Annotated in this window: 86 protein-coding genes and 1 pseudogene (1 of these 87 only partly in view); 40 read left to right on the top strand and 47 right to left on the bottom strand. The window is 54.3% G+C overall.

Annotation, left to right across the window (positions count from 1 at the left end):
- Positions 1–62: 62 nt before the first annotated feature.
- Genes paoA through ACOXYR_RS10250 form a run of 5 tightly spaced genes read left to right on the top strand, consistent with a single transcriptional unit; the run spans position 63 to position 5,377 of the window.
- The gene (gene paoA, locus ACOXYR_RS10270; RefSeq protein WP_189623143.1) at positions 63–731 is read left to right on the top strand and encodes an aldehyde dehydrogenase iron-sulfur subunit PaoA; all 669 of its coding nucleotides are present in this window, start codon (positions 63–65) and stop codon (positions 729–731) included.
- Entirely contained in the window at positions 728–1,678 is a 951-nt protein-coding gene (locus ACOXYR_RS10265) for an FAD binding domain-containing protein (RefSeq protein ID WP_108474265.1), read from the top strand. The genes paoA and ACOXYR_RS10265 overlap by 4 nt, the downstream gene beginning before the upstream one ends.
- Before the next feature lies 1 nt (position 1,679).
- On the top strand, positions 1,680–3,878 hold the full coding sequence (gene paoC / locus ACOXYR_RS10260) for an aldehyde oxidoreductase molybdenum-binding subunit PaoC (RefSeq protein WP_421356146.1): 2,199 nt from the start codon (positions 1,680–1,682) through the stop codon (positions 3,876–3,878).
- A 9-nt stretch (positions 3,879–3,887) separates the two neighbouring features.
- Positions 3,888–4,781 carry an XdhC family protein gene (locus ACOXYR_RS10255; RefSeq protein ID WP_421356145.1) on the top strand — a complete coding sequence of 298 codons (894 nt, stop codon included), beginning with the start codon at positions 3,888–3,890 and terminating at the stop codon, positions 4,779–4,781.
- The gene (locus ACOXYR_RS10250; protein WP_375875329.1) at positions 4,778–5,377 is read left to right on the top strand and encodes a nucleotidyltransferase family protein; all 600 of its coding nucleotides are present in this window, start codon (positions 4,778–4,780) and stop codon (positions 5,375–5,377) included. The genes ACOXYR_RS10255 and ACOXYR_RS10250 overlap by 4 nt, the downstream gene beginning before the upstream one ends.
- Here ACOXYR_RS10250 and ACOXYR_RS10245 read toward each other — a convergent pair.
- Together ACOXYR_RS10245 and ACOXYR_RS10240 are read right to left on the bottom strand one after the other, a co-directional pair.
- Positions 5,358–6,089 (bottom strand): MerR family transcriptional regulator, encoded by a 732-nt coding sequence (locus ACOXYR_RS10245; RefSeq protein ID WP_108474408.1) that lies wholly within the window; start codon positions 6,087–6,089, stop codon positions 5,358–5,360. The genes ACOXYR_RS10250 and ACOXYR_RS10245 overlap by 20 nt on opposite strands.
- 235 nt (positions 6,090–6,324) lie before the next feature.
- A complete protein-coding gene (locus tag ACOXYR_RS10240; protein ID WP_189623140.1) occupies positions 6,325–7,545 on the bottom strand; it encodes a diguanylate phosphodiesterase in 1,221 nt (406 codons plus the stop codon).
- Positions 7,546–7,861: 316 nt separating this feature from the next.
- Between ACOXYR_RS10240 and ycgZ the strand changes: the two genes are divergently transcribed.
- The 5 genes from ycgZ to cho all read left to right on the top strand — a co-directional run bounded on the left by ycgZ (position 7,862) and on the right by cho (position 10,389).
- Positions 7,862–8,113, top strand: coding sequence for a regulatory protein YcgZ (ycgZ, locus tag ACOXYR_RS10235; protein ID WP_108474269.1), 252 nt, complete (start codon positions 7,862–7,864; stop codon positions 8,111–8,113).
- A 99-nt stretch (positions 8,114–8,212) separates the two neighbouring features.
- Positions 8,213–8,503, top strand: coding sequence for a hypothetical protein (locus ACOXYR_RS10230; RefSeq protein WP_108474270.1), 291 nt, complete (start codon positions 8,213–8,215; stop codon positions 8,501–8,503).
- Positions 8,504–8,551: 48 nt separating this feature from the next.
- Positions 8,552–8,818: a biofilm development regulator YmgB/AriR family protein gene (locus ACOXYR_RS10225; protein WP_108474271.1), complete on the top strand. Its 267-nt coding sequence runs from the start codon at positions 8,552–8,554 to the stop codon at positions 8,816–8,818.
- Positions 8,819–8,873: 55 nt separating this feature from the next.
- Positions 8,874–9,431, top strand: a complete 558-nt coding sequence (locus ACOXYR_RS10220) for a helix-turn-helix transcriptional regulator (protein ID WP_108474272.1) — start codon at positions 8,874–8,876, stop codon at positions 9,429–9,431.
- Between the two features lie 94 nt (positions 9,432–9,525).
- Positions 9,526–10,389, top strand: coding sequence for an excinuclease Cho (gene cho, locus ACOXYR_RS10215; protein WP_108474273.1), 864 nt, complete (start codon positions 9,526–9,528; stop codon positions 10,387–10,389).
- Here cho and ACOXYR_RS10210 read toward each other — a convergent pair.
- The 6 genes and pseudogenes from ACOXYR_RS10210 to ACOXYR_RS10185 all read right to left on the bottom strand — a co-directional run bounded on the left by ACOXYR_RS10210 (position 10,386) and on the right by ACOXYR_RS10185 (position 40,882).
- Complete coding sequence (locus ACOXYR_RS10210) at positions 10,386–11,561, bottom strand: HlyD family type I secretion periplasmic adaptor subunit (protein ID WP_407731075.1); 1,176 nt, start codon at positions 11,559–11,561, stop codon at positions 10,386–10,388. The two genes, cho and ACOXYR_RS10210, sit on opposite strands and share 4 nt — an antisense overlap.
- The gene (locus ACOXYR_RS10205) at positions 11,558–13,717 is read right to left on the bottom strand and encodes a type I secretion system permease/ATPase (protein ID WP_421356144.1); all 2,160 of its coding nucleotides are present in this window, start codon (positions 13,715–13,717) and stop codon (positions 11,558–11,560) included. Before ACOXYR_RS10205 ends, ACOXYR_RS10210 begins: the two co-directional genes overlap by 4 nt.
- 3 nt (positions 13,718–13,720) lie before the next feature.
- Positions 13,721–35,394 (bottom strand): annotated as a pseudogene (locus ACOXYR_RS10200) (Ig-like domain-containing protein).
- Between the two features lie 104 nt (positions 35,395–35,498).
- The gene (locus tag ACOXYR_RS10195; protein ID WP_189623341.1) at positions 35,499–36,716 is read right to left on the bottom strand and encodes a TolC family outer membrane protein; all 1,218 of its coding nucleotides are present in this window, start codon (positions 36,714–36,716) and stop codon (positions 35,499–35,501) included.
- Positions 36,717–37,064: 348 nt separating this feature from the next.
- Complete coding sequence (dosP, locus tag ACOXYR_RS10190) at positions 37,065–39,506, bottom strand: oxygen-sensing cyclic-di-GMP phosphodiesterase DosP (protein WP_421356512.1); 2,442 nt, start codon at positions 39,504–39,506, stop codon at positions 37,065–37,067.
- Entirely contained in the window at positions 39,500–40,882 is a 1,383-nt protein-coding gene (locus ACOXYR_RS10185) for a diguanylate cyclase (RefSeq protein ID WP_113856901.1), read from the bottom strand. Before ACOXYR_RS10185 ends, dosP begins: the two co-directional genes overlap by 7 nt.
- 269 nt (positions 40,883–41,151) lie before the next feature.
- On the opposite strand from ACOXYR_RS10185, the gene ACOXYR_RS10180 reads away from it, so the two are divergent.
- Entirely contained in the window at positions 41,152–42,285 is a 1,134-nt protein-coding gene (locus ACOXYR_RS10180; protein WP_421356511.1) for an alpha/beta hydrolase, read from the top strand.
- A gap of 33 nt (positions 42,286–42,318) precedes the next feature.
- On the opposite strand, the gene ACOXYR_RS10175 is transcribed toward ACOXYR_RS10180, so the two are convergent.
- The 3 genes from ACOXYR_RS10175 to ACOXYR_RS10165 all read right to left on the bottom strand — a co-directional run bounded on the left by ACOXYR_RS10175 (position 42,319) and on the right by ACOXYR_RS10165 (position 44,984).
- Positions 42,319–43,284: a TauD/TfdA dioxygenase family protein gene (locus ACOXYR_RS10175; protein WP_421356510.1), complete on the bottom strand. Its 966-nt coding sequence runs from the start codon at positions 43,282–43,284 to the stop codon at positions 42,319–42,321.
- Between the two features lie 174 nt (positions 43,285–43,458).
- Entirely contained in the window at positions 43,459–43,890 is a 432-nt protein-coding gene (locus ACOXYR_RS10170; protein WP_015964375.1) for an OsmC family protein, read from the bottom strand.
- A gap of 47 nt (positions 43,891–43,937) precedes the next feature.
- A complete protein-coding gene (locus tag ACOXYR_RS10165; RefSeq protein ID WP_421356509.1) occupies positions 43,938–44,984 on the bottom strand; it encodes an NAD(P)-dependent alcohol dehydrogenase in 1,047 nt (348 codons plus the stop codon).
- A 212-nt stretch (positions 44,985–45,196) separates the two neighbouring features.
- On the opposite strand from ACOXYR_RS10165, the gene ACOXYR_RS10160 reads away from it, so the two are divergent.
- The 3 genes from ACOXYR_RS10160 (at position 45,197) to adhP (ending at position 50,215) form a co-directional block, all read left to right on the top strand.
- A complete protein-coding gene (locus ACOXYR_RS10160; RefSeq protein ID WP_108474280.1) occupies positions 45,197–46,891 on the top strand; it encodes an NAD-dependent malic enzyme in 1,695 nt (564 codons plus the stop codon).
- 388 nt (positions 46,892–47,279) lie between these two features.
- The gene (locus ACOXYR_RS10155; protein ID WP_421356508.1) at positions 47,280–48,992 is read left to right on the top strand and encodes an ABC-F family ATP-binding cassette domain-containing protein; all 1,713 of its coding nucleotides are present in this window, start codon (positions 47,280–47,282) and stop codon (positions 48,990–48,992) included.
- Positions 48,993–49,204: 212 nt separating this feature from the next.
- The gene (gene adhP, locus ACOXYR_RS10150) at positions 49,205–50,215 is read left to right on the top strand and encodes an alcohol dehydrogenase AdhP (protein ID WP_108474282.1); all 1,011 of its coding nucleotides are present in this window, start codon (positions 49,205–49,207) and stop codon (positions 50,213–50,215) included.
- A gap of 14 nt (positions 50,216–50,229) precedes the next feature.
- Here adhP and araJ read toward each other — a convergent pair whose 3' ends face one another.
- On the bottom strand, positions 50,230–51,405 hold the full coding sequence (gene araJ, locus ACOXYR_RS10145; protein WP_113856906.1) for an MFS transporter AraJ: 1,176 nt from the start codon (positions 51,403–51,405) through the stop codon (positions 50,230–50,232).
- A gap of 245 nt (positions 51,406–51,650) precedes the next feature.
- Here araJ and ACOXYR_RS10140 point away from each other — a divergent pair, with 245 nt between their 5' ends.
- Together ACOXYR_RS10140 and ACOXYR_RS10135 are read left to right on the top strand one after the other, a co-directional pair.
- On the top strand, positions 51,651–51,818 hold the full coding sequence (locus ACOXYR_RS10140) for a type II toxin-antitoxin system CcdA family antitoxin (protein ID WP_421356507.1): 168 nt from the start codon (positions 51,651–51,653) through the stop codon (positions 51,816–51,818).
- The gene (locus ACOXYR_RS10135; protein WP_421356506.1) at positions 51,815–52,138 is read left to right on the top strand and encodes a CcdB family protein; all 324 of its coding nucleotides are present in this window, start codon (positions 51,815–51,817) and stop codon (positions 52,136–52,138) included. Before ACOXYR_RS10140 ends, ACOXYR_RS10135 begins: the two co-directional genes overlap by 4 nt.
- Positions 52,139–52,192: 54 nt before the next feature.
- Here the strand turns inward: ACOXYR_RS10135 and fdnI are convergent, their stop codons facing one another.
- Genes fdnI through fdnG form a run of 3 tightly spaced genes read right to left on the bottom strand, consistent with a single transcriptional unit; the run spans position 52,193 to position 56,784 of the window.
- Entirely contained in the window at positions 52,193–52,846 is a 654-nt protein-coding gene (gene fdnI, locus ACOXYR_RS10130; RefSeq protein ID WP_108474286.1) for a formate dehydrogenase-N subunit gamma, read from the bottom strand.
- The gene (gene fdxH, locus ACOXYR_RS10125; RefSeq protein WP_108474287.1) at positions 52,839–53,726 is read right to left on the bottom strand and encodes a formate dehydrogenase subunit beta; all 888 of its coding nucleotides are present in this window, start codon (positions 53,724–53,726) and stop codon (positions 52,839–52,841) included. The genes fdnI and fdxH overlap by 8 nt, the downstream gene beginning before the upstream one ends.
- Before the next feature lie 10 nt (positions 53,727–53,736).
- Positions 53,737–56,784, bottom strand: a complete 3,048-nt coding sequence (fdnG, locus tag ACOXYR_RS10120; protein ID WP_189623130.1) for a formate dehydrogenase-N subunit alpha — start codon at positions 56,782–56,784, stop codon at positions 53,737–53,739.
- A 221-nt stretch (positions 56,785–57,005) separates the two neighbouring features.
- Here fdnG and yddG point away from each other — a divergent pair, with 221 nt between their 5' ends.
- Positions 57,006–57,884: an aromatic amino acid DMT transporter YddG gene (gene yddG, locus ACOXYR_RS10115; protein WP_421356505.1), complete on the top strand. Its 879-nt coding sequence runs from the start codon at positions 57,006–57,008 to the stop codon at positions 57,882–57,884.
- On the opposite strand, the gene benD is transcribed toward yddG, so the two are convergent.
- The 7 genes from benD to ACOXYR_RS10080 form a co-directional block, all read right to left on the bottom strand.
- Entirely contained in the window at positions 57,881–58,654 is a 774-nt protein-coding gene (benD, locus tag ACOXYR_RS10110; protein ID WP_421356504.1) for a benzoate diol dehydrogenase BenD, read from the bottom strand. The two genes, yddG and benD, sit on opposite strands and share 4 nt — an antisense overlap.
- Before the next feature lie 9 nt (positions 58,655–58,663).
- Positions 58,664–59,680: a benzoate 1,2-dioxygenase electron transfer component BenC gene (gene benC, locus ACOXYR_RS10105; RefSeq protein WP_421356503.1), complete on the bottom strand. Its 1,017-nt coding sequence runs from the start codon at positions 59,678–59,680 to the stop codon at positions 58,664–58,666.
- A 9-nt stretch (positions 59,681–59,689) separates the two neighbouring features.
- Positions 59,690–60,175: a benzoate 1,2-dioxygenase small subunit gene (benB, locus tag ACOXYR_RS10100; RefSeq protein ID WP_108474292.1), complete on the bottom strand. Its 486-nt coding sequence runs from the start codon at positions 60,173–60,175 to the stop codon at positions 59,690–59,692.
- Positions 60,162–61,556 carry a Rieske 2Fe-2S domain-containing protein gene (locus ACOXYR_RS10095; protein WP_113856912.1) on the bottom strand — a complete coding sequence of 465 codons (1,395 nt, stop codon included), beginning with the start codon at positions 61,554–61,556 and terminating at the stop codon, positions 60,162–60,164. Before ACOXYR_RS10095 ends, benB begins: the two co-directional genes overlap by 14 nt.
- 60 nt (positions 61,557–61,616) lie before the next feature.
- Positions 61,617–62,546: a catechol 1,2-dioxygenase gene (gene catA, locus ACOXYR_RS10090; protein WP_189623126.1), complete on the bottom strand. Its 930-nt coding sequence runs from the start codon at positions 62,544–62,546 to the stop codon at positions 61,617–61,619.
- A 72-nt stretch (positions 62,547–62,618) separates the two neighbouring features.
- Complete coding sequence (gene catC, locus ACOXYR_RS10085; protein ID WP_108474295.1) at positions 62,619–62,909, bottom strand: muconolactone Delta-isomerase; 291 nt, start codon at positions 62,907–62,909, stop codon at positions 62,619–62,621.
- A gap of 8 nt (positions 62,910–62,917) precedes the next feature.
- Positions 62,918–64,036 carry a muconate cycloisomerase family protein gene (locus ACOXYR_RS10080; protein ID WP_421356502.1) on the bottom strand — a complete coding sequence of 373 codons (1,119 nt, stop codon included), beginning with the start codon at positions 64,034–64,036 and terminating at the stop codon, positions 62,918–62,920.
- A 255-nt stretch (positions 64,037–64,291) separates the two neighbouring features.
- Between ACOXYR_RS10080 and ACOXYR_RS10075 the strand changes: the two genes are divergently transcribed.
- The 6 genes from ACOXYR_RS10075 to narI all read left to right on the top strand — a co-directional run bounded on the left by ACOXYR_RS10075 (position 64,292) and on the right by narI (position 73,572).
- Positions 64,292–65,089 (top strand): IclR family transcriptional regulator domain-containing protein, encoded by a 798-nt coding sequence (locus ACOXYR_RS10075; RefSeq protein WP_108474297.1) that lies wholly within the window; start codon positions 64,292–64,294, stop codon positions 65,087–65,089.
- A 380-nt stretch (positions 65,090–65,469) separates the two neighbouring features.
- A complete protein-coding gene (locus ACOXYR_RS10070; RefSeq protein ID WP_421356012.1) occupies positions 65,470–66,855 on the top strand; it encodes a NarK family nitrate/nitrite MFS transporter in 1,386 nt (461 codons plus the stop codon).
- A 63-nt stretch (positions 66,856–66,918) separates the two neighbouring features.
- The gene (locus ACOXYR_RS10065) at positions 66,919–70,659 is read left to right on the top strand and encodes a nitrate reductase subunit alpha (protein WP_421356011.1); all 3,741 of its coding nucleotides are present in this window, start codon (positions 66,919–66,921) and stop codon (positions 70,657–70,659) included.
- Positions 70,656–72,200, top strand: coding sequence for a nitrate reductase subunit beta (narH, locus tag ACOXYR_RS10060; RefSeq protein WP_108474299.1), 1,545 nt, complete (start codon positions 70,656–70,658; stop codon positions 72,198–72,200). The genes ACOXYR_RS10065 and narH overlap by 4 nt, the downstream gene beginning before the upstream one ends.
- Positions 72,200–72,895 (top strand): nitrate reductase molybdenum cofactor assembly chaperone, encoded by a 696-nt coding sequence (gene narW, locus ACOXYR_RS10055; protein WP_108474300.1) that lies wholly within the window; start codon positions 72,200–72,202, stop codon positions 72,893–72,895. Before narH ends, narW begins: the two co-directional genes overlap by 1 nt.
- On the top strand, positions 72,892–73,572 hold the full coding sequence (gene narI, locus ACOXYR_RS10050; protein WP_108474301.1) for a respiratory nitrate reductase subunit gamma: 681 nt from the start codon (positions 72,892–72,894) through the stop codon (positions 73,570–73,572). Before narW ends, narI begins: the two co-directional genes overlap by 4 nt.
- 57 nt (positions 73,573–73,629) lie before the next feature.
- Here the strand turns inward: narI and ACOXYR_RS10045 are convergent, their stop codons facing one another.
- Positions 73,630–74,823, bottom strand: a complete 1,194-nt coding sequence (locus tag ACOXYR_RS10045) for an MFS transporter (protein ID WP_350435339.1) — start codon at positions 74,821–74,823, stop codon at positions 73,630–73,632.
- Positions 74,824–74,934: 111 nt separating this feature from the next.
- Here ACOXYR_RS10045 and ACOXYR_RS10040 point away from each other — a divergent pair, with 111 nt between their 5' ends.
- Complete coding sequence (locus tag ACOXYR_RS10040; protein WP_421356010.1) at positions 74,935–75,891, top strand: AraC family transcriptional regulator; 957 nt, start codon at positions 74,935–74,937, stop codon at positions 75,889–75,891.
- Positions 75,892–75,894: 3 nt separating this feature from the next.
- Here the strand turns inward: ACOXYR_RS10040 and nhoA are convergent, their stop codons facing one another.
- Positions 75,895–76,740: an N-hydroxyarylamine O-acetyltransferase gene (gene nhoA, locus ACOXYR_RS10035; protein WP_113856919.1), complete on the bottom strand. Its 846-nt coding sequence runs from the start codon at positions 76,738–76,740 to the stop codon at positions 75,895–75,897.
- 246 nt (positions 76,741–76,986) lie between these two features.
- Between nhoA and ACOXYR_RS10030 the strand changes: the two genes are divergently transcribed.
- A complete protein-coding gene (locus ACOXYR_RS10030; protein ID WP_421356009.1) occupies positions 76,987–77,559 on the top strand; it encodes a flavin reductase family protein in 573 nt (190 codons plus the stop codon).
- A 44-nt stretch (positions 77,560–77,603) separates the two neighbouring features.
- Here the strand turns inward: ACOXYR_RS10030 and pptA are convergent, their stop codons facing one another.
- The 3 genes from pptA to ACOXYR_RS10015 form a co-directional block, all read right to left on the bottom strand.
- Positions 77,604–77,831 (bottom strand): tautomerase PptA, encoded by a 228-nt coding sequence (gene pptA, locus ACOXYR_RS10025; protein WP_108474306.1) that lies wholly within the window; start codon positions 77,829–77,831, stop codon positions 77,604–77,606.
- Positions 77,832–77,977: 146 nt separating this feature from the next.
- Complete coding sequence (locus ACOXYR_RS10020) at positions 77,978–78,595, bottom strand: glutathione S-transferase family protein (RefSeq protein ID WP_421356008.1); 618 nt, start codon at positions 78,593–78,595, stop codon at positions 77,978–77,980.
- Between the two features lie 66 nt (positions 78,596–78,661).
- Positions 78,662–79,666 carry a LacI family DNA-binding transcriptional regulator gene (locus ACOXYR_RS10015; RefSeq protein WP_421356007.1) on the bottom strand — a complete coding sequence of 335 codons (1,005 nt, stop codon included), beginning with the start codon at positions 79,664–79,666 and terminating at the stop codon, positions 78,662–78,664.
- Between the two features lie 315 nt (positions 79,667–79,981).
- Here ACOXYR_RS10015 and ACOXYR_RS10010 point away from each other — a divergent pair, with 315 nt between their 5' ends.
- The 3 genes from ACOXYR_RS10010 (at position 79,982) to ACOXYR_RS10000 (ending at position 82,828) form a co-directional block, all read left to right on the top strand.
- Positions 79,982–81,178, top strand: a complete 1,197-nt coding sequence (locus tag ACOXYR_RS10010; RefSeq protein ID WP_421356006.1) for an L-talarate/galactarate dehydratase — start codon at positions 79,982–79,984, stop codon at positions 81,176–81,178.
- A gap of 69 nt (positions 81,179–81,247) precedes the next feature.
- On the top strand, positions 81,248–82,558 hold the full coding sequence (locus ACOXYR_RS10005) for an MFS transporter (RefSeq protein WP_421356005.1): 1,311 nt from the start codon (positions 81,248–81,250) through the stop codon (positions 82,556–82,558).
- Positions 82,559–82,696: 138 nt separating this feature from the next.
- Positions 82,697–82,828 (top strand): hypothetical protein, encoded by a 132-nt coding sequence (locus ACOXYR_RS10000; protein WP_421356004.1) that lies wholly within the window; start codon positions 82,697–82,699, stop codon positions 82,826–82,828.
- A gap of 2 nt (positions 82,829–82,830) precedes the next feature.
- On the opposite strand, the gene ACOXYR_RS09995 is transcribed toward ACOXYR_RS10000, so the two are convergent.
- The gene (locus ACOXYR_RS09995; RefSeq protein ID WP_421356003.1) at positions 82,831–83,229 is read right to left on the bottom strand and encodes a (R)-mandelonitrile lyase; all 399 of its coding nucleotides are present in this window, start codon (positions 83,227–83,229) and stop codon (positions 82,831–82,833) included.
- 329 nt (positions 83,230–83,558) lie between these two features.
- Between ACOXYR_RS09995 and ansP the strand changes: the two genes are divergently transcribed.
- A complete protein-coding gene (ansP, locus tag ACOXYR_RS09990) occupies positions 83,559–85,001 on the top strand; it encodes an L-asparagine permease (RefSeq protein WP_108474312.1) in 1,443 nt (480 codons plus the stop codon).
- A 47-nt stretch (positions 85,002–85,048) separates the two neighbouring features.
- Here the strand turns inward: ansP and yncE are convergent, their stop codons facing one another.
- Positions 85,049–86,110 (bottom strand): 7-bladed beta-propeller protein YncE, encoded by a 1,062-nt coding sequence (gene yncE, locus ACOXYR_RS09985; protein ID WP_421356002.1) that lies wholly within the window; start codon positions 86,108–86,110, stop codon positions 85,049–85,051.
- A 259-nt stretch (positions 86,111–86,369) separates the two neighbouring features.
- On the opposite strand from yncE, the gene pqqU reads away from it, so the two are divergent.
- Positions 86,370–88,481 (top strand): TonB-dependent receptor PqqU, encoded by a 2,112-nt coding sequence (gene pqqU, locus ACOXYR_RS09980; RefSeq protein WP_108474314.1) that lies wholly within the window; start codon positions 86,370–86,372, stop codon positions 88,479–88,481.
- Between the two features lie 106 nt (positions 88,482–88,587).
- On the opposite strand, the gene ACOXYR_RS09975 is transcribed toward pqqU, so the two are convergent.
- From ACOXYR_RS09975 to ACOXYR_RS09965, 3 genes are all read right to left on the bottom strand, one after another.
- Entirely contained in the window at positions 88,588–89,247 is a 660-nt protein-coding gene (locus tag ACOXYR_RS09975) for a GntR family transcriptional regulator (protein WP_421356015.1), read from the bottom strand.
- Between the two features lie 229 nt (positions 89,248–89,476).
- Positions 89,477–90,514 (bottom strand): NADP-dependent oxidoreductase, encoded by a 1,038-nt coding sequence (locus ACOXYR_RS09970; protein WP_108474315.1) that lies wholly within the window; start codon positions 90,512–90,514, stop codon positions 89,477–89,479.
- Positions 90,515–90,590: 76 nt separating this feature from the next.
- Complete coding sequence (locus ACOXYR_RS09965) at positions 90,591–91,166, bottom strand: helix-turn-helix domain-containing protein (protein ID WP_421356001.1); 576 nt, start codon at positions 91,164–91,166, stop codon at positions 90,591–90,593.
- A 39-nt stretch (positions 91,167–91,205) separates the two neighbouring features.
- Between ACOXYR_RS09965 and ACOXYR_RS09960 the strand changes: the two genes are divergently transcribed.
- Together ACOXYR_RS09960 and ACOXYR_RS09955 are read left to right on the top strand one after the other, a co-directional pair.
- Positions 91,206–91,724, top strand: coding sequence for a GNAT family N-acetyltransferase (locus ACOXYR_RS09960; RefSeq protein WP_108474317.1), 519 nt, complete (start codon positions 91,206–91,208; stop codon positions 91,722–91,724).
- The gene (locus ACOXYR_RS09955; RefSeq protein ID WP_108474318.1) at positions 91,721–92,170 is read left to right on the top strand and encodes a DMT family transporter; all 450 of its coding nucleotides are present in this window, start codon (positions 91,721–91,723) and stop codon (positions 92,168–92,170) included. The genes ACOXYR_RS09960 and ACOXYR_RS09955 overlap by 4 nt, the downstream gene beginning before the upstream one ends.
- 3 nt (positions 92,171–92,173) lie before the next feature.
- On the opposite strand, the gene ACOXYR_RS09950 is transcribed toward ACOXYR_RS09955, so the two are convergent.
- Together ACOXYR_RS09950 and ACOXYR_RS09945 are read right to left on the bottom strand one after the other, a co-directional pair.
- The gene (locus ACOXYR_RS09950; RefSeq protein WP_421356000.1) at positions 92,174–92,407 is read right to left on the bottom strand and encodes a YdcY family protein; all 234 of its coding nucleotides are present in this window, start codon (positions 92,405–92,407) and stop codon (positions 92,174–92,176) included.
- 9 nt (positions 92,408–92,416) lie between these two features.
- A complete protein-coding gene (locus tag ACOXYR_RS09945; RefSeq protein ID WP_421355999.1) occupies positions 92,417–94,015 on the bottom strand; it encodes an ABC transporter substrate-binding protein in 1,599 nt (532 codons plus the stop codon).
- Between the two features lie 241 nt (positions 94,016–94,256).
- On the opposite strand from ACOXYR_RS09945, the gene ACOXYR_RS09940 reads away from it, so the two are divergent.
- The 3 genes from ACOXYR_RS09940 to ACOXYR_RS09930 are packed head-to-tail and all read left to right on the top strand — an operon-like array spanning position 94,257 to position 100,551.
- Positions 94,257–95,471: an SrfA family protein gene (locus ACOXYR_RS09940; RefSeq protein ID WP_421355998.1), complete on the top strand. Its 1,215-nt coding sequence runs from the start codon at positions 94,257–94,259 to the stop codon at positions 95,469–95,471.
- Positions 95,472–95,473: 2 nt separating this feature from the next.
- Positions 95,474–98,443, top strand: a complete 2,970-nt coding sequence (locus ACOXYR_RS09935; protein ID WP_421355997.1) for a virulence factor SrfB — start codon at positions 95,474–95,476, stop codon at positions 98,441–98,443.
- Positions 98,440–100,551 carry a virulence factor SrfC family protein gene (locus tag ACOXYR_RS09930; protein WP_421355996.1) on the top strand — a complete coding sequence of 704 codons (2,112 nt, stop codon included), beginning with the start codon at positions 98,440–98,442 and terminating at the stop codon, positions 100,549–100,551. The genes ACOXYR_RS09935 and ACOXYR_RS09930 overlap by 4 nt, the downstream gene beginning before the upstream one ends.
- Before the next feature lie 37 nt (positions 100,552–100,588).
- On the opposite strand, the gene ACOXYR_RS09925 is transcribed toward ACOXYR_RS09930, so the two are convergent.
- Positions 100,589–101,377: an alpha/beta fold hydrolase gene (locus tag ACOXYR_RS09925; RefSeq protein ID WP_421355995.1), complete on the bottom strand. Its 789-nt coding sequence runs from the start codon at positions 101,375–101,377 to the stop codon at positions 100,589–100,591.
- 72 nt (positions 101,378–101,449) lie between these two features.
- Positions 101,450–101,623 carry a GhoT/OrtT family toxin gene (locus ACOXYR_RS09920; protein WP_071843511.1) on the bottom strand — a complete coding sequence of 58 codons (174 nt, stop codon included), beginning with the start codon at positions 101,621–101,623 and terminating at the stop codon, positions 101,450–101,452.
- Positions 101,624–101,824: 201 nt separating this feature from the next.
- On the opposite strand from ACOXYR_RS09920, the gene yncL reads away from it, so the two are divergent.
- Positions 101,825–101,920 (top strand): stress response membrane protein YncL, encoded by a 96-nt coding sequence (yncL, locus tag ACOXYR_RS09915; protein WP_015964321.1) that lies wholly within the window; start codon positions 101,825–101,827, stop codon positions 101,918–101,920.
- Positions 101,921–101,975: 55 nt separating this feature from the next.
- Here yncL and ACOXYR_RS09910 read toward each other — a convergent pair whose 3' ends face one another.
- From ACOXYR_RS09910 to ACOXYR_RS09875, 8 genes are all read right to left on the bottom strand, one after another.
- Positions 101,976–102,209, bottom strand: coding sequence for a hypothetical protein (locus ACOXYR_RS09910; RefSeq protein ID WP_108474325.1), 234 nt, complete (start codon positions 102,207–102,209; stop codon positions 101,976–101,978).
- Positions 102,210–102,288: 79 nt separating this feature from the next.
- The gene (locus ACOXYR_RS09905) at positions 102,289–102,462 is read right to left on the bottom strand and encodes a GhoT/OrtT family toxin (RefSeq protein ID WP_108474326.1); all 174 of its coding nucleotides are present in this window, start codon (positions 102,460–102,462) and stop codon (positions 102,289–102,291) included.
- 560 nt (positions 102,463–103,022) lie between these two features.
- Positions 103,023–103,412: a 4-carboxymuconolactone decarboxylase gene (gene pcaC / locus ACOXYR_RS09900; protein WP_421355994.1), complete on the bottom strand. Its 390-nt coding sequence runs from the start codon at positions 103,410–103,412 to the stop codon at positions 103,023–103,025.
- Positions 103,402–104,166, bottom strand: coding sequence for a 3-oxoadipate enol-lactonase (gene pcaD, locus ACOXYR_RS09895; protein WP_108474328.1), 765 nt, complete (start codon positions 104,164–104,166; stop codon positions 103,402–103,404). Before pcaD ends, pcaC begins: the two co-directional genes overlap by 11 nt.
- Positions 104,144–105,508 carry a 3-carboxy-cis,cis-muconate cycloisomerase gene (locus ACOXYR_RS09890; RefSeq protein WP_421355993.1) on the bottom strand — a complete coding sequence of 455 codons (1,365 nt, stop codon included), beginning with the start codon at positions 105,506–105,508 and terminating at the stop codon, positions 104,144–104,146. Before ACOXYR_RS09890 ends, pcaD begins: the two co-directional genes overlap by 23 nt.
- A 9-nt stretch (positions 105,509–105,517) precedes the next feature.
- Positions 105,518–106,720: a 3-oxoadipyl-CoA thiolase gene (gene pcaF, locus ACOXYR_RS09885; RefSeq protein WP_421356014.1), complete on the bottom strand. Its 1,203-nt coding sequence runs from the start codon at positions 106,718–106,720 to the stop codon at positions 105,518–105,520.
- A gap of 9 nt (positions 106,721–106,729) precedes the next feature.
- Positions 106,730–107,386: a 3-oxoacid CoA-transferase subunit B gene (locus tag ACOXYR_RS09880; RefSeq protein WP_108474331.1), complete on the bottom strand. Its 657-nt coding sequence runs from the start codon at positions 107,384–107,386 to the stop codon at positions 106,730–106,732.
- A gap of 10 nt (positions 107,387–107,396) precedes the next feature.
- On the bottom strand, positions 107,397–108,086 hold the full coding sequence (locus tag ACOXYR_RS09875) for a 3-oxoacid CoA-transferase subunit A (RefSeq protein ID WP_421355992.1): 690 nt from the start codon (positions 108,084–108,086) through the stop codon (positions 107,397–107,399).
- Between the two features lie 167 nt (positions 108,087–108,253).
- Between ACOXYR_RS09875 and ACOXYR_RS09870 the strand changes: the two genes are divergently transcribed.
- A complete protein-coding gene (locus tag ACOXYR_RS09870; protein ID WP_108474333.1) occupies positions 108,254–109,060 on the top strand; it encodes an IclR family transcriptional regulator domain-containing protein in 807 nt (268 codons plus the stop codon).
- Here the strand turns inward: ACOXYR_RS09870 and smrA are convergent.
- Positions 109,057–109,620 carry a DNA endonuclease SmrA gene (gene smrA / locus ACOXYR_RS09865; RefSeq protein ID WP_407732801.1) on the bottom strand — a complete coding sequence of 188 codons (564 nt, stop codon included), beginning with the start codon at positions 109,618–109,620 and terminating at the stop codon, positions 109,057–109,059. The genes ACOXYR_RS09870 and smrA overlap by 4 nt on opposite strands.
- Positions 109,621–110,072: 452 nt before the next feature.
- Between smrA and ogt the strand changes: the two genes are divergently transcribed.
- The gene (gene ogt / locus ACOXYR_RS09860) at positions 110,073–110,588 is read left to right on the top strand and encodes a methylated-DNA--[protein]-cysteine S-methyltransferase (protein WP_421355991.1); all 516 of its coding nucleotides are present in this window, start codon (positions 110,073–110,075) and stop codon (positions 110,586–110,588) included.
- A 194-nt stretch (positions 110,589–110,782) separates the two neighbouring features.
- Positions 110,783–111,535, top strand: coding sequence for a fumarate/nitrate reduction transcriptional regulator Fnr (gene fnr / locus ACOXYR_RS09855; RefSeq protein WP_015964308.1), 753 nt, complete (start codon positions 110,783–110,785; stop codon positions 111,533–111,535).
- Positions 111,536–111,604: 69 nt separating this feature from the next.
- Here the strand turns inward: fnr and ACOXYR_RS09850 are convergent, their stop codons facing one another.
- Entirely contained in the window at positions 111,605–112,441 is an 837-nt protein-coding gene (locus ACOXYR_RS09850) for an alpha/beta fold hydrolase (protein WP_189623107.1), read from the bottom strand.
- A 387-nt stretch (positions 112,442–112,828) separates the two neighbouring features.
- Positions 112,829–113,932: a cobalamin-independent methionine synthase II family protein gene (locus tag ACOXYR_RS09845; protein WP_421355990.1), complete on the bottom strand. Its 1,104-nt coding sequence runs from the start codon at positions 113,930–113,932 to the stop codon at positions 112,829–112,831.
- Between the two features lie 585 nt (positions 113,933–114,517).
- Between ACOXYR_RS09845 and uspE the strand changes: the two genes are divergently transcribed.
- On the top strand, positions 114,518–115,343 hold the 5' portion of the coding sequence (uspE, locus tag ACOXYR_RS09840) for a universal stress protein UspE (RefSeq protein ID WP_108474338.1). The gene runs 125 nt beyond the window's last position; the window shows 826 of its 951 coding nt (coding positions 1–826); its start codon is at positions 114,518–114,520; its stop codon lies off the right edge, out of view.

Here is a 115,343-nt window from a genome sequence, read left to right as displayed (position 1 = left end):
GGCTATCCTTAATGTTTTAAGAAAAATAGCGAAACTATTTTTATCCCTACCGGAGGCCTGGCATGAGCAAGCAAGGCGATGCATCTGAAAACCATCCCGATCTTAACCTGACACGGCGTACGCTATTAAAAATCAGCGCGGCAACTGCGGCAACAGCTGCCGTTTATCCTCAACATGCGATTGGTGAATCCGTACCTCGCGTTACGCCTGCACCTGAGATAATGCCCGTTACGCTTCAGGTAAATGGAAAGGCATACACGTTAGAAGTTGATACTCGTACAACGCTGCTGGATGCCCTGCGTGAGCATCTTCATCTTACGGGAACCAAGAAAGGATGTGACCATGGTCAATGCGGTGCCTGCACAGTCCTGCTCGACGGGCGGCGGGTTAACGCCTGCCTGACGCTGGCGGTCATGCACCAAAATGCAGAAATCACCACCATCGAAGGGCTTGGCTCACCAGAATCCCTCCATCCGATGCAGGCTGCCTTTATTAAACATGATGGCTACCAGTGTGGTTATTGTACCCCAGGGCAAATTTGCTCTTCTGTCGCCATGCTGGATGAGATCAATGCGGGGATCCCAAGCCACGTCACGCACGATCTGGTTTCGCCAGCGCCAATGAATGACGATGAACTCCGTGAACGGATGAGCGGCAATATTTGTCGTTGCGGCGCGTACGCCAATATTCTGGCGGCAATTAATGACGTCAGCGGGGAGAAAAAATCATGAAAGCGTTTACCTATGAACGTGCGAAAACGCCCGCCGAAGCAGCAAGGAGCGCGCAGCAGAACCGGGGGGCAAAATTCATCGCCGGTGGAACAAACCTGCTTGATCTCATGAAATTAGAAATCGAGGCTCCCCTGCACCTGATAGATATCAATGGATTGGGGTTAGACAGCATCGACACCACGCCGGAAGGCGGCCTGCGCATTGGCGCCCTGGTGCGGAACACCGATCTGGCCGCCCATATGCTTATTCGGCGTGACTATGCGGTGCTGGCCAGAGCGTTGCTCGCGGGGGCGTCCGGCCAGTTACGAAATCAGGCGACCACCGGCGGAAATTTGCTGCAGCGCACGCGATGCCCCTATTTCTATGATACCAACCAACCGTGTAATAAAAGAGTACCCGGTAGCGGATGCGCGGCGCTGGACGGCTTTAGCCGTCAGCATGCCGTAACCGGAGCCAGTAAAGCCTGTATTGCCACGCATCCCAGCGACATGGCGGTAGCGATGCGCCTGCTCGATGCGGTCGTTGAAACGGTTAATCCCGATGGCCGCCAACGACGTATTCCTATCGATGCCTTTTATCTGCCGCCAGGCTCAACGCCTGATAAAGAAACGACGCTCGCGCCAGGGGAACTGATCGTCGCCGTCACGTTACCCCCACCATTGGGTGGCACACATATCTATCAAAAAATTCGCGACCGCGCGTCGTACGCTTTTGCCCTGGTCTCGGTGGCCGCCGTCATCCATCAGGATGGAACGGGCCGGGTGGCTTTCGGCGGAGTGGCGCATCAACCGTGGCGAAAGCAGGAAGCTGACCGGGCGTTACCTGACGGGGCACAAGCCGTATTCGAAAAACTCTTTGCTGATGCCACGCCTACCCCGGCGAATCAATTCAAACTCACGCTGGCGAAGCGCACGCTGGCCTCCGTACTGGCTCAGGCGAGGACATAATATGAAATTCACTCAACCTGCCGGCAACAACCTGATAGACAAACTGCGTGTCGTCGGTCAGCCGCACGATCGTATTGATGGCCCGTTAAAAACCACCGGACGCGCGCATTACGCCTATGAGCGCTCTGAAGAGGCACCTGACGCCGCTTATGGCTATGTACTGGGCGCCTCGATAGCCAAAGGCCGTATTACGCACATGGATACACAGGCAGCCAAAGCGGCGCCCGGCGTGCTTGCCGTAATAACCGCGAAGCAGGCCGGCACGTTAGGGAAAGGCGAAAGAAATGCCGCCACCCTGCTCGGCGGCCCGGAAATCGAACACTACCATCAGGCGATTGCGTTAGTTGTGGCAGACACCTTCGAACAGGCGCGTGCCGCGTCGGCGCTGATTCAGGTCAGTTATCAGCGCCAGCAGGGCGAATGGGATCTGGATGAAGCCAAATCAAAAGTGACTACGCCGCCCGAGGATACTCCGGATAAAAACGTCGGCGATTTTACAACGGCGTTTACCGGGTGTGCGCATCAACTGGATGCCACCTACTCGACGCCGGATCAAAGCCACATGGCCATGGAGCCGCATGCATCAACCGCCCAGTGGGATGGCGAAAAGCTGACTCTCTGGACATCTAATCAGATGGTGAACTGGTGCAAAAAAGATGTAGCCGTCACCCTGAAGATACCCGAAGAGAATATTCGTATTGTCTCGCCCTATATTGGCGGTGGATTTGGGGGCAAGCTCTTTTTACGTAGCGATGCGCTATTGGCCGCGCTTGGGGCGAAAGCGATTAAACGTCCGGTAAAAGTGATGCTGCCCCGCCCCACAATCCCAAACAACACCACCCATCGCCCCGCAACTCGTCAGCATATTCGCATTGGGACGGATAGCGACGGTAAAATTATTGCGATTGCACACGATAGCTGGTCTGGCAATCTGCCTGGTGGCACGCCAGAGACCGCTGTACAGCAGACAGAATTCCTGTATGCCGGAGCAAATCGTCATACGGGATTAAGGCTGGCACAAATTGATCTGCCCGAAGGTAATGCCATGCGCGCGCCGGGTGAAGCGCCCGGCCTGATGGCGCTGGAAATCGCTATCGACGAAATGGCTGAAAAGACAGGCATCGATCCGGTCGAATTTCGTATTCGTAATGATACTCAGGTCGACCCGTCCGATCCCGAGCGCCCTTTTTCCCGTCGTCAGTTGATAGCGTGCCTGCGCACAGGCGCGGAACATTTCGCATGGAACAAGCGCACTGCCACGCCAGGCGCTGTGCGTGAAGGCCGCTGGCTGATTGGTATGGGTATGGCCGCTGGTTTTCGCAACAACCTGCTCGAGACGTCCGCCGCGCGAGTGATGATGAGTGCCGGAGGCGACGTTACGGTTGAAACAGACATGACCGATATTGGTACCGGGAGCTACACCATTATTGCGCAAACTGCCGCCGAAATGTTGGGCGTACCGCTGGAAAACGTGGGCGTGCGTCTGGGCGACAGTCTCTATCCTGTCTCTGCCGGTTCTGGTGGGCAATGGGGGGCGAATACGTCAACTTCAGGTGTCTATGCAGCCTGCGTCAAACTGCGTAAACAAATTGCCGACAAAGCCGGTATCGATCCGGCACTCGCCGTGTTTGAAAATGAAAAAGTTAGCGATCGCTCACGTGAAATACGCCTGATTGATGTGCTTGCCGGACAACCAATGCAAGCAGAAGACCGCATTGAATTTGATGAACTGGCGACAAAATATCAGCAATCGACTTTTGCCGGACACTTTGTTGAAGTGGCGGTAGACGCCGTAACGGGCGAAATCCGCGTACGGCGCATGCTGGCCGTGTGCGCCGCAGGAAGAATACTCAATCCTAAGACCGCCCGAAGTCAGGTGATTGGCGCGATGACCATGGGCCTTGGCGCAGCCCTGATGGAAGAACTGGCGGTTGATACACGTTTGGGCTATTTCGTGAATCATGATATGGCCGGCTACGAAGTACCGGTGCATGCCGATGTCCCTCATCAGGAGGTGATTTTCCTGGATGATACGGATCCCATCTCTTCGCCAATGAAAGCGAAAGGTGTCGGCGAGCTCGGGTTGTGTGGTGTCAGCGCGGCCATTGCCAACGCCGTTTACAACGCGACGGGGGTTCGGGTTCGGGATTATCCCCTGACGCTGGATAAACTGCTTCATGGCCTGCCGGAAAACGCGTAAGGAGCTGCGATGTTACAGCGTTTGCAATGCACGCCTGAGCAGGCGCTACGCACTGACGATCCCGCGACGATATTGCGTTTTGCCGTCGATTCGCTGGAAAGTGGTATGGGCGTAGCGTTAGTCACCCTTACCGATATACACGGCGGCGCAGCCCGCGCGACAGGCAGCCAAATGGCCGTGCGCGAAGATGGACATTATTGCGGTTACGTTTCGGGTGGCTGCGTAGAGGGCGCCGTTGCCTGGGAGGCGCTGGAGGTTATCGCCACAGGAAAGGATAAATCGGTGCGTTATGGTCAGGGATCGCCGTGGTTTGATATCGTTTTGCCCTGTGGGGGTGGCATTACCCTAACGATCCACGCGCTGCGTTCCTCCGCACCGCTGCGCGATGTTCTGGGCAGCCTGGAGCTGCGTCAGTCTGTCGCATTGATCTACAACAGCCGTGTCGGTCAGCTGGAAGGTATCGTCCCCCCTCAGCATACCGGATGGGTTGCAGAGAAATTTGTTATCGCCTATCACCCGACTGTACGGCTGATTCTTTCCGGGCATCATATAGAAGCCGAAATGACGCGCCAACTGGCGCGCGCGGCGGGTTATGAGGTGACGGACGATCCGGCGCTCATGGATACGCACAGCGCGTTGATTTTACTCTGGCACGATCTCGATCGGGAACAATCTTTACTGGCGCAATCACGCCTATGCCGCCCCTTTTACATTGGCGCGCTGGGCAGTGAGCGAACCCATCAGCGGCGAAAAGCGCTGTTGCGAAAATGGGGCTGGACGGAAACCGAAATCGCCAGAATTACTGCGCCCATCGGTCTTATACCCAAGGCGCGTGATTCGCGCACGCTGGCGCTGTCGGTACTCGCCGACGTCGCCAATGCCCGCCAAGGCTCCGGCCAATGACAATGTACGGGCCCGTGGTGATTATCCTTGCCGCCGGAAAAAGTGAACGCTTTTATGCATCCGGCGCGGAGCATCATAAACTCGACGCAGAGCTGTGCGGGAGACGTGTGCTCGATCGCACGCTGGAAAGCGTACAGCAATCGGCATTGCCCTGGTATCTTGTGCAACCCGAAGCAGCGGCCTCCGGCATGGGGGACTCCATCCGGCGCGGTGTTCTGGCGACACGGCAGGCACAAGGATGGCTTATTTTGCCCGCTGATTTGCCCCTGATTGAGACGAAGACGCTGATACAGATCGCGAAAGCACTACGCGACGATGCGGTGATCGTGCCCCGTTATCGCATGAAAAATGGGCATCCTGTCGCGTTTGGAAAACACTATTTGCCGCATTTAACGGCATTATCAGGAGAAACGGGCGGGCGTGGCGTGGTGAAGCAGGCACAACAGTCTGGCCGGGTAGTTAATATTGACGTCGACGATATCGGTATCGTGCTGGATATTGATACGCTTGCTGATTTGCAGACTGCAACAGACGAGTGTCTCAGACGAGAAGGCCGAAAAGACCGCGATGCGGTCATCAAGGCTGATGGAACGTAATTGCGTAACCCTGCTCGTTCCAGTGCTGCAGTAATTCTTGTTGCCGTCTTGTGGGAGTAAGCCCTGTCCAGACAAATAACGTTTGGCCTGGGAAGAGTTCAGGGCGAGGAGATTCGAGCGGTTCTGCCAGTACGGAAACGTGCCATCCGGACTGAGACAAACGCCAGGCCTCAAGCCAAAGACGAACGCGATCGTCGATTTCCCAGCCAATAAGCAACGCTTCTTTTCCAGACTTCCGTCGGCGTTCAGTTAAGGTTGCCGCGACATATTCAATCAGAACACCGTCAAACATACTGCACATAATACGCGCGGTATTATGATCAAGGCTGAGTCGCTGACGTACGGGCCCATAAACATGATCGATCAAGGCATCAACCGGATGCTCACGCCCGGCGGCGACAATTTTTGCGCGAAGTTTTGACGGACTGGCATAGCGCAATACGGACATCATCTCTTCCTGAAGATAGGTCCAGTCATCGTGCGTCATGGTACGGCTCTCTTCGAGAAGCGCTTTCACCTTCCCAACCGGAACGCCGCTTTTAATCCAGCGTTTGATTTCCTCAACTCGCTGAATATCTTCTTCGTCGAACTGGCGATGCCCCCCCTCACTGCGCTGGGGTTTGAGCAACCCATAGCGCCGCTGCCATGCACGCAGCGTTACCGGGTTTATTCCGCATCTTTCGGCCACGTCGCCGATACTGTAAAAAGCCATAATGCCTCGCAACTCAACCATTACATCCCTGGGTAATGTCTGTACCGTCTGTATAACTTAGTTTTTATTGTACAGCCTTTTGGAGCAGGATGAGTATTAAAGTCGTTAACTTTTATTAAACAAGCTGTAAAAAATGAGGAATATCAACGGACATCATGGGGGTTTTAGGATAAATCACCCTCTTACGGCGCGCTGCCGCAAGAGGAATGAAAGCTAACGGGGGAGTTGTACAGCTTTACAGTAACCCTTTCTTTTCCGGCCACGCAATGGAGGGCGCGCCTTCAAGATAAGGCTGGGCAAACAGATCGCCCTGGAAATGGGAAATGCCTGCAGATTCAAGCCACATCCACTCTTCCGCTTTTTCAATACCCAGAGCAGACACCACAATTTCCAGCGAGCGGCAGCAGCGAATAATAGCCTGTACAATCGCCTGACGTGGGCCGCTTTTGTGGACATCGCGAATCAGTTCGGCATTAATCTTGATTCGGTCAGGCTGAAACTGCGCCAGCAGTTGCAGGCCGGCAAACCCGGCACCAAAGTTATCAATAGCCACGCTGATACCTGCCGACTTCAGTACACGTACCGCCGCGGTAAACTCTTCAATACCGGAAATGACCTCGTGCTCAGTAAATTCAACCACAATTTGCTCGGGCACCAGACCGTTAATTTTTATCTCATGAAGAAGAAAATCCACGGCGTTAGGGATTTTAACCAACGTCATTGGCAACAGGTTAACGGACAAGATTTGCCCACGCAGATCGCGCTCCCTCACCATCTCAAACGCCACTTTCTTACTGGCGAGGTCAACTTCATAAATATCGTCGCCGCGTAAGCTATCACAATAGACATTCGACATTTCACCCTCCCGGGTGAACATCAGGGCCTCAAGGGCGATGATCTCCTGCGCCAGTGGGTCAATGATGGGTTGCAGCGCTAAGGTGTAGTCAGTAGCCGAAGAGGCCTTAAAAGGGCCCAGCTCGTCGCTGATTTTGGTCGGCACGAATTCCCAGCTCTCGGCTGGCGGAATTTCATAATAATTGTCCTTCTCTGTCGACTCGACAAAGGTGCGGAAAAACTGCAAGGCACGATCGTTATAGGTGAGTTGATAGAGCGAAGTGCCTTTATCCAGCACGGTTTGCAGCACCTCTTCCCTGGCGTGCTCGCGCAGGTCAAAAAGCTCCATGCCAACGTTGCCAAATCGGCGAGTGGGGCCATGGTCGCATAACAGTTCTACAAGATTGTAGTGTCGAGGATCTTGTACAATGTCGTGATAAATACGTCGAACCTGTTCCTCTGGGCCCTCAAGCAACTGAAAAAAATGCGTGCCGTTAAAGAGCAGTATCCCGGTGACGTTTGCCTCAGCATTCCTAAGGCTGGCGGCCGCTACCATTCCCTCAAGGGCTTTGACGGGAACGTCGTGACATAAATGGCTGCGATAAATAATCGTGGTAAGCATAGCGGTTCCGACTACAGATTTTTCTAAACATTAGCAGATAACCTGTCAAATAGCTTTCAATTAATACATTGATTTAACATTACACTTGATGAATTCCAACATTGCTCTTCTTCACTCAGTTCTTACGGACAACACCCCTTTTATGTACAGATAATTCTTATCTTTGTACGCCTGTATAACTTATATCTCTATGATTTATAAACAATAGCACTTTTTGCTAAAAATTAATGCATCGCTTGTACAGGATTTATGTACAATTTTTATGAGTTTGTTAACGCAAAGTGATACACGATAACGTCTTTAACAGGAGCGACACATGCAGCAGAACCGTCAATACACCATGGATTCAGCCAGTGCCATTTCCAGCTATTTCAATAAGGCAGCCCTTCCGACTCAACAGGAAACTCTGGGGCAAATCGTGGTCGAGATTCTCAGCGCCGGTAAAAACCTTAACCGCAAGTCACTGTGTACAAAATTACTGGGCCGCCTTGAACAGGCTTCTGGCAAGGAAGAAGAGAAGCACTACAACGCGCTGATTGGTTTACTTTTTGAAAACCGAACTTCATAAGGGAGATTTTTGCTCAGTGTGGCGATGACGAATATCCCACCACCTGAGACAACTTCATGCTGTGTGCCCTGTGGTTTAACAGCATAAGAGATAGCAGTTATGAAAAGTAGTAATAAAAAGCTGAAAGACACTTTAATTGGTGAGGCCACTCTGCAGCTCATTAAAAACAAAATGCCGGTTAATGTCCAGGCCTTGTTAAATGAGCTGAATAATATGCAGAGTCACGAAATTGATTCAGAGCGTCTCTCTGCATTATATGTGGTAATAAAAGAAATCCAGGAATTTACAGCATCGAAAGAAGCGGACTCCGCTGGCCACAAAGGCGTTAAACACCGCAAAGACGGTAGAAAGGATCTTTCGATAAACGAAACAAACAAAAACATTCATTGAAATATTTTCGATGATAAACACTCACACAACTAACAGATGAGAACCGCTATGTTACAGCAATATGATTTCTACCAGTCTATTCAGAATAAAGCATTGTCCGAACACTTTTTGAAAGCCGGTGATATGTTAGCTGATGAAGCAGAAATCCTCGGTGGCGCGGTTCGCCATCTGATGGCTGCAGGCGAAACCATCAATAACAAGAACATCATTGCTTCATTGATTCACTCTCTCGAATGCACCGACAGCGTGCTTTCCGCTGATGTCATCCGTAAAACGCTCGAAATAGTGGTAGATCATACGCTCGATGATATCTAAATCATGAGCTGATGATGGGCTTTTATTAACAATTCTTTTTTAATCTGGAGTCATTATGAACGGTGAAGCATGCCCTGTTAAACTGGAATTGGTCGATCTCTGGCTGGATGACAATTTCCTTGAATATGGTTTACGTGAAGTTCTTAAAGATGTCAGATTAGATCGCCAAAACATTCGTTATGTGATTTTTTCCGCCAGTCAATATGTTAACGTAAAGCGACATGATTACGACTTGCGTACGCATCGTTTTATTTTATTGAGTGATGGTCAGCGATATAATTTCCTTGATTCCTTTACCGTCAACCATATTTCATCGAAGGCATCGGTTGAAGAAATTGTGAAATTCCTGACAAGCTTGCGGAAAAAGAATGAAGATAACTGCCAGATTGAGCAAAAAGTAAAACTTTCTGCACGAGAAACCACCTTGCTTGATCAGATGTCTGACGGTAAAAAAATCATTGAAATGGCAGAAAATCTTAACGTCCATATTAAGACGGTTTATCAGATGCGAACGAATTTGATTAAGAAGTTGGGGTGTTCCGGAAACATCGACTTTATGCAAACACTCCGTACCGATGTGTTTAAAAGCTGGCTGACGGATCAGCGCGCGTAAGGATACGGCTATGCAACGTCACAGCACCGGGTAGAGGATTGACATTGTCGTCCCGCCCGGTAAGCTGTATGCATAAACAGTATCTGGAGTTATTATGGTCAACCGCAGGGTTCCCGTCCGGCCCGAGCCCTTCCTGGGGCCTCTCTACACTTATCCCGAGCATCTGCGCTATTGCCTGGAAACGTTGCCGAAATTGCCCGGTGTGTACATCTTTCACGGCGACAGCGACACGCTTCCTCTCTATATCGGTAAAAGCGTCAATATTCGCAGCCGCGTGATGTCGCACTTTCGCACCCAGCAGGAAGCGGCACTACTGCAACAGACCCGACGCATTAGCTGGCAACCGACCGCCGGCGAACTCGGCGCGTTGTTACTTGAGGCTCGTCTGATTAAAGAACAGCAACCGCTGTTCAATAAACGGCTCCGCCGCAATAAACAACTGTGTTCCCTGCGTCTCCAGGGAAATGTGCCTCAGGTGGTATACGCCCGCGAAGTCGATTTTTCCCACACGCCAGGCCTCTTTGGCCTGTTTGCCAATCGTCGCGCTGCCCTTGAAGCATTGAAGTCTGTGGCCGATGCACAACGTCTTTGCTACGGCATCATGGGGCTGGAACCGTTAAGTCGGGGGCGCGCCTGTTTTCGTTCAATGCTGGGGCGCTGCGCGGGTGCCTGCTGTGGCCGTGAAAGCATAGATGATCACAATGACAGATTACGCAGCGCGCTGGCCCATTTACAACTGGTCTGTTGGCCGTGGACAGGCCCGGTGGCGCTGGAGGAGAAAAGTGACACCCTCACCCACTACCATATTGTTCATAACTGGCTATGGCTTGGGGCGGTGGAATCGCTCACTGAAGCGGAAACCCTGACGCGGATCGCGACAGGGTTTGATCAGGATGGCTATAAAATACTCTGCCGCCCAATGCTGAGCGGCGAGTATGTGATCCACGAGCTAAATTAACGCTCACGTAACGCTTCTCGCGCTTTATTAAACGGCTTCAGCAAGTAATCAAGCACCGTTTTGCGTCCGGTTTTGATATCCACCGTCGCTACCATCCCTGGAAATATCGGGAACGACTGCCCGGCTCTGTTCTGCAAATGATTACTGTCGGTGCGAATGTATACCCGGTAATAGTAAACATCACGACGAACCTCGTCCTGAAGGGTATCGGGTGAAATCACCGCGACCTCACCCGCTAAGGCGCCGAAAATCGAGTAATCGTAAGCGGTAATTTTCACCAGCGAGGCTTGCCCTGGATGAATAAACGCCACATCGCGCGGTGAGATTTTAGCTTCAATCAGCAGTTGCTCATCCAGTGGTACGATGGTCATTAATTTGCCGCCGGGGGCGATAACCCCGCCTACCGTCGTGACATCGATGTCTTTTACAATGCCGCGCACCGGGGCGGTGAAATTCAACCGGGTTAACGAATCTTCACGCCCGCGAATAACGGAACGCTGCGCTTGCGCATCGGCATTCGCTTTTGCCAGATCTTCACGCGCGCGAACGTAGTACTGGGTTCTGATTTCGGTAATCTTATTTTGCATCTCGTTTAACTGGCGCTGCAAACGCAAGACTTCCACACTACTCGCCGCGCCTTGCTTAACAAGGGGCTGTGTCATTCCCAGCTCGCGATTAACCAGACGAATGCCCTCTTCAAGGCCTGAAATTGAGCGCGTCAGCGCTTCGCGACGCGTAGTGTAAAGCGCGGTTTCGGAGGCAATGAGCTCGGGCTGCGACTTGAGTTCATCGGGAAATACCAGTGACGTGTTATTGACCTCTGCATTGAGGCGCGCGGAGGTCGCCAGCGCCGCATATAAGCGCGATTGAGCTTCCTGCACATCAGATTCTGTTTTGGTTCGGTTAAGCTGCGCCAGTGGCTGGCCTTGCTCAACAATATCCCCCACCTTCACATTCAAATGATAAAGAATGCCCCCCTCAAGCGATTGCACGACCTGATCGCGCCCGGAAGGCTCGACGGTGCCCGTCCCGGTCGTCACTTCATCAAGCTTGAAAAAGTATGCCCACCCCAGAAAGCAGAGAAACATAACGGCGACAAGACGTACAGCCAGTGCTGAACGCGGTAATCGCGGCTCGTTCAGGCCACGGTTAAACTGAATCTGACCATTCATGCCGCGCTCCCCTTATCATTTTGTACGGTGACCCGACGCACCGGCGCGCCGTTGAGTTCATGCAGAATCGTCTCTTTCGCGCCGTCTCTGACAATGCGGCCCTGATCCATCACGATGATGCGGTCTACCAGTTGCAGCATCATTGTGCGATGAGTCGCGATCACCAGCGTGCGTTGCCCCACCCACTGCTTCAGATTTTCGATTACGTGCGCCTCGGCAATTTCGTCCAGCGAGGCGCTGGGTTCATCGAGCAGGACGATATTGGGTTGTGAGATGAGCAGCCGCGCCAGCAGCAGGGTTTGCCGCTGACCGCCGGAAAGACCAAAGCCCCCTTCCTGAATCATATAGTTGAGGCCGTTCTTCTGCTTCTGGACAAAGGGCAGCGCCCCGCTGAGGGTTAACGCACGTTCGATATCTTCATCGCTGGCTTCCGGCATCCCCATGGTGAGGTTCTCCCGCAGCGAGCCAAAGAACAGTCGTCCGGTCTGACTGAGCAGCCCCATATCGCGGCGCAGATCGGCCGGATCAAGCTGCCGGATGCTGATATTATCCAGCAACACCTGCCCCTGCTGAGCAATACGCATTCCGGCAAGCATTTGTAGCAGCGTCGATTTTCCCGCGCCGTTGCGCCCGAGAATGGCGATTTTCTCACCCGCCTGAATGGTGAGTTTGCCGATCGCCACATCGGCAATTTTCTCTTCTTCATCGTAATAAAATACCGCGTTGCTGAACTGATAATGACCGTTCAGCACCGCTTTATGCACCAGTTTGCCATGCTCCGGCTGATCCACCGGACGCTTCATGAGTTCGTCGAGGCCATTACGCGCCACTTTTGCCTGCTGCCAGCGCGAGAGTACGCCGGAAATCTGTGACAGTGGCGCAATAGTGCGCGAAGCCAGAATGGTCGTACCGACCAGTGCACCGGTGGTCATGTCGCCGCTCATCACCATAAAACAGCCTACCAGCAGCACCACCACGTAGACGATGGATTGTACTTCCTGCGTCCAGGTCAGCAGCAGACCGGTAAGAAAACGTTGCCTCATGCTGATAGACGACGCCACATCGTTGGTGTGATTCCACTGATTCTGGAAACGCTGCTCGGCGCGCAGCAGTTTAATATCTTCAATAGACTGTACGGCTTCTACAAGCGTTGCGTTGCGCACCGCAGACTCACGCATCCCTTCATTCGCCAGCCGCGCCAGCGGGCGCTGTAACAGCAGACCAGGGATCACCAGCAAAGGCAGCGCCAGCAAAACAACCAGCACCAGCCAGCCGCCAATCAACCATAAAATAAAGACAAACAGCAGGAAGAACGGCAGATCCGCTACCGCGCCAATGGTGGTCGAGGTGATGAGTTCTCGCACCGATTCCAGTTCGCGGATCTGCGAGATAAACGATCCGGTGGATTTCGAACGCACATTATTCTTAAGCCGTAAGGCGTGGCCAAAAACGCGATCTGAAATTCGTAAGTCCGCCCGTTTGCCAATCATATCCGAAAGGTGCGTGCGCACCATGCGCATACAGAACTCAAACAAAATCGCCATCATCACCCCGGCAAACAGCACCCACAGCGTCGGGTATGACTGCGCAGGCACCACGCGATCGTAAACCTGCATTGAGAAAATCATCGCCGCCAGCGCCAGCACGTTCGCTACCAGCGAGGCCAGCATAATATCGCCGTAGCGCCGCCAGTCTTTCAGCGAAAGGCTCCAGAACCAGTTCGCCTGATAGGGGCGAATGTAATCATCTACCCGCGCGTCAGGAATAGCGCTAAGCGGACGCAGCAGTGCCAGTTCAACGATTTTCTCTTCAACATCCGCAACGTTCAGCGTGGTTTCCAGCCCGCCATCACCGCTGAACTGAATGCTGATATTGTCGTGGTTATCCCGGCGGGTAATCACGCCAATCTGCTGATTATCAAATACCGCAATCAACGGCAGCCGCCAGGGGTTGAGCGAGTCAGCGGAGAACGCCACCAACCGCAGCCCCATACCCAGCTGGCGCGCCATATCCGTCAATAACTCTTCCCGCTTGCTGTCGCGCTCCCAGTTGACGGTTGCGCGCACATTTTCCTGGGAGAAATCGAGACGGTAATAACGCGCGACGGCGATCATCGCCTCCAGCCAGGCTTCCACGGACTGGGCATTTTTTTTCATTGTCTACACCACCATCAGCTGATGATTCGCCAGCAACGTGGCAAGATCGGTATGCACGCCCGTCAGCGTGACCACGGTAGTTGTCGCAAAGCCGCCGCCCGTACCATCGCGATCAATCTGCACGATAGTGTCGCTGCCGCTCTGGGTCACTTTGACAAAATCAGTAATGTTTCCGGCTTGCGCATCCAGCGTCGCCACACCGTTAACGTAGCTGGCTTTGCCATTGCCGGTGTAGCCACTGCCCTGCAGCAGCTCGCGAATATCAATGCGATCGGTGTCTGGGGTGCCTTCCCACGTCCCCACCGTAAAGCCATTGACCACGTCCGAACCGTTGCCGCCGGTGGCGTCACTGGCGTTGAGCAGTTTATAGAGCAACGTGTCGTGCCCCCGTTGCCGATGTTGAGCGTGTCGTTGCCGCCACGGCCCTCTAGCTGGTTATCGCCCGCGCTGTCGGTCAGGGTGTCGTTAAAGTTCGAACCGGAAATACCTTCGATATTGGTAAAGGTCGAGGTATTAAAACCGGTCGCCTGCGCGGCGGTGCTGTTTAAATTTGCGGTAACGCCTACCGTGGAGAGTCGGAAATCGACCACGTCCATGCCACCGTTTGCAAGCCAGGTACCGGTGCCTGAGTTGTACACCCAGCCGCCTGAACCGTCGTAAGTATCGGAGCCTGCGGTGGCGAAGAAGGTATCGTTATAACCGGTACCGACAAACTTGCCATTGTTGCTCGCCGTACCCGCTTCGGCGCTAAGGTCGTAAGCGTGAGTGGCAGCGGAGGCCTGTAAGCCGCCCCAGGTGGTGTTGACCGTCTGGTCAATATTACTGGCGGTGGCACCGGTGGATTTAATCAACACCGCGTTGTAGGTTTCTCCGGCGTTCAGTCCGTAGAAATTGACTAACGCCGAGGTGTCGTTAACCCCCACACCCGACTGCGGGTTAATGATTTGCGTGGCAACCAGCACGCCCGCCGCGTTGTACAGTTTTACGGTGTTACCGTAATAGACGTTAATGCCGTTGGGATCGGTAATACGCAGGTGCAGTGACGTGCCGGCGCTCACCGTGTTGGTGTTACGAATCAGGAACACGCTGCCCGACTGTTTGGTCACCAGCACATCCACCGCGCCGTCCCAGTCGTAGTCCATCGCCGCCACGCCGCTGGTGGTGCCACTCTGGCTGGCGCCGATGGCTGACTGTGTCCAATTGCTGGCGTTACTGACGTTGGTATAAAGATATGACTGTCCGGTTTGGGCGATACGGGCGATATCCATCAATCCGTCGTGATTCCAGTCCAGCGCCACGCTGAACTGGCTGATATAGGTTGTCGCTGTTGCGCCAACGGCCACCGGGCTGCCTAAAACACCGCTGCCGTTATTTATCAGCAACGATCCGTAAGTACTCCGCCCCTGACTGGCCGGTAAATAGAGATCCATAAATCCATCGCTGTTGAAATCAGCCCAGGTCATGGAAACCGTATTACTGGTGGCAGCACTGCCCGCGCCGCTGAGGAAAGTATTAATGGTATTTTGACCCCAGACGAAACTGCCATTCCCCTGGTTAATCAGCGTCGAAAGGGTGTAGTAGTTATTCAGGTTGTATGTATGCTGCGCAAGATCGATGCTACCGTCGTTATTGAGATCGACACCAGAACCCTCAATGAGCGAAAAATAGGCGGTTACCGCTCCGCCGACCGTCGCATTGCCACCACTATTCGTGGTAGTAGAGTTCGCGGTTAGTACGCCAGCATTGTTATAAATAAAGGTCTTAGAATCTGGCCCACCGGCATCACCGACCCAGAAATCAAGATAGCCATCGCCTTCTTTATCAAAGGCCACAATAGAGCCATACCAGACCAGCGCCGCCGTATCCACCTGAACAGCGCTGGCAAACGTGCCATCGCCGTTATTCGTAAAACCGTTGATATAGCTGCTCCCGTAGTCATTACGGCTTATATACAGATCCCCGGTGCCGTTGCGGTTGTAATCGGCGATAGCGCTGTTGGCATAATCATTGCTGCTCAGATAAAGCGTCAGCGGGGTTTTCGACCAGGTGAGAGGATCGGTTGATTGCATCACCTGCTGGTTTGCCAGCACCGTCCACATCCCGTGCGTATCCAGGCCGTAGGTCAACCCCAGGGCGGTTGTTTTATTTGTCGTAGTCCAGGTTGGCGTGTAATCAATCGCGGCGTTAACCGTAACGGTGCCGCTGCTGATATTGGCATTATTGCCATTCCCTGCCGAACTTTTAACCTGCGCGGTAACGTTATATGCGGTAGAAGAAACGGCCAACGTATCGCTGTCCGGTAACTGCACATACCAGGTGTTGTGGGCCGGATCAACCACCACCGCGCCACCCGGCTGCGAGGTGTAGGTTTTGCCGTTAATGATGACTTCGACATACTGGCCGCTGGTTAGCTCTGCAGTGACAACACCACTGACGATAGGCGTTGTATCGCGCGTGGTCTGGCTGGTCACTTGCGCCAACGTGGTCGGAATAGACGTATCGACCGTCAGAACAAAATCACTGGAGGCGGTGATATTCCCTGCCAGATCCACCACCCGTGCGCTATAGGTGTAGGCACCGCTCAGCAGGCCACTGTCGCTGTATGTCCAGTTCAGCGCACCGACCATGGTGACCGCGCCTAACAGCAGGCCGTTACGGTAGAGATAGACCACTTCACCGCTGGCAAGCGGTGCGGAGAGGACACCGTTCAGCAGCGGTGTGGTGTCGTCGGTGGTCAGTGAACTGCTTAACGTCCCCTGACGCTGCCCGACATCATCGGTATACGACACAATGGTTGGCGTGGCGGTCGGGTTAAGGGTATCGACCACTACCGTTTTCGACACTACCGGGCCCGTGTTCCCTGCCAGATCCAACACCCGCACCTGATAAACGTAGCTGCCATCGGATAACGTGCGGCTGTCAGTGTAACTCCACTGCGTACCGTTGGTGGTGACAGTGGCCCATGTCGCGCCGCCGTCGAGGCTAATCTGCGCCACTTCGCCGCTGGCAAGGCCCGCACCCAGTGAGCCGGTTAGCGTGAGCGTGGTATCGCTGGTAATAAAGTCGGTGGCTGAACTGCCCGTGTCGGTACTGATGCTGGCAATGGTTAACACCTGCGCCGGGTTAACGGTGTCGATTTGCGCCGTCTGACTGCCCGTTGCGCCAACATTACCCGCCTGGTCAATGACCCGCACCTGCCAGGTGGTGGTGCCGTTGGTGAGTGTGCGCCCGTCAACGTAAGTCCAGTTCAGTCCGTCTGCCGCCAGCGTCACGTTCACCCAGGTCACGCCGTTGTCGGTACTGATTTGCGCGAACTCATTAGCGCCAAGCGCCGCCCCCAGTACACCGCGCACCGTAAGCGTGGTATCGCTGGTAATAAAGTCGCTGTTGATCGCGCCGGTGTCATCGGTAATGCCGGTAATCGTGATGCTTTTCGCCGCTTCCGGGCTGGTGGTGTCGACCACCACATTTTGCGTCGCGGTCTGTCCGACGTTCCCCGCCAGATCCACCACCCGCACCGTGTAGTGCCAGATACCATCGGTCAGTGTACGACCATCGGTATAGCTCCAGGTGGTGCCGATAACGGTTAAGGTGCTCCAGGTGACGCCGCCGTCGAGGCTGATTTGCGCCCGTTCATCTGCCGCCAGTGTTGCGCCGAGCGTACCGCGCACCGTAAGCGTCGTGTCACGAGTAACAAAATCGCTGCTGCTTAAGCCGGTGTCATCGCTGATCCCCGCAATGGCGATGGTTTTGCTCGCCAGCGGTGCGGTAGTGTCGACGGTGACAATCTGGCTGGCTGTCGCACCGATATTTCCGGCGGTGTCGATAACGCGTACCTGATAGTTGTAGTTACCATCGGTCAGCGTGCGCCCATCAAGATAGGTCCAGGTTGAGCCGTTTACTGACAGATTCTGCCAGGTGGTACCGCCATCAATGCTGATTTGCGCAAACTCACCGGCAGAGAGCGTCGCGCCCAGCGTACCGCTTACCGCAAGCGTGGTATCACTGGTGACAAAATCGTTAGTGATAAGCCCCGTGTCGGTCGTGATAGCAGTGACAGCGATAGTTTTCACCGCCGGATCGGGCGCTGTGGTGTCGATCACCACGTTCTGGCTGTCGGTCGCGCCGACGTTGCCCGCCGCATCAATGACTCGCACCTGATAGACATAGTTGCCATCGGTGAGCGTGCGGCTGTCGTTATAGCGCCAGGTGGTGCCGGTGACGGTGAGCGTACTCCAGGTTGTGCCGCCGTCGATGCTGATTTGTGCCGTCTCGTTACTGGCAAGCGCGGCGGTCAGCGAGCCGTTGACCACCACCGGGCTGACGCTGGTGATAAAGTCGCTGGCGCTAAGCCCGGTGTCGGCTTGCAGGGAATCAATATTAATCCCCATCACCGGGGCGCTGAGATCGACGGTGATAGTGTGATCGCGGCTGCCGGCGTTGCCAATGGCGTTAGTGACCGAAGCGTTAATCACATAGGCGTTGCCGTCCGCCAGCGCAGTGACATCGGCGCTGCTAAGGGTATAACTCCAGCTCCCCCCGGTCTGCACCGTGGTGGTGTAGGTTTTGCCGTTTAAGGTCAGAGTCAGCGTCTGCCCAACCGGCGCGGTTGTGGTGCCGCTGATGATAAGCGCCGAGCCGTGTTCCGCCGCGCTCACCACATCATCGCCCGCAAAGGTGTTGATGGTGACGGTGGGTACGTCGCCGTTGAGGGTAACGCCACGGCTGGCGCTGCCCGGATTTCCGGCCTGATCGGTCACTGTCGCGCTGATGGTGTAGCTACCGTCGCTTAATCCGGCAAACTGCTGCGCCGGAATAAATACCGACCAGTTTCCGCCGCTGCCAACCGTTGCGCTCCAGCTTTGCCCATTAAAGGAGACGTTCACCGTCTGGCCCACTTCGGCGGTGGTGGTGCCGCTGATGGTCTGCCCGGCAAGCTGTTCAGCGTTGTTAATAATATCGTCGCCCGCCACCGTGGCGATGGTCACCGTCGGCGCCGCGGTATCGACGGTCAGGACATGCGTGGCCTGAGCGGGATTGCCCGCACGGTCATTGACGCTGGCGGTAAGGGTCTGCGCGCCCTGCCCAAGCGTTGCCAGATCCGCTGCGGGAACATTCAGCGCCCAGGTGCCATTAACCGCCACCGTGGCGGTGTACGTTTTGCCGCCAAAGGTGACGGTGACCGTTTGTCCGACTTCCGCACTGGTCGCGCCGTTAAGCGTGAGCGGCTGCTGCTGTTCTGCGGCATTGAGTCGGTCATCCGTCGAAACGGTGTTGATACTGATAACCGGCGCGGTGAGGTCTACCGCCACGCTGCGCGAGGCCGTAGCGCTGTTTCCGGCGCTGTCCTGCGCGGAGGCGCTGACCGTGTAACTGATGCCATCACTGAGCGCGGCGACATCTGTCGCAGGCACGTTCACGCTCCAGCTCCCGTTACTTTGGATCGTAGCGCTGTAGCCTTTGCCATTAAGTGACACTGTCACTATAGTCCCTGCAGCAAATTGGGTGCCCGTGCCGCTAAGAGTCAGCGCGCTGCCTGCTTCAGCGGCGTTAATGAAGTTATCGCCGCTGATGGTACTGACCGAAAGCGACACCGCTGCCGTATTGACCTGCACGTTGTGCGTCTGGGTACTGCTGTTGCCCGCGCTGTCGGTGATGGTGGCGCTGATGGTCACCGTACCGTCTGCAAGGCCGGAAATCACGCTGGCCGGGACACCAACGCTCCAGTTGCCGCTGCCATCGGTGCTGGTGACATATTGCTGTCCGTCGAGGGTCACCACCAGGCGGTCACCCGCTACCGCGCCCGTGGCGGTGCCGCTGATGATCTGCGCCTGAGTGTGTTCGACGTTGTTAATCACATCATCGCCCGCCACGGTGTTAAAGCTAATCACCGGCGCGGTGGTATCGACGGTCACGCCTTTGCTGGCGCTGCCGGGGTTACCTGCCAGATCGCTGACTATGGCGGCCAGGGTGTAACTGTTGTTAGCAAGCGCGGTTAAGTCGCTGGCAGGCAGCGTTAAACTCCAGCTCCCGTCAGCCTGTACCGTGGTCTGGTAATTACTGCCGTTAAGAACGACGGTCAGCGTCTGCCCTGCCTGCGCCGTGCTGGTACCGGACACCGTCACGCCTGCCGCTGCTTCGCTGGCGTTGATGATGTTATCGCTGGCAATCGTGTTAATGGTAACGGTCGGCGCGGTGGCATCGACGCTATATTCGTGCGTTGCCGTGGCGCTGTTGCCATTGACGTTAGTCACCTGCACCTGGGCGCTGGCCTCGCCGTCGCCCAGAGCCGCCAAATCTGCTGCCGGAACGGCGGTACTCCAGTTGCCGTTATCCGCCACCGTGGCGGTGTAGGTTTTGCCGCCAAAGGTGACGGTGACCGTTTGCCCGGCTTCCACGCCGGAAGTATTACCGGAGAGCGTTAACGCCGCGCCTTTTTCGGCGGCGTTAATCACATCATCGGCGGTGATGGCGTTAATACTGATGGCGACAGCAGTGAGATCAACGGTCACCGGATGCGTAATACGGGTCTGGGTTCCGGCAGTGTTAGCGCCGCTTACCGTAATATCCACCGTACCCGCTGGCCAGTTACTGACATCTGCTGCCGGAATGCCGACGCTCCAGGTGCCGTTCGCCAGCACCGTTGCGGCATACGTTTGGTTGTTTATCACCAACGTCAACGCCGTGCCAGCCGCAAAGCCAGCGCTGCTGCCGGTGATCACCTGTGCCTGTCCGTGTTCGATAATATTGACCACATTATCGCCTGCGACAGTATCCACGCGCAGGCCCGGCAGGCTGGCGTCTATGGTGATATCGCGAGTCCCGCTGCCGGTGTTGCCCACGGCGTTCGTCACCGAGGCGTTAACGGTGAGCTCACCGTTACCCAGCGCCTGCCAGTCGGTGGCCGGAACGCTGACGCTCCAGCTTAAATCTGGCTGTACGGTGGCAGTGTAAGTTTTACCGCCCAGTTCAAGGGTAACGGTACTGCCAGCCGCCGCACCGGTTACCTGGCCGCTGACGGTTTGCGCGCTGCCCGCTTCAGCAGCGTTGATAATATCGTCCGTCGCCACCGTATTAATGGTCACGCCCGGCAGCGCGGTATTCACCTGCACGTTATGGCTGGCGGTGCTGCTGTTGCCCTGAGCATTGGTAACGCTCGCCGTCACGCTGTAAGTGGCTTCGCCCAGCGCGCTAACCGCAGAGGCGGGAACGGTGACGCTCCAGTTGCCGGAGCCATCCGTCGTGGCGCTGTAGTGTTGTCCGTTCAACGTGACGGTTACTGCCGTTCCCGCGGGTTGATCGCTGGTGCCGGAAAGCACCAGATCTGATCCTTTTTCCACCGCGTTGATCACGTCATCGCCCGCGAGGGTGTTGATGCCAATCACCGGCGCGGTGAGGCTAACGGTCACCGTGCGACTGGCGTCGTCGCTGTTGCCTGCCCGATCGCTGACGCTGGCGGTGATGATCTGCGCACCGCTACCGAGCGCAGCCACATCTGCTGGCGGTACACCCACGCTCCAGTTGCCGGCGGCATCAAGCGTTGTGGTGTACGTTTTGCCGTTGAGCACAACGCTCACCACGTTGCCCGCTTCCCCGCCGGTACTGGTGCCGGAAATCACCAGCGCCTGCACGTGTTCGGCGTCGTTGATGATGTCATCGGCCGCCACGGTGTTGATGGTGAGAACCGGCGCGGTGGTATCTACCGACAGATTATGGCTGGCGCTGCCGCCGTTGCCCGCTTTGTCATTGACCGTGGCGCTGACGGTGTACTGGCTTGCCGTTAGTGCACCGAGTGCTGACGTGGGTACGCTAACGTTCCAGCTACCATCCGCCTGCACATTGCCGGTATAGGTTGCGCCGTTCAGGGTAACAGTGACCGTCTGCCCGGCTTCGGCGGTGCTGGTGCCGCTGATGGTGAGTGGGCTTCCCGCCTCCGTCGCGTTAAGAATATCGTCGCTGGCAAGGGTATTAATGATGAGCGTTGGCGCGCTGGCATCGACCCTGTACGCATGGGTTGCCGAGGCGTTATTGCCGCTTGCGCTGCTGACGCTGGCCTGGACGCTCGCGGCACCGTCCGGCAGGCTTGCGAGATCCGCTGCCGGAACGTTCACGCTCCAGCTACCGTTGGCGGCGACGCTTGCAGTATAGGTTTTGCCACCAAAGGTAACGGTAACGTTTTGCCCGGCTTCAATCCCGCGGGTGCTGCCGGAAAGGGTCAGATCGACACCTTTTTCAGCGGCATTAATCACATCATCGCTGGCAACGGTGTTGATGCCGATCGCCACCGCCGTTAAATCGACGGTGAATGGATGGCTGATGCTCACCGGATTTCCGGCGCTGCTTTGCCCTGCCACTTCAACGCTTAACGCTCCCGCAGGCCAGGCGCTGACGTTCGCCGCCGGGATGCCGACACTCCAGCTTCCGTCCGCCTGTACTGTGGCGGAATAATCCACATTGTTGATGGTGACCGTCAGCACGGCACTTGCATTCAGGCCACTGCTTCCTCCGGTAATGACCAGCGCCTGCCCGTGCTCGATGCTATTGACGATATCATCGCCTGCCACCGTATCCACCCGCAGACCTGGCAGGTTGGCATCAATGATGATCTCTCGCGTACCGCTGCCGGTGTTGCCATTAGCGTTCGTCACTGAGGCGTTAATGGTCAAATCGCCATTACCTAACGCCTGCAAATCGGCTGACGGAACGGTAACGCTCCAGCTTAAATCGGGTTGAACTTGCGCTGTGTAGCTGTTAGCGCCCAGCGTCACGGTAACCGTATCGCCTGCGGCGGCGCGCGTAACCGCCCCGCTGAGTGTTTGATCGGCTCCCGCTTCGGCGGCGTTGATAATATCGTCGCCTGCCACGGTGTTGATGGTGACGCCCGGCAGGCCGCTATCGACCAGGAGGCGTGCCTGACTGCTCGCGCTATTGCCCACCGTACTGGTGGCGCTGGCGCTGACAGTATAGTTAGCCTGGCCTAATGCGTTCAGATCGTTAACCGGGACGGTTAACGTCCAGTTGCCAGAGGCGTCGGTAGTGGCGCTGTAGTTAAGACCGTTCAGCGTGACGGTGACCTGCGTGCCGGTCACCAGCCCCGTACTGCCGCCGCTGATGGTCAACGGCTGGCCTTTTTCATCGGCGTTCAGCACATTATCGCCGCTGATGGCGTTAAAGGTAATTGAAGGCAGCCCGGTATTGACCGTTACCTGATGCGTGGTACTGCCGCTGTTACCACCGGCATCGGTTACGCTGGCGGTGAGAGTGACCGTACCGTTCGTCAGTGCCGAGACGACGTTCGCCGGTACGCCGACGCTCCAGTTACCGCTGGCATCCAGCACGGTAGTGTAGGTATTGCTGCCAAGGGTGACCGTGACGGTGCTTCCGGTCGTCGCACCGGTGGCGGAACCGCTGATGATCTGCGCCTGGGTATGTTCCACCGCGTTGATCACATCATCGCCCGCCACCGTGTTGATAGTGACGACCGGAACGGAAATATCCACCGTTAGATTGTGGTCAACCGTGGCCGGGTTTCCGGCTTTATCGCTCACCGCTGCGCTGACGGTGTAGTTGCTGGCGGTCAGCGCGCTTACGTCGGCTGACGGTACGCTGACGCTCCAGCTCCCGTCCGTTTGTACCGTGCCAGTATAGTTTGTGCCATTGAGGGTAACGGTAACGGTTTGCCCCGATTCCGCCGTGCTGCTGCCGGTGATGGTCAGCGCAGATCCGGCTTCCGTGGCGTTAAGAATATCGTCACTGGCAAGGGTATTAATGGTGACCGTTGGTGCGGTGGCATCGACGCTGTAAGCATGGGTGGTAGTAGCGTTGTTACCGTTAATGTTGCTGACGCTGGCCTGTGCGCTGGCATCACCATCACGCAGTGCTGCCATATCCGCCGCCGGCACCGTGGTGCTCCACGAACCATTCGCCGCCACCGTGGCGCTGTAGTGTTTACCGCCAAAGGTGACGGTGACCGTTTGCCCAGCCTCCACGCCGGAAGTGCTACCGGAGAGCGTTAACGCCGCGCCTTTTTCGGCAGCGTTAATCACATCATCGGCGGTAATGGCGTTGATGCTGACGGCAATCGCCGTGAGATCAACAGTCACCGGATGCGTGACGCTGACCGGATTTCCGGCGGTGGTGTTGCCGCTGGCTGTAAGGGTGACCGTCCCTGCAGGCCAGGCGATGACATCGGCCGCAGGAACGCCGGCGCTCCAGGTGCCATCCGCCAGTACCGCCGCAACATAGGTTTGCCCGTTAATGGTCAGCGTGACGTTGCTGCCCGCGGCCAGATCGGTACTGCTGCCGGTAATCACCAGCGCCTGACCGTGCTCGATAATATTGACCACATCATCGCCCGCCACGGTGTCGACCCGCAGACCGGGGAGATTCGCGTCCAGGGTGATTTCGCGGGTGCCCGTACCCGTATTACCTACGCTGTTCGTCACTGAAGCTGAAATTGTCAGCTCGCCGTTGCCCAGCGCCTGTAGCGCCGAGGCCGGAACGTCGACGCTCCAGCTTAAATTCGCCTGCACCGTGGCGGTGTAATTCGCCCCGCCGAGGGTGACGGTTACCGTGTCGCCTGCCGCCGCGCCCGTCACCTGCCCGCTGAGAGTCTGGCCCGCACCCGCTTCCGCAGCGTTAATAATATCGTCCGTTGCCACCACGTTAATGGTGACACCCGGCAGCGCGGTATTCACCTGCACGTTATGGCTGGCGGAACCCCTGTTGCCATCGGCGTCAGTGGCGGAGGCCGTCAGGGTATAAGTCGCTTCACCAAGCGAACCAACCGCAGACGCCGGAACGGTCACGCTCCAGTTACCGGACGCATCGGCGGTGGCGGTATAATTTTGCCCGTTGAGCGTGACGGTAATCGCTGTACCTGCAGGCTGGTCGCTGGTGCCGGTAATCGCCAGATCTGCGCCTTTCTCCGTGGCGTTGATAATATCGTCGATGGCGATGGTGTTAATGCCGAGTACCGGTGCATCAAGCGCCACATTGACAGTGTGCGAGGCTGTGTCGCTGTTACCTGCAGAGTCGGTAACCGTGGCGGTAATGGTCACATCGCCCTGCGCCAGTGTGGAAATCACGCTGGCAGGCACGCCGATGCTCCAGTTGCCGTTGGCGTCCAGCACGGTGGTATACGTGGTCGTGCCAATGGTAACGGAAACGGTGTTACCGATCGTCGCCCCCGTTGCCGAGCCGCTGATAATCTGCGCCTGTCCGTGTTCCGTGGCGTTAATCACGTCATCGCCTGCCACCGTGTTGATGGTAACGACCGGAGCGGCAAGATCTACCGTCAGATTATGCGTTGCCGAAGTCGGATTACCGGCTTTGTCGCTGACCGCTGCGCTGACGGTATACGAGCTGGCGGTGAGGTTGGCTAAATCGCCAGTTGGAACGTTGACGCTCCAGCTTCCGTCAGCCTGCACGTTGCCGCTGTAATTGACGCCGTTTAGCGTCACGGTCACCGTCTGCCCGGCTTCTGCCGTGCTGGTGCCGCTGATGGTCAGCGCCGAACCCGCTTCAGCGGCGTTAAGGACATCGTCCGTGGCGAGGGTGTTAATCGTGATGGACGGCGCAATGGCGTCAACGCTGTAAGCATGAGTAACCTGCGCGCTATTCCCCGCCACGTTCGTCACGCTGGCTTGTACGTTTGCCGCACCGTCAGGCAATGCAGTCAGATCCGCAGCCGGAACCGTTAGCCCCCAGCTGTTGTCTGTGGCGACAGTCGTGGTATAGCTTTTACCGCCGAAGATAACGGTGATGGTCTGCCCCGCTTCAACACCAGAGGTGGTGCCGGAAAGCTGCAAATCGCCGCCTTTTTCGGCGGCGTTAATGACATCATCAGTGGAGAGTGTGTTGATGGTAATCGCCACGGTAGCCAGATCGACCGTGATCGGATGAGTAATACTGGTTGTCGTTCCGGCGGTGTTGGTGCCCGAAACGGCAATGTCGACCGTACCCGCAGGCCAGTTGCTGACATCTCCCGCCGGAATGCCGACACTCCAGGTGCCGTCAGCTAATACCGTCGCACCGTATGTGACGCTGTTGATTTCCACGGTTAGTGGCGTTCCCGCCGCCAGCCCGCTACTGCTGCCGGTTACCACCAGCGCCTGAGCGTGCTCAATACTGTTAATCACATCATCGCCTGCCACGGTATCGACCCGCAGACCTGGCAGGTTAGCGTCTATCACGATGTCGCGGGTGGCGGTGCCGGTGTTGCCTGTGGTGTTGGTCACCGAGGCGCTGATGGTCAACTCACCGTTACCCAAAGCCTGCAAATCTGCCGCCGGCACGCTGACACTCCAGCGTAAATCTGGTTGCACGGTAGTGGTGTATTGGTTGCCACCAAGGGTAACCGTCACCGTGTTCCCGGCCTCTGCCGTTCCTGTTACCTGGCCGCTGATGGTCTGATTAATCCCACTTTCAGCGGCGTTGATGATGTCATCGCCTGCCACGGTATTCATGATCACCCCAGGCAGGAGCGATTCGACATTCACCGTATGGCTGGCTGCGCCGCTGTTGCCCGCGCTGTCGGTGGCGCTGGCGCTAATGGCGTAGATAGCCTCTCCCAGCGCGCCCACCGCCGAAGCAGGCACGGTAACGCTCCAGTTACCGGAACCATCAGTGGTGGCGCTGTAGGCCAGGCCATTCAGCATCACGGTGACCGTGCTACCGGTCGCCAGACCGCTGGAGCCACCGCTGATGGTCAGATCCTGGGTTTTCTCAACACTATTAATAATGTCATCGCCAGAGACAGTATTGATGGTCAGCGTCGGGCCGCTAAGATCAACGGTCACATTATGGGTCGTGCTATCGCTGTTACCCGCGCGATCGCTCAGACTGGCGGTAATGCTCTGGCTGCCGGTTGCCAGCGCCGTCACATCCGCCGCCGGGATCCCCACGCTCCAGTTGCCGGAAGCATCAAGCGTGGTGGTGTAGTCTTTGCCGTTGAGCGTGACGGTAACCACATCGCCCGCCGCCGCCCCCGTGCTGGTGCCGGTGATCACCAGTGCCTGACCGTGTTCGATGGCATTGATGATGTCATCCACCGCCACAATGTTTATGGCGATATCCGGCGCAGTCACGTCCACCGCCAACGCGTGGTCGGCGCTTGCCGGGTTACCCGCTTTATCGCTCACCGTCGCGGTGACGATATAACTGCTGACGGTTAAACCGCTTAAATCCGTAGCAGGAACATTCACGCTCCAGGTGCCATCGCTCTGGACGGTAGTCTGGTAAGTATTGTTATTCAGCGTGACGGTCAGCGTCTGCCCGGCCTGGGCTGTGGTGGTGCCACTGATAGCGATCCCCGCGCCCGCCTCCGTTACGTTGAGAAGATCGTCGCCGGCAATGGTATTGATGGTAACAAGCGGCGCGGTGGCATCGACGCTGTAGGCGCGGTCGGTCTGGGCTGTGTTGCCATTAATATTGCTGACACTGGCCTGCACGTTCCCTGCACCCTCAGGAAGCGAAGCGAGATCGGCGGAGGGCACGTTCACCGTCCAGCTTCCATTGGCTTCAACCGTGGTGGTGTACTTTTTGCCGCCAAAGGTGACCGTCACCGTTTGCCCGGTCTCCACTCCGGCGGTATTGCCACTTAAGACCAGCGTTTCGCCCTTTTCCACCGCATTAATCACATCATCGCTGGAAAGGGTGTTAATGGTTATTGCGACCGACGCCAAATCCACCGTGATCGGATGAGTGATGCTTGATGTCGTGCCAGCGCTGTTGGTTCCGCTTACGGTAATATCGACCGCGCCCGCCGGCCAGTTGCTGACGTCTGCCGCCGGAACGCCCACGTTCCAACTACCATCGGATAACACCGTAGCGCCATAAGTGACATTGTTGATAACTACCGTTAATGCGGTTCCTGCCGTCAGTCCGGTGCTGCTGCCGGTAATGACCAGCGCCTGGCTGTGCTCAATGCGGTTGAGCACATCATCCCCTGCAACAGTATCGACGCGCAGCCCCGGCAGATTGGCGTCGATAGTTATATCCCGCGTACCGCTGCCGGTATTGCCAACACTGTTGGTCACCGAAGCGTTAACGATAAGATCGCCATTGCCAATGGCCTGGATATCCGCCACCGGAACGTCCACACTCCAGTTTAAACCAGGTTGTACGGTGGTGGTGTAGGTGTTTCCGCCAAGCGTTACCGTGACGGTATCGCCCGCCGCTGCACCTGTAACCTGGCCGCTGATGGTTTGCACATTGCCTGCTTCGGCGGCGTTAATGATGTCATCGGTCGCCACCGGATTAATGGTGACGGCGGGTAAGGCGCTGTTAACCACTACGTTATGGCTGGCAGAGTTACTGTTGCCTGCCGTGTCGGTGACATTCGCGGTTACCGTGTAGTTCGCCTCACCCAGCGCACTGACCGCTGACGCTGGCACCGTGGCGCTCCAGTTACCGTTGCTATCTGCGGTAGCGGTGTAATTTTGCCCGTTCAGCGTCACCGTAACCGTGGTACCCGCAGACTGGTTGCTGGTGCCGGAAATTTGCAGGTCTGTGCCTTTTTCCGTGGCGTTAATCACGTCATCGGTGGCGATGGGGTTGATGCCAATGGTCGGCGCGGTGAGGTTAACGGTAACCGTGCGACTGTCATCATCGCTGTTGCCTGCCGCGTCGGTGATAGTGGCGGTGATGGTTTGCGCACCGCTGCCCAGTGCGGTGACGTCTGCAGCCGGAACACCAACGCTCCAGTTGCCGGAGGCGTCCAGCGTCGTGGTGTAGCTTTTGCTGTTGAGCGTGACGGTAACCACATCGCCCGCTTCCCCGCCGCTGCTGGAACCGGAAATCACCAGCGCCTGCCCGTGTTCGATGGCGTTAATAATGTCATCGCCGGAGACGGTGTTGATGGTGAGCACAGGCACGGTGAGATCCACCGCCAGTCCATGCGTGGCGGTCGCCGGGTTACCCGCTTTATCGCTGACTGAGGCGCTGACCGTGTACTGGCTGGCGGTCAGATTGCTGAGATCCGCCGTCGGCACGCTGACGCTCCAGCTGCCATCCGCCTGGATGGCGCCAGTATAAGTAACGCCATTAAGGGTAACGGTCACCGTCTGCCCCGCTTCGGCGGTACTGGTGCCGTTGATAGTTAACGGATTGCCCGCCTCGGCGGCGTTAAGAATATCGTCAGTAGCGAGGGTATTGATGGCAAGCGTTGGCGCCGTGGCATCGACGCTGTAAGCGTGCGTTGCCGAAGCCGCGTTGCCGTTAATATTGCTGACGCTGGCCTGTACGGTGGCGTCGCCGTCGCGTAACGCGCTGAGATCGGCGGCAGGTACGGTGGTTGCCCAACTGCCATCGCCCGCTACGGTGGCAGTATACGTTTTTCCGCCAAAGGTGACGGTGACCGTCTGCCCCGACTCCACGCCGGAAGTGCTGCCGGAAAGGGTTAAATCTGCCCCTTTTTCAGCCGCATTAATCACATCGTCGCCGGAAACGGCGTTAATGGAGATCGCCACCGCCGCCAGATCGACGGTGACCGGATGGGTGATAGAGACCGGGTTTCCGGCGCTACTGGTGCCCGAAACCGTGATATCCACCGTCCCCGCAGGCCAGTTGCCCATGTCTGCCACCGGAATGCCGACACTCCATGTGCCATCGGCGAATACTGTCGCAGCGTAAGTAACCGTATTAATCACCACCGTCAGCACCGCGCCGGGCGCCAGCCCACTGCTGCTACCGGTTATCACCAGCGCCTGACCGTGTTCGATGCTGTTGACCACGTCATCGCCCGCCACGGTATCGACACGCAGACCGGGCAGATTGGCGTCGATAGTCACATCCCGCGTACCGCTGCCGGTATTGCCCACGCCGTTGGTCACCGACGCGTTAACAGTAATATCGCCATTGCCGATAGCCTGAATATCCGCCGCCGGGACGCTAACGCTCCAGCTTAAGTTAGCCTGCACGGTAGTGGTGTAGGTGTTGCCGCCAAGCGTCACCGTGACGGTATCGCCCGCCGCTGCGCCCGTCACCTGGCCGCTGATGGTCTGTGCGCTGCCTGCTTCGGCAGCGTTAATAATATCGTCGGTCGCTACCGGATTAATGGTGACCCCAGGCAGCGCGGTGTTGACCTGCACAGTGTGGCTTGTGGAATGACTGTTGCCCGCGCTGTCGGTGACATTCGCCGTCACCGTGTAGCTGGCTTCACCCAGCGCACCCACTGCGGAAGCGGGCACCGTGGTGCTCCAGTTGCCTGCAGCGTCCGTCGTGGCAGTATAATTTTGCCCGTTCAGCGTCACCGTAACCGTGGTACCCGCAGGCTGGTTGCTGGTGCCGGAGATGTGCAGATCCGCCCCTTTTTCCGTGGCGTTAATCACGTCATCGGTGGCGAGAGTGTTAATGCCAATGGTCGGCGCGGTGAGGTTCACGGTGACCGTGCGACTGTCATCATCGCTGTTGCCTGCCGCATCAGTCACCGTGGCGGTAACGGTTTGTGGGCCGCTGCCCAGCGCGGTGACATCCGCGGCCGGAACGCCGACGCTCCAGTTGCCGGAGGCATCCAGCGTGGTGGTGTAAGCTTTATTATTCAGCGTGACGGTAACCACATCGCCCGCTTCCCCGCCTGTGCTGGAACCGGAGATCACCAGCGCCTGTCCGTGTTCGACGGCGTTAAGAATGTCGTCACCCGCAATGGTGTTGATAGTCAGCACCGGAACGGTGAGATCCACCACCAGATTATGCGTGGTACTCGCCGGATTGCCCGCTTTGTCATTCACCGTGGCAATCAAGGGATAACGACCATCGGCCAGACCGGCAAGATCTGTTGCCGGAATGGTGATGCTCCAGGTGCCATCAGCCAGAACCGTCGCCTGATACGTCTGTGCGGCAGGATTATTCAGCGTTACCGTAACGATCTGCCCGGCTTCGGCGGTGGTGCTGCCGCTCACCGTTACCCCCGCACTGGCTTCACTGGCGTTAACGATGTTGTCGCTGGTAACGGTATTGATAATGAGGGTCGGCGCGCTGCTATCCACACTGTAGTTATGTGTCGCCGAGGCGCTGTTGCCGTTGAGATTAGTGACGCTGGCCTGCGCTGAGGCACTACCCGGCGGTAATGCTGCCAAATCGGCGGCGGGCACGGTGACACTCCAGCTACCATTTGCCGCCACGCTGGCAGTGTAATTTTTACCGCCAAAGGTCACAGTGACGGGTTGCCCGGCTTCAACGTTAGCGGTGGTACCAGAAAGGGTTAAATCCACGCCTTTTTCTGCGGCGTTAATCACATCGTCGGTGGCGATGGTGTTGACAGAGATAGCCGTCGGGGTGAGATCGACCGTCACCGGATGGGTGATGGTGACCGGGTTACCGGCACTACTGGCACCGGACACCGTGATATCCACCGTGCCCGCAGGCCAGTTGCGCACATCTGCAGATGGAACCCCCACGTTCCAGGTGCCATCAGCGAGTACCGTCGCGCCGTACGTCACGCCATTGATAACGACCGTCAGCGCTGAGCCTGTCGCCAGCCCGCTGCTGCTGCCCGTGATGACCTGTGCCTGACCGTGTTCGATGCTATTGATGACATCATCCCCCGACACCGTATCGATCCGCAGACCAGGGAGATTAGCGTCAATGGTGATATCACGCGTACCGCTGCCAGTGTTGCCGTTTTCATTGGTGACCGAGGCGTTTACCGTTAACTCGCCATTGCCCAACGCCTGAATATCCGCTGCCGGGACGCCCACGCTCCAGCTTAAACCAGGCTGCACGGTGGTGGTGTAGGTGTTGCCGCCAAGCATCACGGTGACCGTATCCCCCACCGCTGCGCCCGTCACCTGACCGCTGATAGTCTGTACGCTGCCCGCTTCCGTAGCGTTAATAACATCGTCGCTCGCTACCGGATTAATGCTCACGCCGGGCAACGCGCTGTCGACCTGAAGGTGATGGCTGGCGGTCGTGCTGTTACCAATAGCGCTGGTGACGACCGCCGTCACGGTATAGTTGGCCTGGCCGAGAGTCGCCACTGCAGATGCCGGAACCGTCACGCTCCAGTTTCCTGAAGCATCGGTCGTCGTGGTGTAATTGTGTCCGTTCAGCGTCACGGTGATTGCCGTACTGGCAGGCTGATCGCTGGTGCCGGTAATTTGTACATCAGCCCCTTTTTCGCTGGCGTTAATGACATCATCGCCCGCAATGGTGTTGATGCCAATCACCGGCGCGGCAGTATTGACCGTGATGCTGAGAGCCTGAGTCCCCGTGTTTCCGGCGCGGTCGGTGACCGAAACGTTAATCGGATAACTGCCATCCGCCAGTCCGCTCACGACCGAAGCCGGAACGCCCAGACTCCAGTTGCCGGAAGCATCCACCACCGTGGTGTAATTCACATTGTTCAACGTAACGGTGACGATATCCCCAGCCTGCGCGCCAGTAACGGTACCGCTGATGATTTGCGCCTGGGTGTGTTCCGACGTGTTGATGATATTGTCGGTTGTCACCGGATTAATGGTCACCATCGGCGATGTGGCATCCACCACTGCCACGTGTGAAACGCGGATCGGGTTACCGGCAACATCGTTCACACTGGCGGTAACCGTGGCGTTGCCGTCAGCCAGTGCATCCACATTTGCCGCAGGCACCGTCACACGCCATGTGCCATCTGGCTGCACGGTGCCCTGCCAGCTCTGCCCGTTAAGGGTAACGGTGACTGTTTGTCCCGGCTGAGCGTCAGTGGTGCCGGTGATTTGCAAATCCTGCCCGCTTTCAGCGGCGTTGATAATATTATCGGCAGTAAGAGAATCAATGCTCAACGCCGGTGCCTGGCTATCTATGGTAAGGGTGTGAGAGGTGTCGCCGGAGTTGCCGCTGATATTGGTAACGGTCGCCGTGATTTGCGCCGCACCGTCTGGCAGGTTGCTGAGCACGCTGACGGGAACGCTCAGGCTCCAGGAACCGTCGCTCTGCACCGTGGCTGTCAGAGTTTGGCCGGCAAATTTCACCACCACCGTTTGCCCCGCCTCGACGCCCTGTGTGGTGCCCGTTACTGTCAGTGGCGCGCCTTTTTCTGCGGAATTAATGATGTCATCGCCAGAGACGGTGTTAATCGCAATCGCCACGGCCCCCGCATCCACAACAACATTATGATCGATAGAGACCGGGTTACCTGCCGAATCAGTCGCACTGGCGGTAACGACGACCGTACCTGCGGTGAGCGCCTGTAAATCCGCGGCGGGTATCCCCACCTGCCAGTTGCCGTTGCTGTCGGTAACCCCCTGATAAGTTTCACTGCCAAGCGTTACCGTTACTGTGGTACCGCCAGGTAAATAGCTACTGCTGCCAGAAATGACCAAATCCTGAAGCTGTTCGAGAGCGTTAATAACGTCATCGCCAGAAATAGTATTGATACGCAGACCCGGCAGCGTTGCGCTGATGGCGATCTCACGTTCACCGTTACCGGTGTTGCCGTGCCCGTTCATCACGGAGGCATTTATGGTTAACGCGCCATCACCCAGCGCCTGTAAATCTGCCGTCGGAACGGTCACGCTCCAGGTGAGATTACTGCCAACGGTCGCCGTATAGGTATTACCGCCCAGCTCAAGGGTGACCCTATCGCCCTGCGCGGCACCGACTACCCGCCCGCTCAGCGTCTGATTGGCGACGACTTCGGCGGCATTCACCACGTTATCGCCCGCGAAGGTATTGATAATCACCTGCGGCAGCACTTTATCAACCAGCAGTTGTCCTTGCCCGCTACCGCTATTACCGTTGGCGTCGGTTCCACTTACCGTCACGGTATAATTTCCGTTCGCCAGGTTGAGTACATCGTTTACCGGCACCTGAAGTGACCAGGTATTGCCGCTCGCCGTGGCGGTATACGTATGATTATTCAACACCACATTGACGACACTGCCGTCGGGCAAACTGGTGGTGCCACTTAACGTTAATGGTCGAGACGACTCTTGTGCATTCAGGACATTATCCTGACTGATCGTGTCAACCGTGAGTTGCGGGGCCGCGCCGCTTAACGTGATCACGCGCGAGGCGCTTCCCGTATTACCTGCGGCATCAGTGACAGACACGGTGAGAGTATGCACGCCCGTTCCCAATGCCTGGCTCACACTGGCCGACATGCCAATGCTCCAGCTGCCATCCGCCGCGACGGTACCTAACAGAACCTGATTGCCGATCCTCACGGTCACCACATCCCCGGCTGACGCGCCATTCGCCCGTCCGGAAAGGATCTGCGCAACGCTCTGCTCTGCACCGTTAAGAATGTCATCCCCGGCCACGGTATTTATGGTTATCTGCGGTGCCCGACTATCGACGCTCAGGCTACTCTGCGTCTGGGTCGCATTTCCGGCTTTATCGGCCACACTGGCGGACACCGTAAACTGACCGTCGCTGAGCGCCTGTACTTCACTGGCCGGAATCGACAGTTGCCAGGTGCCAGAGTTGCTGACCACTGCCGTATGCGAAACGCCGTTCAACGTGAGTGTGACGGTTTGTCCCGGCTGGGCTGTTGTTGCACCGCTTATCGTCAACGACGTGCGATGCTCCAGCGCGTTAATGACATTGTCCTGGGCGATGGTGTTAATGGAGAGTGTAGGTGCTTGCGTATCAACCGTTAGCGTTTGACTGGCAGAAATCCGGTTCCCGACCGCATCGGTTCCTGAAATGTTGACCGTTTGATTGCCTTGCGCGAGCGCCTGGGCATCCGCCGCAGGGATCGCGACATGCCACGTGCCGTCCGCGCCGACTTCGGTGGTGTAGGTTTTGTCATTGAGCGTCAGCGTCAGTGTGCTGCCTGCGGCCAGATGCTGCGTTGTCCCGGACAGCGTAAACCCCGCCGCGTGTTCCTGAATATTGAGGACGTTATCGCCCGACGTCGTGGCGATAGACAGAATGGCCGGCGTGGTATCGATATTGAGTGTGATAGTGCCAGCCGACGTCGTCTGGTTACCGTCAATTTGCGAGACCGACCAGGTGTGCTCGCCCGCTGACTGGGTGGGAAGCGTAACCGACCAGCGCCCATCTGTGCCTACAGTGGTAGTGGCAATGGTAATGCCACTGCTGTCACGTATCGCGATGGTTGCCCCGGCCTGCCCGGTGCCGCTGAATGAAGGCGTACTGTCGTCAGTGGTCTCACCGGTAACCAACAAACCTTGTTTATCACCCGTATTATCGAGGGTGATAAACGAAGGTGTCGCGCTTTGTGGTTCACCGGGCGGCGTAACCACTTCCGTTTTACTGTCGCCACCATCACCTCCACTGGCGAGTAGCGCACCGACCGCTCCCCCCGCCAGCGTTCCGCCCACAATCCAGCCCCAGGGAAGGCCGCTGGCCGTGCTGGCTGCATCATCGATGAACGGCGAAATCGAGCTGATGACGTCATTTTGAGGTGACAACGTAACGGGCGAGAACCCGACTGCTTCCGCATTGCCGGCAAAGCTGACATGCGTCAACGTCAGTCCATCATCAAAGACCAGCTCCGAATATTCATTTGTCGCCGGCGCAACGGCAAAATAACCGTTACAACGTATCACCGTCCCGTCTTTCATATAGATAAGCAGATCGTCGCCCTGGCGAACATAATGATCCACTCCACTGACAGGAGAATGAATCTGTAACACCGAGGGTTGATACACCACCAAAGAGGTGTTGCCCGACGCAATAATGCTTTGTTTAACCGCGCCTTTACGGGAGATAATATCAATGACAGTATTCATCATGTTTTCCGGATATTCTTACGGCGGCTTTTTAGTGCCAGCGCGCATGACATTACCAGCGAAAAATAACCTGCCTTTTCGCGCCAGGAGAATAACGAACACCCTTACTTCAGATCGGGCAGATCGTTCTGTAACGCTTCCTTTATGCCTGCCAGCGGAATCAAATTATTGACGGCAGCCGCATAATTCACAGCGGCAATCCAACCATCATAGTTGGCATTGATTTCTGCTGATTGCGCCTGGAAAACATCCTGCTCCACGCTTAATAAGTCATTCAGACTGCGGTTACCTAATTGATATTCTTTCTTATAAACTTCCCGTGATTGCTGTGCACTTTGTGATTGAGCATTACCGGCTTGCTCTCGCCCGCGCGCGCCACTCCAGTTGGCAAAGGCCACCGAAGCCCGTTGCAAGATATCGAGCTTCGCCTGATCCACCTGAGACGCGGCAATGCGTTTCTGCCCCTCCGCCTGCGCGACCTGCGCCGATACGGCTCCCCCCTGGTATAACGGGGCATCCACATTTAACTGTAGTTGATCGTTCCAGTATGAGCGGTCACTCGTTTCATAGCGCGTTTTTGCGCCCTGAATACTGACCGTCGGCCAGTATTGTGATTTTGTTTTTTCCACCCCATAGGATGCGGATTGACTCAGGTTTTCAGCGCTCAGTACGGCGGGGATTTTTTCGTAATCAATATGGTTAAGTTCAACCGGCTGGCTGGACAGTTCTGCGGGAGGCGGCGCTAACGCCGCCGGTTGCACGCCAGTTAAGACCGCTAACTGTGCCAGCGCGCTCTGGCGTTGGGCGAGATACTGTTCGCGAGCGGAGCGAATACTGGCGATACGGGTGCTGGCCTGAAGTTCATCTGACGAGGAATTTAGCCCGGCATCGGCACGCAGTTGCGCCATTTTTCTGACGCCCTCAAGAGAGCGAATATTTTGATCGGCGGCCTCTATGAGCGCCTGATAACGGTTAACCTCCATATACGTGGCCGCGGTTTTTTCCGCCACATCCGTCATGGTCGCCATCAGCTTAAACCGTTCGCTATCACGCGCTGCCGTTTGTAGCTTGATATCATTATTGGTTTTACCAAAATCATAAACCAACTGGGTAATCGTAATTCCATAGGAAACGGCATTATCGAGATGACCGCTGGAATCATATTGCCGTGAGGGGCCGGCATTTCCGGTAAGGCCAATCTTCGGATGCCAGGCGCTTTGTGCTTCATCGATTTGCGCCTGTCCAATGCCGGTTTTTTCTGCCTGTTGAGCGATCTCCGGGCTTTGAGCGAAGGCATGGAGAATACACTCTTTGAGCGTCATTTTATCCTGTTTTTGCACCACGGGAGCCTGCGCCCAACCTGGCAAAGGTGCAGAATGCACCGGGCAGAGAATATTGGCCGTTAAGAATAAAAAGCACGATAATATTCTTGCAAAGTTCAGTGAAGCGCTCAATTCACCTTCTCCCTTAAAGAATTATTCCAGGACGTTATATTCAGCTCGCGTTTTTATACACTTCCACCAGGCTAACGATAATTAACCTGTGCTAAAATAAGGGTTAAACGCTTACCGGGTCAGCGGCTTACTCATCTGAAATAGAGTTTTAGTATAGTCAGCATTTAAGAAGCAAGGCCCGGAGTTATTTTATTTTTTTAACAAAATCGTTCCCTATCACAAATTATCAATAATTCGTTGATAATCTGATTGATACCATCTCGGAATATCCTCAGGGCTTAATGGTCTTGAAAAATAGTAACCTTGCACTACCGGGCAGCCAATCGCGCGTAATAATTGCAGTTGTTCCTCTGTTTCAACGCCTTCAGCCACCACCATCATATTAAAACTTTGTCCAATACGGGTGATCACTTCCAGTAATGAGCGGCTGCGTGTATCCATTAAACACCCATCGACAAAGCTTTTATCTATTTTAATTTCTGTTACAGGAAGCATGACCAGACGTGAGAGACCCGAAAATCCGGTGCCAAAATCGTCAATCGATAAACCGACGCCTGCGTCTCGTAGCATTTTAATACGTTGTAACAGGGCTTCGTCAGGATCCATCATCATACTTTCGGTGATTTCCAGCGTAAGTTGGTTGCCGGGAATAGAAAACTCTTCCATCGCCGCGGCAACCTGACTGAAAAGCTGGCTGCTGTGAAAATGCAGCGCGGACAAATTAACCGAAAGTGCAGGCACCCTAAACGCCTGAGAACGCCACTGCGCCAATTGCCGACACGCTTCGCGTATGACCCAACGCCCAATGTTCTCAATTTCGCCAACCTCTTCCGCCAGTGTGATAAACCGGGAGGGTGGAACGTCGCCGTGTTCGGGATCCCGCCAGCGGGCCAGCGCTTCTAAACCGTATAACTCGCCGGTATCAACATTGATTTGTGGCTGATAGACCAACCGGAGACGATGGTCACTGACTGCCCGTTTCAACGCCGCACCCAGCAACATGCGTTCGGTCACTGCCCGATTCAGCTCGGGGCTAAAGAACTGCCAGCCATTGCCACCCGATCGCCGGATATGCTCCATTGCGCTGCTCGCAGTCGAGAGAAGCCAGTCGAGATTTTTACCGGCTTCGTAACTGATGCCAATACTCAGGGTTGGTGAGAAAGTGTGCTGCTCCAGGATGAAAGGTTCGTGAACGCTGTTTTCCAGATCCTCCGAAACGCGTGACAAATTGCTGACATCATTCTCGTCGTCAATAAGCACAAACTGCGGGCCTTCCGTTTTGCATAAATACTGCCCGGGACGTAATGTATCCCGCAGCCGATTGGCGACTGTGAGTAACACCTGGTCTGCCGTGGCATAGCCATGAGCATCAATCACATCCTGGAAATGGTCCACCGTCATCAGGAAAATAACCGGCGCGGCAGTATGAGCGCCTGCAAGGCGCTGATCGAGATAATCCTGAAGCTGACCGCGGTTCGGTAGACCCGTGAGAGGATCAAACTGCATCAGTTGCGCTATCTGTCGGCGGCTGTGCTCCTGTTCGATTGCCACAGAAGCCAGGTGCTGGCTGATATCAGCAACGCGATCGATAAAAGCACGGCTTTCCCGCCCCGCCAGCGTGCGGATAGACAATGTGCCCGCTTTAGTGCCGTCGCGACGACGAATCGAGACAATGCGTCGAATCGCGGTCTGTCTGCCTATGGTATCTGGCGTAGTGGCCCAAATTCCCTCATCTGAAAGCGTAAGTTCAACATGGGAACCGGGAAAGACCGCTTCTATGCTGCGACAGAGAAGATCGCCCATATCCTGAAAAGACGGATTACGCGATATGGCCGTCAATAATGTTCGCTCCAGCTCACGAATCTTGCGATCTTCGGTGACATCCGTGAAGGTCATTACCAGATTCTGCAACTCAGCCTGCTCATTAAAGACAGGATTAATCGTCGCCTTAAACCAGACGGACGTGCCTGCGCAAGCCAGCAGCATGAATTCGGCATGGTCACGATGGCTTTTAGCCAGCAATCGCTGGATGCGCTCCCGATGCTCAGGTAAATCTTCGGGAAGCCGCAGAACATGCTCCAGGCGTTGTCCAACCACGTCGCCAATCGCCATGCCTGACATTTCGGTAAAAGCCTGATTGCCTTGCACAATTCGACGCTGATTATCCAGGACAATCACGGGTTTGGTGATGTGATCTACCGCCAGTAGCAATAATCGTGTTTGCTCTTTTTGCGCCATTTCACGCGTGGCATCACGAACCAGCGCGAGGTAGCAAATTTTTCCGGAAATATCGACGCGCGAGAGTGCGAAACGGGTCCAGATTTTACTGCCATCTTTCCTTTCAAGCTGCAGCTCGCGACTCATTCCCACGACTCGGGATTGCGCGCCTTCGCGATGGTGCTGAATGTAACCTGGGTGGGCTGCACGCAGCGAATGAGGAATTAACAAAGAGACATTTCGCCCCAATACTTCTTCGCGGCGATATCCCCATAACTGCTCCGCCGCACGGTTGAAAAACATGATGGTATCGTCAGCATCAATAAGCACCGATCCCATGATATTTTGTTCAAGTGCAGAAAAAAGAATATCCCCGCGGTGGGAATCAAGGGAGTCAGCGATATTCCACCAGGGCAGATACTGCCGAAAGTGGCTTAGCATGATGCTTTCCACATTTCAACGCAGTTGCGGCCTCTGCGTTTAGCGCCATATAACGCTTCATCGGCAAGCTGGATAAGGCGTTCATAATCAGGATGCCCGCTGAACATCGCCGCACCAATGGAGAGTGACAGTGGGATATTTTCACCATTGGGTGCAGAGACTTTGATTTTTTCCACGCGTGAACGCACCCGCTCGGCAATACGCAGGGTATCTGCCTCGTTGGCTTCGGTGAGAAGAATCAAAAATTCATCCCCCCCATAACGGAACACAAAATCGCTGGTACGGACGTGCTCGTAAAACGCACCCGCGACTTTTCGCAAAACGTCATCGCCGGTATTGTGCCCCCACGTATCATTGATCTGTTTGAATTTATCGACGTCGATCAAGAGAATCGACATTGGCGTTCCTGCACGCCCTGCATGGGCAATTTCACGTTTAAAAATGGTCGGTAAGAAACGCCGGTTGAGTAAACGCGTCAACACATCCATGCCCACCTCATGGCGCGAGACCTCTTCGAACAGTTCGCGGAGTAGCGTGACAATTTGCGAAAGCGTATTGCGGGTTTGCAGGATGAAATTCACCCGTTGCTGGCGTGTACTCATCCCCTGGGGCGCGTGACGAATCGCGCGGAACGCATCATCAAATTCAATAATCAGCCGTGATATATGCCCCGCTTCAGCGATACCGCTGAAATAGTGGCGACCTTTATGATTAAACCACAGGCCAAAATCCGACTGCCCCAACGGCAGACTGTTGCCTGGCCCGGCGTCAAGCATGACTTTGTAGATGAGATCCATTTCCCAGCTCAGCAAGGACGCGACTTGTCGCTCCTTCTCCTCCTCAACGTTTTCCATCAAAGAAAAGATGCGATAATTCTCATCTTCTTTCGCTGCACTGTTTTCACTAAAAATAAAGGCACGGGACATCACTTCCATCGCAAGATCGATGCTATTAACCGCAAAATGATAGATGCCTAATTTGAGATCGGCAGAATGCTCCGTGGTGCCAATCACCGGGAATAACAGCTTTTTCAACACCCGAAAGCCCATCTCAACGAGATCAACGGGAATGCCAATGCGGGCATGCACATCCGCCACGCGCTGCTGAACCTGAATCTGCTGATCGACACCGTCTATCGGGCATGAAAAAACATCGATTATCCACTGCTCCAATGCGCTTTTGAGCTGCCTTTCAACCTGATCATTAGTCAAAAATTCCGCTGCCTGGGAATCAGAAAGTACAACGCTATAAAATTCCTGGCTCAGTGCTTTTGCATGCTCTCTTGCAATTTCGGAAGCGATAAGACGCACCTGCGGATCGGTATCAGTGATGAGTTGTGCCCACTCATCCTTCATTTTTTGCAGATATGTTTCCATGATTTACGACCTTTGAGTGAAAATGCGTGTTAGCCAGACTGCCAGCCTCCTAAAGAATAATCTTAAGTTAAGCTCAATTTATGGCAGGTGGTCTTTTTTCTTAAGAGCCGTGTTTACGAAGCGCATTCCAGCTAAGACATTTCGCTTATCTGCGCGAAATCCTTTTGTATTACAAAATAAATCAGGCTTTTCTGATTAACGACCGTGGTTTGATTCCTGTTCACCCCGACTACACTACACTGGGGGCATCGTAGATAAGGAATCGAACCATGCACTCCCTCAATTCAAAACGCATTCTGACAACGACTTCCGCACTTTTTTTCATGGCGCTGTTACCCGTTTCAGCACTTGCTGCTGATACCGTTGAAAAAACGCCTGTGCTGGCAAAAGAAAAGGGTCTTAACGAAGCTGCAGAGCAATATTTGATTCACTACGCCTCTGTCAGCGGCGTTGATGGGAAATCGTCGCGGGAAGATACCGCCGCGGTCTTCCTGCCCTATGGCAAAACCCCCGAAGGCGGTTGGCCTGTGGTCGTCTGGGCGCACGGCACCGTGGGTGTCGCCAATGACTGCGCGCCTTCACTAAACGTGCGTACCGATCGGGATAAACAGTATCTGAATACCTGGCTTTCGCTCGGGTACGCCGTGGTTGCGCCAGATTATGCCGGTCTGGGTTCGGCTGGCTTACATCACTATCTCAATGCGCGTGGAGAGGCCTGGAGTATTCTGGATGGCGTACGGGCGGCATTGAAAACCTATCCGCTGCGTAATGAGCTCATTCTTGTGGGGCAATCTCAGGGGGCGCACGCCGCGTTCTCGACGGCAGGTTACCAGCCGCAGTATGCGCCAGAGCTCAATATTCGCGCGACGGTTCTGACGGGCACCCCTTATTTTGACAAGAACACCACCGCCGCTGATATTTTGCCCCCGGTAAATGGCGCAATGTCTGCAAAGGGTGATCCCAAAATACCGTATATTTTCTATATTTATCTTTCTGCTGCCGACATTAACGGCAAACTTAACGCAACCGACTATTTCCAGGATAACGCCTTGCCATATCTGGAAAAAGCCCAGAAACTCTGCATCAATCCGCTCACGCAGCAGACGATGGACGCGAAACTCAATGCCGCCAACACGCTAAAACCAGCGGTTGAGACACTGCTAAGCAGCAGTATCGGCAGTATGCTTTATCCTACGCTCAAGATTTCCCATCCAGTCTTTATCGGGATTGGCAGCAATGACATCAACGTGCCCACCGCAATGCAGCAACGTTTCGCTGACGCAGTGCAACGCGCCGGTACGCAAACAGAGGTTCGTCTTTATGAAGGACTTGACCACAGCGGAACAGTAAACCCGTCCCTGCGCGATTCCGTTCCGTTCATATTGAGTGCGACGGCAAAATAAACTCAGGCAGGGATCGCTCCCTGCCAACACCTCTTAAGACGCCGCGTTTTTCGAACGTGAATCTGTGTTTGCCGCATCCTGTCGCGGATCGGTTTGGCCCCGCGAAAGCGTTCTGCTGCGTGCACCATCCACCCCCACCGCCGTCTCTCCTTCAACCGTCACGCGACGCACCACGCGCGGTTGGCTGCCGTAATCGTTCACCGCGTAATGTTGCGTGCTTCGGTTATCCCAGATAACCACGTCATCCTGCTGCCACTGCCAGCGAACGGTATTTTCAAGACGAATTACCCGATTTTGTAGCAGCTCAAACAGGCTGGCGGACTCACGGCTGCTGAAACCCACCAGGCGTTTTAAGAAATGGCCAAGTAGCAGGCACTTCTCACCGCTCTCCGGATGTATATGCACCACGGGGTGCTCAGCTTCCCATACGGATGAAACAAATACATTTTTGTGATGATTCAGGCGTGTTGATTCGACCACCACCCGCTCGGCGCCGTAGTCATAGTCATTGCTGTGCACCGCACGCAGCGATCCTACAAACCGCTTAAGTTCATCCGGCAGTTGCTCATAGGCCCGCGCCGTATTCGCCCATACGGTATCGCCACCGTACGCAGGGATCGTCACGCCGCGCAAAATAGAAATTTTTGGGAAAGCATCAACGAAGGTGACATCCGTATGCCAGGAATCCGCCCGCCCGCCGCCTTTTGAAGCATCCAGTTCAAAAAGCTGAGTCCCTGTCGGCGAGGGTACCGTGGGGTGCGGCACTACACGACCAAAGCGCGCGCCAAAGGCCTGATGCGCTTCATCGGTAAGATGCTGCTGTTGCCGGAAAAAGAGCACCTTATGTTTCACCAGGGCGGCATTCAGTTGTTCAAATGTTGCGTCGTCGAGCTCGGCTGAGAGTGCAATATCACGCACTTCAGCACCAATGTGCCCGGCCACGCGCCGCAGATTGAGTAAAGGAAATTCAGTGTCGGTAAGAGAGAATTCTGTCGCCATCGTTTTTTCCTTAAGAGTCAGCAGGAATTTCACTCTAAAGGGAAACCGGTGCATGGCAAATGCCATCTCAGGCTAACGATATGAAGACAGGTTGAATAAGATAAGAAAATTATCGCATTAGACGTGACGTTGTCACAAAAGGAGATGGGCAGCATGAAAGCTGCCCTATACGCACTAGTTATCCAGTTGATAATCTAATGTAATTTCTGCTTTTAACACCTGGGAAACCGGGCAGCCTGCTTTGGCTTTTTGAATGATTTCATCGAATTTCGCGCTATCGATCCCCGGCAAGACAATCTTGCTTTGCAGGGCAACCTTAGTGATAGCGAAACCGCCATCCACTTTGTCCAGCGAAACATCGGCAACGGTATCAATCGAGGTCGGGGCATGTCCGGCCTCAGTCAGCATTAAGGAAAGCGCCATAGAGAAACAGGCCGAATGCGCGGCGGCAATCAGTTCTTCGGGGTTTGTCCCCTTCGCGCCTTCAAAACGCGTATTGAAGCCGTAAGGTTGTTGGTCGAGTACGCCGCTCTCGGTTGAGACAGTGCCTTTACCACGCTTGAGATCGCCTTCCCAGTGCGCCTGACCTTTCTTATGAATCGTCATATATCACTCCTTTTTGCTTGCGGAACTAATAAGTGTAGTACATCTTTTCAGTGCGTTAACGACGCCATATCGATAACAAAGCGGTATTTCACATCGCTTTTGAGCATGCGCTCGAACGCTTCATTGATGGTGTCTATGGTGATCACTTCGACATCGGCGGTGATACCGTGCTGAGCACAAAAATCGAGCATCTCCTGCGTTTCTGCGATACCGCCAATACAGGAACCTGCGACAGAACGACGCCCAAGAATCAGCGGAACCGTATAGAAATCAGCAATATTGCCCAACAGGCCGACGAAGACCAGAGTGCCGTCCAACGTTAATGTGGGAACGTAGGCATTAATATCATGGGTATAGGGAACGGTATCGATGATCAAATCGAACTGGTTTTGAACCTCTTTCATCTGAGCGTCATCAGTAGACAGCACCACATGATGAGCCCCCAGTCGCCGCGCATCCACCTCTTTTCCGGCAGAACGGGTAAAGAGCGTCACCTCGGCTCCCAGCGCATTGGCAAGCTTCAGCGCCATATGTCCCAAACCGCCAAGGCCTATTACCGCGACTTTGCTGTGCTCATTGATGTTCCAGCGACGCAACGGCGACCAGGTGGTGATCCCGGCGCATAACAATGGCGCAGCGCCTTTCAGGTCAATATTTTCCGGCAGGTGCAGGACAAAATCTTCACTGGCAACAATCGTTTGTGAGTAACCGCCCATAGTGAGCGAACCATCGTGGCGGTCGATGCCGTTATAAGTCTGAATATTGCCTTCTTCGCAATACTGCTCCAGCCCCTGTTTACACGGATGACAAACTCGACAGGAATCCACCATACAGCCAATCGCCGCCAGATCTCCGGGTTTAAATTTCGTGACACTGTCACCAACTGCCACGACGCGACCGACAATTTCGTGGCCAGGAACAATCGGGTAACGGCTAAATCCCCAGTCGTCCCGCGCTTGATGAAGGTCAGAGTGGCACACGCCACAGTAAAGAATATCGATCACCACATCGTCGGGCCTGGGTTCGCGTCGGTCAAAGGTAAAGGGCGCCAGCGGCGCGGCGGGGTTCTGAGCAGCATAACCTAATACTTTCATCGTCTTACCTCACAATGAGTGATCAATCTCACAGACACGTTTCAGCTTAGTTGAATCTCAGCAGAACGCGAACCGACCGCACGAAGCGTCAACCTGCTGTCAACTTCCGGGCAATTTTGCCCCACGATAGTTAACAGTTGCTTTATAATCCCCGGCACTGCAGTTTCTGCCAGACTTCCCGTGGACTGGCGTGATGACGATGGAGTAATACGATGTCACAAGGTAAAACCAACCGTTCTCTGTATATCCCGTACGCCGGCCCGGTGCTGTTGGAGTTCCCGTTGCTGAATAAAGGCAGTGCCTTCAGCAAAGAAGAACGCAGCAATTTCAACCTGCTCGGTCTGCTGCCTGAAGTGGTCGAAACGATTGAAGAACAGGCCGAGCGCGCCTGGATCCAGTATCAGGGGTTCAAAACGGAGATCGATAAACACATCTACCTGCGCAACATTCAGGACACCAATGAAACGCTCTTCTATCGCCTGGTGGAAAACCATCTCGATGAAATGATGCCGGTCATTTATACCCCAACGGTTGGCGCGGCCTGCGAGCGATTCTCCGAGATTTATCGTCGCTCACGCGGGGTATTTATCTCCTATCAGAATCGTCACAACATGGATGACATTCTGCAGAACGTCCCAAACCACAACATTAAAGTGATTGTGGTCACCGACGGCGAGCGCATTCTTGGCCTCGGCGACCAGGGTATCGGCGGGATGGGCATTCCCATTGGTAAACTGTCGCTCTATACCGCCTGTGGCGGTATCAGCCCGGCATATACCCTTCCGGTGGTGCTGGATGTCGGTACCAACAATCAACAATTGCTGAACGATCCGTTGTACATGGGCTGGCGTAACCCGCGCATCACCGACGACGATTATTATCAATTTGTCGATGATTTTATTCAGGCCGTGAAACAGCGTTGGCCAAACGTGTTGCTACAGTTCGAAGATTTCGCGCAGAAAAACGCAATGCCGCTGCTCAACCGCTATCGTGATGAAATTTGCTCCTTTAACGACGATATTCAGGGTACTGCGGCGGTCACCGTCGGCACACTGATTGCCGCCAGCCGTGCGGCGGGAAGCCAGCTTAGCGATCAGAAAATTGTCTTCCTGGGAGCAGGCTCTGCCGGTTGTGGTATCGCCGAACAAATCATCGCTCAACTTCAGCGTGAAGGTCTCAGTGAAGATCAGGCGCGTGCGCGCGTGTTCATGGTTGACCGCTTTGGCCTATTGACCGATCAGATGCCAAACCTGCTCTCCTTCCAGACCAAACTGGTGCAGAAACGCAGCAGCCTGCAAAACTGGGATACGGATAACGAAGTCCTGTCATTGCTGGACGTTGTGCGTAATGTTAAACCCGATATTCTGATTGGCGTTTCCGGGCAAACGGGGCTCTTTACGGAAGAGATTATCCGTGAAATGCACAAACACTGCCCGCGCCCGATTGTGATGCCACTCTCCAACCCGACCTCGCGCGTGGAAGCCACGCCGCAGGATATTATCGCCTGGACCGAAGGTAACGCCCTGGTCGCCACCGGCAGTCCGTTCAGCCCGGTCGTGTGGAAGGATAAGGTTTACCCGATTGCCCAGTGTAATAACTCCTATATTTTCCCGGGGATTGGGCTTGGTGTGATCGCCTCTGGCGCAACGCGTATTACCGATGAAATGCTAATGTCCGCCAGCGAAACGCTGGCGAAGCATTCCCCGCTGGCCAACACCGGTGAAGGGCTGGTGCTACCGGAACTGAAAGACATTCATCAGGTATCACGAGATATCGCTTTTGCGGTCGGGAAAATGGCTCAGCAGCAAGGCGTTGCAGTGAAAACGTCTGCCGACGCGCTCCAGCAGGCGATCAACGAAAACTTCTGGCTGCCGGAATATCGTAGCTACCGCCGGACATCCATCTAATCCTGAGGTGGGCTTCGGCCCACCTTTCCTGCCTGACCCTAAATATGCACGGTCTTTCATGTTCAGCAATTCAAAAAATAAAAGAGTATGTTGTAACTAATGATTGTTTCGCCACCAGCCAGTTGGCAAAACGTAATAATCCCCGCTACACTGCCTTCACCCATTCATACTGATAATAAAAGGAGGCTAATTATGCTGTACTGTGAAATCTTTAATGTTTCACATACCCTTGGTGATCGCACCAGCTCAAGCGTTACCGATATCGTGCTGCGATAACGGAGGCTTGAGCGAAGACTCTCACCCCAATCCCTTCCCTCGGGCTTACCAGGTTATCGTCAGCGATGTTTGACGAGGCGTTTTTGCGCCTGTAATTCTTGAGTAAGCAACCATGAGTACATTACTGACTGCACAATCTTTACGTGTTGATACGGCGTTTGGCACGCTTTTCGACGGACTCTCCTTTACCCTCAAACAGGGCGATCGTATTGGCCTGCTGGGCGATAATGGCTGCGGCAAAAGCACACTGCTTAAAGTGCTGGATGGCACAACACAACCCGCCTCTGGCAACGTCGCAATCGCCAGGCGCTGCCTGGTAGCGCGTATTGAGCAACATCTTCCTGATGCACTTTATCCCCTGTCACTGCTGGATGCAGTCCTTGCTGAGCTCCCGGCCCACGATCGCGCTGCAGAACGCTGGCGTGGCGAAAGCTTACTGGCGGAGATGGGCTTTAGTGAACATGAAACCGCACTGACCAGCGCCTCGCTAAGCGGCGGGCAACATACGCGTCTGATGCTGGCGCGTGCGTTAATTCATCAACCCGATTTACTGCTACTGGATGAACCCAGTAACCATCTCGATCTTCCGACGCTGCTGTGGCTGGAACATTTCCTGTTGCACTGGACGGGGAGTTTCATCCTCGTGTCACATGACCGACAGTTGCTCGATACCGTCACCAATGGCAGCTGGATTTTGCGTGATAAAACGCTGCATAGCTTTGCCCTTCCCTGTAGCCAGGCCCGGTTTGCCCTGGCAGCAAAAGACGAAAGCGACGCCCTGCGACATAAAGCAGAACAAAAGGAGATAGAACGGGTCACCGCAAGCGCTAAACGGCTGGCGACGTGGGGCCGGGTCTACGATAACGAGGGGCTGGCGCAAAAAGCGAAGCAGATGGAAAAACAGGTGGCCCGGCTAAAAGAAAACCAGACGGCCATCACAGACGGCAACCCCTGGACGTTAACCTTACAGGGTGATGCGCTTGCGGCGAATCGCCTGCTGGAAATGGAGAATCTGTCGATTTGCCCAGATGCGGGATTACCACCGCTATTCCATATACCCACCGCGCGTCTGAAAAGCGGTGACAGGGTTGCGCTCGTCGGCCATAACGGCTGCGGTAAATCGTCTCTGCTGCGGGTGATCTGGCAACAGGCTTTATCGGGCGGTATTGACGATACGCTCAGGCTGCACCCACGCGCAAAGCCAGGTTATTACGATCAGACACTGCAACAGTTGCCCGATAACGCCACGCTGTTTGACGCGCTTGAAACCTTTGCGCCGGATCCGGAAACACGCAAAAAAGCGTTACTACGGGCGGGTTTTCCGTGGCAGCGCCATGGGCAGCACGTGCATACCCTTAGCGGCGGCGAGCGTTCAAGACTGCTGTTCGTCGGGCTTACCCTGGCCCGTTACAACCTGTTAATGCTTGATGAACCGACGAACCATCTGGATATGGAGGGAAAAATTGCGCTGGCGGAAACACTACAGCATTTTGAAGGCGGCGTACTCCTGGTCAGTCATGACAGACAACTGATGACCGCCAGCTGTAATCGCTTCTGGCTGATCGATGATGGTTGCCTCAGCGAATGGCATGATGCCGATGAGATGTTTGCGCGAATCAGTGAAAAGAACAGCTCAGCGGTGGCTTTAAGCACGCCACCTGCCACAGAGCAATCTCAGGCAGATGATGCCGACGCGCTGCTGGAACGTCTTATTGCGCTGGAATCGTGGTTAGCCGACGATCTCGCCCGGAAGGCAAAACATCAGAAACCACAGAGACAGCAGGCCTGGCGTCAGGAAATTGCGTTAATTCAATCTAAACTGTAACCACATGCCTGGCAGCCCCCTGCCAGGCCATCCTCTCCGGGTCAAATACTCATTAGGGGAGTTAAAGGAATATTTTGTTATGATCATCCAATTCTTAATAAGAATTATTACATTAGATGTCTGAGCTATTGCATCTGAAGCAGAAAAACATTAATCCTAATGGAGTAATCACATGATTGCTCTGCAGATATTCATCATAAAAGGAGAAATACATGAAGGCTGCTGTCGTTACAAAAGATCATCAGGTTGATGTCACCGAACGCACCCTGCGCCCGCTGAAACATGGTGAAGCGCTTCTTAAGATGGAATGCTGCGGCGTTTGTCATACGGATCTCCATGTAAAAAATGGCGATTTTGGCGACAAAACCGGTGTTATTCTGGGCCATGAAGGTATCGGAATTGTGAAAGAAGTCGGCCCGGGTGTGACGTCGCTGAAACCCGGCGACCGCGCGAGCGTTGCGTGGTTCTTCCAGGGATGTGGACACTGTGAATACTGTAACAGCGGCAACGAAACGCTGTGTCGTGAAGTGGTTAACGCCGGTTACACCGCAGATGGCGGTATGGCGGAAGAGTGCATCGTCACCGCCGATTACTCTGTCAAAGTGCCTGACGGTCTGGAATCCGCCGCGGCCAGCAGTATTACCTGTGCGGGCGTCACGACCTATAAAGCCGTAAAAATTTCCGGTATCAAACCGGGCCAGTGGATCGCAATCTATGGTCTGGGTGGTCTGGGCAACCTGGCGCTGCAATATGCGAAAAACGTCTTTAACGCCAAAGTCATCGCGCTTGACGTCAATGACGAACAGCTGAAACTGGCTGAAAGCATGGGCGCAGACTTAATCATTAACTCCCGCAGCCCGGATGCCGCAAAACTGGTGCAGGAAAAAACCGGTGGTGCGCATGCCGCCGTCGTTACCGCCGTTGCCAAAGCAGCGTTCAACTCTGCGGTTGACGCCGTTCGTGCCGGTGGCCGCGTGGTGGCTGTTGGTCTGCCGCCGGAAGCGATGAGTCTGGACATTCCACGCCTGGTGCTGGACGGTATTCAGGTGGTGGGCTCACTTGTGGGTACGCGTCAGGATCTGGCTGAAGCCTTCCAGTTTGCTGCGGAAGGTAAAGTGGTACCGAAGGTCACCTCTCGCCCGCTGAAAGATATCAACGCTATCTTTAAAGAGATGGAACAAGGCCAAATCCGTGGCCGTATGGTGATTGATTTCCGTAAGTAAGCTGAACGCTCCCTCTACGCAGAGGGAGCGATAACCCTCGGGTGACGACGATTTTTAATATAGCCATACGCCAATAAGGCCGACATCGCCGAAAACGAAAGTAACGCCGCGGGTATAGCCACATAGTTGTAGGCAAAGCCCAGCGTCAGCATCATGCCACCGCAATAAGCTCCCACTGCGCTACCAAGGTTAAAGGCCATTTGCCCACCCGCGGCACCCAACATCTCCCCGCCCTTCGCGTTTTGCAGCAGCAGAATCTGCAACGGCGCAGAAAGCGCAAACAACCCCGCACAGCAAATAAACGCCATCCCCAGTGCCGCACCTTTCACATCGGCAAACAGGAACAGCATCACCAACGAAAGCACAATAATCGCATCGGTGGTGGCCGCAATGCGCAGAGGACTATAGCGTGCCGAGAGTTTTCCGCTGATGATATTTCCCAATACCATTCCAAGCCCCACGAACATCATGATGAAGGTCATAAAGGTTTCGGTAAAACCAGTGACGTACAGCATGTAGGGTTTGATATAACTAAACCAGGCGAAAACGCCCGCGTTGCCAAACAGGGTCGCCAGAAAGATCAACCATGGCTCAGGCGCTTTCAGGAAACGGAACTGCTCGCCAAGGCGCGCGTTGGATTTATCAAACAGATCGGGCACCCAAAAGAGAATCGAGGCGATAACAATGACATCAAACGCGGCAATCAGCAGAAACGTATAGCGCCAACTAAAGGCGTGGCCGAGCCAGGTACCAACCGGAATGCCCAATAAATTCGCGACAGTCATACCAGAGACCATTCCGGCAACCGCCATCGTGACCTTACCCGGCGGCGCGATTTTCGACAAAATGATCGCCCCAACACCAAAAAAAGCGCCATGCGGAAAACCGGAGACCAGCCTGCCGATGGCCAGCATGGTGTACGACGACGAAAAGGTAAAAATCGCGTTGCCCAGTACGCATAACGCGGCCAGAAACAGCAGAATATGCTTGAGCGAAAAGCGACTGGAGAACAGCGCAATAATTGGTGCGCCAATCACCACGCCGAAGGCGTAGAACGAGATCATGTGCCCGGCAGAAGGAATCGAAATCTGCGTATCCCGCGCCAGATCCGTCAGCACGCCCATAATGCCGAACTCTGCCATTCCCAGGCCAAAAGTACCAAGCGCTAACGAAAAAACCGTTTTTTTCATACCACTACCACTTGTTAAATATTTGCGGCAGACATTATTGAACATTCATCCGGGGCAAACCAGCGCAAAATCCTCGCTGACGCGATTGTCCATATATTCAGTTTGAGAATTAATATACCGATGTAAATGTAACGTGTTGCTATTTTGTGGAAGCGGATACGCAAATTAATAAACTCACAATGAAAGGCGCTTGCCTTTTAAAGGGAGGAAACGATAATCAGCGCATTAACGAAAAGGAGAGGCAAATGAAAATTTCAGCGACGAAAAAAACGCAACAATGCGAGGACTACCCTCATCACGGCAAAGCTGACGAGAAGCGGCAGCACGATAAAGAGTTTATGCAAGCGATGAATCAATTGATCGAAAAGCATGGTGCCTTTACCTGTGACGAAATATTTACGGAGTTACAATGACAGAGCAATTTGATGTATATCGTAATCCCATTAGGGAAACCAATAAAATGTGGCCGTATTACATCATTGTTCAAAATGATTGTTACAACGATCTTTCCCGGAGAGTTATTATGCCTTTGATGAATAATAAATTGGTTCCCCTCTGGCAACAGGCTATCGCGCCAAAAGTGAATATCGATTTTGAAACCTACCAACTTTTCGCGCCGCTGCTGACCAATATTGATGTCAGAAAAATCGCCCCGACTGACTACATCTGCAACCTGCGCGCCGCCCGTAACGACGTTATCCACGCCATCGACTCGCTTATCACCAACACCTGAATGCAAAAATCCCCCGCACCTTGCAGCACGGGGGAGCGTATTCACGTCAGGCCCTTACAGCCCTTCGTTAGTCTCTTTTTTTGCTTCCATACGTTCGACATCACGATACCAGCGAGGGTGATGTTTCTTCGCCCAACGGCGGCTCACCTTCCCTTCAATCATGCCCTTAATCGATCCTTTCACCCAGAACGCCATATACATATGGATTAGGATGGCATGAATCAAAATAATGGCTGAGGTCGCGTGCAACAGCAGGCTGTAGCGCACGACCTGAATCGGGAAATAGTGCGCAAAGTAGGGACGCCAGATAATAATCCCGGTCACCAGCAACACAAAAATCATGCTCATGATGGTCCAGAACATCATCTTCTGACCGGCGTTATATTTGCCAACGCGCGCGACTTTGTGCTCATTACCCTTCAGAACTTCAACAATCCCTTTCACCCAGGGAATATCTTCTTTGTCCGGAATGTTGTGATGCACAAAGCGGAAGAACATCAGCATCAGTAGCACGAAGATCAGAACACCGAAGAACGGGTGCAGAATACGCCCCATTTGCGGTGTACCGAACGTTTCGGTAAGCCACTGCAGCGTCGGGAAGAAGAATGAAATCCCCGACAACGCGACCAGGAAGAAGGCAATCACCACCGTCCAGTGACAGGCGCGGTCAATAAATTTGGTGCGCACAATCATTTTCGACTTACTCATGGCTGTCATCCTCTTCGTCGTCATCCACTTCTTTATTCGGGCCAATACCGATGTAGTGATAAATCAGCCCGGCGAAGGTAGCGATGAACCCGGCGGCGGAGAGCGGCTTCAGCGCCCCTTTCCACAGGTTGATGCTGGTATCGATGCTCGGATCTTTCGGTAGCTTATGATACAGCTCCGGCTGATCCGCATGATGTAGAACATACATCACGTGCGTCCCGCCCACGCCCTGCGGGTTATAGATGCCTGCATTGGCGTAGCCGCGCGCTTTAAGCTTATCGACACGTTCCTGCGCCACATCCAGCATCTCTTTCTTGGTGCCGAAATGAATCGCCCCGGTCGGACAGGTTTTCACACAAGCCGGCTCCTGGCCTACGCTGACGCGGTCCACGCACAGGGTGCATTTGTATACCCGGTTATCCTCTTTATTGAGGCGCGGAATATTAAACGGACACCCGGCGATGCAGTAGCCGCAGCCAATGCAGTTATCCTGCTGGAAGTCGACGATCCCGTTCGCGTACTGGATGATTGCCCCGGCAGACGGGCACGCCTTCAGGCAGCCCGGATCTTCACAGTGCATGCAGCCATCTTTACGAATCAGCCACTCCAGTTTGCCGTTCTGTTCGGTCTCGCTAAAGCGCATTACCGTCCAGGATTTGGCGCTTAAATCAGCCGGATTATCGTACACGCCCACGCAGTGGCCCACATCATCGCGGATATCATTCCACTCTGAGCACGCCACCTGGCAGGCTTTGCAGCCCACGCAGGAGGAGACATCAATCAGCTTCGCCACTTCCTCTTTATAATCCCGCGCACGTGGCGCGGGTGTAATCGGGTTCGTGGCAGAGCGTTTGATAATATCCTGAGATTGCATATCCATCGTTCGCTCCTTAAGCCTTCTCGATGTTCACCAGAAACGCCTTATATTCCGGCGTTTGCGAGTTTGAATCGCCGACATTAGGCGTCAGGGTGTTAGCGATATAGCCTTTGCGGGCCACACCTTCGTAACCCCAGTGCAGCGGGATCCCGATCGTTTCCACCTGTTGCCCATGAACGTTCAGAGTTTGCAGACGACGCGTCACCACCGCAACGGCGCGAATAAAGCCACGCTTGCTGCTGACGGTCACACGATCGCCGTTGGCAATCCCCTTCGCTTTCGCCAGATTTTCGCTGATTTCAACAAACTGTTCCGGCTGGGCAATGGCGTTCAGGCGCGCATGTTTGGTCCAGGTGTGGAAATGCTCGGTCAGGCGATAAGTCGTCCCCACATAGGGGAATTTATCTTTTTTACCCATCCGCAACGCATCGTCTTCGTACAGTCGAACCACCGGGCTCGAAATCACGTTCGGGTGCAGCGGGTTGGTGCCCAACGGCGTTTCCATTGGCTCGTAATGCTCCGGGAACGGGCCTTCCGCCAGCTTATCGATAGCGAACAGACGCCCCATCCCTTCCGGCTGCATGATAAACGGCCCGGTATCGCTACCTGGTGCTGCGGTGTTGAAGTCCGGAATATCGTTCCCGACCCATTTCGCGCCATTCCATTTAATCAGCATCCGTTTCGGATCCCACGGTTTACCCTGCGGATCGGCAGATGCACGGTTGTACAGCACACGGCGGTTAAGCGGCCACGCCCAGGCCCAGCCGAGGGTGTTCCCCAGGCCTGACGGGTCAGCGTTATCGCGATTCGCCATCTGGTTACCCTGCTCCGTCCAGCTACCGGTGTAAATCCAGCAGGACGATGCCGTCGAACCATCGTCGCGCAGCAGCGCGAAGCTGTTGAGCAACTGGCCTTTTTTCGCCACCAGCACACCGTTTGCGTCATAGAGATCTTCCAGCGCATAGCCGTTGTTCTCTTTCGCCACTTCTTCCGATTCCGGACGATCCGGCTGCTTATAGTTCCAGCTCATTTTCAGCAGCGGTTCAGCGCCTTTCCCGCCTTCTGAGCGATACATCTCACGCAGGCGATGATAAATACCGGCCAGAATTTCGCCGTCATTCAGCGCTTCTCCCGGTGGCTCTGCGCCTTTCCAGTGCCATTGCAGCCAGCGGCCAGAGTTGGCAATAGAACCATCCTCTTCAGCAAAGCAGGTTGACGGCAGACGGAAGACTTCGGTCTGAATCGTTGACGGATCGACATCGTTTGATTCGCCGTGGTTCTGCCAGAACGTCGAGGTTTCGGTGACTAACGGATCGATAACCACCATGTATTTCAATTTGCTCAGCGCGCGGACGGTTTTGTTTTTGTCCGGGAAGCTGGCGACCGGGTTAAAGCCCTGGCAGATATAGCCATTCACTTTGCCGTGGTCCATCATGTTGAAATACTTGATAACGTCGTAGGCCTGATCCCATTTTGGCAACCAGTCGAAGCCCCAACCGTTTTCTTTTTGCGCCGCATCGCCGTAGAACGCTTTCATCAGGCTGACGTAGAACTTCGGATAGTTGCCCCAGTAGTTCACCTGATCTGCGCGCGTGGCTTTCGGCGTGTTCGCCGTCAGGTACGTTTGCAGGTCGGTCTGTTTATCCGACGGCAGCGTCAAATAACCCGGCAGACTCGTGGAGAGCAGCCCCAGATCCGTTAAGCCCTGAATGTTGGAGTGACCGCGCAGGGCATTCACGCCGCCGCCAGCCATCCCCATATTGCCGAGCAGCAACTGAATCATCGCCATAGTACGAATGTTCTGCGCACCGACGGTGTGCTGCGTCCAGCCCAGCGCATACAGGAACGTGGTCGTCCGGTCAGCCGCACTGGTTGAAGCCAGAACTTCACACACTTTCAGGAAGTCCGCTTTCGGCGTGCCGCAGATGTTTTCCACCACATCCGGCGTATAGCGAGAAACGTGATGTTTAAGCAGATTCCATACGCAGCGAGGATGCGTTAACGTCTCATCGCGTTTGGCGTAGCCGTTTTCATCGAACTGATAGTTCCACGACGTTTTATCATATTGGCGTTTGCTTTCGTCGTAGCCACTGAACAGGCCGTCTTCGAAGCCAAAATCATCCCGCACCAGCAGGCTGGCGTTGGTGTAGCTTTTAACGTATTCGGCGTTAATTTTGTTGTTTTCGATCAGATACAGCAGTACGCCAGACAGGAACGTAATGTCCGTACCGGAACGAATTGGCGCGTAGATATCCGCTACAGAAGCGGTACGCGTAAAGCGTGGATCGACGACGATAAGCGTCGCATCGTTATTGTTTTTGGCTTCCATCGCCCAGCGGAAACCCACCGGATGCGCTTCAGCGGCGTTGCCGCCCATCACCATCACAACGTTGGCGTTTTTGATATCAACCCAGTGGTTGGTCATCGCACCGCGACCAAATGTTGGAGCAAGACTTGCTACCGTTGGTCCGTGTCAGACGCGCGCCTGGTTGTCCACCGCCAGCATGCCGAGAGAACGCACAAACTTCTGCGTCAGCATACCGGTCTCATTACTTGCCGCTGATGCGCAGAGCATCCCGGTTGACAGCCAACGGTTTACGGCCACGCCCTGATCGTTTTTCTCGATAAAGTTGGCGTCGCGGTCCGCTTTCATCAGCTTCGCAATGCGTTCAAACGCTTCGTTCCAGCTGATGCGCTGCCATTTATTGGAGCCTGGCGCACGGTATTCCGGGTAACGCAGGCGGTTTTCACTGTGGATGTAATCCAGCAGGCCCGCCCCTTTCGGGCATAACGCCCCGCGGCTGACCGGATGATCCGGGTCGCCTTCAATGTGATAAATGGCTTCGCGGGTATTTTTCGCCCCATCGCCCAGGCTATACATTAATAGCCCACAACCCACAGAGCAGTAAGTACAGGTATTACGGACTTCTTTGGCTTTCAGCAGTTTGAAATTACGTGCCTGAGCCAGCGCCATTTTAGGCATAAAGCCCAGCGCCGCTGCCGTTGTACCCGCCATACCGCCCGCGCAGATTTTAAAAAATTTCCTGCGGCTGACGTCCATTGCTTTCCTCGTTATTGGAATGTAACGTAGGCAGGCAAATTAACAGCTATACCCCTGCGTTTTTTGCGTCAAATCAAACTCAAATAGATCTGCCCCCTTAATAGTCAGGGTCATTGATTTTCATTAACTCTTTGGGAGTACGTTCTTCGGAAATTATTGTCCGTCAACCTGTAAAAAGTGCTATAAACGAGGTTTGCTCAATTTAAGCATCTCATTTTGTCATGGATAAAAAGAAAGCAACGCTGATTGGCCTGCTAGCCATTCTGTTATGGAGTACGATGGTCGGGCTCATTCGCGGCGTCAGCGAAGGCCTTGGCCCGGTTGGCGGCGCGGCCATGATCTATACCCTGAGCGGTTTGCTGTTGATGTTTACCGTCGGCTTTCCCGATCTCCGTCAGTTTTCGCGCCGTTATCTGCTGGCGGGCAGCGTGCTGTTTGTCAGCTATGAAATATGCCTGGCGCTGTCGCTTGGGTTTGCCGGTACGCGTCAACAGGCGATCGAAGTGGGGATGGTCAATTATTTGTGGCCAAGCCTGACGATTCTCTTCGCCATTATTTTTAACGGACAGAAAAGTAACTTATTCATTATTCCCGGCCTGGGATTATCACTATTAGGTGTCAGTCGGGTGCTGGGCGGCGATCGTGGGCTAAATATTGATGAAATTATCAGCAACGTTATTTCCAGCCCGCTAAGCTATATTCTCGCCTTTACCGGGGCGTTCATCTGGGCAGCTTACTGCACGTTGACAGCGAAATACGCCAAAGGAAAAAATGGCATCACGCTCTTCATTCTGCTGACTGCCGCTACGCTGTGGTTAAAATTTTTGTTCAGCGCGCAGCCTGAAATGTCCTTCAGCCTGCCAGTGGTGATTAAGCTTGGCATGTGCGCCATCGCGCTTGGCTTTGGCTATGCGGCGTGGAACGTCGGGATCCTGCACGGTAACGTCAGCCTGCTGGCGACGGCCTCGTATCTGACGCCGGTGCTTTCCGCTGCGCTGGCGGCATTGTTACTGAGTGAATCGCTCTCATGGGCGTTCTGGCAAGGGGCCTGCATGGTCTGCGCAGGCTCCCTGCTCTGCTGGTATGCTACCCGGCGTTAACCGAGGTCGCCACCAGCAACGGGCAATACCACGCCGGTGATGTAGCTGGCTTCATCGCTGGCGAGGAACAGAATGGCATGCGCCTGTTCATCCAGCGTGCCGTAACGGTGCAGTAAACTACTCTGCACCGTTTGATCCACCACCTGCTGATACCACACTTTCTCCTGCTCGCTCGGCTGCTCCGTGTTACGCGGCGTCAGCCGCGCCGGGGCTTCCGTTCCGCCGGGCGCAACGGCATTAATACGAATGCCTGCCTCGCTATACTCCATCGCAATTGAGCGCGTCAGGGCATTGACGCCGCCTTTCGCAGCCGAATAAGGCACGCGATTCACGCCGCCGGTCGCCACCGAAGAGATATTGACGATACTGCCTTTGCCCTGCGCCAGCATAGTCGGCAGCACCGCGCGACAGCCCCACAGCGTCGGGAAAAGCGAGCGGCGCACTTCTGCTTCAATTTGCGCGGGTTGATACTCGGCAAACGGTCGTGCCCAAATGGTGCCGCCAACATTGTTAACCAGCACATCAATCCGGCCAAAGTGCGCAACGCCTGCGGCAAATACCTGTTCCGTGCTTTCCCACTGTTCAAGATCCGCTTCCAGCGCCAGCACGTGGTGCCCGGCAGCAGACAATTCTGCCGCCAGTTCGTGAACATATTGCGAACGGTCGATAAGCAGCAGCGCCGCGCCCTGTTCTGCCGCCAGCTCCGCCGTACGGCGGCCAATACCCTGCGCCGCGCCGGTAATCGCCATCACTTTATGACTAAATCGCATGATTGCTCCTTATGCCGCCGCGCTCTGGCTGGCGATAAATTTCTCATACCAGAATCCTGCCGGATTAACGCCCAGCGCCTGCAACGTAGAGGTGACGGCGTTCACCATCGGCGGCGGCCCGCAGAGGTAAATATCAACATCGCCTTCGTTGAGCATCGTGCTGGTAAAGTGTTCCGTCACGTAGCCCTTCTGCGGGCAGGTGCTTTCACTATCAGCCACCACCGGCAGCCAGCTAAATCCCGGCAACTGCGCGGCGAAACTCTCCAGCAACTCGCCCAGCACCAGGTCGTTGTCGCCGTTTACGCCGTAAAGCAAGGTAATGTCGCGCGCACTTTTCTGCTGCGCCAGGGTATGCAGCATCGCCAGCATCGGCGCCAGCCCGGTGCCGCCCGCCAGCATCAGCAGCGGGCGCTCGCCGTCACGCAGATAAAAACTGCCCATCGGCCCGGTCAGGCTCAGTGGTGCCCCCACCACCGCTTTATGGCTTAACCACTGGCTCATCAGGCCGCCCGGCACGTTACGAATCAGGAAACGGCCTTCGTTGCTGCCCGGTAGTGAGCTAAAGGAATACGCACGCACCTGCGGCGTACCCGGCACCTGAATATTGATGTACTGGCCAGGCAGGAAGTTCAGGTTTTCGTCGGTTTCCACCACCAGTTCAATGGCGCTATCCGACAGCGCCGTCACGCGTTTCACCGTGGCATTAAACGAGGAGATACCCGTTTTGCAGGCTGCCGCCGCGACGGGCACATCGAGCACGCAATCGCTGTCCGGGATCATCTGGCAGGTCAGCACCTGACGCGCCTGCGCTTCGTCTTCATCCAGCGCCTCTTCCAGATAATCCTCGCCCAGCGAATAGTTACCGCTTGGGCAGTGACACTTACAGGTGCCGCACACACCGTCGGAACAATCCATCGGCAGATTAACTTTCTGGCGATACGCAGCGTCGAGCACCTTCTCTCCGGCGTTGCATTGAATAAACCGGGTGACGCCGTCTTCAAAATTGAGCGCGATGGTATAGCTCATAAGCACCTCTTAAACATGGTAAACATCAATGACCTGGCGAATGTAGTCGTTGTTCAGACGGATCGTTTTACGCACGATTTGCGGCAGACCTTCCCCCTCAATCAGCGTGCAGAACGTGGTGCCAAAGTAGCAATCCGTCTGTTGATAACGGTGGCTGTAGGTCACCCAGTTGTAGCGCACCTCCACGCCCTGTTCACTCTGCCCGGTGATTTCGATATTACTGATCATATGAGTGGTGCGCGGCTCAGGCGTGCTGGCCCCCGAACGCTCCGTTTTAATGCGGTAAACCCTGTCTTCCAGCCCCTCGCGGTTCGGATAGTAAATCAGCGAAATTTCACGCTGCGGATCGGTGGTCAGCTTGTCATCATCGCCCCAGGCGGGCATCCAGTAGACCACTTTTGGGCTGTAGCATGCGATCCACTCATCCCACTGACGGTCGTCCAGCAGCCTGGCCTCGTGATACAAAAATTGTTTTACCTGATCACACGTCAGCATCGGCCACCTCCACACGCTGGGTAATTGACGCATCAAAACGCTGCTGTTCTTTCTCCAGCGCGGCCAGCATCACCGTCTGCCAGTGATGGTGATGGGCGATGTACAGCGCTTCATCTTCCGATTTCACACCGCTTAAAAGGGGGGTAAAACCGGCCTCATTGGCATGCTCATCGGGGCCATCGACCCAGTGCAGCGCACCGCGACTGAGGTCGCTCCAGGCCAGATTTTCGCCCAGATAGCCACGCTGACAGGCGCTGAACTCTTCGAGGTCGTCCGGTGTGCCCATGCCGCTGACATTGAAGAAATCTTCGTACTGCCGAATACGCAGCGCACGCGCCTGATCCGGTTCGCCTTTCGGGCCGAAACACCAGATGGTGACTTCTGTTTTATCGACGGAGATGGGCCGAATCACGCGGATCTGCGTGGAGAACTGATCCATCAAATAGACGTTCGGATATATACACAGGTTGCGCGTCTCATTGACCATCTGCCCGGCGCGGTTGTCGCCGAATTCGGCTTTAAGACGATCGTAATGTGCATAGACCGGCCGCACCTCCGGGTTCAGCGCCCGCGTCCACAGCAGCATGTGGCCGTTTTCAAAGCCGTAACCCCCGCCCACGCTTTTCGACCAACCGTTCGCATCCACCGCGTGCGTACCTTCCGCTTCGTAGTTTCGGCGTGACATGGTAGAGGCATAGTTCCAGTGCACGACACTCACGTGATAACCGTCGGCGCCGTTTTCGGCACCGAGTTTCCAGTTACCTTCGTACACATAGCTGGAAGAGCCTTTCAGGACTTCCAGACCTTCCGGCGCCTGATCAACAATCAGATCGATTATTTTCAGCGTTTCGCCCAGGTAATCGGCCAGCGGCTGTACATCATCACTCAGGCTGCCAAACAGGAACCCGCGATACGACTCAAAACGCGGTAGCTTTTTCAGGTCGTGCGAACCTTCATGTTTGAACGTCTCCGGATAGCCGCCGGTACTCTCATCTTTTGCTTTCAGCAGCTTGCCGTTATTGCTGAAGGTCCAGCCGTGGAACGGACAGGTAAATGAGCTCTTATTACCTGTTTTACGGCGACACAGCATCGCACCACGGTGAGCGCAGCTGTTGATCATGGCGTGCAGCTCATTTTTCTTATCGCGGGTAATAATCACCGGCTGGCGACCCAGTGTTAAGGTGTAATAATCACCCGGTTCCGGGATCTGGCTTTCATGCGCCAGAAAAACCCAGTTACCTTCAAAGATATGTTTCATTTCAAAATCGAACAAAGCCGGGTCGGTAAATATCGAACGATGGCAGCGATAAATATGATTTTCGCGATCGACAATCAATGCATTGCTGATTTTATTTTTTAGCGATGTCAGCGTTTTTTGCATAACGGTTTCTCCCGTAATTGCAAGGATAAAATAGTGCAGGTGAACAGCGAGTTTTACATATTATTCTTTTGCACGTGAACGGGTAATTCGACCTTCTTCATCAGCGGATAATGCTTTGCAAAGGGTAAAATCAAAGCGAATTTCAGTATGCGGGCCTTCAAGATTACGCTCGCGAATTTTCTGTTCATCGTTAACTTTTACCGGATCGGCAATTAAGCCTTCGCGCGTGGCAAAAGCAAAATCATCCCATAAATATTCATCGCCATTAAAGTTAATCTGGCTGGTTAAATGTTTATGACCCGGTGCGGAAACAAAGAAATGAATATGGGCAGGACGGTTGCCGTGACGGCCTAACAGATCCAGCAGTTTTTGGGTTGGGCCATCCGGCGGGCAGCCATACCCGGAAGGCATAATGGTACGCACGCTGTAGCGCCCGTCAGCACCGGTTTGAATACGACGACGCAGGTTGTATTCGCTCTGGCTTTGGTCGAAGAAGGAGTAGTTACCCAGCGTATTGGCGTGCCAGATATCAACAATGGCATTCGCAACCGGTTGGCCTTTGGTGTCGGTGACCACGCCATGCAGCCACAGGGTTTCACCGGGATCCTTACCATCGTCCATTCGGTCGTACCCCTGCGCCAGCGGTGCATTAGCCACATACAGCGGGCCTTCAATGGTGCGTGGCGTGCCGCCGGTTTCACGCTGCTGAGCAGCATCGATGGCATCCTGACGTAAATCGAGAAAATGCTCCAGACCCAGGCCTGCGGCTAATAATGCCGCTTCCTGACGACCGCCCAGCTCATGCAGATAATTAATGGCGTGCCAGAACTCTTCCTGGGTGACATTATAGTCATCAATCAAACTACAAATATTTTCCAGCAACCGATGCGTTATCGCCTTAAAACGTTCATTGCCCTCGGGAGAATTTAAACCTGCGCTTTCGCGTAATAAAGCCTGGACTTCGTTTTGTTGTACGAATGAGTTAGTCATATTGTTATCTCACTTTTTTGCTTGCAGGGTACAGAGAATGCCGGGGAACATCCCCGACATGAGGTTATTATTTTATTTATCGTCGTCGCGAATGGATGATGGATGGCGGCACAGCGCATCAACCTGAATATCCATAAACGGATACAGCGGTAAACCCATTAAAATTTGATGCAGTTCCTCAGCATCCTGCACATCGAAAATGCTGACATTGGAATATAATCCCGCTACGCGCCAGATATGTCGCCACTTCCCATCACGCTGTAATTGTTGCGAGTAGGCTTTTTCTTTTTTCTTAATTTCATCCGCCTGCGCTACCGGGAAATCAAGCGGAATATTAACGGTCATTTCAACTTTAAATAACATTTTCAGCCTCATCCTTTACGCGTATAGAAACGCACTTTATCTTCATCTAACTCAACGCCTAAACCTGGCGTTTGCGGTAGCATGACGTGCCCATCAGCAAAGGTCAGCGGCACGCTGATGACGTCGTCTTTCAGCAGCAGCGGGCCAAACATTTCGCTCCCCCAGGCCAGCGGAAGCGTTGACCAGGCATGCAGTGAGGCTACCGTCCCGACGCTGCCTTCCAGCATCGTCCCGCCATACAGGCCAATCCCCGCCGCCTGGGCCACGTGCGCCAGCTTAAGAACACTTTGTGGCCCGCCCGCTTTGGCAATTTTCAATGCGTATGCACCGGTAAAACCCTGTTGCGCGAGCTGATAACCATCAAAATGCGTGGAGACCGCTTCATCGGCCAGAATCGCCGTCTTGATGGTCTGGCTCAAACGCACCAGCGCGGCGTTATCGCGCGCTGAAACCGGCTGTTCAATCAGGTCAACGCCCATCGCCGCCAGCTCGCGGCAGCCTTTTGCTCCGGTTGTCGCATCCCAGGCCTGGTTGACATCGACGCGAATACTGGCGCGATCGCCAAGGGCTTCGACGATCGCCGCCGTATGTTTCAGATCCGTTGTCAGTTCACGCGCACCGATTTTCAGCTTAAAGGCCTGATGACGGCGAGACGCGAGCAGATTTTCCCCTTCCGCGATATCTTTCGCCGTATCGCCGCTCGCCAGCGTCCACAACACCGGAATAGACGTTTGCAAAGCGCCGCCCAGTAGCGCCGACACCGGCACGCCCAGTGATTTACCCTGTGCATCCAGCAGCGCGGTTTCAATCGCCGATTTGGCGAAAGTGTTGCCCTTCACGCTCTTTTCGATGCGATACAGCAGCGCCTGTAAATTGTCCGCTGGCTGCCCTTGCAATAAAGGGGCAAGGTAGCCATCAATAGTGAGTTTGATCGCCTCCGGGCTTTCTACTCCGTAGCTCAGCCCGCCAATGGTGGTCGCTTCGCCAATGCCGGTGATACCGTCAGAGCGGGTAATGCGAATGATCACCAGCGTCTGGCAGCCCATGGTGGTCATCGATAATTTGTGCGGGCGGATAGTCGGAACATCCACCAGCCAGCTTTCAATATGTTCTATCGTGGCGCTCATCTCTCTTCCTTTTACTTCTTATTGTTTTGGTTTTATCTCCACAGGGTGGCGATAACCTTGCTTTTGACAATAGATTTTCACAACAGGGGTGGTCAACGACGATAATCGAAATGTTGTGCGATTATCGACACGTTTGTTATACGTAGGTTAATAATGTGATCTTCGTGGGATATTGGGGAGATTCCTGCCAGCCGTTGCACCCACAAGGTATAGTGACACAGTGAGCATCGTTACCCCTGAATGGAGCGGGTTAAAATGAGCAATGAAATCAACGACTCCCTCACGGCCAGGCAGGCTGAGCGGGATCCCAACTTTATGTTATCCCTGGCGCGTGGCCTGGAGGTGCTGAGTGCCTTTACCCCACAACGTCAGCGATTAACAATCTCACAACTTAGTCAGAAAACCCAGATCTCACGTGCGGCGGTTCGCCGCTGCTTGTACACCCTTGCGGCGCTGGGCATGGTGCATACGCCTGATGGGCGTACCTACGAGCTATTACCCCGCGTGCTGGCGGTGGGCCATGCCTATCTCGCTGGTACGCCATTGGCGAAAGCCGCGCAACACTCTCTCGATACGCTCGGTCAGCAGCTCAATGAATCCTGCTCCGCCGCCACGCTGGATGGTGATAACGTGCTTTACATCGCGCGTACCGCCGTAAACAATTTGTTGAGTATCGATCTGGGGCGCGGCAGCCGGTTGCCTGCCTGGGCGACCTCTATGGGCCGCGTGCTGCTGAGTGCATTACCGGAAGAGCAGTTAGAGGTGACACTGTCACGCGCTACGTTAATCCGCTATACGCCGCATACGCTGTGCGATAAAGAGTCGTTGCGTGCAGAGATTGCCAAAGTGCGTATTCAGGGTTATGCCCTGGCAGACCGCCAGATAGAAGTTGGCCTGTGCTCATTGGCTGTGCCGCTGCTTTCACGCAGCGGGCAAATTGTCGCGGCAATGAACGTTGGCGTGCCCGCGTCCACGATGAGTGCCCAGGGGCTGAAAGAGAAAGCACTGGCGCCATTAAGACGGGCGGCGATGGAGTTGTCATTGCAGTTGTGAGAAGAACGGCCCCTCACCCCGGCCCTCTCCCGCAGGGAGAGGGAGAAAACCAGTGCCCGGATTAAGGATCTGCACAATCTGTTCCCTCTCCCTCAGGGAGAGGGCCAGGGTGAGGGTGTCCCCCCAATACTTTAGTTTCCCTGACGTTTCCAGAATCTCCCTGAAAACAGCGTATAAGCAACCCAGCATTAACTTATTTGTTACACTTGGTAACAATTGTTATCACCGATAATACCCATGTCCTTCTCGTGGCGGGCTTTTCTTATCTATCCTTCATTCGAGACTCCAATAATACCGATTATTTGACGGCATCCTGATTTGTGAAAATCAGCCGCCGTTATTGCTTGTTTTTCATTAATTACTGGCGCGTCGAGGGTGATATGTCACAACAAAATGAGAAAAATAATCATTATCTTTTAACTACGTGGAAACCAGAAAATGCGGCGTTTTGGGAGAATAAAGGCCAGAAGATTGCGAGAAAAAATCTCATAATTTCAGTAAGTTGTTTATTACTGGCATTCTGTGTCTGGATGCTTTTTAGTGCTGTTGCGGTCAATCTCAATAAAGTCGGATTTAATTTCACAACCGATCAACTCTTTTTATTAACTGCGCTACCTTCCCTTTCCGGCGCTATTTTACGCGTGCCCTACTCCTTTATGGTACCTATATTTGGCGGGCGTTACTGGACGGTATTAAGCACGGTTGTTCTGATTATTCCCTGTGTCTGGCTGGGTATTGCTATCCAGAACACCAGTACTCCTTTCGAGGTATTTATTATCATCTCTCTGCTATGCGGATTCGCGGGTGCGAACTTTGCTTCCAGCATGGGAAACATTAGCTTCTTTTATCCAAAAGCAAAGCAAGGCAGCGCGTTAGGTATCAATGGTGGGCTGGGTAACCTTGGGGTGAGCGTCATGCAGCTTGCCGCACCGCTGGTGATTTTCCTGCCTATCTTTACCTTCCTTGGCGTACATGGCGTAACACAGGAAGATGGCTCCAGCATGTGGCTGACGAATGCCGCGTGGATCTGGGCGCCGCTACTGCTGATTGCCACCATCGCCGCCTGGTTCGGCATGAACGATATTGCCAGTTCCAAAGCCTCTATTGCTGAACAGTTCCCGGTACTCAAAAGCGGGCATATGTGGTTGTTAAGCCTGCTTTATCTCGCTACTTTCGGCTCGTTTATCGGTTTTTCAGCCGGTTTTGCGATGCTGGCGAAAACCCAGTTCCCGGATGTGAATATTCTTAAGCTCGCCTTCTTCGGGCCGTTTATCGGCGCGATCGCCCGCTCTTTTGGCGGCGTGATCTCCGATCGTCTGGGCGGCGTGCGGGTCACGCTGGTGAACTTTGTCTTAATGGCGCTGTTTACCGCCCTGCTTTTCCTCACCCTGCCCGATTCCGGCATGGGTAGCTTCCTGGCGTTTTACGTGGTCTTTATGGGGCTGTTCCTTACCGCAGGGCTTGGTAGCGGTTCAACGTTCCAGATGATCGCCGTGATTTTCCGACAAATCACCCTCGTTAAAGTCAAAAAACGTGGCGGCAGTGACGAGGAAGCCCAGCACGCAGCCGTAACCGATACCGCCGCCGCGCTGGGCTTTATCTCAGCCATCGGTGCCGTGGGCGGATTCTTTATTCCTAAGGCTTTTGGTACCTCGCTGGCGTTAACCGGATCGCCCGTTGGCGCCATGAAGGTCTTTCTCGTCTTTTACATCGTTTGTGTACTGGTGACCTGGCTGGTTTATGGTCGCCGTAAAGCGTCATCTTAATAATCAAAAATACCTGAGCAGTGTAACCACGGGGAAGCGGCTTTCCCCGTCAGGAGAAATGTCATGAGTAAGTTGCTGGATCGCTTTCGTTATTTCAAACAAAAGGGCGAAACCTTCGCCAACGGTCACGGACAGGAGTATCACACTAACCGTGACTGGGAAGACAGCTATCGCCAGCGTTGGCAATTCGACAAAATTGTGCGTTCCACCCACGGCGTTAACTGTACCGGCTCCTGTAGCTGGAAAATCTACGTCAAGAACGGCCTGGTCACCTGGGAAACCCAACAAACCGACTATCCCCGTACCCGACCTGACCTGCCGAACCATGAGCCGCGCGGATGCCCGCGTGGCGCGAGTTACTCCTGGTATCTCTACAGCGCTAACCGCCTGAAATACCCGCTGGCACGCAAGAAGTTGATTGAACTGTGGCGCGAATCCTTAAGCCAGCACAGCGATCCGGTGGTGGCCTGGGATGCCATTATGTCCGATAAGCAAAAATGTCTGAGCTACAAGCAGGCGCGTGGCAAAGGCGGTTTTGTGCGTTCGTCGTGGAAAGAGTTAAACCAGCTTATCGCCGCCGCCAACGTGTGGACGATAAAAAACTACGGCCCGGACAGAGTGGCGGGCTTCTCGCCGATTCCGGCAATGTCGATGGTGTCTTATGCGGCGGGTACGCGTTATCTCTCGCTGATTGGCGGTACCTGTCTGAGTTTCTACGACTGGTACTGCGACCTTCCCCCGGCATCCCCGATGACCTGGGGCGAGCAAACGGATGTGCCGGAATCCGCTGACTGGTACAACTCCAGCTATATCATCGCCTGGGGCTCTAACGTGCCGCAGACCCGTACACCGGATGCCCATTTCTTCACTGAGGTACGCTACAAGGGTACCAAAACCATCGCCATTACCCCGGACTACTCGGAAGTCGCCAAACTCTGCGACCACTGGCTGGCCCCTAAACAGGGCACCGATAGTGCTCTGGCGATGGCAATGGGCCATGTGATCCTCAAAGAGTTCCACCTCGATAACCCAAGCGAATACTTCCTCAACTACTGCCGCCGCTACAGTGATATGCCGATGCTGGTGATGCTCGATGCGCGTGAAGATGGGACGTATAGCGCAGGCCGCATGCTGCGTGCCTCCGACCTGGTGGATGGTCTGGGCGAAAGCAATAATCCGGAGTGGAAAACCGTCGCCTACAACAGCGCAGGTGAACTGGTTGTACCGAACGGCTCGATTGGCTTCCGCTGGGGCGAAAAAGGGAAATGGAATCTCGAATCGCTGGCGGCAGGCCAGGAAACCGAACTCACGCTGTCGCTGATTGATACGCGTGATACGGTGGCGGGCGTGGCGTTCCCCTACTTTGGCGGCAATGAAAATCCGCACTTCCGCAGCGTCAAACAGGAACCGATTCTGGTGCGCCAGCTTCCGGCAAAACAGTTAACCTTCGCCGATGGTCACAGTGGCCTGGTGGTGAGTGTCTATGACCTGATACTGGCGAATTACGGCCTCGACCGCGGTCTTAACGATGAGAATGCGGCGACCGACTACGATGATGTCAAAGCCTACAGCCCGGCCTGGGCTGAGCAGATCACCGGCGTACCGCGCAGAAACATTGAGCTGATTGCTCGCGAGTTTGCCGATACCGCCAACAAAACGCACGGTCGTTCAATGATTATTCTCGGTGCCGGGGTCAACCACTGGTATCACATGGATATGAACTACCGTGGGATGATCAATATGCTGGTGTTCTGCGGCTGTGTAGGTCAAAGCGGAGGCGGCTGGGCGCACTATGTCGGCCAGGAAAAACTGCGTCCACAAACCGGTTGGCTGCCGCTGGCCTTCGCGCTGGACTGGAACCGCCCACCGCGCCACATGAACAGCACGTCATACTTTTACAACCACGCCAGCCAGTGGCGCTATGAGAAACTCACCGCGCAAGAACTGCTCTCGCCGCTTGCCGATGCGAGTAAATATACCGGTCATCTTATCGACTTTAACGTCCGCGCCGAACGCATGGGCTGGCTGCCGTCTGCCCCGCAGCTTAATCTGAATCCACTGCACATCAAAGGTATGGCAGAAGCCGCAGGCGTATCGCCAACGGACTACACCGCGCAGTCGCTGAAATCCGGTGATATTCGCATGGCCTGTGAGCAACCGGACAGCGGTAAAAACCACCCGCGTAACCTGTTTATCTGGCGCTCTAACCTGCTGGGTTCGTCCGGTAAAGGGCATGAATATATGCTCAAATATCTACTGGGCACGGATAGCGGTATACAGGGCGAAGAGTTGGGCTCCACCGATGACGTGAAACCTGAAGAAGTGGAATGGCAAACCGCTGCCATTGAGGGCAAGCTGGATCTGCTGGTGACCCTCGATTTCCGCATGTCCAGCACCTGTTTATTCTCCGATATCGTCCTGCCAACCGCGACCTGGTATGAAAAGGACGACATGAACACCTCGGATATGCACCCGTTTATCCACCCGCTCTCTGCCGCCGTTGACCCCGCCTGGGAATCGAAAAGTGACTGGGAGATCTACAAAGGCATCGCTAAATCCTTCTCCGAAATGTGTCAGGGCCATTTGGGTCAGGAAACGGATATCGTACTGCTGCCGCTTCAGCATGATTCACCGGCGGAGTTGTCTCAGCCCTTTGACATCAAAGACTGGCGCAAAGGCGAATGTGACCTCATTCCAGGCAAAACCGCGCCCAACATTATTGCCGTTGAACGCGACTACCCGGCAACCTATGAGCGCTTTACCTCCCTTGGCCCATTGATGGACAAACTCGGTAACGGCGGTAAAGGCATTAGCTGGAAGACGCAGCAGGAAGTCGATTTCCTCGGCAAGCTGAACTACGTCAAACTGGATGGCCCGGCCAAAGGCCGACCGAAAATCGAGACCGCGCTGGACGCTTCAGAAGTGATTCTTTCGCTGGCCCCGGAAACTAACGGCCAGGTAGCGGTAAAAGCCTGGGAAGCGCTGGGCGAATTTACCGGACGCGATCACACCCATCTGGCGCTGAACAAAGAAGACGAGAAAATTCGCTTCCGCGATATTCAGGCGCAGCCGCGCAAAATCATCTCCAGCCCCACCTGGTCTGGTCTTGAGAGCGAACATGTTTCCTATAACGCCGGTTACACCAACGTGCATGAACTGATCCCGTGGCGTACGGTTTCCGGGCGTCAACAGCTGTATCAGGATCACGCCTGGATGCGCGACTTCGGCGAGGCTCTGGTGGCTTATCGTCCACCTATTGATACGCGCAGTGTCACGCACATGAAGGAAGTACCGCCAAACGGTTTCCCGGAAAAAGCGCTTAACTTCCTGACACCGCATCAGAAATGGGGCATTCACTCCACGTATAGCGAAAACCTGCTGATGCTGACCATGTCGCGCGGCGGGCCGATTGTGTGGATCAGTGAAACTGACGCCAAAGAGCTTGGTATCGCCGATAACGACTGGATTGAAGCCTTCAACGCCAACGGCGCGCTCACGGCCCGCGCGGTGGTCAGCCAGCGTATCCCGCCGGGCATGACCATGATGTATCACGCCCAGGAACGCATTATGAACATCCCGGGCTCAGAAGTGACCGGTCGACGCGGCGGTATTCACAACTCGGTCACCCGCGTCTGCCCGAAACCAACGCACATGATTGGCGGCTATGCGCAACTGGCCTATGGCTTTAACTATTACGGAACGGTTGGCTCGAACCGTGATGAGTTCATCATGATCCGCAAAATGAAAAACATTGACTGGCTGGATGGTGAAGGTCAGGACCAGGTACAGGAGGCGAAAAAATGAAAATACGTTCGCAAGTTGGGATGGTACTGAATCTTGATAAATGCATCGGCTGTCACACCTGCTCGGTGACCTGTAAAAACGTCTGGAGTAGCCGCGAAGGCATGGAATACGCGTGGTTTAATAACGTGGAGACCAAACCTGGGATTGGCTATCCGAAAAACTGGGAAGACCAGGATAAATGGCAAGGTGGTTGGGTGCGCGGAATCAGCGGTAAGCTCACACCGCGCCTTGGCGGCAAGCTCGGCCTGCTGTCGAAAATCTTCGCCAACCCGGTACTGCCGGCTATTGATGAGTATTACGAGCCCTTCACCTATGATTATCAGACGCTGCACAATGCGCCGGAAGGAAAACACCTGCCTACCGCGCGTCCGCGTTCGCTGATAAGCGGCAAGCGGATGAATAAGATCGAATGGGGGCCGAACTGGGAAGAACTGCTGGGCGGTGAGTTCGATAAGCGTGCTCACGACCGCAACTTCGAGTCGATGCAGAAAGAGATGTACGGCGCGTTCGAAAATACCTTCATGATGTATCTGCCGCGCCTGTGCGAACACTGCCTGAACCCCAGCTGCGTGGCGACCTGTCCGAGCGGCGCGATTTATAAGCGTGAAGAAGATGGGATTGTGCTGATCGATCAGGACAAATGTCGCGGCTGGAGGATGTGCATCAGCGGCTGTCCGTATAAAAAAATCTACTTCAACTGGAAGAGCGGCAAATCAGAAAAATGCATTTTCTGTTACCCGCGCATTGAGTCCGGCCAGCCGACCGTCTGTTCAGAAACCTGCGTCGGGCGTATTCGTTACCTTGGCGTGCTGCTCTATGATGCGGATCGTATCGAAGAAGCGGCCAGTACCGAACATGAAACGGATCTCTATGAGCGTCAGTGCGACGTATTCCTCAATCCTAACGACCCGGCGGTGATTGAAGAAGCGCTGAAGCAAGGTATTCCACAAAACGTCATTGATGCCGCACAGAAATCGCCGGTCTACAAAATGGCGATGGACTGGAAGCTGGCCCTGCCACTGCATCCGGAATACCGTACCCTGCCGATGGTCTGGTACGTGCCGCCGCTGTCACCGATTCAGTCCGTTGCCGATGCCGGTGGCCTTCCCCGCAATGGCGGCGTGCTGCCTGCCGTAGAAACCCTGCGTATTCCGGTGCAATACCTCGCCAATATGCTGAGCGCGGGCGATACCGGCCCGGTGCTGCGCGCGCTGAAACGCATGATGGCGATGCGCCATTACAAACGTTCGCAAACCGTCGAAGGCGTTACCGATACCCGCGCGATTGAAGAAGTTGGCCTCAGCGTGGAACAGGTCGAAGAGATGTACCGTTATCTGGCGATCGCCAACTACGAAGACCGCTTTGTGATCCCCACCAGCCACCGCGAGCTGGCGGAAGATGCTTTCCCGGAACGCAACGGTTGTGGTTTTACCTTTGGCGACGGCTGTCATGGCTCAGATACCAAATTCAACCTGTTCAACAGCCAGCGCATCGACGCCATTAATATCACGGAAGTGCGTGAAAAAGCGGAGGGAGAATAATGCAAATACTGAAGGTGATCGGCCTGCTGCTGGAGTATCCGGACGAGGTGTGCTGGGAGAATCGTGACGAGCTGATTAACCTGGTGGAACGCGATGCACCGATGCTGCTGCCGTTTGTGGTGAAACACCTCAGCGTACCGCTGCTCGATAAACAGGCGGAATGGTGCGAGTTTTTTGAACGCGGTCGCGCCACGTCGCTGCTGCTGTTTGAGCACGTTCATGCGGAATCGCGCGATCGCGGTCAGGCGATGGTCGATTTAATGGCTCAGTATGAAAAAGCCGGACTGCAGATCGACTGTCGCGAACTGCCGGATTATCTGCCGCTGTATCTGGAATATCTCAGCATTCTTCCGCCTCACGACGCGCAGGATGGTTTACAGAACGTCGCGCCGATCCTTGCGCTGCTGGGCGGGCGGCTGAAACAGCGTGAGGCACCGTGGTATCAAATTTTTGATGCCCTGCTGATTATCGCCAACACCTCACTATCGAGTGACAGTGTCACAAAACAGGTGGCGGGTGAACCGCGTGACGACACCCGACAGGCGCTTGATGCAGTCTGGGAAGAGGAGCAGGTGAAATTTATCGAAGATAATGCCACCAGCTGTGACAGTTCCCCGCTGCAAAGCTATCAACGACGCTTTAGCCAGGACGTTGCGCCGCAGTACGTCGACGTCCGTGCCGGAGGCCCGAAATGATGCAGTTTCTCAACGTCTTCTTTTATGACATCTACCCCTATATTTGCGGTACGGTATTTTTACTCGGTAGCTGGGTGCGTTACGACTACGGTCAGTATACGTGGCGCGCCTCGTCCAGCCAGATGCTCGACAAGCGCGGGATGGTGTTGTGGTCGAATCTGTTCCACGTCGGCATTCTGGGGATCTTCTTTGGTCACCTGTTCGGCATGCTAACGCCCCACTGGATGTACGCCTGGTTCCTGCCGATTGCGGTAAAACAGCAAATGGCGATGATCCTCGGCGGCGTGTGCGGCGTGCTGACGCTGGTGGGTGGCGCAGGCCTGCTGGTGCGTCGTCTGACCAATCCACGCGTGCGCGCCACCTCCAGTACCGCCGATATCCTGATCCTCACTATTTTGCTGATTCAGTGTATTCTCGGGCTGACCACCATTCCGTTCTCGGCACAACACCCGGACGGCAGCGAAATGCTGAAACTGGTTGGCTGGGCGCAATCGGTCGTCACCTTCCAGGGCGGCGCATCCACGCATCTGGACGGCGTGGCAATCATCTACCGCGTCCATCTGGTGTTGGGGATGAGCATCTTCCTGCTCTTCCCGTTCACCCGTCTGGTGCATGTGTGGAGTGCGCCAATTGAGTATGTAACGCGGCGCTATCAGGTGGTAAGGTCACGTCGCTAATCATAGAAATGCCCGGTGGCGCTTGCGCTTACCGGGCCTGTTTTTGTAATTGCACGCTTATTTCGCTACCGCGTTCACCCTTACCCGTGCAAAGACAATCACCATCGCGCTCAACAGTAATACCCCACTCCCCAGGAATACACCGCTGGCCCCGTTAAGATCAAACACCAGGCCGCCGCCCGCCGCGCCCGCGCTAATCGCCAGTTGAATGGAAGCCACCAGTAACCCCCCTGCGCTCTCAGCTTCATCCGGTACGGTCGTAGCAAGCCAGGTTGACCAGCCTACCGGCACCAGGCCGAACGCAAAGCCCCACAGCGCTACAAGTGCGGCATCCAGCAGTACCATATGCCCGAACAGCACCATTAACAACGCCAGGAAGCTCATCACAAACGGTACCAGCGCGAGCGTTAAATGTAAGTTGCGGCTCAGCAGATAACCGGCCACGGACGTACCGATAAAATTCGCCACGCCGAAGCCAAGTAATATCAACGAAACGCCCTCTACGCTGGTTTGCGCTACGGTTTCCAGAAACGGTCGTAAATAGGTGAAAAAGGCAAAATGACCGCTAAAAATTAAAATAGTGGCGAACATTCCGCCTAACATGCCGGGGCGAGCCAGTACTTTAAACAGCGTGGCAAAGCTGCCCACGCTTTGCGGACGCATGGATGGCAACACCCAAAGTTGCCAGAACAGCGCCACAACGCTCGGTGCCGCACAGAGGATGAAGACATTGCGCCAGCCAATCAGTCCGCCAAGGTAGCTGCCCAGCGGTGCTGCCACGACGGTAGCGATAGAGACCGCGCTAAAAATGATCGCCAGTGCCTTCGGCACCCTCGCTGCAGGCACCAGTCGCATCGCGGTGGCCGTCGACATTGACCAGAAGCCTCCAATCGCAATTCCCAGCAGTAAACGCCCTAATAACAACACGTTAAGCGATGGAGCAAAGGCCACCATCAGACTGGAGAGGATTTGTAAAACAGAGAAGAACATTAACACCCAGCGGCGATCGATATTTTTGGTCGCAGGCGTAATCAATAAGCCCGTTACCAGCGCAATTAAAGCCGTCGCCGTCACCGCTTGCCCGGCCATCCCCTCGCTCACGTTCAGGCTTGCCGCCATGGGGGTCAACAGGCTGGCGGGCAGAAACTCCGCCACGATCAAGCCAAAAACACCCAGCGCCAGTGCATAGACCGCCCGCCAGGCCGGTTTGGTTTTCTCCAGACCGGCTTCCGCTGCAATGCATGTGCTCATAAACATCTCTCCAGAATAATTAACAAATTTTCGACAAGATTAGGAAATCCTCATCAGACGATCTATGATGGAAACCCCTTTACTCTTGATAATTCGTCCGGGAGTGGTGTTATGACGCTTCAGCATCTCGATCTCACCAGTGAACTGCTGGCTGGCATGCGGCTCTCTGGCGTGAGCTACCGCCGTATTGAGAGCGGTCGTCCGTTTGGCGTAGAGTTCAGCGCCGTCGCGGGTAAAGCTCAATTTCATTTCATCAGTCGTGGCCCAGTGCTGCTACGCACCGCAAGCGGGCAACAATTTAATCTGGAAAGCGGCGATGCGCTGTTTATTCCGAATGGTTCCGGTCATTTCCTGCTCTCAGATGAGCGCGCAACATCAATGAATGTGCTGGAACTGCCGACAACGCCCGTCTGCTCCACCGTGTGCTGCGTCAAAAATGGCTGCGAAACGGCGGCAGATGAAAGCGCGATAATCTTCAGCGGCTGCATGGATTTCGAACTTGGCGGCATGCAACCGCTGGTAAAAGCCATGCCGGAAGTGATGCTGGTAAGCCGCCTGCTGACGACATGGCCGGAGATTCACCCCTTACTCACCGCCATGGAGCGCGAATCACTCACGCGTCAGGCGGGATACGCCGGCATCCTCGCGCGTCTTGCCGATGTGGTGGCCGCGCTTATCGTACGCGGTTGGGTAGAAAGCGGCTGCGGAAGTGCAACGGGATGGGTGCAGGTGCTTCGCGATCCGAAACTGGGTCGCGCGATCCATGCGATGCATACGCAGCCGGGTAACAACTGGAAAGTTGAAGATTTGGCGCGAGAAGCGGGCATTTCACGCTCGATTTTTGCCGAGCGCTTTCTGGCCGCTACCGGAGTTACGCCCGCCCGCTATCTGACAGAGCTACGAATGCGGCTGGCAGTACAGTATATCGCCAATGAAGGCGTTGCCCTGGAGCAAGTTGCTTTTCGGCTTGGCTACAGTTCCCTCGCCGCATTCAGCCGCGCGTTCAAGCGTATCACCGGGAAAGCGCCGGGCGCGGTGCGCCAGACGCCGCGACGAGAAGCCGCATAACGCTTACTTCCCCGCCTCCGGATGGGTATCAAACGCTGCCATCACCGCCGCCAGTTCGGCTTCGCTGAACCCATGCCGCGGATCGTCGACGCCTAATCCAAAACGAGTTTGCAGCGTTTCATAAAGCGCAGACACGTCGGCAAGTCGCGTCTTCTCGACCGCATGTCCGTTGTCCCAATGCGTGAAATTGAAGTTAGTTAAAGTCAGTTTTCCGCCCTCAGGCAGGTGACGACACATCAGCAGATGGTGACGGAAATGCGACTGCGGCCAGTGTGCAGACCAGAAATTGCCCATCACATGATCGGCGAAATACTGCTTGTCCAGCGTGAAAATATACATCGACTGCCAGTGTTCATGATGGCGAAACTGGAGCGTCCAGTTCACTCCTTCGCGCAACAAGCGATAATCGCCGTGTGGCGTGACTTGCTCAAGGTCGGCCTGCAAACGAATCGGCGCAGTTAGCGTCTGGCCGCCAAACCCGACATCGGCAATCCAGCGCTCGCCTTCCACATCAACCAGCAATAAGCGATGCGTTCGCGGCGGAAGCTGCGGCGGATTAGCCAACACAACGCGCCCCAGCAAGCTGCGAACGGTAAAGCCGAGTTCATGCAGCGCGCGCTCAAGCAGGCCATTCTGCTCAAAGCAATACCCGCCACGGCGGGCGGTAATCAGTTTGTCCTGTAATGATTGATCGTCTAACTGCATTTCACGCGGCAACAGGACGTCAATATTTTCAAAAGGAATGGTGCAGTTGTGCAGAAGATGCAGTTTACGCAACGTCTCGACGGTGGTCTCAGGCGTTCCTTCCCAGCCAAGTCGGGTGAAATAAGCGTGCAAAAATGGCGTCATAAGTCATTCCTTATTATTCAGTGCAGTACTTATAACCCATTTTTTCCCTCCTATTGGCGTTTTTGTGCGGTGGCGAAGGTGTGAGCAAAATGCAATTGTCCCTGGCAGGCAAAACCGGCCTGATTGATAAACATCGATGATAGTGAGTCATTTTTATCGGCTGTGGCGATTCACCCGCGACGTACTTGCTTTATGTGGGAGATACGACATTACTATTATGATGTTTAACCTTTTATTGGACACCCTATGAGCCATTTCCGCCCTGTTGAGTTAAGACATGCCAGCCGTTTAATGAATCATGGCCCGACAATCCTTATCACCAGTCGGGACGAAAAAAGTGGCCGCCGTAATGTGATGGCCGCCGCCTGGTCAATGCCTGTGGAGTTTGATCCGCCGCGCATCGCGATCGTGGTGGATAAAAGCGCCTGGTCACGCGAGCTTATCGAGCGTAACGGCACCTTCGGCATCGTGGTGCCGGGGGTTGCGGCCACCAACTGGACGTATGCCGTGGGCAGTACGTCCGGGCGCGATGAGGATAAATTTAACAGCTACGGCATCCCAACCGTTAACGGCCCGGTTCTCGGTTTGCCGATGATTGAGGAGAAGTGTCTGGCGTGGATGGAGTGTCGCCTGCTGCCGGAAATCAATGCCGCCGAAAAATACGACACATTATTTGGCGAAGTGGTCTCTGCCGCCGCTGATGGCAACGCGTTTATTGAGGGGCGCTGGCTGTTTGACGATGATAAGCGTAATACGCTGCATCACCTTGGAGCCGGAACGTTCGTCACCAGCGGAAAGCTGGTGCGCGCGCTGGATTAAATTCAGAACGTTACGCCGGGTAGTCACTACCACCCGGCGAGACATTACATGCTGTAACCCGGCTTTTTAATCAGTTCATTCATGTGCGGGCCAATCTGGCTGTCCCAGACGTCTTTCCACGCTTCCGGCTGAACCTGCGTCCAGGCGACACTCACGGAACTGTTTTTGCTGTGCAGATGACGAATGATCACCTCGGTAATATCCGCAGCCAGCGCTTCGGTCTCTTCGGCGTTCAATTCATGAGGAAAACTTTTGATATCAACGTGTGGCATAGCAGGCTCCTTATTATAAGAGGTTTAAAGCTACCACAGGTGCGGCGGGTGGGTTGTTAAATTGTGCGTTAACAATCGCAATTTCGGCGATCTACGCGTGCCTGTAAGCTCCCACCTTTACCGCACTCCCTTGAAACGTTTGCGATTTAAATTAACTTATTATCACGCAGCACCTGCTGCAGTTCTTCTCGCTGGTAGACCGCATCTGCCACTGACACCAGCTCTGGCGTATTCACGTCAAACCAAGGGCGTCGCGGGCCCCACGTCACCATCACCGCGATATAGCAATCAAGCACTGTGATTTTACTGCCGAGTGCATAAGGCTGTGCGCTAAGTTGTGTTTCCAGCCAACGATAAAGAGACTGGCGATATTCAATACAGTTTACTTTAAGCTGACCAGGGGCATCGGGAGCCCAACGTTCGGGATAATCAGCATACGTAAAGGTGGGATACACATTGGCCACCAGCCAGATAAGCAGACGCTGAAAGTGTTGCCTTTCAACTCGCCCAATTGGCGGCGCGAGATCAGGGCAACGATCGAGAACCATCAGGGCGATAGCCGCCGTTTCGGTCAGGATGTCGCCATTTTCCAGTTCCAGCGTCGGCACCTGGCAAAGCGGATTGCGCGCTTTCAGTAACTCGCGCGTCGGCCCCGGCTGATCGAAACCGTCTACATCAATAAACGTATAAGGTATTTTCGCGAGCGTTAACATCAGTTCGCTGATGGCTGAACCCCAGCCCGGTACACCGTAGAGCGTTATCATGTTGCCTCCACTCTTATGGGAAGTGGTAAGTGTAGTGCAACAGGTGAAAGTGATGATGAACGGTGTCTACGCCGACTCTCGCTCAATGAGCTCAAACCCTAAATCCAAAATCGTTTCATCACGCGTGACATGCTCGATACGATCGGCCAACATCATCGCCGCACGTTCACCGATCCCGCGTCGGTCAACGCTTACCGTGGTGATTGACGGACGATTAAACGCGGCAAAATCAAGATCGCCGAACCCCATTACCGCGATATCCTGAGGTATACGAACCCCGCGAGATTCCGCTTCCATGATGGCACCCTGCGCCAGAGTGTCAGAACTACAAACAATGATATCGCATTCGCTATCGGCCAAAAGCTGACTAAGTCCACTGCGCCCGAGCGCCAGTGAAGCGGGGAGCGGCACATCGACTTGCGGCGGTTCGTCGATGTCATAACGCTTCAATACCTCGCATAAACCGTGCTTACGTTGTGCGGCACGGCGATCGGCGGTCCACAGTAATCCAGGACGTCGATAGCCTTTCTTTATGAGATATTCCACCGTCGCCTGACCGACCTTTTCATGGGAAAAACCTACCAGCATATCCAGCGGCGTGGGTGTGAGATCCCAGATTTCCACCACCGGGATAGCGGCATTAAGAATCACCTTCTTAAGTTCCGTGGTGTGATGGATACCGGTGAGCACCACGCCATCCGGGCGACGAGAAAGCAGCGTTGCCACCAGTTCAGCTTCCGTTTGCTGCGTATAACCCGCGACACACAGCAGAATGTGATAGCCGCGATGGGCTAACGTATCGCTTAACGATTGGATGGTATCAACAAACATATTGTTATTGATTTGCGGCACCACAACGGCAATGAGTTTGCTACGCCGTGATGCCAGCCCGCCAGCAAGTGCATTGGGGATATACCCCGTCGCACGCACCGCCTGCATCACTTTTTCAACCGTTTTTGGCCTCACCAACTGCGGCGTATTCAGCGCCCGGCTGACCGTCATTGAGGACAGTCCGGCAGCACGCGCGACGTCTTCGAGCGTTGGCGCACGGGGTGTTTCGGGACGTTTCAATGTGGTTAGCCCTGCCTCAGCGAATTATGATGAATATGCATTATTCATGATGTTCCCGACTATTACCAGACGCCCTCATCGCTATCTCAGCAAAAACAACCGCTTAGAAAATAACATTAACCACGCAATGTTAGCGATATCATTCTGCATTGTGCAGTTACCCAAAGCTGACTGGAATGTGACATAAACTCCACGATATTCGCTTTTTAGTCACACTATTGTGATCGTTTGTTCAAATTTAACCCATTCCTCTGGTCTATTAAAAATGGCCAGGATACAAATGTTAGCGCAAACATTTTCCATAAGGAGCTAATCATGACCTCGAGCGCTAATTCCGATGCTGTGACCTACGCCAAAGCGGCCAACAGCAAAACCGCTGCAGAAAGCGGCGACCGTATTGAATGGGTGAAGCTTTCACTGGCTTTTCTGCCACTTGCCACACCAGTGAGCGATGCAAAAGTACTTACCGGACGTCAAAAACCACTGACAGAGGTAGCAATCATCATCGCCGAAATTCGTAGTCGTGATGGTTTCGAAGGCGTCGGTTTTAGCTATTCCAAACGCGCAGGCGGCCAGGGTATTTACGCGCATGCCAAAGAAATTGCCGACAACCTGTTGGGTGAAGATCCCAACGATATCGACAAGATTTATACCAAACTATTGTGGGCCGGGGCTTCCGTTGGCCGAAGTGGCATGGCCGTTCAGGCTATCTCCCCTATCGATATTGCGCTATGGGATATGAAAGCGAAGCGTGCAGGCCTACCGCTGGCGAAACTTTTGGGCGCGCATCGCGATTCTGTACAGTGCTACAACACCTCGGGGGGGTTCCTGCATACGCCGCTGGATCAGGTGCTTAAAAACGTGGTGATTTCACGTGAAAACGGCATTGGCGGCATCAAGCTGAAAGTTGGCCAGCCAAACTGCGCGGAGGATATTCGCCGCCTGACCGCCGTACGTGAAGCGCTGGGTGATGATTTCCCGTTAATGGTCGATGCCAATCAGCAGTGGGATCGCGAAACCGCCATTCGTATGGGCCGCAAAATGGAGCAATTCAATTTAATCTGGATTGAAGAGCCGCTCGACGCCTACGATGTTGAGGGCCACGCACAGCTTGCCGCCGCGCTGGATACGCCAATCGCTACCGGCGAAATGTTGACCAGCTTCCGCGAGCATGAACAGCTGATTCTGGGCAACGCCAGTGATTTTGTTCAGCCCGATGCGCCACGTGTAGGCGGGATATCTCCGTTCCTGAAGATTATGGATCTCGCCGCAAAACATGGTCGCAAGCTGGCACCCCATTTCGCGATGGAAGTGCATTTACATCTTTCCGCTGCCTATCCGCTGGAGCCGTGGCTGGAACATTTCGAGTGGTTGAACCCGCTGTTTAACGAACAACTAGAACTGCGGGATGGCCGGATGTGGATTTCCGATCGCCACGGTCTGGGCTTCAGCCTTAGCGAGCAGGCCCGTCGCTGGACGCAGCTTTCCTGCGAGTTCGGCAAACGTCCGTAGTCTTCGGGCGGGTTCTCCCGCCCTCTTACCCTACAACATTCTCTCGCAACCCTGAAAAAGGAGTGGGTGATGAATACAATAATAAAACGTACCAATGTCCGTTACAGCATTCTTATATTTCTGTTTTTAGCGACCGTATTTAATTATGCCGATCGTGCGACATTATCCGTTGTCGCGCCAATTATGAGTAAAGAACTGGGATTCGATCCGGAAGCCATGGGTCTCGCTTTTTCCGTATTTGGAATTTCTTACGTCATCATGCAACTACCCGGGGGCTGGCTGTTAGATCGTTACGGCTCACGTCTGGTTTATGGTTGTGCATTAATCGGCTGGTCTTTGGTGACGATGTTTCAGGGCACCATTTATCTTTATGCCAGCCCGCTTATTGTACTGGTTGTACTGCGTTTGCTGATGGGGGCGATTGAAGCACCGGCCTTCCCGGCAAACAGCCGTTTAAGCGTACAGTGGTTCCCAAACAACGAACGCGGGTTCGTCACCTCGGTATATCAGGCGGCGCAGTATATTTCATTGGGCATTATTACGCCGTTAATGACCATCATTCTGCACAACCTGAGCTGGCATTATGTTTTCTATTACATTGGCGCGATTGGCGTTTTGCTGGGCATATTCTGGCTGATAAAAGTAAAAGATCCGCTGCAACATCCAAAGGTAAATCAGCAGGAACTTGATTATATTCGCAAGGGCGGCGGTGAGCCGACTCTTGGTAGTAAAAAAGATCAGCATAAACTGACGCTGGCGCAAATCAAAAGTGTGTGCGTAAACCGAATGATGATTGGCGTGTACATCGGCCAGTTCTGCGTGACATCTATCACCTGGTTTTTCCTGACCTGGTTTCCGACTTATTTGTATCAGGCTAAGGGAATGTCGATTCTTAAAGTTGGGTTTGTTGCCAGCATTCCCGCTATCGCAGGTTTCATCGGCGGATTAATGGGTGGCGTTTTCTCTGACTGGCTACTTAAACGCGGTTACAGCCTGACGACCGCACGGAAATTCCCGGTAATCTGCGGCATGTTGCTTTCGTGCGTCATTATTGTCGCCAACTACACGTCTTCTGAATTTGTAGTCATTGCGGCCATGAGTCTGGCATTCTTCGCCAAAGGATTCGGTAATCTGGGCTGGTGTGTGTTGAGCGATACCTCACCAAAAGAGATGTTAGGCATTGCGGGTGGGGTGTTCAATATGTGCGGCAATCTTGCAAGTATTGTTACGCCGCTGGTGATTGGTGTGATCCTCGCGAATACCCAATCTTTTGACTATGCAATTCTGTACGTCGGCTCAATGGGGCTTATTGGCCTTGCCTCTTATCTGTTTATAGTCGGGCCATTGGATCGTATTACCCTGACGCCGTCTGCGGCGTAACCGAACCTGGCGATATATCGCCACCGCTACTCCGGTATGATTGTACTCCGCCGGAGTGGCGTTTTTTAATCGCAGATTCAACGTTCCGCCCTTCTTCATCTTCTTCCTTAATGGCTTTTCTGGTAAGAACATTACCTGATGCGCTACGCTTTTCAGGCCTACGGATTCCTGCAATATATTGAACAGGCAACATTTTGTAGGCCGGATGAGCGTAGCGCATCCGGCCAGAACAAAGCACACTTCGTCAGCAACCTGAAATGTTCAGGCTAACGTTAACACGCTTTATACTGTTCCTCGGTCACCTGCTCAAGCCAGGTGACCGGGCTGCCGTTTTCGGCTTCAGCAATGGCGATATGGGTCATTGCCGTTTCGGCACACGCGCCATGCCAGTGTTTTACCTCTGGCGGGATCCACGCGATATCCCCCTGATTCAGCACTTCCGGGGCTTTCCCCCACTCCTGTAACCAGCCGCGCCCCTGGGTCACAATTAACGTCTGTCCCAAAGGATGTGTATGCCATGCGGTACGTGCACCGGGTTCAAACGTTACCGTCGCACCGCCCACTTTCGCGGGGGCTTCAGCCTGGAACGGCGCATCGATTCTGACCGTACCGGTAAACCAACTGTCCGGGCCTGTGACTGACGGCAGCGATCCACTACGAATAATTTTCATTGGTCTCTCCTTATGTTGTGCTTAATACCGTAGCGCATCCTGGCGATAAGTATTAGTCAGGCAAATGTGAATGGAGTCATGAACAGAATTCATCAATCGCGATGCGTGCTGAATCGACGACAATCGTGCTGTAGGCGAGTCTGAGATCCTTCATCTATATTTTGCGTCAATTTGGCGTTTTGTGTAGGATGCAGCGCCATGCTTGTCTTATCTCTGCATCAGAATAGTGAGAAAGGCAGCATAATTTGCTATCCACGCAATCGTTTGTTATTGCGCGGGGTAACAGGACATCCGTAAAGGATTTTGACAGGTAAGCAGGTATAAAATTAATGAATACAAAGCACAACACCACCGCGGAGCAGCGCGCGGCGAAACGCCGTTGGCTGAACTCGCACGAAGAGGGTTATCACAAAGCGATGGGCAATCGTCAGATCCAGATGATTGCTATCGGCGGCGCGATTGGTACCGGCCTGTTTCTTGGCGCAGGCGCACGTTTGCAGATGGCGGGGCCGTCGCTGGCTATCGTCTATCTGGTGTGCGGGATCTTCTCTTTCTTTATACTCCGCGCGCTGGGTGAACTGGTCTTACACCGCCCTTCCAGCGGCAGTTTTGTTTCTTACGCCCGCGAATTTTTGGGTGAAAAAGCCGCCTATGTTGCGGGCTGGATGTATTTCGTCAACTGGGCGATGACCGGGATCGTCGACATCACCGCTGTCGCGCTCTATATGCACTACTGGGGGGCGTTTGGCGATGTGCCGCAATGGGTCTTCGCGCTGGGCGCGCTGGCGATCGTCGGCACCATGAACATGATCGGCGTGAAATGGTTCGCCGAAATGGAGTTCTGGTTTGCCCTGGTGAAAGTGCTGGCCATTGTCGCCTTCCTGGTTGTCGGCACGATTTTCCTCGGCAGCGGCAAACCGCTTGACGGGAACGCCACCGGCTTCCATCTCATCACCGATAATGGCGGCTTCTTCCCGCACGGTCTGCTGCCTGCGCTGGTACTGGTTCAGGGCGTGGTTTTCGCCTTTGCCTCTATTGAACTGGTCGGCACCGCTGCCGGTGAAGCGAAAGATCCGGAAAACACCGTGCCGCGCGCGATCAATAGCGTTATCTGGCGTATCGGCCTGTTCTATGTGGGTTCCGTTGTGCTGCTGGTACTGCTGCTGCCGTGGAATGCTTATCAGGCAGGCCAGAGCCCGTTTGTCACCTTCTTCTCAAAACTCGGCGTGCCGTATATGGGCGATGTGATGAACGTTGTCGTTCTGACGGCGGCACTCTCCAGCCTGAATTCCGGTCTCTATTCGACCGGGCGTATTCTGCGTTCGATGTCGATGGGTGGTTCCGCACCGAAGTTCATGTCCAAAATGAGTCGCCAGCACGTACCTTACGCCGGGATTCTCGCGACGCTGGGCGTCTATGTGGTTGGCGTATTTCTGAACTATCTGGTGCCATCTCAGGTGTTTGAAATTGTCCTGAACGTCGCATCGTTGGGGATTATCGCCTCCTGGGCCTTTATCGTGGTTTGCCAGATGCGTCTGCGTAAAGCGATTAAAGAAGGAAAAGCGGCGGATATCAGCTTTAAGCTACCGGGCGCACCGTTCACCTCCTGGCTGACGCTGCTGTTCCTGTTCAGCGTGCTGGTGCTGATGGCGTTCGACTATCCAAATGGTACCTACACCATCGGCTCAATTCCGGTGATTGCAGTGCTGCTGATTGCGGGCTGGTTTGGCGTGCGTAAGCGTGTACACGAGATTCATCGCTCGGCGCCGTAATTGGCGGTAGAGTGAAAAAAAGCGGCTAATTAGCCGCTTTTTTTATATTACAGCGCGATACGAATCACATCGTCCGGCTGTGTTGCTTCCTTCTCGCGCGTCGATTCCTGCTTCACGCTCACGTACAGCGTTTTACCGTCGCCAGAAAGCGCCAGGCTGTTCGGGAAGGTTGGCGTTTTAATGGTTTTGGTCACCTTGTAGGTTTTCGCGTCAATCACCGTTACAGTACCCGCTTTACGCTGAGTCACATACACTTCATCGCGCGTTGGGTTGTAAAGTACACCCAGGGATTCCGGCGTATCGATAGTCGCCAGGACTTTACCGGATTTCAGATCGACCGCCAGCACCTGCGGTGCTTTAGAGTCGGTGATAAACGCACGCTGACCGGCGGTATCCAGGCTGATATTGATATAGAAGTGATCTTTGCCATCGTCCTGAAGTTTCTTACGCTCCAGCACTTTGTTGCTCGCGGTGTCGATAGTCACCAGCTCGCCGTCACCGTTGGTCACATACAGACGCTGCTTGTCTGCATCCACCGCCAGGCCGGTGCCCATTTTACCGGTATTTTCGATGGTGGCTTTCAGCGCCAGTTTCTCGCCGTCAATCACCCAAACAACGCTCTCTTTACCTAAACCGGTCACGTAAACGGTGTTGGTTTTCTCATCGACCGCCAGTTCACGGGTCGCCAGCGGGCGTACGGTTTCGCTACGTTTGCGGTTATCAAGAACCAGACGGCCTTTGACGTCACCTGTTTTGGCGTCAATCGCCGTCACGGTGCTGTTGGTGGTATTGCCAAACCACAGGGTCTGGGTCTGGTTATTAATCGTGGCGCCGAACGGTTTTAAATCGTTATGAATGATCTGGGTAACTTCCAGCGTCACCGGGTCAAGACGGTAAACGATGCCGCCCTTATCGAGTTTACGGCTCTGTGATGTAGCCAGCCAGAGCGCATTTTCCTGCTGGCTATAGGCCATTTCATAAGCCCCTTTGCCGACCGCTTTGCGCAGCATCTCGTCGGCGGCATGGGCGCTAAAGCTGCCCGCCAGTAACAGAGTGCTCAGTAATAACGAACGACGCAGACGCGGTGCGGACAATTGACGTAATGACATGACGACTCCCTTTGATGGACCAATATGTTACTGCTTCACAAGGCTTCTTGACTTCATCGCGTCATTGCACGACGTTTTATAGATGCGAATAGTAATCATTAATCGACGGAAAGTGGAGTCTTAATTCCCTACCCCAGGCAAAAAATTTCACCTTTCGACATCATGTTTAACGCTAAGTGCCACTAAAGTTTTCAATATGTTTACATAAGTATTAACATGTCCAGGATATGTTCCATTTGGTTCGTCTTGCGGGTTTCTAATGAAAATCATAAATGTACATTCAGCATCGTTTCCGGCGCTTCTCTTACCGCTCATTTTCTCGCCTGCTCTTTTTGCAGCCGATGAGCAAACAATTATTGTTACCGCAGCGCCACAGACCTTGTCAGAGCTGGATACCCCAGCGGCAGTGAGCGTGGTCGATGGCGAGGAAATGCGCCATGCTGCTCCGCGCGTTAATCTCTCTGAGTCCCTTGGCGCAGTCCCGGGTTTGCAGGTACAAAATCGCCAGAATTATGCGCAGGATCTTCAGTTATCAATTCGTGGCTTTGGCGCGCGGTCAACATTTGGCGTGCGCGGGCTGCGTCTCTACGTTGACGGTATTCCCGCCACCATGCCGGATGGTCAGGGACAGACCTCTAATATTGATATCAACAGCGTTGAAAGCATTGATGTCCTGCGTGGCCCCTTTTCAGCACTGTACGGGAACTCCTCGGGTGGGGTGATTAACGTCAACACGCAAACCGGGCAGCAGCCTGGCACGATTGAAGCCAGCAGCTATTACGGGAGTTTTGGTAGCTGGCGATATGGACTGAAGGCCTCCGGTGCCGTGGGCGATGGCACGCAGGCGGGCGACGTCGATTACACCGTTTCCACCAGCCGTTTTTCGACGCATGGCTACCGCGATCGTAGCGGTGCGCAGAAAAATCTCGCCAACGCTAAACTGGGCGTGCGCATAGATGACGCCAGCAAACTGACGCTACTGTTTAACAGCGTCGATATTAAAGCCGATGATGCAGGCGGTCTCACCGAAAGCGAATGGCGCGATAACCCGCAACAGTCGCCTCGCGCCGAGCAGTACCATACCCGCAAAACCATCAAGCAAACTCAGGCGGGGTTACGTTACGATCGTCAGTTAACCGAAAACGATGATCTGAGTATGATGTTCTACGCCGGCGAACGTGAAACCACGCAGTACCAGTCGATTCCTCGCGCGCCGCAGCTCAATCCTACCCACGCGGGTGGCGTCATAGAACTCACCCGTCATTATCAGGGCATTGATACCCGTTGGACGCACCGTGGCGAACTGCTGGTGCCGGTGACCTTCACCACCGGGCTGGATTACGAAAACATGAGCGAACAGCGCAAAGGGTATGAAAACTTTGTGATGAACGGCACTACGCCGGAATACGGTCAGAAAGGCGATTTGCGCCGCAACGAACGTAACCTGATGTGGAACCTCGACCCCTACTTGCAAACCCAGTGGCAATTGACCGATAAACTGAGTCTGGATGCCGGGGTTCGCTACAGCTCCGTATGGTTTGATTCCAACGATCACTACATTACGCCAGCTAACGGCAACGACAGTGGCGATGCGAACTATCACAAATGGTTGCCCGCTGGTTCTCTGAAGTACGCTATCACCGACGCGTGGAACGTCTATCTTTCTGCCGGTCGTGGATTCGAAACGCCGACCATTAACGAGCTTTCTTATCGTTCAGATGGGAAAAGTGGCCTGAACTTCGATCTGAAACCGTCGACCAATGACACCGTAGAAATTGGCAGTAAAACCCGTATTGGCAATGGGTTGCTCTCGGTTGCCCTCTTCCAGACCAACACTGATAACGAGATTGTCACCGATGCCAGCAGCGGCGGGCGTACCAGCTATAAAAATGCCGGTAAAACACGTCGTCAGGGTGCAGAATTGTCGCTTGATCAACGCTTTGCAGAGAACTGGCGAGCGAAAGCCGCGTGGACCTATCTGGATGCAACCTATCGCACCAACGTATGCGACGACAGCAACTGTAATGGCAACCGTATGCCGGGAATCGCGCGTAATATGGGCTTTGCTTCACTGGGCTATGAACCCGAAAGCGGTTGGTATGCCGGGGGCGATATCCGTTATCTGAGCGATATCATGGCCAATGATGAAAACACCGCCAAAGCGCCATCGTGGACGGTTGTCGGCCTGAACACCGGCTATAAATTCAATATTGGCAAGGTGAACATGGATGTCTTTGGTCGCGTAGATAACCTGTTTGACCGCGACTATGTCGGCTCAGTCATCGTAAACGAATCCAATGGCCGCTACTACGAACCCGCTCCGGGGCGTAACTACGGCATTGGCTTAAACGTAGGCTGGAGCTTCGAGTAAAAAATCCCTACCCTCGTCCCATTGGGATGAGGGTATTCTCAAACAATATTTAATATTTGCTAAAGTTGACACCACGATATTAATCAAGACTAATTAATGTCTGAAATTAATTAATGTATTGATGCTGCAATAACGCCCCGCTTTCATCAATAATTTCACACATGGCATCGTAGCTTTCTGCCTGGGCGCCTTTCGATAACGCCAATAACAATGAGCGATAAAACTCACGGTGGAAGAATTGTTCATCCGCGTGCGGGTACAGATAATTGAAGCTTGGGCCAATACGTACCCACAACTGCTCAATTAGCGCTGTTAGTGTTGGCATCTCAGCATATTCATAGAGGCAAAAACGAAACTGATAATTTGACTGTAGCGTTTTTGCGATGTCGCCGCTCCTTTTAATAAAGTGAAACTCTTCAACTAATCGCTGTAATTGCCACATCTTTTCCGTGGTCATTTTTTCAGATGCCACCGCAGCGGCCATACCTTCAAGCCTTTTACGGATAGTCTGAATTTCATTATAACGTTGCAGATTCAGCTCCGGGACTAAAAATGCCTGTGCCGGAGCGGCATACAAAGCACCGGACGAGACCAGCCGCAGCAAAGCCTCTCGTACGGGCGTAATGCTGATCCCCTGGCTTTCTGCAATATCTTTAGTCACCAGGCGCGCGCCGGGTTTTAGCGCACCAATAATTAATGCATTTTTTAAATTTTGTTCTACCTGTTGAGTCAGACTCAATCTTTGCGCTTTGGCAAAATCTAACATAATAATGGTCGCTCTCATCGTCATGACCCCGCATAGGGCCATATCACAAATACGGTTATTGACTAACTGACGGTGTTGCATTTCCTGATGATGGCGAGAGAATCAATTACGTAAAAATCATGCTTTTTGCTGAGCGTTTTATATAAACGCTTCTATTACACTATATTAAAGCGGTTTATGATATTTTTGCACGAAAAAAAACGGCGTAATGATTACGCCGTTTCAATCTTTACTTCTCGTCAGAAAGTCGAATAACGACCTTGCCGAAATTTTCACCTTTTAACAACCCGATTAACGCTGCAGGCGCATTCTCCAGGCCATCAATAATTTGTTCACGGTATTTTATTTTTCCTTCCTGAACCCAGCGCCCCATCTCTTCCTGAAACTCGCCGATCCGATGACCATAATCCTGCGCGATGATAAACCCCTGCATGCGGATCCGTTTTTTCAACAAGGTGCCCATCAGCAGTGGCAGTCTGTCGGGGCCGTCAGGAAGATCGGTCGCGTTATAGCCACTTACCAGGCCGCAAATCGGTACGCGGGCCGAGGTATTCAGTAGCGGCAACACGGCATCAAACACCTTTCCACCGACGTTTTCGTAGTACACATCAATCCCTGACGGACACGCACTGGCAAGCTGTTCAGCAAAATCCGCCGCCCGGTGATCGATACAGAGATCAAACCCTAATACCTCAACCGCATGACGGCATTTTTCTGGCCCGCCCGCGATACCCACCACGCGGCAGCCTTTAAGTTTACCGATTTGCCCCACCGTCGCCCCAACCGGGCCCGTGGCGGCAGCCACCACCAGCGTTTCACCCGCCTTAGGCTGGCCGATATCCAGCAGCCCCATATAGGCGGTAAAGCCCGGCATGCCGAGAATACCGAGTGACCAGGAAGGATGTTCCGGCGCATCACCCAGTTTCACCAGCCCATCACCGTTGGATACATCATAACTTTGCCAGCCGCTGTAACCCAGTACCCATTCGCCCGTTTTAAAGTTTGGATGACGCGACTCTTCTACCCGGCTGACGGTGCCGCCCACCATCACCGCACCCAGTTCGACCGGCGGTGAGTAAGACGGCGCATCGCTCATTCGCCCACGCATATAAGGATCGAGTGAAAGATAGATTGTGCGTAGCAGCACTTCGCCCTCTGCGGGTTCAGGAACATTCGTCTCTTCGAGACGGAAATTATCAGCCACCGGCTCACCGTGCGGACGTGAAGCCAGAACCCAGCGACGCTGGCGTAATGTGTCTTTGGTCATAACCTGTGCCTTTTTTGAAAAACCAGTTAAGAGCGTAGCGTTGATTCACACTTTACGTTTAACAATATGCGGCGCATCAGGCCGGAGGCGTGTTAAGCCTGACCACCAGATAGGTACAGGCTTCTTTCGTCTCATTAATAAACCGGCAGTCGTTCGGTGGGCCCAGTTCCAGACAATCACCCGCTTTCATCTCATGGCGCGTATCGCCCTCGACAAAAACCAGCTCGCCTTGCGTCAGCCAGATTAATTGTCGCGCCAGCGCATAAGCCGAGGCTGGCATCGGGATATCGCTGCCCGCTGGCAGTTCAATTTGAACGAGATCAATCGGCATATCGCTGCGTGGTGACACATGACGGCGCAGATAATCCGTTTGCGGATCGTGCCACACGGGCTGATCGGCAAAGCGCAGCAGTTTGCCCTCCTGCATTTCGGCTCGCGCGATAAGCGTTGACATGCTAATACCAAACGCACCGGACAGACGCGCCAGCAGCGCCGCGGTCGGGCTACTCTCGCCGCGTTCGATTTTATGGATCATGCCGCGAGAGACGCCCGCGCGCTCGGTCAGATCGCTTAAAGACCAGCCGCGGGATTCGCGTTCGATACGAATTCTTGCACCGATCCGTTGATTTAAATTGTCTTCAATAGTATTCATATCGTAATACTATAGTGAACATTCTCTGAGGTTCAAGCCATGAGCATTCGTTTTGCAACGAAAGAAGATTGTGCGGCGATCGCCGAAATCTATAACCATGCGGTTGTGCATACCGCGGCGATCTGGAACGACAAAACCGTGGACACCGATAACCGAATCGCCTGGTTCGAGGCCCGCCAGTTTGCTCATTTCCCGGTGCTGGTGAGCGAAGAAAACGGCGTGGTAACAGGCTACGCCTCCTACGGCGACTGGCGAGCATTCGATGGTTTTCGTCATACGGTGGAGCATTCAGTGTACGTTCATCCGGATCATCAGGGTAAAGGCCTTGGCCGCGCGCTGCTGGCGGAACTGATCGAGGAAGCGCGTCGTCGCGGAAAGCATGTGATGGTGGCGGGTATCGAAGCGCAAAATGCTGCCTCTTTGCATTTGCATGAAACCTTAGGTTTCGTTACGACCGGGCAGATGCCACAGGTGGGCACCAAATTTGGCCGCTGGCTGGATCTCACCTTCATGCAACTGCAACTGGATAACCGCATGGATCCGGACGGAAAAGCATGAACAGCACCCTCACCTTAGCGTTTCTGGTTGCCGCAGGCATTGGCCTGGTCATTCAGAATACCCTCATGGTGCGCATCACTCAGACCTCCTCAACCATTCTGATCGCCATGCTGCTGAACTCGCTGGTCGGCATCGTGCTTTTTGTCAGCATTCTGCTGGTGAAGTACGGGCTGGCGGGCGCGAGTGAGTTGGTTTCAGCGGTGAAGTGGTGGACATTGATACCCGGCCTGCTGGGATCCTTTTTTGTTTTTGCCAGTATCAGCGGTTATCAGTATCTGGGCGCCGCAACCACGATTGCGGTGCTGGTCGCCAGTCAATTGATTGGCGGGCTGGTGATGGATATTGTGAAAAGTCAGGGCATTCCCTGGCGCGCGCTCATCGGCCCGGTATGCGGTGCGATAATGCTGGTGGTCGGCGCCTGGCTGGTGGCCAGACGCCAGTTTTGAGCGTTACAGAATAGTACCGCTTCGGGTGAGTTGGTCGCGACGAGCCTCTTCGTCCTCTTTATGCTGACGACCATGATGCGCAATCGCTGTACGCAAGCGCTGCTGCTGCGTATAGCGATCGTCCCGGCTAAGCTTTGCATCATCGCTGAGCACCACCAGCAGTTCATTCATATGAGCGATCACACTCTCATCAATCGCGGCGTCAATCCGCGCAATGACTTCATCCAGATGTGACATACACACTCCTTAATTGATTTTCGTTTTCGAAAAATCACTGCCCATCAGGCTGACGCTGTAGCCCGTCACGTTACTGCGTGTCGCGTAGAACGTTTTACCATTCGCCAGCGCAATCCACGGCGCTTGCTGGTAATAAATCTCCTGCGCCTGACCATAGAGCGCGGCGCGCTTGGCCGGATCGCTTGCAAGCAGTGCTTTTTTCACGATGCCATCATACTCTTTATTACACCAGCGCGCGGCATTGGAACCGGATTTAATACTGCTACATCCCAGCAGCGTACCGGCAAAGTTATCCGGATCGCCATTGTCCGACATCCAGCCAAACAGCGCCGTATCGTGCTCGCCTTTGCGCATTCCGGAGAGATATTCGCCCCACTCATACGACACAATTTTGGCTTTTACCCCCACTTTCGCCCAATCGCTTTGGATCATCTCCGCGATACGACGCGAGTTCGGATTATAAGGGCGCTGCACCGGCATCGACCATAAGGTGGCCTCAAAGCCTTTCTCCAGCCCCGCCTGCTTCAGCAGCGCTTTCGCTTTTTCCGGGTCGTAATTGTAGTCCTTCAGATTTTTGTCAAAGCCCAGCATATTTGGTGGAATCGGTGACTTCGCGACCGTACCGGAATCCAAAAATACGGCTTTAATAATGGCCTGCTTATCGGTGGCGTAGTTTAGCGCCTGGCGCACCAGCACATTATCAAACGGTTTTTTTTCGGTATTAAATGCCAGATAACCCACGTTCAGCGCATCGACTTTATGCAGGATCAGATCTTTATTTTTGTTAATTTCGTCGAACTGGACTGGCGATGGCGCAGGGATAATCTGGCACTCGTTGGTTTGCAGTTTCGCCAGGCGCGTTTGGACATTTGGCGTAATTGAGAAAATAAGATGTTTGGTCGGGACTTCACCATCCCAGTAGTTCGGATTGGCAACGTAGCGAATGAGCGAATCCACTTTATACTGTTGCAGCGCATAAGGCCCGGTGCCAATCGGCCAGTTATCAACGTTTTCCGGCGTGCCTTTTTTCAGCATCGCATCGGCATATTCAGCGGAAAGAATCGATGCGAAATCCATGCCCCAGTCAGCGAGAAACGCGGCATTAGGTTCGTTAAGAACAAACTGAACGTGATAATCATCGACCTTTTTCACCTCTTTAATCAGTGAATCCAGGCCCACATCATGGAAGTATTCATAACTGCCCTGCGAGACGTTATGGTACGGATGATCGGCGTCTTTCTGGCGCAGTACGGAGAACACCACATCATCAGCGTTAAAGTCGCGGGTGGGTTTGAAGAATTTATTACTGTTGAATTTCACCCCCTGACGCAGGGTAAACGTATAGGTCAGCCCGTCCGGTGAAATTTTCCACTCAGTTGCCAGCGACGGAATCGGCGTATTTTTCACCGGATCAAAATTGATTAAACGGTTATACAGCACCTGTGAACTGGCAACAAAGGACGGGCCAGAACTGGCGATTTGCGGGTTAAAAGATTCTGGCGACGCTTCTGAGCAATAGATCAGCGTGTCGTTGTTCGCGGACCACGCCGCGCTTGCCGGTAATAATGCACTTAGCGCCAGCGCGAGAAGTGTTTTCCCTGTAGACATGGTTATAAGCCTTTCGATTTTATTATATGGGGTTTAATAACAGCACAGGGTGTCAGGACTGGCAAATAACCAATTTATCTCAGGATATGCAAAAGTCGTGGAGATTGCCGCTTTCTTCACCACCGCGATTCAATTTCACTTAATACGCCGAGAAATACCCATTTTACCCCTCTCTTTCACCCTTTGTGGCCATGCCCTATTGCGTAGAGTAACGGTGTGAAGAAGTCTAAAGGGCAATAATGTGGCAAAAACTCTTTTACGCAGCGGGAATCTCGATGATTTTCAGGCGGTGGGCGGCGGCGGACAGGTCGTGTTTGATTCGGCGAATCAGGTGCGCGAAGCCCTGCGCCTGCGTAAACAATTCGCCGTATGCGACAGTCTGGCAATCCCCCAGTTAAATGATGATGGCGACCGCGTTGACTGGTATTCGCCTGTTGAGGGTACAATTGTAAGCTGGAAGGCCGCCAGCACGGCGCAGCGCGAAGGTGCCCTGCGTTATCTTGATGCTCTTCAACAAACGGTGTGGACACTCTCTGGCAACTGTCAGCAATCAGGCAAACCAGCGCAACAACTCTTCGGTGCACTGCTGGAAAACACATTACAGTTTCCGGGTGAGAATCACCTTTTTCTGGTAAATGACAAACCGGTGATTTGCTTCTGGGGCTTTGTGAACCTTAACGAAAGCGCGCGTGACGATGCATTCGCCTGCCTGCGTATCGCTGAGTGTGAGCCGCGCATTGAACATATTCCTACCGAAGAAGCGCCAACAGAACCGAAGCCAGCCTTTGCACAGGCCGATATTCCGCTGCTTGACGACCCCGCGTCGGCCTGCGAAGAGGCCCCCACGTCTCATCGCGCCACCGCGCCGCGTGACCGCTGGCGCTGGGCGCTGCCCCTCGCGGCGGCAATCATCGTGGCAGCCGTTGCATCGCTATTCTGGCCATCAGCGCCAACGCCTGCACTGGCGCACACCCCCGCATCCGTAATACCGCCATTGCCGACGCTAACCCCCACTCTGCCCTTACAGTTAGCCAGCCATACGGAACAGCCTGCCCCTGTTAAAGACATTGTGCTGGCTCCGATTGCTAAAGATGCGCTGGTCATGGAGTCCAACCAGGTTCGCGCCGGCACTACACGTTTCCTGAATGGCAACTGGCGGCTTTTACTTGACATGAAAAATGCCCCGTCGCTGCGCTATCAGATTGAAAACAACAAAGGTACCACCCGTCTGGTGCACGGCGACAATGTTATCTGCCGGGTGGCACTGTTCGCCGGGCTGCACCAGAACGGCGAGCTGCTGATTAAAAGCCGGGGTACGGCACGCTGTAGCGATGGAACGCGTTTCCCGATGCCAGAGATTAGCTGCAAAGCGGACAGCTTTGATGTGGCCGCCTGTATCGCGCGTTATAGCGCGGACAAAGTTGTGCCTGTCACCTTTAAGAAAACCGGAGCCTGACGATGCTGGTCACTCTTTGCGACTATAAACAAAGCGTTACGCTGATTGCCGACAGCGGCGTGCAGTTTCTTGATTTTGGCTTAACGCCGCAAAGCTCGCCGGGTGTCGGCCGCTTTGTGCGTAAAACCGCCAATGGCCCGTTGCTGCGATTGAACTGGGATGCCGCCCATCTGCGCTATACGCTGGCGGGTGATGCCCTGCATCAACCCGAAGTGGTTAAACCGGAGAGCACACTGGATTTACACCACTCGCTAGACCTGCTGAATGGCGTATGGCTGCCCCTGGCTTTTTTACGTTTTAACCCGCCACGCACCTTCGTTGAGGGGCCAGACAACTGGGCTCGCGTGCAAATTCGCAAGCTTGCGACGCCCGATAGCGCCGGTAATAGCCATCGCGTGACGTTAGCTTTCGATACCCAGACGTGCAGCCACGACGCTGCGGCACTCGCGCCAGTAGAGAACGACGTACTGAACGGCACGCGCTTTGCGCTGGCCTGGCAGGATGACGAACTGGCCGATTTTCTCGATCAGACGTGGATCGATGGCTGGCTGCGCGAGGCCTTTATTCAGGCGATCAATCAGCATGAAGCGCGCAGTGAGCAGGATCTGGCGCAAGCCATGCGATTGTTTGAATATCAGGGTCACTGGTTGAATATTGTCGCGATGCTCGGCGAACAACTGGTCGTTCCGGAGGTCAAGTTAGTCACCACGACACTTAGCACCCCTGCTATTCCTGTTGATCTGATTCTGGATGTCGGCAATACACACACCTGCGGTGTACTGATTGAAGATCATGGCGATGCCAATGATGGACTGCGGCAGACAGCTGAAGTTCAGGTACGCTCGCTGAGTCAGCCGCAATTCTTGAATGCACCGATGTTTACCAGCCGGGTGGAGTTTGCGCAAACGCGGTTTGGCAAACAACACTTTTCCGTTGAAAGCGGCCGTGAAAACGCATTTATCTGGCCATCATTAGTTCGCGTTGGTGATGAAGCACGCATGCTGGCGATGCAGCGTAGCGGAACAGAAGGCTACAGCGGGATTTCCAGCCCCCGGCGTTATCTTTGGGATGAAACGCCAACCGTACACAGCTGGCGCTTCAGTCAGTTAAACGCTAAATCACAACGTGAACCGCTGGCGACTGCCTTCCCGCTGATGAACTTGCTGAACGACGACGGCGAACCGCTGTTCAACCTACCTCAGGATGAACGGATGCCCGTATTTACGCCGCATTACAGCCGCAGCACGCTGATGACGCATATGTTGTGTGAATTACTGGCGCAGTCGTTGGGGCAAATCAATAGCGTCGCCACCCGGCTACGCCTCGGCTTTCCGGCATCGCCCCGCCAGTTGCGAACCCTGATCCTTACCCTGCCTTCGGCGATGCCAAAGCAGGAGCGTGAAATCTTCCGCCGCAGGATGTCTGACGCGCTGGCGCTGGTGTGGAAAGCGTTAGGCTGGCATCCGCAGAATGATGAGTTTGATGCTCACCAGTGCCGGGTACCGTTGCCGCAGATTCAAATGGCGTGGGATGAAGCCAGCTGCGGCCAGCTGGTTTGGCTGTACAACGAAGCGATTGCCCATTATTCCGGGCAAACGGAGGCGCTGTTTGCTGCGCTCGCCCGTCCGGATCGCCCTGAAGATCCTGAGATTGCGCGCGAACGCACGCTACGCGTCGCTTCGATTGATTTGGGCGGGGGAACCACCGACATGGCCATTACCCAGTACCAACTGGATGATGGATCGGCCGGCAACGTCAAGATTACGCCTCGGTTGCTGTTTCGCGAAGGCTTCAAAGTGGCAGGCGACGACGTCCTGCTGGATATCATTCAGCGTTGCGTCCTCCCTGCATTGCAAATGCATCTGCAACACGCAGGCGTGAATGATGCCGCCGCGCTAATGGCGACACTTTTTGGCGATTCAGGACGTCTGGATGCGCTGGCTGTCCTGCGCCAGCAGACCACGCTGCAACTGTTTATCCCCATCGGGCATGCCATTCTCGCCGCATGGGAGCAGAGCGATAGCGCCGATCCGTTAGCCGGACTGCACGCCACCTTTGGCGAATTGCTCGACCAACCGCTCACCCACAATGTGTTGAATTACATCAATCAGGCCGTAGAGCACGCGTTACCCGCTGAAAGCAAAGCCTTTGATGTGATGTCAGTACCGCTGACGGTAACGTTCCGCGATCTGCACGAGGCCATGCTTGCAGGGGAGTTTACCCTCGCCTCGCCGCTGCACGCCCTGTGTGAAGCCATCACCCACTATACCTGCGATATCCTGCTCATTACCGGGCGACCGGGGTGTTTGCCCGGTGTACAAGCGCTGATTCGCTATTTACAGCCGGTGCCGGTTAGCCGCATGGTTTGGCTCGACCGTTACCCGGTTCATGAATGGTATCCCTTTAACCAACAGGGACGCATTGGCAATCCTAAATCCACCGCCGCGGTGGGTGCGATGCTGTGCAGCCTGGCGCTCGATTTACGCCTGCCGCACTTTAACTTTAAAGCGGCAGATATCGGGGCCTATTCCACCGTCCGCTATCTTGGCGTACTGGATAAAACGGTGAATACCCTGCGCGATGAGAATATCTGGTATCGGGAACTGGATCTCGACAAGCCTGGCGCGACGCTTGATGCGCGACTTCATTTCCCGCTGCGCGGCAGCGTTACGCTGGGCTTTCGCCAGCTTGCCAACGCACGCTGGCCTGCTACCCCGTTGTATACCCTGAGCATCAACTCACCGGAGCTTGCGAAAACCATCGCCGGTGATGGCGTATTACACGTGCGGCTAACGCTTCAGGGAGGCACGACTACGCAAGGCGCTCTCTCATTTAGCCTCAGCGATGCCTGGCTTGCCGACGGCACGCCGGTATCACCTGAGGCTCTGACGTTGAAACTTAATACCCTGGCTGACCGCCGACATCGCGGGAGCCATTACTGGATCGATAGCGGGAGCGTGTACTTAGCATGAATACAGAACAGGCGGTAATGGCATGGATTTCCACGACGCGCAAAAAGGCTCCCGGTCTGGACATGGAAGCGGATGCATTGTTGATTCATCTGCTGGGGCTTAGCGCACAAAAGCATGCGCTGGAGACAGCCCGGCAGCAACAAGGCACACTGGCGTTGTTCGGTCATTCACAGGCATCCAAAGCCTGGCTGTTGAACGCCCTGTGCGGCGATGGTGATGGTCGCTTGCCGGTAACACTGGGCGAGAAACGCCTCGACTACTTCAACCACATGAATCCGGGTCATCAACATTGCCAGATGGCACTGCGTTTTACGCATGATAATCCCTCTCCCGACGATGCTTTTCCGCTGCGTTTGCGCATACTGCGGGAGGCACAACTGGCGCAGGTACTTATTGCCCATGCAGAAAGCCATCCCTTACGGGCAGAGACGTTTCGCCAGCGTCTGGCCTTACTGCAAAACCTGCGCCAGCCGCAGATGACCGCTGCGGTTAGCGCTGAAGAAATTGTAAGTGCGGTACGTTACTGGCAGTCGCTGGTGCCCGCCGCGCAGCAGGAGATTACCGATAGCGAGTGGTATAGTTTTGTCGAACTGCTGCCGTCACTGGATCCTAACGCCAGAACTCGCGCGTGGTCACTGCTGTGGGGGGATCGTCCTGAGCTTACGCATCAGTGGCAAACGCTGTCACATGCCTTGCATTTATTGGGTCACGCGGGTGAAATTTTTGCACCGCTAAGTCTGCTGGTCGATACGTTCTTGCTGCCAGCAGAAGGCTTTTTATTCGTTGGAAACGAAGACGATCCCTCGGTTCTTGTACAACTACCCGGCCCACAAACCATCAATCTTTCTCGTGCTACGCTGGCGCTCCTGACCTTCGAGTTGGTTTTATCCAGCCCATCCGGGGTGCTCGGCGATGTCGATATCCTTGATCTACCTGTACCGCCGTTCGACGAGTCAGGCACATTGCAGGCCAGCAAGTGTCGCTGGTTGATTGAAGCCTATCGCCAACAAATGCAGCCTGATGTGTTGGTCATCTGTCACGCTACCCGCCAGCGAAGCGCCATCCCGCGTATTGCCAGAGACCTGAGCCAGTGGATCGAGGCGACTCAGCCACAACAGGACAGCGGCATGCCGGGGCTGGTATGGGCCATCACCCCTCAAGATGACCGTGACGCGCATACTGTGCAGCATGATGAAGCTATTCAGCATTTAGTGGGTAAACCAGGCCAGCGCTGGGGTACGTTACACGCCTTTGACAGCAATAGTCTGGCGCGCCTGATTGAATGGCTTGCACGCGCCACGTCAACGGCAACACGAAAGCAGCGCTTTGATACATTGGCCTTACAACACCAGCAAGCGATCCAACTGCTGATTAGCCCAATCGTAAACGGGCCGAAATATCATTCGGTACAAAGCGAATCACTGATCCGCGCGCTTCAACGCCAGGCAGCGCATCATGGCGAATTGCTGGAGGGGTTACTCCCTTCTCTCGAACATTTCGCTGGCATCGGTGAAGTACAGCATTCCCGTGAAGCCCGAGTTACCTCTCAGATCCATGTCGATGTCGATCTGTTTGCCCCCCCTGAATCGCGGACATTGCCACAGCAGCGAACGCACGACGTTGGCATACAGGCTTATCGTGTGTGGTGCCAGCATCTTCGCCACTGGAGCCGTCAGCCAGCCAGTGCTTCGAGGCTAAGATTATCCTCAGAAACCCTGCAACAGCTTTGCGATACGCTGATCGCCATCAGTCACTCACTCAGGCTGGCAGAGCGATTACGCCTCGCGGCCACTCAGCATCAGGCGAGCCCTGCGCAGCTTCGCGCCATGATAGGCAATTTTATCTGCTGGCTCGGTTATAACGAACGCAACCCCAGCGAAAGACCCGCCAGCCGGGTGGCTATCGGTCACGCCATTTTTACCAGCCCGCCTCCCCGTACTTTGCAGCGCCTGACACAGCTCGACGAGAAACCTGTACACGCCGCCAGCCGCTACGTTTACGACTGGCTGATGGCGCTTTACACCCGCGCGGGTGAATGTCGGAACGATATTTTTAACGTCCCTTCCGCCGAGCGGGTGGCGCTGCAGCAGATTCTTCAGGCGGAATGAACCCTTTTTTAGAGAGGAAACGTGTTGCCGAGTCTGCTCACACGCCGACCGACATGGCGTGTTTGTTCCGGGTTCCTGAGAAGATTGCATCCAGCGATTTCGCCAACTGGGACGGATTTTCCCAGGACATACAGTGCCCGGCATCAGAAATAATGCGCAAGGGTATACCCGCGGCGGCCACTTCATCCGCATCCGAAGCGGGAAGTGAATACGCACCGTAAATCAGCGCTTTTTCACACCTCAGCGCCAGGAAACGTGACATCCAGTCTGGCGATACGCCGTCGACCAGACTCTTCGCGGCACGCCACAATGCCCAGGGTGCCGTATTCTGCACACACCCCTTCCACGGTGTCGTTTCCGCCGCGATTAACTGGGCAAAACCGCTGGCAATAAATTCCGATTCTGTTTGTGCAGCAATCTTGCGGCTGAACATACCGCCACCGGGATAAAAATTGGGTTCGGAAACCGCGAGAGTGCGCACACGATGCCCCAGGAGATGCGCTGCTTCAATGGCGATGCTACCTCCCATGCTGTGACCATACAGATAGCAGGCCTCAATGTGCAGACCGGTAAGAAGCTCCGCGACGACCTGAGCCTGCGCGCTGACGGTGAACGAGTAATCGGTAGGTTTATCACTGTAACCACTACCGGGGAGATCAATCAGCAACGCCCGACGGTTACGGAAGGCGTCGTCAGCAACAATGCGGGGGTATTCGTAAGAAGAAGCGCAGCCGAGGCCGTGAATAAAAACAACAGGGATGCCCTGACCCGGTAAGTCATGAAAGCGTACCGTGGCACCGGCAATCATCGAGTTAAAATGCTTCATAGGTAATCTCCTGATGAACAACTGTATTTTTATACAGCTCTCCTCATGAGTTTACCAGCGAATTGTCCGAAATCAGAACAGTGAAAGCATCAGGGCAACGGGAAAACTGAACGGCCAGGTCGCGCCGATCAAAACGGTCGCCATCAGGCGAACGGTGGGGGTTTCTTTAGTCAGGAACCAGGTGATAAAAGCACATAGCGTCGCCATCACGGCGTAGAAAATCAGCATATTCTGGTACAGCGTCATCCAAATTGCCCGCATAATAAATTAACAACCGCGCGCAATATGCTATTTTTTTTGATGTAGATCAAGTTCGACTAACGGAGTACGGAAGGAGTATTCACCGTTTCGTTCCCCGCTTAATAATCATAACCACCATTTAATAGTATTGCGAAACTGATAAATGCGAACTATAAATCCTCTGGTTAACTCACAAAGGGCATCATAATGGACGTCTCAAGCAAAACCGTTGTCTTGATTAATGTCGTCGCAGCAGTGGGTCTGGCATCGTTGCTGCTCGCGCGCTTTAGCTGGCTCTCTTAAGGTTTAGCGGCAAAAAATCAAAAGCAGTGTGCTGTCTGCTTTTGATTTTTGCTACTTAACGTCCTGAAAAGTCTGCGCGATATACGGTGTTTGACGCAGGTTCCAGTGCGCCATTATCCGGATTGTACTGCGGCAGAGGATTCACCTTTTCCATATCCCATGCGGAGGCGACGCATGCTGCTTCCGCGCCACCCTGTTGTGTACATTCCACCGCGCGTTGAGCGGAAACATGGGTTCCGACACCGATAACTGCCATTAATGCAATGGCGCAAAATACCGTCTTATTCATAACTAATTTCAATACCAAATTGAATAACGGCGCGGATCCTCGCACGTTGTTCCTGATATGTCAAAACGGCGGTTCAGGATTAAAAGAGTGCAAACAGCAACGCCACGGGGAAGCTCAGCGGCCAGGTTGCACCTATAAGCAGTGCGCAAATTAAACGTATCCCCGGCTTATCGCGGGCCAGATGCCAGGTAATCAGGCCACTTACGACGCCAATTATCAGATATATCACCATCATTTTTTCAAACATCGTCATTTTTGTTCATGCCTCCGTGCTGACCGTCGCGCGTACTATGCGTTATTCCTTTACCCTGCAACTCCCGGACGATCACAAAACGGTGACACGCGCAATAACCAGGAAAAGTGCCTGTTTGATGTGCAATTAAAAGAGTCGCGGGAATGATACTTAAGCTAAATATGGACATCGCCGTCGTTTTCGTGGAGCATTCACCAAACTAATGAATTGCCGTAGAGCAAACCTGCCCCATCGCGTTACGAACTGGGTTTAATGAAGTCATGATGAGCATGAGCACTCGGTTATCTGCCAACCTGTGGAGCGTCGCTTCACGAACGCCTGGCGGAACCGGTTATTAACACGACAGATCAGCGCCGAATCAGGGAGAGAAGGCGGTTAAAATTAGCATCAATCGTGTTATTGCTATTGATTGTAGTAGCGGGCGTTGCGGACCACTATCTGACCATCGCCACTGATAGCGAAAGCGCTACGGCGCATCATCAGTTGCACGTCGATAACAGGGAATAACCTGTCGCGCCATGATAATGCCAGCCCCTGTGGGCTGGCTTTTTTACGCGCGCTTAGGGAGATTTTGCGTCAAGTTCATCAAAGACCTGCTGCGCCAGATGCATCGTGGCATTGGCCGCGGGCAGTCCGCAGTACAGCGCCGAATGCATAATCAACTCTTTGAGTTCGTCACGGGTCACACCGTTATTGAACGCGGCGCGAAGGTGCATTTTGAGCTCTGCCTCACGATTAAGCGCAATCAGCATAGCGATAGTTATCATGCTGCGCATAGGGTGATCCAGGCCGGGACGCGTCCAGATTTCGCCCCATGCGTAGCGGCTGATGAAATCCTGAAACTCGCTGTTGAACGGATTAAGGTTATCCAGCGTACGGTTCACGTGAGAATCGCCCAGCACCTTGCGCCGCACGTTCATACCCAGCTCATAATGTGATTTATCGTCCATTCTGCCCCCGAACAAAGGCCGTTAAGGCTTCTGTAAACGCAGCAGCCGCTTCGACGTTAGAGAGATGTGATGCCGCAAGGGTTATTTCCTGTGAGCCAGAAATATGTTGATGCAGGAAATCCGCATCGGCTACGGTCGTTACCGGATCGTGCTCACCGGCAATGATCAGCATGGGGACGCGAATCGCTGCCACTTCACCGCGTAAATCGGCCGCAGCCAACGCTTCACAGCACTCAGCGTAACCTTCGGCTTCCGATCGGGCGAGTTGATGCACCAGTTGCTCGACCGTTTCAGGTTCATGCTGGCGGAAGGCGCGCGTAAACCAGCGCTCCGCTGAACCAGCCGCCACCACCTCCATGCCCTCTTCCCGCACCGTACGTGCACGCGAAAGCCAGGCTGACTGTTCGCCAATTTTCGCCGCGGTATTGGCCACTGTAATGGAGATGAAGCGCTCCGGCGCAAAACGCGCCAGCCAGATGCCCGTCAGGCCGCCCATTGAGATGCCGCAAAAATGGGCTTTCGCAATATTCAGGTGATCGAGCAGCGAAATGACATCTTCGCCCAGTTGGGCGAGAGTCACTTTTCCTCGTTTCGTTGTCTGACCATGGCCGTGAGTGTCGTAACGCAGGACGCGAAACTGTTTCGTGAGCGCCGCAACCTGTGGCTCCCACATAGAAAGCGACGTGCCAAGGGAGTTCGACAGGACAATCACAGGCGCGTCTTGTGGCCCGTCAATTTGATAGTGAAGGTTCATGACACTGCTCCTTGTAACGCGCCAGTACCTGGCGCACAAAATGGTCACTGCTGCCCAGCGCGGTAGCCGGGTCAAGCAATTGCGCCAGCGTCGACGCCGAGAGATGTTGGTTTATCCGGGGATCATTTTGTAATAGTTCAATCAACGCACGATCCTGATCGATAGCCTGATGACAATGCTGTTCCACAAGATGATGGGCATCGGCTTTACCGATAAATTCCGCCAGTGCCAGCGTGACGGCTTCCGCCATAATCAGGCCGTGGGTAATCGCCAGGTCAGCACGCATTTTGGCTGCATTGACTTTCATCCCGCGCAGCAGGTATTCGCTTTGCGCGATGACCCCACCCGCTAGCGAAATCAGTTCAGGAAGGACTTCCCACTCAGCCTGCCAGCCGCCAAGCGCACGTTCATGCTGCTGTATCTGGCTGGCATAGAGCGTCGCCATTAATCCTGGTGTGCGCTGTGCCGCCGTAAGAATCGCCGCACAGCTTACCGGGTTACGTTTATGGGGCATCGCCGATGAACCGCCGCGCCCTTCGGCGATAGGCTCGCTGACTTCCGCCACTTCGGTTTGCATTAATAACGAGAAGTCGTTTGCAAATTTCGCCAGCGTGCCGCAAAGCCCAGCGTACCACGCGCCGACTTCCAGCAAGCGGTCGCGCTGGCTGTGCCACGGCGTGTCGGCAAGCGCCAGATCCAGTGTTTGCGCCAGCGCATCGCCCACCTGCGGCCCCGCGGCTTTTAGCGATGCCAGCGTGCCCGCCGCTCCGCCAAACTGAAGCACCAGTACACGTGATCGGAGCTGGGTTAACCGTTCCTGCCAGCGCAACAGCGCATCGAGGGTTCCGGCGAGCTTCAGACCGAAGGTGATGGGCAGCGCGTGCTGCATCCAGGTACGCCCCGGCATAATCGTGGTGCGATAGCGCTCGACCTGCTGCGCCAGTATGGCGGTAAGCGCCGCGAGATCGCGGTCGGTTTGCGTTAACGCCGCGCGTAATTGCAGTACCAGCCCTGTATCAATGGCATCCTGACTGGTTGCACCCCAATGTACGTAGCGAGCGGCCTCAGCATCCTGCGCTTTCACCACCTGAGTAAGCTGCTTAACCAGCGGGATCGCCAGATTACCAGCATTTGCGGCTGCCTCGGCCAGCCCCGGAAAGTCAATATTGTTAAACTGACAGGCATTAACGATAGGCTCTACCGCGGAGGCCGGAATCACACCGCACCGAGCCTGAGCCCGCGCCAGCGCGGCCTCAAACTCCAGCATCCCCTGAACCACCTGTTCATCGCTGAAAAGATGCGTTAGTGCGCCAGCGCGCAATAACGGGGTCAACAAACTCATTCCAGCTCCTTAAATGCGTTCAATGATCAGCGCAATCCCCTGACCCACACCAATACACATGGTGCACAGCGCGTAACGCCCGCCTGTCCGGCGCAGCTGGTACGCCGCCGTCATCGCCAGACGACCACCGGATGCGCCCAGCGGGTGACCCAGTGCAATCGCGCCGCCATGCGGGTTAACGTGCGCCGCATCGTCCGGCAGACCTAAATCGCGCAGCACCGCCAGCGCCTGTGCGGCAAAAGCTTCATTCAGTTCTATCACATCCATCTGACCGAGCGTTAACCCGGTTTGTGCCAAAACTTTGCGCACTGCTGGTGCCGGGCCAAATCCCATAATGCGAGGCGCAACGCCCGCCGTCGCTACGCCGACCACGCGTGCCAGCGGCTGTAAATCGTTCTGCGCCAGCGCCTGTTCGCTCGCCAGCAGGAGCGCACAGGCACCATCGTTCACGCCCGAGGCGTTTCCCGCCGTCACGGTACCGTCAACGCGAACTACGCCTTTCAGCTTCGCCAGCGCCTCCAGTGAAGTACTGCGCGGGTGCTCATCCTGGGTAAAACTCAGCGGCTCGCCTTTACGCTGCGGGATAGAAACCGCAATGAGCTCGTCGCTAAACATGCCGTTCGCCTGCGCCTGTGCGGTACGCATCTGGCTGCGTAACGCAAAGGCATCCTGATCGGCCCGCGAGATATTAAATTCCGTCGCCACGTTCTCCGCTGTTTCCGGCATCGAATCGACGCCGTAGCGTGCTTTCATCTGCGCATTGATGAATCGCCAGCCAATAGTGGTGTCTTCCATTTTCATGCTGCGGCTGAAGGCACTTTCCGCCTTGCCCATCACAAACGGCGCACGTGACATGCTCTCTACACCACCCGCAATCATCAGCTGCGTTTCACCGCTTTTAATGGCGCGCGCCGCCACACCGATGGCATCGAGGCTTGAACCACACAGACGGTTAATGGTGCTGCCCGGCACCGTTTCCGGATAACCGGCCAGCAGCAGCGCCATACGCGCCACGTTGCGGTTATCTTCCCCCGCCTGGTTAGCACAGCCGTAAATCACATCGTCGATACGCGCCGGGTCAAGGCCGCGGTTGCGTTCCAGCAGGGCTTTAAGGGGCAATGCACCGAGATCGTCCGCGCGAACGCTGGATAACGTGCCGCCGAAACGGCCAAACGGTGTCCGCACCGCATCGCAGATAAATGCTTGATTCATCATAGTTCCTTACGCGGTTTCCGCCACTTGTTCGTTGATCAGTTTGACCGGGGTGACGCGTTGTAACTCGTCAAAAGAGAGGTCATTGAAAATTTCGCGTACCACCGGGCCTTTCGCGGTAATATCAATGACGGCAAGGTCGGTATAGATACGACTAACACAGCCCACGCCGGTCAGCGGATAGGTACAGTGCTGAACCAGCTTGCACTCACCGTCGCGCGTGAGATGGTCCATCATGACAAAGACCTGACGCGCGCCGATAGCCAGATCCATCGCGCCGCCAACTGCCGGGATCGCATCCGGTGCGCCGGTGCTCCAGTTTGCGAGATCCCCGCTGGCAGAAACCTGATACGCGCCAAGTACGCAGATATCCAGATGCCCCCCGCGCATCATGGCAAATGAGTCGCCGTGATGGAAAAAGCAGCCGCCCTGCAAAAGCGTGACATACTCTTTGCCGGCATTAATCAATTCAGGATCTTCTTCGCCCGGCTGTGGTTTGGGCCCCATGCCCAGCAGGCCGTTTTCGCTGTGCAGGAAAATTTCTTTATCTGTCGGCAGATAGTTAGCAATGCGGGTCGGCAGGCCAATGCCCAGATTCACGTAAGCCCCTTCCGGGATATCCTGAGCGACGCGTTTCGCCATATCGTCACGAGACAATTTTTGCATTGGAGGCTCCTTATGCGCGCTGCGCGTGTGCGGTGAGATTTTCCAGCGAGAAGACGCGCTGTACGAAGATCCCCGGGGTGATAATGTTTTCCGGGTCCAGTTCACCGAGCGTGACCAGATTCGAGACTTCCGCTACGGTGGTTTTTGCCGCCGTAGCCATAATCGGCCCGAAATTCCGCGCCGCTTTGCGATACACCAGATTGCCCCAGCGATCCGCCTGATGGGCTTTTATCAGCGCGTAGTCCGCTTTAATCGGATATTCCAGAACATAGTGACGCCCATCGATTTCACGCGTTTCTTTGCCTTCGGCCAGCGGAGTGCCGTAGCCGGTTGGGGTAAACACCGCCCCAAGACCGGAACCTGCCGCCTGAATGCGCGCCGCCAGGTTACCCTGTGGCACCAGTTCCAGTTCAACTTTGCCACGGCGATAGAGATCATCGAAAATCTGCGAGTCGACCTGGCGCGGAAATGAGCAGATCATTTTGCGCACACGGCCCGCTTTGAGCAGCGCCGCCAGGCCAATCACACCGTTACCCGCGTTGTTGTTAATGATGGTCAGATCGCTCGCGCCCTGTTCAATCAGCGCGTCAATCAGGTAGGTCGGTTGTCCGGCGGGGCCAAAACCCCCAATCATGATGGTCGCCCCATCGGGGATCCCCGCCACGGCATCGATCAGTGTCGATACACTTTTATCAATCATCAGGTTGCTCCTTGATGTGCGGCTATCGCACTTTTATTCGTTGTTCGAACAAAATGTGACCCGGTTAACGATGTCGGTCAAGGGCGATAATCGAAATATGGTGCGATAATCGAACATCATGTATCTTTAGCGAAAGAATGTGATCGATGGCAAATAGGGAGAGAAAAATGGAGAAACATCCAGACGATATTCTGACGGGCGATAGCGATCCGTTTAAGGGCGATCCGAATTTTATGGCGTCGCTGGCGCGCGGCCTGGAAGTGATTCAGGCCTTTACCCCGCAACGACGTTTGATGTCCATTTCCCAGATTAGCCAGAAAACCGGCATTCCGCGCGCTGCCGTGCGTCGTTGTTTGTATACGCTAGGCAAACTGGGGTTTGTCTACGCGGAAGATGGCAAAAACTTTCAGCTTCGCCCGCGGATTTTGTCGCTCGGCCACGCCTGGCTGGCGTCAACACCGCTCGCGCGCTCAGCGCAGCCGGTGCTGAAACACTTAAGCGACATGCTCAATGAATCGTGCTCCATTGCCACGCTGGACGGTGACGATATTCTCTATATTGCCAGGGCGTCCAGTTCGCGGATTATGACGATTGATCTGGATATCGGCAGTCGCCTGCCCGCCTGGTCGACCTCCATGGGCCGCGTCCTTCTGAGCTATCAACCGGAAGAGAAACTCAATGATATGCTGGCGCGCATCACCATGATCCGCTATACGCCGCAGACGATTTCTTCAGTGAGTAAGTTGAAAAGCGAGCTGAAACGGGTGCGCCAGCAGGGCTATGCGTTAAACGATCAGGAGCTTGAAATGGGGCTGCGTTCTCTGGCGGTTCCGCTGTTTAACCCGCAAGGCCAGGTAGAAGCCGCGCTGAATGTCGGCGTGCATGCAGGCCAGGTGTCGGCGGAAGAATTATTGTCGCGCATTCTGCCGGAACTGCAAAAAGCCGCCACAGAACTCTCTTTGCTGCTGCGTTAACGGCTACGTTTGGCGTGGCGCTCCCAGTTTTCCTGCCTGGCGGCTTCCGATTTACGCAGCGCCACATAGCACGCCCCGCTACCGCCATGGTGCGGTAGCGCGCTACAAAAGGCCTGGACGTCATCAAATTCCGTCAGCCAGCGCGCCAGATAGCTACGTACAATATTGGCATGTGAATTTTCTGCCTTGCCTTTACCATGAATAATCAAAAGGTTACGCAGCCCCTCTTTTTGCGCCTCCAGGATAAACGCGTACAGATTCTGCCGACACTGTTCAACCGGTTGGCGCAGCAGATTCAGACTCGCCTGTTGGCTGTATTTGCCCTGCCGGAGTTTATCGAGCACGCCGGTTTGTAGCCCTTCCCGTTTAAATTCAAGCGGCGTGGAGAGCGGGATGATGTCAAGAAAACCAGTCGTGAGAAAGTTATCAAGTTGCAGAGTGTCGATGCGCTGTGGCGCACGTGCATTGCGGGCGGGCTGCCAGTGCACATCCTGCGCGCGTTTTAGTGGCTGAACATCCTCCATGGCGTCAAGAAACAGCGATTTGTCGTCAAGGTTCATGAGGATCTCCCAGTTTGCATCGGACGTCCTACTATAGCGACGCAGAACACGCGTCTCAATGCGTTTTCCCATCAGACCTGTATCATCGCGCCTGACTGATTATTCCCTGCCCCATCCGTGGAAGATTTCAACAGCGCTTAACTAATACGTTAACGTCACTAATGTTTTGTTTTTGTTGCTATTATGTGAAATATATCACCTTGGTTTTCTGGCAATCACGCCAAAAACCGTTATAAATATTTTATCTGCACGACGGATAAAAATGCGGAAACCGTTTGGAAACGCCCGGCTGTTGACTATGGGATTCGAGGATGTCGTCGAATCCCTGTTTTTCTTCTCTGCCTCTATCCCGCCAACGATGCATCGCAATTGACAATTCAGGAGTATACCTCTCGCCCAGGGCCCATGATATTCTGAACAAAACTTGTGCTTTAACAACAGGTAGAGAATTAATGCTAACCTTGCTTGAAGATAAAATCGCCACACCGCTTGGGCCGCTGTGGATCCTCTGTGATGAAACATTCCACCTGCGTGCCGTTGAGTGGGAAGAGCACAGCGATCGGATGGAACAGTTGCTGGATATTCACTATCGCGTCGAGGGCTATGAACGCGTTGCGGCGCAAAACCCTGGCGGGCTGAGTCAAAAACTGGCGGACTACTTTGAGGGTGACCTGAGCGTCATCGAAACCTTACCCACCGCCACAGCAGGCACCCCATTTCAGCGCGAAGTGTGGCAGGCGTTGCGCAGCATTCCCTGCGGCCAGGTTATGCACTATGGTCAACTGGCAGCGCAGTTAGGACGCTCCGGGGCTGCGCGGGCAGTTGGCGCGGCTAACGGGTCGAATCCGGTCAGTATTGTGGTTCCCTGTCATCGGGTCATTGGGCGAAACGGCACCATGACCGGTTATGCGGGGGGTGTTCAGCGTAAAGAGTGGCTTTTGCGCCACGAAGGCTATCTTCTTCTTTGATGTTATGTGCCGTTTTCCGGAACCATTAACTGCAAGAGAGCCTAAAGGCTCCAAATAATATATTAATTATCAATAAGATAAAATGCGTAAACTATTTACCTTTTTAATATTGGGTGAATCAGGACTTCGCTACTTACCTGCTCTCCAAAAAGATGTTAAAATTGACCAATATCAATTACGGCTTGAGCAGACTTATGATCCCGGAAAAGCGAATTATACGACGCATTCAATCTGGCGGTTGTGCTATCCACTGTCAGGATTGCAGCATCAGCCAGCTTTGCATCCCGTTCACTCTTAATGAACATGAGCTTGATCAGCTGGATAACATTATCGAGCGTAAAAAGCCCATCCAGAAGGGTCAGACCCTGTTCAAAGCGGGTGACGAGCTGAAGTCTCTGTACGCGATCCGTTCAGGCACAATCAAGAGCTACACCATCACCGAACAAGGCGATGAGCAGATTACCGGTTTCCATCTTGCGGGCGATCTGGTTGGCTTCGACGCCATCGGAACCGGGCACCACCCGAGTTTTGCGCAGGCGCTGGAAACCTCAATGGTCTGCGAAATTCCGTTCGAGACACTTGACGATCTTTCCGGGAAAATGCCTAACCTGCGTCAGCAGATGATGCGTCTGATGAGCGGCGAGATCAAAGGCGATCAGGACATGATCCTGCTGCTTTCCAAAAAGAATGCGGAAGAGCGTCTGGCAGCGTTTATCTATAACCTTTCTCGTCGTTTTGCGCAGCGTGGTTTTTCTCCGCGTGAATTCCGTCTGACCATGACGCGTGGCGATATTGGTAATTATCTTGGCCTGACCGTTGAAACCATCAGCCGTCTTCTGGGGCGTTTCCAGAAAAGCGGTATGCTGGCGGTGAAAGGGAAATACATCACCATCGAGAACAGCGATGCGCTGGCGGTTCTCGCGGGGCACACGCGTAACGTCGCCTGATTTCCTTCTGTTTTACACATTAAAAAGGGAAGCTTTTCGCTTCCCTTTTTTATTCAGCTTATCAGGCAATTAGCCACGAATAAATTTCAGAATATCCGCGTTAATCACGTCCGCATGCGTGGTATGCATACCATGCGGGTAGCCTGGATAAATACGCAGCGTGCTGTTACTGAGAAGTTGATCCTGCAAAATGGCCGCGTTTTTGTACGGCACAACCTGGTCATCATCGCCCTGAAGTACCAGAACCGGTACGGTGATCGCTTTCAGATCTTCCGTTTGATCGGTTTCTGAAAACGCTTTGATACCTTCATAATGCGCCTTCGCACTACCCGTCATCCCCTGACGCCACCAGTTCTGAATCGTCCCCTGAGACACTTCCGCGCCGTCACGGTTAAAGCCGTAGAACGGGCCGGACGCGACGTCGAGATAAAACTGCGCGCGGTTTGCCGCCAGTGCTTTACGGAAGCCATCAAATACTTCAACCGGCGTACCGCCAGGGTTAGCCTCTGTTTTAACCATTAACGGAGGAACGGAACTCACCAGTACAGCTTTCGCTACACGTCCCTGCGGTTGACCAAATTTCGCCACATAACGCGCCACCTGACCGCCCCCGGTTGAGTGCCCGACATGCACAGCATTGTGCAGGTCGAGATGTTCAACAACGGCTGAAGCATCTGCAGCATAGTGATCCATGTCGTGCCCTTCACTCACCTGATCGGAACGGCCATGCCCACGACGGTCGATAGCGATAACCCGGAACCCCTCAGCGAGGAAGAACAGCATCTGGTTGTCCCAGTCATCAGCGCTTAACGGCCAACCGTGATGGAAAACAATCGGTTGTGCCTCTTTCGGGCCCCAGTCTTTGAAGAAAATATTGACGCCATCTTTAGTCGTTACGAATGCCATAGAATGAACCCCTTGTGTCGATTAAATGCCGTTAACGTAAAGTGGTACGCAGGTAGATGAAGGTACTGCTAAAACCGCACCAGCCCATTGCCTGAAGCCCTGGGAATCTGTTTGGGTCAGATGCAGTATAGTCGATGGGAAAAACGTTGATGTATTCACTGCCATCCTTTTTATATGTGCCAACCTCTGCGGGTCAGGAGTAAAATTACGCCGCACCTACCATTATGTATATTCGTAAATAACTATCGGATTAATCATTTTAATCAACTCGACCCAATCCTGATATATTAGTGATATGGTTCTTTCAGCCGTATAATTTTTCTAGGGTATTTCTTAAAAACAAAAAAAGCCGCAGCATTGTGCGGCTTCATGAGATACGATAGTGAATTACCAGAACTGTTCAGCTATTTCGGTAATTAATTTGATTTTGTCCCACTGCTGTGCCGGTGTCAGGCTGTTCCCTTCTTCTGTTGAAGCGAAACCACACTGTGGGCTGAGGCAAATTTGATTTTTCGCCACATACTGAGATGCTTCCTCCAAACGAGCCTTGATTCCTTCTGGGTTTTCCAGCTCACCATTTTTGGTAGTCACCAGCCCAAGCACGACCTGCTGATGACCGGGACGAACGAAGCGTAGCGGTGCGAAATCCCCGGAACGGTCATTGTCATATTCCAGATAAAAAGCATCGACATTGACGCTGCCAAATAATATTTCCGCTACAGGCTCATAGCCGCCCTCTGAAATCCAGGTCGAACGGAAATTTCCACGACAAACATGTAAGCCAATTATCAGGTCTGCCGGTTTATTCTCCAGCGCCTTATTAATCACGCGAGCATAAATACGCGCGAGCTGATCCGGATCGTCCCCACGCTCACGAATTTGCTGACGTTGCGCATCTGAACATAAATAGGCCCATACGGTGTCATCAAGTTGTAAATAACGGCAGCCGGCTGCATAAAACGCCTGAATCGCATCGCGCCAGGTGGTCGCCAGATCGTCAAAATAAGCCTCAAGATCGGGATAGACATCCGCATTAATATCTTTACGACCACCGCGAAAATGCAGCACGCTGGGGCTGGGAATGGTCATTTTAGGCGTCGCGTTACCGCTGATGCTCTTCAGATAACGGAAGTCATTGAGCATCGGGTGTTCACCAAAGCCTAACTTACCCGTCACGCGAACCCCGTGCGCTTTGGTTTGCACGCCATTAAACTGAATCCCCTGCTCTGAATCATAACGTTCGACGCCCTGAAGGCCATCGAAGAAGTCAAAGTGCCACCATGCGCGGCGGAATTCACCGTCGGTAACGATATGCAAACCGCATGAGCATTGTTGTTCCACTACGTGGCGAATCGCCTCATCTTCGACCGCACGCAGTTGCTGTGCAGTGATCTCCCCCTGCGCAAATTGCTGGCGGGCGAGCTTAATGGTGTCCGGTCGTAAAAAACTGCCCACGACATCGGCGCGGAACGGAGCGTATTGACTTTGCATGTGATCTCCATAACGTCCAGTTAACCATTGCTGAACGTGATTATTTGTTTTTTGAATAAAGACTTCTGGATGGCTATACGTCCACAATCACACAACAAACGTTCGTATGCAAACGAGAAAATTTCAGTACACTTGAAGAAAATTCATGTTTAAGTTTCCTAAAACATGTCAAAAAAGTGGATCTTGATCACAGTCAGCAGTACCTTAAGAGCCAGTATCTGCGCGTTAACGTGGAAAGAAGTATCTGGCCAAACGGGCCGTTAAAAGAATAAGTTGGTTGAGAGTATGAGTTTTGTTGTGCAATGGACCCTGGGCTGCATCGCGGTCGCATGGGTGATGAGAGCGTTTCTGCACGCGTAAGGGCGGAAATATCAGGGTCGCAGCGATGCGGCCTTTTTGTTTATACTTTCCTCTCCGGGATAAGCGCGTTTTTCTCCCTGTTTTATTTCCCTTCAGATTTATCCTCCCGTCTTTATTAAATTTCCCTCATTTATTGATCTTGCGAAGGTTCTCCCCTGTTTCATTCACTCCATATGAGTTATCTTTTAAAGACGAACTGAGGTTACAGTTGTAAGGAGACCCTGTATGGCCAAGTATCAAAACATGCTGGTAGCCATCGATCCTAACCAGGACGATCAGCCCGCATTGCGGCGTGCCGTTTATCTACATCAACGGATTGGTGGCACCATTAAGGCATTTTTGCCTATCTATGATTTTTCGTATGAAATGACGACGCTGCTGTCTCCCGACGAGCGAACAGCCATGCGCCAGGGGGTCATTAGCCAACGTGCCGCATGGATCCGCGAGCAGGCGAAATATTACATTGAAGCAGGCGTGCCCATTGAAATCAAAGTGGTCTGGCACAACCGTCCTTTCGAAGCCATCATTCAGGAAGTCATTAGCGGCGGTCACGATTTACTGCTGAAAATGGCGCATCAGCACGACAAACTGGAATCCGTTATTTTCACCCCAACCGACTGGCACCTGCTGCGTAAATGCCCGTGCCCGGTATGGATGGTGAAAGACCAACCGTGGCCGGAAGGCGGGAAAGCGCTGGTAGCGGTCAACCTCGCCAGCGAAGAGCCCTATCATAATGCGTTAAACGACAGACTGGTTAAAGAAACGCTGGAACTGGCGCAACTGGTAAATCATACAGAAGTGCATTTGGTGGGTGCCTACCCTGTTACGCCGATCAATATTGCCATTGAACTGCCCGATTTTGACCCAAGCGTTTATAACGATGCGATTCGTGGTCAGCATTTGCTGGCAATGAAAGCATTACGTCAGAAGTATGGTATCGATGAGAAGTTTACCCACGTCGAAAAGGGGCTACCTGAAGAAGTGATCCCCGATCTCGCAGAGCATCTTGAAGCGGGGGTTGTCGTGTTGGGTACGGTCGGTCGTACCGGGC

Source organism: Pseudocitrobacter faecalis (assembly GCF_965231525.1).
Classification (GTDB): Bacteria; Pseudomonadota; Gammaproteobacteria; order Enterobacterales; family Enterobacteriaceae; genus Pseudocitrobacter; species Pseudocitrobacter faecalis.
The sequence above is the reverse complement of the archived record's forward strand: the minus strand, read 5'-3'. Positions and strand labels throughout refer to the sequence as shown.

Excerpts from the sequence above, each read along its gene's own strand:
- paoA (WP_189623143.1), top strand. The coding sequence starts at position 63 with ATGAGCAAGCAAGGCGATGCATCTGAAAACCATCCCGATCTTAACCTG.
- ACOXYR_RS10265 (WP_108474265.1), top strand. The coding sequence starts at position 728 with ATGAAAGCGTTTACCTATGAACGTGCGAAAACGCCCGCCGAAGCAGCA.
- paoC (WP_421356146.1), top strand. The coding sequence starts at position 1,680 with ATGAAATTCACTCAACCTGCCGGCAACAACCTGATAGACAAACTGCGT.
- ACOXYR_RS10255 (WP_421356145.1), top strand. The coding sequence starts at position 3,888 with ATGTTACAGCGTTTGCAATGCACGCCTGAGCAGGCGCTACGCACTGAC.
- ACOXYR_RS10250 (WP_375875329.1), top strand. The coding sequence starts at position 4,778 with ATGACAATGTACGGGCCCGTGGTGATTATCCTTGCCGCCGGAAAAAGT.
- ACOXYR_RS10245 (WP_108474408.1), bottom strand. The coding sequence starts at position 6,089 with ATGGCTTTTTACAGTATCGGCGACGTGGCCGAAAGATGCGGAATAAAC.
- ACOXYR_RS10240 (WP_189623140.1), bottom strand. The coding sequence starts at position 7,545 with ATGCTTACCACGATTATTTATCGCAGCCATTTATGTCACGACGTTCCC.
- ycgZ (WP_108474269.1), top strand. The coding sequence starts at position 7,862 with ATGCAGCAGAACCGTCAATACACCATGGATTCAGCCAGTGCCATTTCC.
- ACOXYR_RS10230 (WP_108474270.1), top strand. The coding sequence starts at position 8,213 with ATGAAAAGTAGTAATAAAAAGCTGAAAGACACTTTAATTGGTGAGGCC.
- ACOXYR_RS10225 (WP_108474271.1), top strand. The coding sequence starts at position 8,552 with ATGTTACAGCAATATGATTTCTACCAGTCTATTCAGAATAAAGCATTG.
- ACOXYR_RS10220 (WP_108474272.1), top strand. The coding sequence starts at position 8,874 with ATGAACGGTGAAGCATGCCCTGTTAAACTGGAATTGGTCGATCTCTGG.
- cho (WP_108474273.1), top strand. The coding sequence starts at position 9,526 with ATGGTCAACCGCAGGGTTCCCGTCCGGCCCGAGCCCTTCCTGGGGCCT.
- ACOXYR_RS10210 (WP_407731075.1), bottom strand. The coding sequence starts at position 11,561 with ATGAATGGTCAGATTCAGTTTAACCGTGGCCTGAACGAGCCGCGATTA.
- ACOXYR_RS10205 (WP_421356144.1), bottom strand. The coding sequence starts at position 13,717 with ATGAAAAAAAATGCCCAGTCCGTGGAAGCCTGGCTGGAGGCGATGATC.
- ACOXYR_RS10195 (WP_189623341.1), bottom strand. The coding sequence starts at position 36,716 with ATGACGCTCAAAGAGTGTATTCTCCATGCCTTCGCTCAAAGCCCGGAG.
- dosP (WP_421356512.1), bottom strand. The coding sequence starts at position 39,506 with ATGCTAAGCCACTTTCGGCAGTATCTGCCCTGGTGGAATATCGCTGAC.
- ACOXYR_RS10185 (WP_113856901.1), bottom strand. The coding sequence starts at position 40,882 with ATGGAAACATATCTGCAAAAAATGAAGGATGAGTGGGCACAACTCATC.
- ACOXYR_RS10180 (WP_421356511.1), top strand. The coding sequence starts at position 41,152 with ATGCACTCCCTCAATTCAAAACGCATTCTGACAACGACTTCCGCACTT.
- ACOXYR_RS10175 (WP_421356510.1), bottom strand. The coding sequence starts at position 43,284 with ATGGCGACAGAATTCTCTCTTACCGACACTGAATTTCCTTTACTCAAT.
- ACOXYR_RS10170 (WP_015964375.1), bottom strand. The coding sequence starts at position 43,890 with ATGACGATTCATAAGAAAGGTCAGGCGCACTGGGAAGGCGATCTCAAG.
- ACOXYR_RS10165 (WP_421356509.1), bottom strand. The coding sequence starts at position 44,984 with ATGAAAGTATTAGGTTATGCTGCTCAGAACCCCGCCGCGCCGCTGGCG.
- ACOXYR_RS10160 (WP_108474280.1), top strand. The coding sequence starts at position 45,197 with ATGTCACAAGGTAAAACCAACCGTTCTCTGTATATCCCGTACGCCGGC.
- ACOXYR_RS10155 (WP_421356508.1), top strand. The coding sequence starts at position 47,280 with ATGAGTACATTACTGACTGCACAATCTTTACGTGTTGATACGGCGTTT.
- adhP (WP_108474282.1), top strand. The coding sequence starts at position 49,205 with ATGAAGGCTGCTGTCGTTACAAAAGATCATCAGGTTGATGTCACCGAA.
- araJ (WP_113856906.1), bottom strand. The coding sequence starts at position 51,405 with ATGAAAAAAACGGTTTTTTCGTTAGCGCTTGGTACTTTTGGCCTGGGA.
- ACOXYR_RS10140 (WP_421356507.1), top strand. The coding sequence starts at position 51,651 with ATGAAAATTTCAGCGACGAAAAAAACGCAACAATGCGAGGACTACCCT.
- ACOXYR_RS10135 (WP_421356506.1), top strand. The coding sequence starts at position 51,815 with ATGACAGAGCAATTTGATGTATATCGTAATCCCATTAGGGAAACCAAT.
- fdnI (WP_108474286.1), bottom strand. The coding sequence starts at position 52,846 with ATGAGTAAGTCGAAAATGATTGTGCGCACCAAATTTATTGACCGCGCC.
- fdxH (WP_108474287.1), bottom strand. The coding sequence starts at position 53,726 with ATGGATATGCAATCTCAGGATATTATCAAACGCTCTGCCACGAACCCG.
- yddG (WP_421356505.1), top strand. The coding sequence starts at position 57,006 with ATGGATAAAAAGAAAGCAACGCTGATTGGCCTGCTAGCCATTCTGTTA.
- benD (WP_421356504.1), bottom strand. The coding sequence starts at position 58,654 with ATGCGATTTAGTCATAAAGTGATGGCGATTACCGGCGCGGCGCAGGGT.
- benC (WP_421356503.1), bottom strand. The coding sequence starts at position 59,680 with ATGAGCTATACCATCGCGCTCAATTTTGAAGACGGCGTCACCCGGTTT.
- benB (WP_108474292.1), bottom strand. The coding sequence starts at position 60,175 with ATGCTGACGTGTGATCAGGTAAAACAATTTTTGTATCACGAGGCCAGG.
- ACOXYR_RS10095 (WP_113856912.1), bottom strand. The coding sequence starts at position 61,556 with ATGCAAAAAACGCTGACATCGCTAAAAAATAAAATCAGCAATGCATTG.
- catA (WP_189623126.1), bottom strand. The coding sequence starts at position 62,546 with ATGACTAACTCATTCGTACAACAAAACGAAGTCCAGGCTTTATTACGC.
- catC (WP_108474295.1), bottom strand. The coding sequence starts at position 62,909 with ATGTTATTTAAAGTTGAAATGACCGTTAATATTCCGCTTGATTTCCCG.
- ACOXYR_RS10080 (WP_421356502.1), bottom strand. The coding sequence starts at position 64,036 with ATGAGCGCCACGATAGAACATATTGAAAGCTGGCTGGTGGATGTTCCG.
- ACOXYR_RS10075 (WP_108474297.1), top strand. The coding sequence starts at position 64,292 with ATGAGCAATGAAATCAACGACTCCCTCACGGCCAGGCAGGCTGAGCGG.
- ACOXYR_RS10070 (WP_421356012.1), top strand. The coding sequence starts at position 65,470 with ATGTCACAACAAAATGAGAAAAATAATCATTATCTTTTAACTACGTGG.
- ACOXYR_RS10065 (WP_421356011.1), top strand. The coding sequence starts at position 66,919 with ATGAGTAAGTTGCTGGATCGCTTTCGTTATTTCAAACAAAAGGGCGAA.
- narH (WP_108474299.1), top strand. The coding sequence starts at position 70,656 with ATGAAAATACGTTCGCAAGTTGGGATGGTACTGAATCTTGATAAATGC.
- narW (WP_108474300.1), top strand. The coding sequence starts at position 72,200 with ATGCAAATACTGAAGGTGATCGGCCTGCTGCTGGAGTATCCGGACGAG.
- narI (WP_108474301.1), top strand. The coding sequence starts at position 72,892 with ATGATGCAGTTTCTCAACGTCTTCTTTTATGACATCTACCCCTATATT.
- ACOXYR_RS10045 (WP_350435339.1), bottom strand. The coding sequence starts at position 74,823 with ATGAGCACATGCATTGCAGCGGAAGCCGGTCTGGAGAAAACCAAACCG.
- ACOXYR_RS10040 (WP_421356010.1), top strand. The coding sequence starts at position 74,935 with ATGACGCTTCAGCATCTCGATCTCACCAGTGAACTGCTGGCTGGCATG.
- nhoA (WP_113856919.1), bottom strand. The coding sequence starts at position 76,740 with ATGACGCCATTTTTGCACGCTTATTTCACCCGACTTGGCTGGGAAGGA.
- ACOXYR_RS10030 (WP_421356009.1), top strand. The coding sequence starts at position 76,987 with ATGAGCCATTTCCGCCCTGTTGAGTTAAGACATGCCAGCCGTTTAATG.
- pptA (WP_108474306.1), bottom strand. The coding sequence starts at position 77,831 with ATGCCACACGTTGATATCAAAAGTTTTCCTCATGAATTGAACGCCGAA.
- ACOXYR_RS10020 (WP_421356008.1), bottom strand. The coding sequence starts at position 78,595 with ATGATAACGCTCTACGGTGTACCGGGCTGGGGTTCAGCCATCAGCGAA.
- ACOXYR_RS10010 (WP_421356006.1), top strand. The coding sequence starts at position 79,982 with ATGACCTCGAGCGCTAATTCCGATGCTGTGACCTACGCCAAAGCGGCC.
- ACOXYR_RS10005 (WP_421356005.1), top strand. The coding sequence starts at position 81,248 with ATGAATACAATAATAAAACGTACCAATGTCCGTTACAGCATTCTTATA.
- ACOXYR_RS10000 (WP_421356004.1), top strand. The coding sequence starts at position 82,697 with ATGCGCTACGCTTTTCAGGCCTACGGATTCCTGCAATATATTGAACAG.
- ACOXYR_RS09995 (WP_421356003.1), bottom strand. The coding sequence starts at position 83,229 with ATGAAAATTATTCGTAGTGGATCGCTGCCGTCAGTCACAGGCCCGGAC.
- ansP (WP_108474312.1), top strand. The coding sequence starts at position 83,559 with ATGAATACAAAGCACAACACCACCGCGGAGCAGCGCGCGGCGAAACGC.
- yncE (WP_421356002.1), bottom strand. The coding sequence starts at position 86,110 with ATGTCATTACGTCAATTGTCCGCACCGCGTCTGCGTCGTTCGTTATTA.
- pqqU (WP_108474314.1), top strand. The coding sequence starts at position 86,370 with ATGAAAATCATAAATGTACATTCAGCATCGTTTCCGGCGCTTCTCTTA.
- ACOXYR_RS09975 (WP_421356015.1), bottom strand. The coding sequence starts at position 89,247 with ATGTTAGATTTTGCCAAAGCGCAAAGATTGAGTCTGACTCAACAGGTA.
- ACOXYR_RS09970 (WP_108474315.1), bottom strand. The coding sequence starts at position 90,514 with ATGACCAAAGACACATTACGCCAGCGTCGCTGGGTTCTGGCTTCACGT.
- ACOXYR_RS09965 (WP_421356001.1), bottom strand. The coding sequence starts at position 91,166 with ATGAATACTATTGAAGACAATTTAAATCAACGGATCGGTGCAAGAATT.
- ACOXYR_RS09960 (WP_108474317.1), top strand. The coding sequence starts at position 91,206 with ATGAGCATTCGTTTTGCAACGAAAGAAGATTGTGCGGCGATCGCCGAA.
- ACOXYR_RS09955 (WP_108474318.1), top strand. The coding sequence starts at position 91,721 with ATGAACAGCACCCTCACCTTAGCGTTTCTGGTTGCCGCAGGCATTGGC.
- ACOXYR_RS09950 (WP_421356000.1), bottom strand. The coding sequence starts at position 92,407 with ATGTCACATCTGGATGAAGTCATTGCGCGGATTGACGCCGCGATTGAT.
- ACOXYR_RS09945 (WP_421355999.1), bottom strand. The coding sequence starts at position 94,015 with ATGTCTACAGGGAAAACACTTCTCGCGCTGGCGCTAAGTGCATTATTA.
- ACOXYR_RS09935 (WP_421355997.1), top strand. The coding sequence starts at position 95,474 with ATGCTGGTCACTCTTTGCGACTATAAACAAAGCGTTACGCTGATTGCC.
- ACOXYR_RS09930 (WP_421355996.1), top strand. The coding sequence starts at position 98,440 with ATGAATACAGAACAGGCGGTAATGGCATGGATTTCCACGACGCGCAAA.
- ACOXYR_RS09925 (WP_421355995.1), bottom strand. The coding sequence starts at position 101,377 with ATGAAGCATTTTAACTCGATGATTGCCGGTGCCACGGTACGCTTTCAT.
- ACOXYR_RS09920 (WP_071843511.1), bottom strand. The coding sequence starts at position 101,623 with ATGACGCTGTACCAGAATATGCTGATTTTCTACGCCGTGATGGCGACG.
- yncL (WP_015964321.1), top strand. The coding sequence starts at position 101,825 with ATGGACGTCTCAAGCAAAACCGTTGTCTTGATTAATGTCGTCGCAGCA.
- ACOXYR_RS09910 (WP_108474325.1), bottom strand. The coding sequence starts at position 102,209 with ATGAATAAGACGGTATTTTGCGCCATTGCATTAATGGCAGTTATCGGT.
- ACOXYR_RS09905 (WP_108474326.1), bottom strand. The coding sequence starts at position 102,462 with ATGACGATGTTTGAAAAAATGATGGTGATATATCTGATAATTGGCGTC.
- pcaC (WP_421355994.1), bottom strand. The coding sequence starts at position 103,412 with ATGGACGATAAATCACATTATGAGCTGGGTATGAACGTGCGGCGCAAG.
- pcaD (WP_108474328.1), bottom strand. The coding sequence starts at position 104,166 with ATGAACCTTCACTATCAAATTGACGGGCCACAAGACGCGCCTGTGATT.
- ACOXYR_RS09890 (WP_421355993.1), bottom strand. The coding sequence starts at position 105,508 with ATGAGTTTGTTGACCCCGTTATTGCGCGCTGGCGCACTAACGCATCTT.
- pcaF (WP_421356014.1), bottom strand. The coding sequence starts at position 106,720 with ATGAATCAAGCATTTATCTGCGATGCGGTGCGGACACCGTTTGGCCGT.
- ACOXYR_RS09880 (WP_108474331.1), bottom strand. The coding sequence starts at position 107,386 with ATGCAAAAATTGTCTCGTGACGATATGGCGAAACGCGTCGCTCAGGAT.
- ACOXYR_RS09875 (WP_421355992.1), bottom strand. The coding sequence starts at position 108,086 with ATGATTGATAAAAGTGTATCGACACTGATCGATGCCGTGGCGGGGATC.
- ACOXYR_RS09870 (WP_108474333.1), top strand. The coding sequence starts at position 108,254 with ATGGAGAAACATCCAGACGATATTCTGACGGGCGATAGCGATCCGTTT.
- smrA (WP_407732801.1), bottom strand. The coding sequence starts at position 109,620 with ATGAACCTTGACGACAAATCGCTGTTTCTTGACGCCATGGAGGATGTT.
- ogt (WP_421355991.1), top strand. The coding sequence starts at position 110,073 with ATGCTAACCTTGCTTGAAGATAAAATCGCCACACCGCTTGGGCCGCTG.
- fnr (WP_015964308.1), top strand. The coding sequence starts at position 110,783 with ATGATCCCGGAAAAGCGAATTATACGACGCATTCAATCTGGCGGTTGT.
- ACOXYR_RS09850 (WP_189623107.1), bottom strand. The coding sequence starts at position 112,441 with ATGGCATTCGTAACGACTAAAGATGGCGTCAATATTTTCTTCAAAGAC.
- ACOXYR_RS09845 (WP_421355990.1), bottom strand. The coding sequence starts at position 113,932 with ATGCAAAGTCAATACGCTCCGTTCCGCGCCGATGTCGTGGGCAGTTTT.